This is a genomic window from Lachnobacterium bovis DSM 14045, from assembly GCF_900107245.1.
Classification (GTDB): Bacteria; Bacillota; Clostridia; order Lachnospirales; family Lachnospiraceae; genus Roseburia; species Roseburia bovis.
This window is the reverse complement of the sequence record NZ_FNPG01000013.1, coordinates 1-86,714: the sequence shown is the minus strand read 5'-3', so window position 1 is coordinate 86,714 and position 86,714 is coordinate 1. Positions and strand designations below refer to the sequence as shown.

Genomic DNA, 86,714 nt, shown 5'->3' with positions numbered 1-86,714 from the left:
GGTTGGGCTTATCAGATGAAAGCATACTCGCATAGACTAAAAGAAGAACGAATATTTCAAAGTATGTCCAGGAAAGGGAACTGCCTTGATAATTCGATAATGGAGAATTTCTTTGGTTTACTTAAGCAAGAGATATACTATGGTGTTGTTTACTATAGTTATGAGGAATTAAAATCGGAAATAGAACGGTTTATAAAGTATTACAATGAAGAGAGAATAAAAGAAAAGTTAGGATGGATGAGTCCTGTTCAATACAGGCACCATCTTTTAGCTGCATAAAGAAAACGAGACGACCGAAGTCGTCTCGTAAAAAAGTCTAACTTTGAGGGGTCACCTCAAAGTACATGCTCTCTAATAATTAAAATTATAATTCAACTTTTCTTTTATTAAATTACTTCTTACAATGCCCTTTCAAATGCATCCTTTCCTACTCCGCAAAGTGGACATACCCAATCATCTGGAAGATCCTCAAAAGCCGTTCCTGGTTCTATGCCATTATCTGGGTCGCCTACTTCTGGGTCATATTCATAACCACATGGTCCACATACATACTTATCCATTGCGTTATCTCCTTTCGAATTAGTTGCTTAGTAACTATCAAAAAATAATCAACCTACTACTTTTTTGCTATTTACTAACAGAATACTTCTTACATACTTAGTATATCGATTGTTTTTCTGTTTTACTTATATGAATAAAAATAAAAACAACTAATTTAGAAATAACAATAATCTTAAAAACAATATCCACATTAAAAAAGGTCTAGCATATTATCAAGATAAATTTCTTCTCTAACATTGATCTGATATTCTGGCTTAGTCATATAATACAACAAAAATTCCAATAGCAGAGCATTTCCAAGACCTCTTCCTTCGATTTTAAAATTAGAAAATCTCATTGGAATATATTTTTCCCGTATATCTTTAACCGAAATAAAAGCAGGATTCTTCATTGCTTTTGAAAATCTATAACCTTCTTTCGCATTAGGCGCCATACAATGATGACCTAATCCTTTTTCACCAAAATTTCTATAGCTAACCTCTTCATAACAACGCTTTCTATCCTTACACCCAAACCAACAACATTCGTTACATAAGAATTCAACTTTATCTTTCTGGAATTGTGTCATTTTTTTTAAATTATGAAACATTTTATTCAGCCTAAAATCTGGTACAACATAACTGAATTCTTCACGTTTTACTTCATCATAAAAATCCTCGAACTTTTTCAAAACCTTAGTCGTAGAACTTACATAATAAAGATTTTTATAATTTTGTCGTAAATAATCCAACAATAAATCCGAATGCACAATCACTCCATTTTTGTTTCCTTCACTTTTTGAAAAAAGCTCACATAATTCATTGCATCTTTTATCATCTAAATGTTCTTTTTTTAATTGAGAATTACTAAATGTTAAACGAGCTGAAATGTTATATTCTTTCATTAATGCAAGAACATCTTTAGCACTTACCTCACCAAATTCTATTCGGCCTCCTCCCCATAAACAATCAGTAGGAGCGCCATAAATAGAACCTATTTCACACCAATCATAAAAATATTCTCTATGCTTTCTATACACTGGCAAAAAAACTTTATAAAATTCGTAGAATTCAAACAATCCTGGCAAATGATAATAAGCTGTTACCTTTTTATTATTAATACCATCCATCATTTAAGTTTAAATCCTTTAACTCTGCGTGAGATTTTTCTCCTGGTCTGCAATATAGTTTTTGATTTTGTATACTTACTCTTGAATTCTTCTCAACCGCTTTTGTAATAAATGCATTACTTCCGATTACTGAATTGCTTCCGATTACAGTTGCTCCACCAAGAATTGATGCTCCTGAGTAAATTGTAACATCATCTTCAATTGTAGGATGTCTCTTTTTACCATGAAGTTTTTGTCCCTCTCTTGTAGAAAGCGCACCAAGTGTTACGCCTTGGTAAACTTTTACATGATTCCCGATTGTAGTTGTTGACCCAACAACAATTCCTGTTCCGTGATCAATGAAGAAATATTTTCCAATTGTTGCACCTGGATGAATATCAATTCCTGTTTTACTATGAGCATACTCTGTCATAATACGTGGAATTAGAGGTACTTTTAAAACAAACACTTCATGTGCTATTCTATAAATTGTTGTTGCATAAAATCCCGGATAACATAATACAATTTCATCTTTTCCGTTTGCTGCAGGGTCTCCATCAAATGTAGCCTGCAAATCAGTATTTAAATATTCACGAATCTTAGGGATTTTCTGAAAAAATTCAAAAGTTAATTCCTGTGCTGTTTTTTGAATATCATCTTCATCACAGCAATTGAACTCGCACTTATTATGTAAAACTATTGCAATTTGTTTTTGCATATTATACATAACGTCCTCTATCAAAACTGACACATTATTTCTAACACTATAGAAACGATACACTTTATCTCTATAATAACCAGGGAAAAATATTCTCATCAATTTTGTAACAATATCAATTATTGCCTCTTTATCTGGCTGATGAAAAACCGTTAATTTATCAATATCTCTCCCGTTTTTATAATCAGATAATATATTTTCAACAATATTTCTTACTACATCTTTTTCTTCAAATTTTTGCATCTTTCCTCCTCGAATTAAGTTTCCAAAATTCTTTTTCCTTTTAATATAATATACTCAATATACTTTTTATATAGTTTTATATTATTATACCGTACATTTATATTTTTAATTTTCAAAATTATAATATAATTATAATCTCTCTATACAGTATACTATATAATTTTTTATATACCAAACATTACATATAGTCTACCATTCTACTATGAATTAATCAATTCTGTTTTTTAGAAACTACTGCCTTATTTATGTTTTTTTGCTTTCTTTTAATGTTAGTCACTTCGTTTCGAATTCTACCACATCTCATTTAACAATTATTATACTGTTTGGCGACGATTTTTACGGCATTATTGACGGGATAGTATAACACTAACATTACTACTCCGTTAAAAACTCCATGCATTAAATCGTATGTAATCCCTGTAATCCACCATGAAATTGCATAATTAATTCCACCTATAAAAACATAGACAACACTGCACATTGCACCGAAGCAAAACCCCCAAATAATTGTCAAAAAAGTAAAAAACCAGATATCTGCCCATTTTCTCATCAAACATACTATTATTACAAGTAGTGGCCAAATATATATATACATCGCTACCCAGGTATTAAATCCCCATTGAAATATTTGGAGAAATGTAAATGCAAAAGTAGCAAAAATCACCTTATATCCAAAATTATATGCAAAAATTATAATCAAAAATGTAACTAATTCTAAATTAGGGATAATTTGAAAGGCAAATTTTGCTACTACTAATGTCGCAGTCATCATTCCAAGTAACGCAATTTCTTTTGTTTGTAATGTTTTTTTATGGTTACTCTTAGACATCTACAATTTAATCTCCTACTGTTACTGCGCTGGTGTATAAACAAATTCTATATGATCTTTGTTTTTTACAGGTTGTTCATCAATACCTTTTTGTGCATCTTTTTTATTTACCACAATTCTCCAATATGCTTTATCTTTCGCGAAATCTGCTCTTTCTCCATTAACCGAAACAACAAAAGAACCCATTGACTGTTTTTGTGCTTTATATTTTATCTTACCGTCTTTTTTCATCTCATCCATTAAGTTTTTTAAATACTTAGCATCAGTTTTTCCTTTTGTAACTTTCTCTTTACCATCTTTATTTACAACTACAAAAGTATAAGCTTTACTGCCCTTTTCTACTTTTGCTTTTTGAGAAGAATCGCTTTGTTTTTTTACAAATAACATTGCTAACGCGATAACTACTACTAACAATAAACCAACTATAATTTTTTTCTTGTTTTTCACAACTCATCCTCCATCATCTATTTTTAGTTCTAGTAATTGTTGTATTTATTTACAACTAATGGTATTTTAACATTTTTTAGCTATTATGACATCCCTAAATCGTTATTTTAGTCAATTTTTCTGTCGATATATCAGACGACGCCATAGGTCGTTATCACAAAATCTAGCATTTTATTATTCAGTAAGGAGTCTTGCTTATATGAATTTTTATTATGTATATTCAAAATTATTTTTAGAGTTTTCAGCATGCATATATAACATTATTCTACAGATTTTTTTGACATTTAGATATAACGGTAACTCAAAATCTAACATGTTTTTCAGACGACTTATTAACTATGTAATTTATGCTACAAGCTTTGATATTGCGAGTACATTAATAATTTCAAGTTTCAACAATATCAATTATGGGCTTGCACTAATAATGTACTGCCTTCAAACTGTTCTTACCATTTTTGTTTCGTATTATCTATCATGCTATACGGAAATTTATATATATGGTAATGAAAAGAAAACAAAACTTCATATTTTTAACCAAATATTTTTATATGGAATTTTATCTGTACTTTTATTCTATATTATTACAAGTTTATTGCTTTCATATCATCCTGCCGGAAATAATTTTCTCCCACCACTGCTTAAAAGGTTGCTAGAAACTATTATTCCTCTTTATTACACTTTTTATTCAATGGGACTTATTATTTTCAATTGGAAAAAATATAAACGTGCAATATTTACAGCAATTATGATTTCATATACTTTCTTTTTATTTGGATTATTACTTGAAATATTCTTGGGAAAAGTTCTTAGAATTGGGTATTTAGGACTGTCCTTGGGATTATTTATTCTATTTTTTACCGTGGAATTTCCTGATTACAACAGAATGATGTCAACATTATCTGATTTATCAAAAGCAAAAAAAGAAGCCAATTTAGCAAATGAAGCAAAATCAACTTTTTTATCAAATATGTCTCACGAAATTAGAACGCCATTAAATGCCATTTTGGGATTAGATGAGATTATTATTAGGCAAAGCAATGATCCAGAAATTCATAAATATGCAATGGACATACACAATGCCGGTCAATCTCTTTTAAGTATAATCAATGATATTCTAGATTTTTCAAAAATTGAGGCTCAAAAATTAGAAATTTTACCCGGAGAATATGCATTAAGTTCCATAATAAATGACCTCAACAACATGGTTAAACCTAAAATAAAAGAAAAAAATCTGACCTATAAACTAAACATTGACCCAACAATACCAAGTGTTTTATATGGTGATAGCGTTCGTATTAAACAGATTATTCTTAACCTTTTAACTAACGCAATTAAGTACACGCCTTCTGGAAGTATTCTTTTTTCAATAAAAACAATAGAACGTGACGAAATCACAACTACTCTCCATGTCTCAATAAAAGACAGCGGAATAGGTATGAAAAAAAGCGATATGGAAAAACTATTTTCACCTTTCGAAAGACTTGAAGAAAAAAGAAACCGAACAATTGAAGGCAGTGGTCTTGGAATTACTATTGTTTCTAGATTACTTGCTCTTATGAATTCTAGCTTAGAAGTCAAAAGTGTTTACAATCAAGGTAGTGAGTTTTCTTTTAAACTTGCGCAACGTATCATCGATCCTGAACCAATTGGAGAGTCCTATATTAATTATGCAACTAAGACCGATGATTTATACAAAATTCAAATTCAGGCTCCTTTTGCTACTATTCTTGCTGTTGACGATACAGAAATGAATTTAGTAGTTCTAAAAGGCTTATTAAAAAGCACAAAAATTCAAATTGATACCGCAACAAGCGGAATGGAAATGTTAACTATGATTACTAAGAAACATTATGATTTAATATTTATTGATCACAGGATGCCTATTATGGATGGTGTTGAAGCCTTGCATCAAATGGACACTTTCCCTCACCTGTGTAAGGACACCCCGTGCATTATTTTAACCGCAAATGTAATTCAGGGAGCTAAAGAACAATATATAAGCGAAGGTTTTGTTGATTACCTCTCCAAACCTATAAATACGGCTCGACTTGAGAATGTAATTATTCAGCATCTAGATAACTCAAAAATAATTTATCCTGATGATATCGGATATGAAAATTATGAAAACACTAAAAATAATTCACTTTCTAATATAAAGCAATCGACAATCAGTACCGATACCATAGGTGAAGTATATGAGAACATTGTAGATGGTATATCATTTGATGAGGCTCAAAAAAATTGTGGCACCGTGGAACTGTGGCTCGAAAGCACGAAAACTTTTTATAAAACAATACCTTCTTTAGCCAAAGAGTTAACAGAATACCTTGATAACGAAGATATCGAAAATTATACAATAAAAGTTCATGCTCTTAAGAGTTCAGCCCGACTCATAGGTGCAATGGAACTGTCTCATAAAGCTTTAAAACTAGAAAATTATGGAAACGAGGGAAACATAGATAAAATCAAAGAACTCTCTCCAGCAATGATTGTGGAATTAGAAAGCTACATAGATAAATTATCTGTGCTTTGTCCTAAGATTGATGAATCCGTAAAGGAATCAATTTCCGTTTCTGATTTAAACAATGCTTACAATGATATTTTAGAATGCTTAGAAGCTTTTGATTTTACAATCGCTGAAAACATCCTCAATTCACTAGAAAAATATAAACTTCCAGAAAACGAGGAAACGTTTTTTAAAGAGCTCTCAGATTGCATTTTGTTTGTAAAGCGTGATGAAGCAATTAAAATTCTAAAAGATAGGAAGAATTGACATGGCAAGAAAAATTCTTATTTTAGGTGATTCGAAAAGCTTTATGGTAAATGCATTAGTCAGTGAGTTATCCTCTAAGGGATATGAGTTCAATATAGTGGATTTATCGCTTAGAAGTCTTATGGACTTAGAACAACAAAAGCTTCTACCAAAAGCCTGTCTGGTGTATTTAAAAGAAATTGATGATATTTCTACAGCAGCTCTAAAGTATTTGTCAGAGTTGTACGATACACATCATGTAAAGATAATTTTACTAGGAAGTAAAAATGATTTGCAGGACGCATTTTTTATCATTCCTAAAAATAAAATATCCAAAGACTTTGTAAGACCTATAAATGTGATGGATTTAGAACATGAATTAGATAAAATCTACGAGGCACAAGTTGAGGATATTAAAACCAAAAAGATTTTAATAGTCGATGATGACATCGCGATGTTAAGATCGATGAGAAACTTGCTATCGCAACGATATCAGACTTTTATCGTCAATTCAGGTAACGATGCGATTAAGTTTTTAAAAAACATACCTGTCAACTTAATCTTATTAGATTATGAAATGCCAGAATTATCTGGTCCGGAAGTTTTTAATTTGTTAAGAGAAAATGCCCTAACAAAATCTATTCCGGTAATGTTTTTGACAGCTAAGCAAGATTCTGAAAGCGTCAAGACGGCGGCGGCATTCAAGCCGGAAAAATACTTATTAAAATCTCTACCGCCGGATGTGATATTATCTACTATTGATGCTTTTTTTAATAAATCACTATCATAGTGTAGAAAATATTTAGAATCCAAAAAACTTAATGATGACATAATTCCATTTGAGTCATCACATTGTTTTTATCATTGTGAATAGTCTCCGCGATTAATAAATTCAAGTTGGCGATTCAAATGATGATGGACAGCTTAGTAAAAACATAATAATTTTTTTCTAATAAAGTGTTTGCGATGTTCTTCGTAAATACGAAAACGGTACTATACTTTTAATTTTATAATATTCTAAGATTAAGGTTACACAAAAGTAACCAAAACGTGTTCATTTTTTTTAAGGTCTTTTTTTAATTTTTTATAGTTTTAAGTTATTAAACTTAAAAGAAAAACTTAATAGCGTAATGTAAAACAATATAGGTAGAATGTTCACGTAATGATGCGTGAAAAAAAATAATAGTATGTTCAAAAATCGTTGCTTCGCTATCGCCTCCGATAGTGAAGCAACTCCCTTTTTATACTTCTTTTTTCTATATTTTTATTATTCTTTTTCTTGTATTAATTCCACAAATTCATTAAAATAAATATTAGAGGTTTGTACAATATTTTTTTATCAATATAAAATATAAAGAAGGAAGTATAACATGGAAAAAGGGAAACGTACACACAGTGAATATTTAAAAGCAAAAAAATTAAGACAACGAAAAAGAAAAATTTTACGTGCTAGTGTATATATGATTTATTATGGTTTTTGGACAATTATTATTGCACTTGTTCTTTATTTTTCGTATTCATTCATAAGTTCCAAATTTGGAAACCAGGCACGACTCAAAGCCAACACCAAAGATATTGTCATGTACAATGATGAATCATTTACAGATAATGACACAACTGTCTCTCATTCATCAACTGTTTCTAATAGCAAAAGCAATAATGGTAATGATTCATCATCTAATCAGCCACGAAAACAAGAAATCGTAAATGATGGCACTTTAGTTGTATGTATTGATGCCGGACACGGTGGAAAAGACCGTGGTTGCAACAGAAGAAAAAGAAGTGAAAAAAATGATACTCTAAAACTTGCACTTGAAATTCAAAAATATTTAAACTCTCAAGGTATTAAAGTCGTTATGACTCGTTCAAAAGATAACTATCTTACTTTACAAGAACGCGTTGATATATGTTCTTCTAAAAAATGTGATTATTTTATTTCACTCCATAGAAATTGCGGTAACGGAAATGGTTACGAAACCTGGCTGGCCAGTGATGCTTGTGATGAAGCAAAAGAACTTGCTAACAACATTCATACTGGCATGGTAGATGTTGGTGTCAGTAAGGATCGAAATGTTAAAACAGGTTCACAAAAAAATCCTAATGAAGACTATTTCGTCCTTAGGAATACTACCACACCAGCTTGTCTGTTGGAACTTGGTTTTTTAAATAATAGCACAGATAATAAATATTTTGATAGCAACACAAAAGCTTATGCAAAAGCAATCAGCGACGCAATTATCTCTACTTATAACAAATACCATAGTAAAAACACTAAAAAATAATTACAATTCAGTTACAAAATGTGCCATGGGACCGCTGCCTTCACCTAAATCAAGGTTAGCTCCTATGGCTTTTTCTATATATTTTTTTGCATGAATTATAGAATTCTTTAAATCATAACCCTTTGCTAGATTTGAAGCAATTGCACTTGACAATGTGCATCCTGTTCCATGTGTGTTTTGATTATTGATTCTATCTCCATTAATCCAGTTTTTTTTGAATTGATACTGTGTTTTACACGACTTCTTACTTACTATATCATCTGATGTTTTACTTTCTGTACCACTAATCTCACACAAAAAATCATTAGCATCATTTACACAATGTCCACCTTTTAACAAAACAGAACATCCGTATTTATTTGCTATTATTTCTGCTGCTTTTTCCATATCACAACTGTTTTTTATTTCTTGTTCTGCCAAGATTTCAGCCTCTGGAATATTAGGTGTTATAACTGTTGCAAGTGGATAAAGTAATTTTTTTGCCTCGTTAATTGTTTCGTCTTCCGATAAATTTGCACCACTTGTTGCAACCATAACAGGATCAAGAACTATATTTTTTGCTTCATATTTTTTTAGTTTTTCAGAAATAACTCTTACCTGCTCTTTATCTGAAATCATTCCAATTTTTATCGAATCCGGATAAATATCTGTAAAAATCGATTCTAACTGCGCATCCAAAAGTTCTGGTGTCACATTATTTATCATACTTACACCCGTTGTATTTTGTGCAGTAATTGCTGTAATTGCACTCATTCCATAAACTTTATTTGCATTCATTGTTTTTAAATCAGCCTGAATTCCTGCTCCTCCACTTGAATCACTTCCGGCAATTGTTAAAACTGTTTTGGTTTTTCTCATGAATTGTTTTGTTATGTTTTTTAATTTTTTTACAGATTCAGCAATATTTTCAGAGGCAAAAATTGCGCCAACTACAGCCATTCCACAAATACCAGTTCCTATAAGATTCATTCCGTTTTTTTCATTTATTCCACCTATTGCAACAACCGGAATACTTACTTTACTACAGATTTCTTTTAAAACATTATGAGAGATTACATATGTATCCTTTTTGGTAGAAGTCACAAATGCTGCTCCACAGCCAAGATAATTTGCTCCTTCTGACTGTGCTTTTAACGCCTGTTCTACAGTTTTTGCTGTAACACCTATTATTTTATCTGCACCTAATATCTGTCTTGCCTTGACTGGCGACATATCCTTTTGACCTAGATGAACTCCATCAGCATCTATCTCTTTTGCAAGATAAACATCATCATCGATCAAAAAAGGTATAGATTTTTTATGGCAAATATCAAGCAATTCTTTTGCCTCTTCTTTTTTTTCATCCTGGGATAAATTTTTTTCACGATATTGTATCATCGTAACACCATTTTCTATGGCTTCTTTTACCTGATTGGCAAGTGTCCTGTTTTCTCTTGTCCACATGCTATCTGTTACACCATATAGATTCAGTTGATTAACTAACTGATTTTTTTTAGAATTGTTTATAACTTCAACAATGTAATTTGTAATTTTGTTTTCTTTTAACTTTTTTTCCATTTACTCCTCGATTCCTTTTACGAGAACTAATGGCAGAATATTCATCCCTACGTTGGCATTACCCAAATCAGGTTTATCGGTCGAAGATAATTTCTTCCTCTCAGCCCGCCTACGAGCTCCCGCAAAATATATTTTTTTTCTATCGATTTAATTTTAAAACTTTTGGCTATATTTTACAATTTTTTTATGTTCTTTTTGTAATACATTTTTATTTTTTATAATATAATAGGCTAAACGGCTGACTAACAGGACTAATTTCAAAAAATATGCTATATTATTTATAGATTACTAAAGAATTAAATAATAATCTTAAAAGATTGGAGAATAATAAATGTCAAAAATTGTTTTAATTACAGGTGCTTCAAGAGGAATAGGCGCTTCTCTTGCAATTGAATTTGCAAAAAACGGATACAATTTAAGTCTCTGTTGCCGAAATTCAAAAGAAGACCTTTATAGCTTACAAAAACATATCCAAGATAATTACCATGTTGATGTCATAACATCAATTGGAAATGTAGGTGATTTTTCTTTTGTTGAAAGCATGATAGAAAAAACAATTCAACGTTTCGGTCACGTTAATGTTCTTATAAATAATGCAGGAATTTCTCACATAGGTTTATTGTCAGATATGTCCATTACTGAGTGGAACAACATTATAAACACTAACCTATCCTCTGTTTTTTTCACTTCAAAATGTATTATTCCTGAAATGATTAAAAAACACTCTGGAAAAATCATCAACATTTCTTCCGTTTGGGGTAATGTTGGTGCTTCTTGTGAAGTAGCATACTCTGCATGTAAAGGTGGCATCAATTCATTTACCAAAGCTCTTGGAAAAGAATTAGCTCCTTCCAATATTCAAGTTAACGCTATCGCTTGTGGATGCATTGATACATCTATGAATTCATGTTTTAGTGAGGAAGAACGACAAGAACTTGCTGATGAAATACCAGCCGGACGTTTTGGAAAACCTGAAGAAGTCGCTCACCTTGCACTTCAACTTGCAACTGGCAACGAATATCTAACCGGTCAAATTGTTACATTAGATGGTGGATGGATTTAACTCTCTACGGTGATTTGGTATTTGGTGATTAAAATAAAAAAAGTCATAGGCATTTGCGGTTTGGCATTTTCCTATGACTTTTCTCTTATTTACATGTCAGTCTTCGTTTCCTAATTCATTCCTCTAGACATACATTCCGGTTCTATTTAAGATTCACCATACTTCACAAGCATATCAACTGGATTAGCCTTTCTAATTCTAATTGATGTTGCTACTGCACTGAGTATTGCGCAAAATATAATTATGGCCATTGTCAAAATCATTCCTCCAATGCCAAACTCCATTTTTACGCTTTTCATTCCAAATGACGACATTCCCATGGTCAAGAATTGACAGGCTAGAGATTTTGAAACAACTACACCAAATAATGAACCCACAACGATTATTGGTACGTTTGACATAACCATTTGTAAAATCAATTTTTTTGATGTAAATCCCAAAGCTTTGTTTAAGCCTAGATTTTTCCATTCCATGACTACTTTCGAATGAATTAAAAGTCCCTCAACAAACATAACTATAAAAGCAGTTATTATAGAAATCACAATACTAAGTTTAATTAAAACATTACTTACAACATCAGTTGTTTCTGCTGCCATTTTTTCAAAGTTATCTATTTTGTTTTTGCCTTCTGGATAAACTTTCAAAACTTCTTTTCTCATATCTTGATAGTTTTTTTCATCTGCGGCATATATCGTATATAGGACTTCTTCTTTCCATTTAGTTTCATCTGGATTTAAACGTTCGTATGCATTTTTGTTCATCATAACTGTACGCCCCATATTGTTGATTTGTTGATAGATGCCAGTAACAATAAAGGTTTTCTTAGGGCTTTCTCTTGTCAATGCAACTTCTATCGTATCACCTGCTTTAATTCCTAAATCTTCTGCTACACCGCCACCAATAATTATCTCGTTTTCATATTTGCTGATTCTTCCTTCAACAATATTACAGTATCTAAGTTTCGATAAATCTTGGAAAATAAAAGTGCTAACGATGCTTCCTTTTCTATTTTTTTGACAGTTTGCATTGCTACTTACCTTACTTTTTCCCTTCTTTTGTTCTTCCTGTGTACTTTGGAAAAAACATGAAACATTTCCATACCTACCATGCATAGCCTTAACATGCGGTATTTTTTCAAGTTTATCTTTTAACGATTCATCACCATAAACGCCAATTGTACCGCCTTCTGTTCCCGCAAATTCAAGAATTCTTTCCTGATTATTTCCAAAATTATAATAAATTCCGTACGCTGTTTGCATAATAATCGCCATTATCGCCATCATTACAAACATTCCGATTTCTTTTTTCCCTGATGAAAAAACATTCTTCAACGAAAGTGTTAAATTAATTGGTAGTCTTGTTGTTATCAAAGGAAAGTAATTCTTCTTATAATTGTGTGTATTAATTCCACCCCTTAGAGCAGTTAACACCGTGATTTTTTTGAACCTTCGTGAACCTCCATAAGCTATTCCACATGAAAAAACAAAAATAGCAAAAGCAATTATAAACACATTTTTAACATCTAACCCTTGGTTCCACTCAAGTCCAAGAACATCTTCCATCAATCTTCCTGCATTACTATATAGAAGTTTTCCAAATATAACTCCAATTATTGTACCAACTAAAGTCACAAGTCCAATTTCAGATACAATAATCTGTCTTAATTTAGATATTTTATACCCTGACGCCATCAATAGTCCAATATCTCTCATGTTTTTTTCAATAAAGTTTCTGATAGCAAAAGATATAACTATTGCCGAAATCACTAAGACCATTATGGAAAAAATAAATAATACTGCAAGAGCCAATTTTGGCATGAACATGCAACCGCCTTTCATTCCACTGTACCAGCCTATTGCCTCTATTGATATTTTTTGTCCATCTACTACACTACCTGTTTTTTTATTAATTTTATCAGAAATATCATCTTCAACTTTGTCTTTATAGTATTTATTTTTTAAAATAATATTATATTTAACCTGCGAGGCAACTTCCTGATTTTTGGCTATTTTTTTCATCATATCTTCTGAAACGTAAATATTATAAACTGTAACATTTAAAGGTGTTGAATACATTGGATCTTGAGTGTAACCAGCCACACGAAAATTATATTTGTTTTCGTTTATTTTAAGCTGAATTGTTGAACCAATTTTATAATGACCATGAAGATAATAAGGCAATAAAGCATCATTTTTTTCATATGAATTAGGAAACTTATATACCTTATTAATTGTCCTTTTTTCCTTATAGGATTGAATAGCAAAAGTAAAGTCACTCCACTGCTTATCAGATTTTTCCTTGTATTTTGCATTCGCAAGTAATCTTTTAACAGCTTCACAGTCTTTTATTCGTTTATCTTTTTTTACAACTTCTTGTGTTACATTTTTTGCACGCTCATTAAGCGAAATTACAACTTCTGCCCCATTTATATCTTTAAAATGGCTGTCTACTACTTTTCCCATTGTAAAAATCATTGATAAGCTCACAAGCATAAGCATCGTTGAGAGCATCACAAGTGTAATAAATACTACAATATCTGCTTTTTGTCTTTTTATATTAGCTTTTATTAAAAACAAATTTGAATACATATTACCACCCCATTTCTTCTAAGAAATGATTTAGTTTCTGGTTAGAGCTACTGTCTCTGCTGGTAAACTTTCCAAGAGAAATCGAATCTCTTATAACTCCATCTTCTAAGTACATAACTCTATCCCCTCTTCTAGCGGCCTCTATACTATGCGTTACCATAACAATTGTTTGACCATTTTCGTTCATCTTTGTTAAAATATCAAGTAACTTTTCTGTGTTGTCTGAATTTAATGCTCCTGTTGGTTCATCTGCAAAAAGAACTGGAGGATTGTTGATTATGCCTCTTACTACTGCCACTCTTTGCTTTTGTCCACCTGAAAGTTGACTTGGAAATTTGTTAAAATCCTCTTCTGTAATTCCTACCTTTAGCAAAAGCTCTTTACATTTTTCTGCTAATTTTTTCCTATTTTTGTGTGTTAAAAGTCCACAAACCATAACATTATCAATTGCAGTTAATGTATCATTTAAAAAATTTTGTTGAAAAACAAATCCTGTATTCTTTCCCCTAAAAACACATAATTTTTCATCTGAATAATTCTGTATTTCTTCTCCTTCATATATTATTTTTCCTAATGTTGGGCGATCCATTCCTGATAGAGAATACAATAATGTTGATTTTCCCGAACCTGAATTCCCCATTATGACCAAAAATTCACCCTTATGTATTTCAAGATTCAAATTTTTGAGCACATGTTGTTGCACAGAATCATTTGAAAATGTTTTGCATAAATCTTTTGCTATAATTAACTCTGACATTTTGACCTCCTAAATTTTGCATCTAAAAAATGCTTATATTATCAATTTTTCTTTTTGGAAATTTCATTTCCTTGTTAGTTTATTTTTTATTCTTATTTTTTGCACTACTTCTTAGGTACGCCTTAATAATACAGCACTTTTTTTTGCAAATCTTTACGTCAAACTTGCATATTCCTTAACTGTTTCTTACATTTTTAATACTGAAGTTTAATCCATTTTGTTTTTAAATCTTATTTTTCATTATATGAAGTTCTACCACAAATCCATTATCACAAAAGATTTCTACTCCACCACCTTGTTTTTCCATAAAGTATTTGACAAGATACATTCCAAGACCCGCACCAACATCTTTAGACTCTTTTGCATTGCTTCCTCTGTAATATTTCTGGGTCAAAAGTGGTAACTCTTCTTCCAAAACTCCCTCTCCAAAATCACGAATTGTCATTACTATTTCTGAGTCTTTTTCTTCATATTTTACTTTAATAACTGTGTTTGCATACTTATATGAATTATAAATTATGTTAGTAATGACCTGTTCCATCCTTAATTCATCCATATAAACCAAACATTCTGGAACCGAGTTTTCTTCTTCTATTTCGCCAAAAATCCTTAACTCATCTAAAAAATGTGATAGTTTTCTAGAATCCGTCAAATTTGCCTCAACATCTAGCTCTTCTAATTCTTCTAATGTTGCATGGAAAAGGTTATTGATTAATTCATTAATTGTATCTGCTTTTTTTTCGATGGTTTTTAATTTTTCAAGTTTTTTAGGATTATCCTCCTGAATCTGCAAAACTTCTGTAACTGCCTTAATTGTTGAAATTGGAGTCTTTACATCATGACTAAGTTCTGCTACAAGTTCTTTTTTAGCAACGTTTGCTTCATATTCTCTACGTTTTGATTTTTTTAACTCCTCCCTCATAATATCAAAGCTTTCTGTAACTTTTCCAAAGGGATTAAGCTTATGAATAGGAAGTCTTATATCTAGATTTAACTTTGATATTTCGCTTGTATAATTTTCGAGTTCTTTGTATGGGCTTAAAATTCCTTTCCAAATGTATAAAAACAAAGTTAAAAAGGCTACTGAAATAACTCCCCACATAAATAGGGATTTTTTTATTAAATCTTTTTTAAACTTTACAATATAATTCTTATTTTTCCGCCATATAATCGACCCGCTTTTATTGTTTTTTAAATCAAATTCTGTAACAAAATCACTATTCTTGTAAGCATTATAAAGCTCTTTTTCATAATCTTCATCACTTTTAAAAATAATTCTATATGTTTTATTATCAGATACTATGTTTTTCTTTTCATACTTTTCAAGGACTAAATGATATTTTTCATTAATATCATTTAGATTCGTCTCCGGTTCCTTAAATTGAAAAATCGAATAGACTATCCATAGCAATGAAAGTATTATTACTGACAAAATTATTATTGCTAATTTTTTTATTTTCATATATCTAATTGATACCCCGTTCCCCAAATAGTTTTTATAAGTTTAGGATTGCTAGGATCTTCTTCTAGCTTTTCTCTAAGCCTTCTGATATGTACATTAAGCGTGCTATCACTATAAAATCCATCGTGCCATACGTTTTCAAATAATTCTTCTTTTGTAACGATTTCACCCTTGTGTTTATATAACTCCTCTAATAGTGCAAACTCTCTCGCTTTTAATACCACATTTTTTTCTCCGTATTCCACCATAAAAGTCTTATTATTTAACTTCAAAAAAGGGATTTCTTGTTCTATACTATTTTCTGGCATGTTTTTTGAGGCCAAGTTTTTTTCTTCCATACTCTTACCATTTGAATCTAACTCAATTTTTTTATTTAAGTCAAGTCTTCTTAATATTGCTTTAACCTTTGCCATAAGTATACTAAGTGAATAAGGTTTTTTTACATAATCATCTCCGCCCGAACTTAGAGCCACTAATATATCATCATCCTTTTGTCTTGCACTAATAAAAATTATTGGAAAATCATATTTTTCCCTAACTTTTCTACAAATATCTACTCCATTTTCTTCTTTTAAATTTATATCTAAAAGCAATATTTTAACTTCATTTTTTTCTAAAAAATCAAAACAAGCTTTTCCATTCTCTACAAAAGCTGATTTAATCTCAAACATATTAAAATACTCTGCTGTAGCCTCAGCTAATTCTATCTCGTCTTCAACTATCAAACATTGGTATACCATTGCTGCTTCCTCCTTTTGATGCTATTGGTGATTGGATTGCGTTATGTCCATTTTTAAATGTCATTTGTCGTCTTCGTCGGCTATATACCATCTCTTTATGATACTATAAAAATAATATCACATGAATACCTCCATTTCTACACACTTCCACCCAAAAGATCTCTTACATGTTTTTTATAACAAAAAACTCTGCCCACCGATTTTTTCATTGTTTTTCGGTAGGCAGAGCTATTTATATTTTAAAATGGCATCAGTTTACTATTATGTTTTTTGCAATTGCTTTTCCTTGCAATTATATTAGTATTAAATCTTTTCTGCTGTAAGAATAATCACTGTCCTTGCTGGAACTCTTATCGTGTTTGGTCCATATATTTCTGTAAACGCCTCTATATCTACTCCATCTTTATACTCGCAATATGTATTAACTACGACTTTCCATTCATACGCATATGGTAACTCTGGAAGTTGCATGGTAAGAGGCTCCCAATATGTATTTATTGAAACAAAAATTATATCATCTTTCGTATCCTCTTCATCGCGTCCCGCATACATTACACCTATCATGTGTGTATCATAATCGGTTTGTGATTTATAAGGATAACCATTATGAATACTAATCTCTGGTAGTGATGATTTAGCTGGCTTGGTTGATTTTCTAAGTACGGCATGTTCCTTTCTGAATCTAATCATATATTTTACAAAATCATGTATTTCTCTATATTCATCTAAGCGATTCCAATCAAGCCATGAAATAATATTATCCTGACAATATGCATTATTATTACCGAATTGCGTATTACAGAATTCGTCCCCTGCAAAAAACATAGCTGGTCCTCTACTGCATAGTAACGTTGCAAAAGCATTTTTTACTAATCTTAATCTAAGTCCCTGAATTACAGGATTGCTAGTCTCGCCCTCAACTCCGCAATTCCAACTATTTCCATTATTGTCACCATCCGTATTATCCCATCCATTTTTCTCATTATGTTTCACATTGTACGAATATAAATCATACAATGTAAAACCATCATGACAAGTTAAGAAATTCACTGATGCACTATTTCCACGATACTTAGGATCATATAAATCTTTTGAACCAGTTATTCTGTTAATTGCATCTTGAGCTGTTCCAGGATCACCTTTTAGAAATCTTCTCATATCATCTCTATATTTTCCATTCCATTCAGCCCATCTACTCCATGAAGGGAAACTACCAACCTGGTATAAACCACCTGCATCCCAAGCTTCAGCAATCAATTTTACTTTTCCCAAAACAGCATCAAACGCCATCTCCTCAAGAATAGGAGGATTAGCCATTGGTGCTCCATTTTGATCTCTACTTAAAATTGATGCCAAATCAAATCTAAATCCGTCAACCCTATATTCAACAACCCAGTGTCTTAAACAATCTATTATAAAACGTCTTACAATCGGATGATTACAATTCAATACGTTTCCACAACCACTGAAATTGTAATAATATCCATCGGGTGTTAGCATATAGTATACATCATTATCTATTCCTTTAAAAGAAAAACAAGGTCCTTTTTCATTACCTTCTGCTGTATGATTAAATACAACATCTAGAATTACTTCTATTCCATTTCTCTTCAAATCGTAAATTAATCTTTTTAGTTCTTCACCTTCATGATTATGTTCTCGTTTATAAGCATAACTTGTGTTTGGTGCAAAAAAACATACTGTATTGTAGCCCCAATAATTATATAATTGAACACCATCAACCACTCTTGCACTTTCCATTTCATCAAACTCAAACACTGGCATTAACTCTATTGCATTAATTCCTAATTCTTTTAAATATGGAATTTTTTCTCTAATTCCCTGAAATGTTCCATTTGCATGAACTCCCGAAGATTTATCTTTTGTAAAACCTCTTACGTGCATCTCATAAATAACTAAATCTTCAAATGGCAATTCTAATTGTTTTACATCTCTCCAGTCAAAATTGTTTTTAACTACACGCGCCTTATATGTAAATGGCTTACCGCCATCCTCTGATTCTCCCCAGTTTCTCTGACCTGTTACAGCCTTTGCGTATGGATCAAGAAGTACCTTTTTTGCATCAAAAATCTTGCCCACTTCTGGTTTATATGGTCCATCAAATCTATACGCATACTCAAACTCATCTATTTTCAACCCATATACAAGCATTGAATACGTATTACCAATATGACAATTCTGCGGAAACTCTATTTCCGCATAAGGTTCGCTTTCTCTAGGTTTAAAAAGTAACAAAGTACAACTTGTAGCACTATGAGAATTAATTGTAAAGCTGACCCCAAAAGGTGTTTCTGTTGCACCTAACATTCTGTAATATCCTGGTCTAACCATATATCCACTAACTTCTTTTAATGGGGGTAGTTTACCGTCTGCACCATATAATTGCTGTGCTGCCATATCCATCTCATAATAACTCATAAAACCATCGGCAGGATCTTGTTTTTCCGCATTCGTCCCCCTTGCACTTTTAGGTTTTATAGAATTTACAAGTCTTTTATCTTTCCAAAACATGGAAAACCTCCTTGTTATTAACATAAATTTTACTTATGTTTTCCCTTCTAAACAAAAACTAATTTGAAAAACAAAATTTCCTATGTTATATTTATCGACATTTTTTCAAAATATATTCTATTAAAATAAAATCTCTTCTTAGAAACTCTTCTCACTTTTAGTCTATCACATTATGCCCTTATAGTGAAGTCTCACACAAGTAAATGCCGCTATTTCATATCGGTAATTGAATTACCAAACTACAAATTTAAAATATAAAATAAATAAAAATCAAATATACACTCCACAAAATATGTATTATAATAGTTGTTATGTGCAATTAGATAAATAATAAAATTATAGAACTATAAATACTTTAGATAGGAGAAATTAGAATCATATGACCGATTTGGAAAAATATTATAATAAATTCAATGAAGAAAAAAGACTTAATTCTCGCTACGGCAGAATAGAATATGAAGTTTCGATGACATATATTCATAAATATATTGATGCATATTTGCAAAAAAACAATATGAAAAAAGAAGACTTGAAGATTCTTGAAATTGGAGCAGGTACCGGCCGATATTGCGTTCCACTCTCCGAAGAAGGATACGATGTATATGCTGTTGAATTGGTAAAATACAATTTGGGCATATTAAAATCAAAAGGAAGCAAGGTAAAGGCAATACAGGGAAATGCCTTAAAATTAAAGAAATATGAAGACAATTTCTTTGATATCATTCTAGTTCTAGGACCTATGTACCATTTACTTAAAAAAGAAGAAAAAATTCAGGCATTAAATGAAGCCAAAAGAGTTGCCAAAAACGGGGCAAATATTTTTGTGTCATATGTAATGAATGATTATGCTGTTTTGTTTTTCGGGGTAAAAGAAGGAAACCTCGGAGAAAGCATTAAATCTGGCAAATTAGATGAAAATTTTCATTGCAAGGAAAACGCCAATGAATTATACAGCTATGTAAGAATAGAAGATATTAATGAACTAAACGAGATAGTAAAATTAAAAAGAGATTTAATTATATCTCCAGATGGCTCATCTAACGTATTGCGTCAATATTTGAATAAACTAACAGAAGAAGAGGTTGATTTATTTATTCAATATCAATTGGCAACTTGTGAGAGACCTGATTTACTTGGTGCTGGAGCTCATACACTTGATATACTTGAGGTCGAAAAATAATGATTTAATGCAATTTAATTTTAAAAAACAAAGAAAGGTTGGAAAAATAGAAAATGATAACATTATTAAAAGATAAAGTAGCTGAATTCTATTCAGACGGAGAGGATTTCACTGTTGGAAAATGTATTTTAGATTCTGATGATGCTGTTCTAATAGAAGCACTTGATTTACAAGGAAAATGGGACGGCTTTTATTGGATGAAAAAAAACACTTTAACTGAAGTCATCTATGATTCAGAATATATTAATAAAATGAAATTATATATAGAGTATTGGAACGATAAAAAAGAACAAAATGATAACCATCCTACTCTTACATATTCTGAACTCTCTGTAAATATTAATGATTTACTTAAATTAGCTAATCAAAAAAATTTACTCATTACTATTATGAGAAATGATGAAGAAGAACTAGATACAGGGTTTATTAAATCAATTGAAAACGATAAGTTTACTTTAGAATGTGTTGATATATCATCAGCTAAAATGCTTGAAATACTTGAAGTAAAAACTGATGAAGTTGTATTCGCAGAAATCGATAGTATAGATAATAGATTACTCGAATATGCATATTCAAAAAATAAATAAAATTACTAATCTAAAATAAAAAGGTAACTCTTTTGTTATTTGAGGAATCACCTCATTTTTATCAAAGAGTTACCTTTATTTTTTTAATCTTTTAGAGTTTTAGACAACTTTTGTTTCATCAAACATTTTCTAGTCTTATAGTATTAGTCTCACTCTTTCTTATAATCTTCATTTGTATCATTGTCATCTTTCACATCAAAATCATCATCGTCTGTGTTCAAAAAACTTTTTATTTTTTGCTTATTCTCATACATCATAGCATCTGCTCTATCCCTTGTGTCTTCTAGTGTATTATCAATTTTTTTATCGTAAATTGCATATCCTATCGCTATATTCATCACTCGAGACGGTTCTGTCTGATTATACTTGTCTTGAAGATGTTTAATGGAATTAACATATTTACTAATAGGAATTTCTAGTTTATTAGTTATAATTGTACAAAATTCATCTCCACCAATCCTGTAACTCACACCAATTTCATTAAAAACAGCATCGATTATCTTTGCAGCTTCAATAATATATTTGTCTCCCTCTTGGTGTCCATACGAATCGTTGGTTTTCTTTAAATCATTTAAATCATATGTAATGATAGTAACATTAATCTTTCTTTGACGTTCTTTCATCCATCTTTCAAATGAATTTCTATTTTTTAAACCTGTCAAAACATCTTTCTCTGCTAAATTGTAGTAATATTCTAATCGATGACGTTCATCTAGCATTTTAGACCTGTTATTTGCAAGTTTTCCCCAGATTGTAGCACTGACTATTATTATCATTGAAATAGCTATCATATATGAATCCAAGCTTATAAAATAGTATATAAACAAAATACTAACTATACTTAAAAACAAAAAAACTATCTCAACTATCTGTCTTATATTCTCTCTTTTATGTCTAATATTTTGTTGAATATTTAAAATTCCCGTATATAGCAAATCAATCACTACAACAACGTAAAAGAAGTGAGTCACCACAACACTTTGATGCAACTGCAAAATTCCTGTAACCTGAAAGAGCAATGCAAAAACAATATTTACCACATATCCAATGCCAACAAAAGTATGCACTATCTCATTTCTTCGATTGTAATACTTACTAAAAAATAATAATAACGGATACGGAATCAACATAATTTCTACGTAACTTATAAAGTACCTTGCAATACTATTTTGATAAAACATCGTTACAATATGGGATTCGTTTACAGCCCAGATTCCTAATAAAACCAAAACTATACCACAATAAATCGCACCATCACTTTGTTCTAGTTCAACCGAAGCAAACACGCAATTTGCACACATATATAAACCGATTATTATTACAACTATTGAAAAAATAAGTTCAACAAAATACTTTGCTAAAAAACTTTTTATAGTTTTAGACTCATCTCCAATAGAAAAACTCACATCTTTATTAACATTAATTCTATCTTCAGGTTTAATATAAACATAAACATCATTTTTTATATTGCGCTCTATAACAATTCTATTCCACATATTTCCAGTTGTGTTACCATATCTAGAGTTCACCTTGTGACAACAGTATATATGTTCACCATCTACATACGCATCAACCTCTAGTCTATTTGTAAAAAAAGAAATCATATTTCCTTTTTTTATTATTTCATCTCTATCAAATATATAGATTTTTTCGTTTTCTGTAATCTCGACCTTTTTAGGTTCAATAGTTTCAACTTCTTTAGCAGCATATCGACTACTGCAGTTATCACAGTTTTTATAGATATTCGAAAAAATCATCAAGAAAAAAATGATCGTTACAAATAAAGCTTCTATGAAAAAAAATATTTTTCTTACGTTACTATTCACTTCCTTCAAACATCATTCCCCCTAAAATAACAAACTGGTAGACTTTTCCTCTAAGCAGATTTATATTATTTCTCTATCTGATTTCTGTCATCTCAGCTGTTATGTCTTCTAACTCATCACACAATTTCTGTGCTTTAGAAAACTCATCCTTTAATAAATGCTGTTCAATTCGTCTTTCTACTTCTTTTTTCTTTTGTTCAAGCAATAAATAGTCCTTATTAAAATGCTTAGAATAAATCATTTTTCTAAATGCTCTATTGCTCATTTGACGAATCGAATTATTTTCAACCAATAAAACTCTATCAGCTAATGTTGCTATAGTATAAAAATCGTGCGACACAAATAACACAGCTCCATTATATTCCTTTAAAGCCTTTTCTAATGACTCTTGTGCATATATATCAAGGTGACTTGTTGGTTCATCTAAAATTAAAACATTAGGCTTTTTAGATGTAACTTCTTTAACCTGGCTCATATTTTTCTCGCCACCAGACATCTTCTTGGCATCCTCTGATTCTTGTAAATCATCCCTTGTTTGAGACAAAATAGAAATCATCGCATTTGGTGAAAATTCAATACTTCCATCGAAATTTTTATTTGAGTTTTCACCGTTTTTACTTTCTATATTTTTACTTTTTTGATTTGCGACTTCCATTATTCGGCTAAGAAGAGTTGTTTTTCCTGTTCCATTAGCTCCAACAATTGCAACTTTTTCCTCTCCTTTTATATCGAAATCTACTTTTTCTAATAATGTTTCCTCAAACGCCACTCCAAAATCAGAAACTTTAATTGCTACTTCATCCTCTTCTAATGATTCAGAAGGTTCTATTTGAATATCATACACTGGTGTCTCTAAAAATGGTGACTTGATTTTATTCATTTTTAATCTTTCTAGATAACTAACTCTAGCCTTTAACTGTCTTCCACGCGAAGCTGAATCAATCACTGTTGCAGTGGCTCTTAATTTTTTAACCATCTGCTCATTTTTTTCTATCTCTTCATCTTGCTGTTTTTCAATTTGTCTGTTTTCTAATTTTGTTTCTAATCTCATCAAATTATATTCGATAAAATTACCAACAAACTGTTGCACTTCACAATTCTCAATCTGTAAAATCTGATTGAAACAATGATTCAATAAAAATCTGTTATGTGTAATTACTAACATTGTTTTTGGGTATGTTTTGATTAATTCTACTAAACCATTTAAATTCTTAAAATCCAAAAAAACATCAGGCTCATCCATTATCAACAAGTCCGTTTTCATAAGCATAGCCTTTATTACCTGAACTAATTTAAACTCTCCACCTGAAATATCTTTAATTGGCAAATCACATTTTTCAAATAAATCAGCATCTTTTAAAGCTTTATAAATATTTGTAGATGAGTGTTCTCCATCAAGTGCTAGATACTCATCCAAAAGATTTTGATATTTTTCAAATAACTCATCCATATTTTCAGCTTCAGTCATCATAGCACATGTATCTTCAGTTTCTTTTAATAATTTTACAAAATACTCATTTAAATAATCAAAAACTGTTGTTTTACATGCTTTATCATGAACTTCAAACTGTTTTACGTAACCAATTCTTTTGCCCTCTAACCCGGTTATTTTTCCATCATATAAGTATTTATCCGGATTTAACATCATATCAATTAATGTTGTTTTCCCTGTTCCATTACTTCCTATAAATGCGCAATGCATTCCTTCTTCAATTTCAAAAGAAACATCTTTATATAATTCTTTTTCAGGAAAAGAATATGATAAATTTTCTACTTTGATCATCTTTATACCTTTCTAACTGGCTAATTATCATCAGCCTTTTTCATCCTTTTATTGTAATACATCATTTTATCCGCTCTCGAAAAAGTATTCTCTAAATTGTCATCATATCTTGGAGAAAAAATAGCGTATCCTGCTGCCACCTCAACTTTAACTGTTCTCGTAGTTTTATTATACTGATTCTGCAATGTTTGCATATCATCTAACAATATCTCTATTTCTTTTTTATTACCACATTTAAAGATAACACAAAACTCATCTCCACCAATACGGTAAACATCTCCTAGTTTGTCAAATACATCCTTGATGCAATTTGCACACGCAACTATTAACCTATCGCCAGCTTTGTGGCCATAAGTATCATTACATACTTTTAAATTATTTAAATCAAACACACAAACTGCATAACCTGAATACTCTTTTAAATCATACATGAAATTTTCGAAACTATTTCTATTTTTTACATTAGTTAAAATATCATACTCTGCCTGTGAGCGATATATTTCGATGCGCTTATTCTCTTCATCCTTCAATAATTCGCGCTTCGTGATATTATACCATACTCCTATACTGTATACCACAACCACAATCAGCACATATATATTGTTTTCAAAATGTAGCATTCTATATGATAAAACAGCTAAAACATAGCCTAATAATAAACCACATGTCTCTACAATTTTTTCAATTCTATATATTGTATCTTTATTATTTTTTATAGTTAAATATGAAACGTAAACAAGATACAAATTCATAACCGTCAACTCAATCTGAATCAACGTTAAATATTCTCTTAATTCGATTTTTCCCACCAACTGCAAAATCGCCATAATCATTGCTTGTATTGCAGATACTATTTTTATTCCTTCTGAAACCCTGTTTGATTTTACCTCATAATAAGAATCTATAAATAAAATAAATGGAATTGGAGCTGTTAATAAAATGCCATAAATCATAAAGTATACTGCCGAATAGTTATCAAACAGCATATTTATCACATCTATTTCTAAAGAACACCACATTCCCATATATAAAAGTAAGGTTCCGTAATATAAAATAACTTTTTGTCTTTGCCTTTTATAACCTACGAACCAAAAACTCATGATTATATACATACCCAATAACATTTCAATAGTTACAAGAACCTGATTTGATATATTATTTATAACAATATTAAAATATAAATTTGATTCTTCTCCGCATTTAAACCTTATCGGTTTAGAATCTATATCAAAATCATAACGTAATTCAACCACAACCTCTTTTGCATCCTTAGAAATCTCTGAAAAATTGTGCCTGACACCTGAATTTCTTCCAAATGGTGATGTCGATTTTTTTACTTCATAAACCGTATTTTTTTTTCCTTTTTTATCAATTTCAATAACTTTTATCTCTTGATACAACGTATAAAACTGAATACACCCACCATTTTTTTCTATTACCCTTCCATCAAAATAATATTTACTTTGCTTTTTATTAGAATTTTTTTGGTTAGTTTCTGTAACTTTTGTAGGTTTTAAGGTAACTATTTCTTTATTTCCACTAGAATACCTTAAAACACCATCTTTCGCAAAAAGCATAGATGAAGCAATCCACATAAATACAACGAGAAGTGACACAAGTATTATAAATAATCTATCTCTTTCTGTAAAAAATTTATTCATCATATCACTCCCCCTTTAGTATTATATCCATATGCATGACTTCCATTAGATATATCCATCCAACTTACATGCTTCATCTTCAATTTTTTCTAATAATCCTTTAGTAATTTCTACTTTTTCAAGATTACGTTTACTATATTCTTGTGCTTGTTCTGAGTTTTCAGCTACTTCTTCCGAAGCCGATGATAATTGAACAATATTATCAACTATTTGATTGTTAGCTTCAGATAAACTATTAATCATCAAATCTATTTCACTTATATTTTTAGTAAGTTCTCCAACTCTATCACTCATCGCATCAAAACTTCCAGCTGCCTCTGTAATAAGTTCGTTCTGAGAATTTGTCGCTTCTGTTGACTCTTCTACAGCCTTAGCTGCATTATTTGCATTAAATGATAATTCTTCTAAAACATTTGCAATGGTTTCTGTTTCTGCTCTAGTTTTTTCAGCTAATTCTCTAATTTCATCTGCAACAACTGCAAAACCACGACCTGCTTCCCCTGCTCTTGCACTCTCTATTGATGCATTTAATGCAAGTAAATTTGTCTGACTTGAAATTGAAAAAATAGTATCTGCAATTCCCTTTACAGCTTCTGTTTTTTCTTTAAGATTTTCCATCGCTGTTGCCACATGCGAATTAGTATTTTGAATTGTTGTTGCCTGATCTTTTAATTTATTAATAGTCGCCTGATTGTGAACATTTATTTCCTCTGCATTCCCTGCTATATCAACCATGACTGCTGCATATTTAAGAGTTTCTTCGATTGACTCTTGAATATTATGTGTCATCTGTGTCTGTACTTGAACATTCTCAACAGTAGACATATTATTCTGTGTAATATGTTTAACTACATCATCAACAACACCTGTCGCTTCTTCTAGCTCTTTCATAGTGTTCATTGCACTATTCGTCTGATTTCTAACAGAATCTGCAACTCTTACAATATCATCTATCATCTTATTTTGATTTGATCTGTCATATTCAATTTTTCCAAACATATCATTTTGGAAAGTTCCACCGATTGAAACCGCCAAATACGCAATTCCAATAACCAATACAATAGCAGCTATTGTAAATACTTCAACTACACTGTCATTTCCTTCGTACATATTTAATGCATATTTTTTTACAAGAAAAATAATTATACTTGCCATACTAGTCATTACCCCTGCTAAGCCCGAAAATACTTTGTCATAGAACAAAATACAACCAACAAGTGGTGCACACACTAAAACAGAAATATAACTAGCGTTATATACAATTGAAGTAACTATTTGAATAACTATTAGTCCTATTAGAGCAAAATATCTTAGTCTTTCTGGATTCTTGTCTAGTTTTAAATCTAAAAAAAGTAAAAATAACACTATCAAAGTACACCCATCTACATTTAACACTGTTTTTAAGCTATTCAAACCTGCCAGGAAATTAACTCCACTTACTACGAAAATGAAAATCGTAAAAATTATGTAACCTATTACAAGTGCTCGATTCATCCTCTCTTTTTGCTTATTTAAGTCCGCATATACAAAACGTTCTTCTCCCATAGGACCTCCTAATACATAAAAACGCAAAAACACTTGAAACTCTATAAAATAACACAAACGTCACTCAAAAAATATTATTTTACTGGTAGACAATGTTTATTGTTTATTTCTTCTACTTTTTTAACTCTTCTTCTATATTTTTCATCAGTAAGAGCTTCTGTTGCCATCCAATCTTTTACAATTTCCATAGCAATCATACTTCCAATAATTTTAGCACCTAAACATAATACATTAGAGTCTGTATGCCATCTTGCTAATTTTGCACAAAATGTATCCTGACAAACAGCTGCATATACTCCATTTATTTTATTTGCAATAAGAGCGCTTCCATAGCCTACTCCATCTACAAAAATACCTCTCTCACATTCACCTTTTGCTACTGCTAAAGAAGCTGGATATACAAAATCAGATAAATCACATGAATTTTCATCTTTTGTTCCGAAATCTACTACTTCATGTCCTTGACTAATTAAATACTCCTTAATTTCATTTTTTAGTTTTGTTCCTGCATGATCACATGCCATTGCAATTTTCATTACAATCTACACCTCCTGATTTTAAAAATTTGCGCACTCTACTACATGTTTTATCGGTAAGAATCAACTATTTTTACAACATTAAATATTATGTCTATACTATCAAAAATATCGCTATTTTCTAGTGAATGATTGGCATTTTCAATGATATGCGCCGGCAAATTATACTTTTCTGCCAACTTACAAATTTGTGCATAATCACTCCATTGATCTTTATCACCTATTATGACAAATCCACTTTTTTCGGTAACATAATTAAATGTCTCTACTAATGGCGTTAAAAAAATATTAGAAATTTTTAAGTTTGAATTAATAATTTTTTTATCCTGCATATACTTAAAAATATATGCTGCTCCAACTGTTCCTATACTTTTTGAAACAAAGACTACTTTTTCATACTCATTCCAATTAATATCTTTTAATTGTTCTTTAGTTTGTTTTTTTACAAGCTCATAGGCATGGTTCATTTTTTGAGAATCATCTTTTAGCCCATTCATAAAACCTGTATATGATAATTTTTTTATTTCAAAATTATCATTTTGGTACAACTTTCCAATATAATACAAAAGTGGTTTGTCACATGTATATCCCACTCCTGGAAACATAACTAATAAACTTTTTTTAATTTTTTCTATTTTTTTTTCCATTTTTCTACCTACCTCATAAAACTTCTTTTCTATAATATCACTTTTTTTTGCACTGTAAAATATTTTATGATAAAATTACAAGGATATATACGTGAAAGGTGTGATAAAATGCAAGGTTCTAACCCTTTAGCAACTGTTTCAGAAAAAAAACTTCTTAAACAGTTCGCAATTCCAAGCATAATCGCTATGCTTGTCAGTTCTCTATACAATATTGTAGATCAGTTTTTTATTGGCCGTTCAGTTGGAGGACTTGGAAATGCAGCAACTAATATTGTTTTTCCACTTACAATCTCATGTGTAGCGTGTGCGCTTTTATTTGGCATTGGTGGTGCATCTGCATTTAACTTGTCTTTAGGTGAGGGCGATAACGAACATGCGAAATACTACATTGGTAATTCTGCAACAATGATGATTATTTGTGGATTAATTCTTATGTTCATTTCACAAATTTTTATGGTTCCTATGCTTAAATTCTTTGGGTCACCGGACAGTGTTTTAAAATATGCTATTATTTATACAAGAATCACTTCGATTGGATTTCCTTTCTTAATTCTTTCAGCCGGTGGTGGACATTTAGTTCGTGCTGATGGTAGTCCAAAAATGACTATGATTATAAATATGACCGGAGCAATTATTAATACAATTTTAGACGCTTTATTCGTTTTTGGTTTTCATTGGGGAATGGCTGGAGCTGCATCTGCAACAGTTATTGGCCAAATTATTTCTTGTGCAATAGTTATTGTTTATTTTAAAAACTTTAAAACAACAACTCTTTCAAAAAAGGTCTTTATTCCTCACGCTCATTACATTGAAAAAGTTGTTTCACTCGGAGCTGCTCCTTGTTTTAATCAGTTTGCAATGATGTTAGTTCAAATTATTATGAATAAATCACTAAAATATTATGGTCAGCATTCTGTTTACGGTGAAGAAATTCCTATTACCTGCGTTGGACTTATTACCAAGGTTTCTCAGGTATTTTTCTCTTTCATCATTGGCATTTCACAAGGTTTACAACCTATTGCAAGTTTTAACTATGGTGCCAAAAATTATTCTAGAGTTAAACGTGCATACTTACTTGCAATTAAATATGGAGCAGTAATTAGTATTTTTTCTTTTGCAATGTTCCAGATTTTTCCTCGTCAAATAATTGCCTTATTCGACAACGGAACAGCTAGTGAATTGTATTTTAAATTTTCTACAAATTACTTTAGAATATTTTTATTCTTTATTTGTATTTGTTTTATGCAGCCGATTTCATCAAACTTCTTTACAGCTATTGGTAAACCCAAAAAAGGTATCGTCTTATCTCTTACACGACAGATCCTTTTCCTATTACCACTGATTTTAATTTTACCATTATTCTTTGGAATCGATGGAATCATGTACGCTGGACCAATAGCTGATTTCACAGCTGCACTTGCATGCACGATTATGATTATTTATGAACTTCGAAAAGAAGAATTTAAGAATCATTAGTTTTTTTATATGGAATGGATTATTCCATTTGGCGGTTAATCCATTCCAAAATAACATCACAAATATAGTTTTTTTCATTTTCGTCTAATTGTTTTTGCTGGCTTATTCTGTGCCACTTTTCTAAGCATCCCCTACAGCAGGTTCCTGTTGCATGCTGTGCTATAAAAACAGGATGACCTTTAAGAGGAGTTTGTCTGCCATCATTTTTGGGATTTTTAGGAGCTAATCTTTTTTCCACAAAATTATATGCATGAGCTCTTAACTGTTCTTGTCCTTTTTGATTTGTATACTCTTTATCTTTTAGGGACAACTTAAACTTGCTTCTGAATTTTGATTTTGCTAATCTTTCCCACAAGTTTTCTTCTGAATATAGTTCCTTATCCACATTAGATATATAAAAATCAACATTTGCTTTTTTTGCCTGCATTTTACTGACGCCTCTTGGTATATGGTATAGCTTATCATCCATCCTAAAAAGAGAGCCGGTATCTCTAAAAATAAAATTTTTATTTAATTTTTTACAATCATTTGCTAGTTTAAGGACATTTTTATAATCGCAGGGTAATGGATTTTCTTGTTTTCCATCACCTGCACAAATAACTGCATCTATTTTTGTCATCGATTCTTCTGAGACTTCTATTAATGAAATCTCCTGATATAGTGGAAAAAGCAACAAAACATTTAGCATTTTTACTTTATATTCTTTTTTTATCGCAGATTCTATTTTCTCTGTTTTATTTACAACAATATAATTTATTCTTTTCTCCTGCCACTCGTTCATATAGAATAAGACCTCTCTTTTTTATCATATGACTATTCCTACTTTTTCATTACAATTTTTAACTTTTATACAAAATAGTAGTACTTCTACATTTATTTGTAAAGAGAATTTGTTGCGGCAATGAGTTTTTTAAGTTATTATTTAATCTATTTATTCGCAATCCGCAGTTACTACTTCAAACTCTACTTTTTTTCCAGCCAAAATTCTATTTGTTGTTCTAACTGCACACATTTTTCCACACATTGAACATGAGTGTCTATCTTCTGGTGGAGTGCTTTCAAAGTATTCTCTTGCTTTTTCGCCATCGATTGCAATATTAAACATTTCTTCCCAATCTAATTTGTGACGTGCCTTTGCCATTGCCATATCCTGATCTGTTGCACCTTTTACACCTCTTGCAATATCTGCTGCATGTGCAGCAATTTTGCTTGCGATAATTCCTTCTTTTACATCTGATAAATCCGGTAATCTAAGATGCTCTGCTGGAGTGACATAACATAAAAAATTGGCTCCATTAGCTGCAGCAATTGCGCCACCAATTGCAGATGTGATGTGGTCATATCCTGGTGCAATATCTGTAACTAAAGGTCCTAATACATAAAATGGTGCATTATGACAGATTCTTTTTTCCATTTGCATATTAGCCGCAATTTCATTCATTGCCATATGACCTGGTCCCTCAATTAATACCTGCACATCTTTCTCCCATGCACGCTGTGTCAAAGCACCAAGCTCTATCAATTCTGAAATCTGTCCAGCATCTGAACTATCATTAAGACAACCAGGTCTTAATGCATCACCCAAAGATATAGTTACATCATACTCTCTTAAAATATCTAGTAACTCATCATAATATTCATAAAATGGATTTTCGTTTCCTGTCATTTCCATCCATGCAAACAAAAGAGAACCCCCACGCGAAACGATATTCATCGTTCTTTTATCCCTTTTAAAAGCTTCAACTGCTCTTTTGTTAATTCCTGCATGAATTGTCATAAAATCAACGCCTTCTTTTGCGTGTGCCTCTACAACTTTAAGAAAATCCTCAGCCTTAATTTCAAGAAGATCTTTTTCAATATAACCTATAGCATCATACATTGGAACTGTACCAATCATTGCCGGCGACTTTTCAATAAGTTTTGTTCTAAATGTATTGGTTTTTCCATAATTACTTAAATCCATAATAGCTTCTGCGTGATATTTGATAGCTAAATCGACTTTTTTCATTTCATTATCATAATCTTTACAGTCTCCAGATATCCCTAAATTAACGTTGATTTTTGTTTTTAAAACATCTCCTATTCCTTCCGGTGAAATTGATTTGTGATTTATATTGCATGGAATTGCTACCTCACCTTTTGCAACTTTTTCTCTAATTGATTCTGGATTTAAATTTTCTTTTTCTGCAACTATTTCCATTTCCTTTGTAATAATTCCTTTTTTAGCTGCTTCCATTTGTGTCTTATAACTTCTCATATTTTACCTCATATTCTTTCTTTTTATATTTGTATTTCGTACTAAGCTTTTTACAATTACTTAAAACGATTATTTTATTATTTAAATTTAGTTTATATTTTTATAATTCCTTATTCATTGCGTAACTCATCACGCACACACCTTTTGCTCCTGCATTCAAACACATTCTCTTTCGAGTATCGTCATCATCAATCCCACCAATTGCCCAAACCGGAATATTTGTTTTTTGAACCATTTGTTGTAAAAACAAAATACCTCGTGGCTTTAAATCTTTTTTGCAATCAGTTTGAAAAATATGACCTGCAAAAATATAATCAGCTCCACACTCAACTGCTTTGTTTGCTTCCTCTATGCTATGACATGACGTACCAATCTCTTCAAAAAAAGATTTATCTATTTTTTCTTTTTCCAATTTTGAAAAAGAATAATGAATCTTTCTTACTCCAAGCTCTTTTGCAACTTTTGAAAAATTGTGAATTATCAAAGGAATATTATTTTCTTTACAGATTTTTAAAACCTCCGTAGCTAAATCTTTGTATTGCTCCTCCGATAAATCTTTTTCTCTAAGCAAAATTGCCCTTGGAGAAAAACCTGATAAATATTTGATTCTTTCAAGGAAATCTCCTTTGACAAGTTTTCTATTAGTAACAAAAATTGTATCCTTATAATCTCTGTTATTTGTGTTTTTCCCTCTCATTTGTTGTTTATAGTTTCCTTTCTTACTCGTTGTAAATTTTTAATCTACATATAAATAATCATTCAATACCGGCTGCATTCCTTCCACAGAAAGATCATTATACATAGCATCTATACTTCTAGTATCATTTATTTCAAACTGTTCGTCTCCTTCTACACTATCCGATTCTTTTCCTGTATATTTGCTTTCATGATCCCCAATTCCTGTTGAAACTCCTGCGGAGACTTTAGTTGCAGCTATTTTTACAATTCCATTTCTGAATTCCTTAGATTCTCTTGAAGAAACTGTTATTCCAGCAAATGGTAAAAAAATACGATATGCACACAAAATCTGACACAACTGCTTTTCATGAACATCCAAAGGATTAATTTTGTCGTTATTAACAATTGGTCTCAAACGTGGGCAAGATATCGACATCTCTGCATGTGGATATTTTCTCTGCAAATAATAAACATGAAGTGCTGTCGCAAGTGCATCTTTTCTAAAATCTGAAAGACCAAGCAATGCCGAAAAAGCAACACCTCTCATTCCTCCCATCAAAGCACGTTCCTGTGCTTCAAATCTATAAGGCCATACTCTTTTGTGTCCCATCAGATGAAGAGTTTCATATTTTTTCACATCATAAGTTTCTTGGAAAACTGTCACATAGTCCACTCCGCACTCATGTAAATATGCATAGTCTTTCGTATTAACCGGATATATTTCTATTCCAACATTTTTAAAATATTTTTTTGCAAGTTTACAAGCTTCCCCTATATACTTTACATCACTTTTTGCCTTACTTTCTCCAGTTAAAATCAAGATTTCTTCCATACCTGAATCTGCAATAATTTTCATTTCATGCTCAATCTGCTCCATAGAAAGCTTTACTCTTTTTATATGATTGTAGCAATTGAATCCACAATAAATGCAGTAATTTTCGCAGTAATTTGCAATATATAATGGTGTAAACAAATATACTGTATTTCCAAAATGCTTTTGAGTTTCAAGACGAGCCTTTTTTGCCATTTGCTCCAAAAAAGGTAAAGCTGCTGGTGACAGCAATGCCTTAAAATCCTCCACAGAACATCTCTTGTTTTTAAGCGCTCTTATAACATCTTTTGTTGTATATTTGTTGTAATCATACTCATTCATCTGAGCAATAACCTTTTCTCTAATTTCCGATTTTATTTGCTCCATATCTGGAAAATACTCCATTGGATCAGTTCTTGATGATGGATCATTCTCTAATAAATGTTTTTTTGCTAAAGCTTCTTCTGATAAAAACTCAGAATCTACTAAAAATTGATTTTCCACTTTTTTTCCTTCTTCCTTAATTTTGCGATCTCACAACTACCAGTTTTTGTTTTTTAATGTTCTTGCTCTACTCACAACTTTTACCGGTTGGAGCAATATTAATTTTTATATTATATTAATCCCTTAAAAAACCAGTTAATGGATCAGAACTTTCTGCACCTCTTGTCAAAACTCTACCTAAGCCTGCTAAATATGCACTTCTACCTGCCTCGATGGCATTTTTAAAAGCACTCGCCATAAGCGGTAAATCTCCTGCTGTCGCAAGTGCTGTATTTGCCATAACTGCTGCTGCTCCCATTTCCATTGCCTCGCAAGCCTGTGAAGGAGCGCCAATTCCAGCGTCCACAATAATTGGCAAATCAATTTCATCTATCAAAATCTGGATAAATTCTTTAGTTGCCAGCCCCTTATTAGAGCCTATTGGCGAAGCAAGTGGCATAACACATGCCGCTCCTGCATTTACCAAATCTCTTGCTACATTTAAATCAGGGTACATATAAGGCATAACTATAAATCCCTCTTTGGCCAACTCTTCTGTTGCCTTTATAGTTTCCTGATTATCTGGCAAAAGATATTTGCTATCTCTCATAATTTCTATCTTTACAAAATCACCACAGCCTAATTCTCTTGCAAGTTTTGCAATTCTTACTGCCTCTTTTGCATTCCTTGCTCCTGATGTATTGGGTAAAAGAGTAACATTCTTAGGAATATAATCTAATATATTTTCCTGTTCCTTAGTGTTTGCTCTTCTAACTGCAAGTGTAATAATCTCTGCCTTTGCATTTTCTACTGCTGCTTGAATTAAATTCAATGAATACTTACCAGATCCAAGAATAAATCTTGAATTAAATTCCCTTCCCCCGATAATTAGTGGATCTTTTTTTGTTGAAAATTCAACATCAAATCTGTTTTTTGTTGTTTTTTCTATATTGTTTTCCATTTTTAATCCTCTTTTCTCCAAAAAACTATATTATTTTTATATATTTTTTAGCACCTTGGTTTCTTGTTTAATGCATTTTCATATGATTTTAAACCTGATTTTCAATAAATCTCATCAATAATCGAAATAATTGCCATTGCTTCATGAGACGCTGCCGCCATCACTCGAGGTGCAAACAGGCCATCTCCTTCCGCTAAATCACTCACACCATCTCCACATAAATAAAAATGATTAGTAATTTTCCTTGTTTTTATCTCATTTACACTCTTCTTTCCAGCCATACCTGATGCACTAACTAGATATTTATCTGGAAACTGTCTTAAGACTTCTTCAACTAACATAGCTTTTTGTTCTGCTTTATCAAAAGCTTCGCAAATTATTAATTCATCTTTTAGCAAATCATGTATATTTTCCCTTGTAATCTTTACTGTATCTGTTTTAATCTCAAGATATGGATAGATTTGCAATAAAGTATCAGACAAACTCTCTGTTTTATTTTTTCCCAGCTGACTCACGAAGTATTGCTGTCTGTTAAAATTTGATACATCAACCTGATCAAAATCGATAAGATGTAAATGACGAACACCTGCCCTTGCAAGTGCTACAGCAACGTTTGAACCTAAACCACCAAGTCCACATATGGCAACTTTTGCGTTTTGAAATTTTTTCTGCAGGTCTTTTCCATGACGCTCCGCTAAAGCTTCATCAAGTTCTTCTCTTGAAATAAACGAATTAAACTCTCCCTGTTTTCTTTTTGAAAGTAGCACATTAGCCGGATTTAATTCATCTCTCAAATCCATTCAATCATCCCCCTCCAACAAAACTGATAACTTCTAGAACATCCCCATCTTGAATACTAACTTCGTCATAATTAGCTTTAGGTACTATATTTTCATTTTTTTCAACAACAACTCTTTCGATATTATAATTTAGTTTTTCTAGTACTCGGTATATTGTGATATTTGAAAAATCATATTTTTTCCCGTTTATAGTAACCATTTCAATAGACTCCTTTCTTTTTTATTTTTCAAATTGTTATTCATTTGTTTATTCCTTTTTCCGGCAATATTTAAAAAGCATTAAAAAAAGCACCTAAATTAAACATTCAGGTGCTTTTAATATACATCTTATTTCTCAAAAAAAATCGCTAGTCCCTAAAAAAGGTCCTAGCGTATTACTTTTAAAAAATCATATTTCCCTACGTTGGCATTACCCAAATCAGGTTATAGGTCAAAGCTTACGCTTAATCTCAGCCCATTACTATGAGCACCCTCTTTTTATTTAATTATAATTGCTTTAATTAATTCTCACTCATTATAACACAACGTTTTTATAATTCAATAGGATAAATTGTTTATTTTAACATACAATAAATCATTTCAGCTGTTTCATTCAGGAAAGTTTCCATAAATTTTGGCGAAACATATTTATATTTTTCTACAATATCGTCACTTAGGTTTGCCCTAACTTCTTCTGTCAAATCTGTATCATACTGCGTTTTTAAAAGATGAAGTTTTTCCTTTTCTACTAAATCTTTTTTTATTTTATTCTGCACAGAAAATGCTTGTCCTTCTTCTAATAATGCCATTATTTCTTCTGAATTAGGACTATTTAGGAATAACCACTGATCTATTCCACGAGCCTCAGGATAATATAATTCTTTTAATTTATCTTCTGGAAGATTACTCTTATTTTTTAATGCAATCCACACATTCAAGTCATTGCAATAATCCGTAAGGCAATGCACTACATACCCTAGAATAAATTCATACGTTGGAGTTTCATGAGATGAATCATCTACATATATTTCTTTATATGTTTTCCAAAAATCTAAAATATTTTGTCTCCATTTTTCTGAATTGGTTGTCTTTGCCCATGGGCCACATCCCCAGAAAAGATGTGATTCTATTTTATCCTCCACTTTATATACTTCTTCCATATGCACCGAATCTGGCGCAACCGAACCTAATATAAAATCTGCTTTATTTTTCATCTCTGGCATATATTTTAACATTCTATATGCCACTTCCATATGTACCATTTGAAATGCCATTTTAACCTCTTTATATTTTATTAATTATCTTCCATAGCTTTTATCAAAGCAAAAACTTCTCTTACAGTTTCCTCTAGATTAGCACTAGATACTTCCTTACTCATTGCCTCTTCTTCAGTTATTACTTCACGCAGTATTGGAAAAAAAGCATCAATTCCGTTTTCATTTAAAATCCTTGCCTCTTTTGTTACTGCTCCTGCAAAAGCTATGACTTTTTTATTGTATTTTTTAGCTATTTGAGCTACGCCTATCGGAGCTTTTCCCATCACAGTCTGTTTATCAAGTCGTCCCTCACCTGTCACAACAATATCTGCATCTTTTACTAATTCTTCCAATTTTGTTTCCTTTAAAACAATATCAATTCCTGACTCTAAACTTGCTTTTGTAAATGTTAAAAAAGCAAAACCTAATCCACCTGCTGCCCCAGTTCCAGGATAATTTGCATCAGCTTTTGGTTTGATTTTTTTTGCTAAAATTGAATAATTTTTCAGCCAATTATCCATTTTTTTAACCATATCATCAGTTGCTCCCTTCTGGGGTCCAAAAACTTCACTACATCCATTTTTTCCACATAAAGGATTAGTTACATCACATGCTATTTTAAAATCACATTCTTTCAATTCTTTAATAACATTTGAATCATCTATTTTTACAAGATGTTCTAATTCACATGCACTCGCTCCTTGTGATATTTTATTTCCACTTTCATCAAAAAAATCATATCCAAGTGCTTGCAACATTCCAATTCCTCCATCGTTAGTTGCGCTTCCACCAATACCAACTATAAAATGGCGACAGCCCTGTTTTATCGCATCTTTTATAATCTCTCCAACTCCATATGTCGTAGTTCTTAGCGGATTTCTTTTTTCTGGAGGAACTAAAGTAATTCCAGCTGCCTGAGACATCTCGATAATCGCAGTTTTAGTATCTTTTATTATACCATAAGTTGCCACGACTTTCACATTTTCCAATGGTCCAGACACCTTCACCTTGCGAAACTCGCCATTCATACCCTTTGTAAGAGCATATGTTGTCCCCTCGCCACCATCAGCAAGAGGACTGATTTTTACTTGAGCATCTTTATAAATTTCACATATTCCCTTTTTTATTGATTCTGCTGCTTCTATAGAAGATAAACTTCCTTTAAATGAATCAATTGCAATGACTACTTTCATTCTTCTAACAACTCCTTTTGTAAAAATTGTTCTTCTCTAATTAATGGAAAAATTAAATTCACTTTAAATAAATCTCCGTCTATTTCTAGCTTCATTGTTCCACCCTGAAGTTCTGTCATACTCTTTGCAATAGAAAGGCCTAGTCCATTGCCTTCTGTACTTCGCGATTTATCACCTCTTACAAAACGTTCCATTAATTCTTCAGGTGAAAGATTTAAAGGCTCTCTAGAAATATTCTTAAATATAAACACTGCGTTCCCATTGTTTTCTTCAAGCTGTAGGTATACCCGTGTTCCTGCTAAAGAATATTTACAAATATTATTCATTATATTGTCAAATACTCTTAACATTCTTCGACCATCTGCCATGATTTTTATGTTATTTTCAAGGTCTTCTGCAACTAAATCAAGTTTGACTTCTTCAAATTTTTCTCTATATTCTCCGACTATCTGAGTCATAAAAACTGAGGCTTCACAAGGTGCCAATTTTATTTCTAAGTTTCCCGTAGAAGCCTTTGAGGCCTCTACTAAATCTTCAATTAATCTTTTAAGTTTTATTGACTGGCGACCAAGCACTTCACAGTAATCCTGTATCTCGGATTCATTGCAAATAGTCTTATTTCTTATGCCAGAATCTATATTTCTATTATTTGTGTTTTTATTTTCTTCGTCAACTATTTCTAGCTGTTTTTTTATAAGATCCGCATAGTTTATAATTGATGTAAGTGGTGTCTTAATATCGTGCGAAACATTCGTTATAAGCTCTGTTTTCATTCTTTCGCTCTTTGTTTTTTCATTTACTGCCTTTTCAATTCCATCAGCTATATTGTTGATATCATCAACTCCAGCTTTAAAAATTGGCATCATGTTTCGGCTATTAAGCTTGTAACTAGTCTCTCCTGACGAAATCTTATGAATTCCTTCTCTAATATAAAGAATATCAACTAAAAGCTTTATTAAAATTGAAAAAATTACAATATTTCCAAAAAACCATACATAAACATTACGATATCCTATAAAACAAATCCCACTTACAATCGCCACCACACCATATATTATTACGAAAAACAGAATAATAAATGGATTTGAAACTTCACCTATTTCTTTTCCAATTCTATCAGATAAATATTTTTTTATTATCTTTGCATAACGATATACATAGCCCGCAATCGAATCTTTTATTAAGGATTTATCTTTGATTCTTGTTGCAAAACTCATAGAAAGACCAAGCAATATTATACCAAGTACTCCGCCTTCAGTAAGCAGGATAAATACTGTATATTTTGTACTTGCACCTTCTAAACTACTTCCTAGTAGTCCGACAAAAAAGAGCATTCCCATAAATAAAAATTCAAATGGCACATTATGTAAATAACCTGGATATAATCCTTTTTCTTCTTTTCGACCAGATACACACATTAGTGCAATAAAAGCCAATACAAATCCTATAACAGAAAAAATTTCACACAAAACAATCAAAACCATATACTTTTGCGTGAAATCCAAAAATTCCATTTTTAATTTACATTGCTTAAATTCAGAATAATTACCAACATATTTAACTGTAATTGTATAACGTTTATAGTCATCGGGTTTTGCAGCTCTTATAGCTAGAACCACATCATCCCCAGTAACTTCTTTCTCGTTATTGGCTTTCTCATCATACTCATCCCCATCACTGTACTCTAAATCATATTCTCTATTTTGTTTAAATTGTTCTATTTCATTTTTATTTATATCGTAATATTCTATTTCATGCGTTCCTGTAATATCTTTTATTCTGTTTTTTGAATTTATCTCTCCTTCTTGAATAAAACTAGAACTATTACATTTTTCATCTTTTATCTTAAAAAAAGTATACACATTATCTGATGTAAATTTACTACTTTTTTCTCCTGCAACTACTTTATTTGTTTCCCTATCTACAATTTGATATTTATAATCATTAATATCTACCGCGTCATCTTTAAATTTTTCTCCTTTTTCGTAATTGCTATCTAATTTTCCATATGCAATATGCTTAGCAAACGAAAGATTATAATTACTATAATATCTATCTATTAGTTCTTTTCGCTCTCTTTTAGCATTCCCCTGCGAAATCATAGTTAATATAACCATCGATAAAATCGCCATAATCATACCAAAAAACCATGCAACTGCAAAAAGCATTATTTTTCCTTTTAAGTTTTTCAACTTTGAAGTCATGTTTTAATCTCTCCCTCTTTCTAATATGTATCCTTGCCCAAATACAACTTTTAAAAATCTTGGATTAGCTGGGTCAATTTCTATTTTTTCTCTAATATGTCGAATGTGCACTGCAACTGTGTTCGCATCATTTCCAATTGCTGGCTCATGCCAAATCTTCTCATATACCTCATTAGGAGAATACACACAATTAGGATGAATCATAAAAAATCTCAATATTTCATATTCTTTTTTGGTTAATTTCAATTCTTCTCCATCTTGTGTTACTTTTTTTAACTGATCATCAAGCTCTATTCCTTGAATTGAAATAAGTTTTTTCTGAGGATTTCCTCCACCTAATGTCATAAATCTTCTTAACTGGGATTTTACTCTTGCCACAACTTCTATTGGATTAAATGGTTTTGTAATATAGTCATCCGCACCATTATTTAAGCCATTGACCAAATCGACATCTTCGCTTTTAGCTGTAATTAAAATAATTGGCACATTATTGTCTATACGGATTTTTTTCATTGCTGTAATTCCATCCATCTGTGGCATCATAATATCCATCAAAATCAAGTGGATTTCTTCTCTTTTTACTATTTCAAGTGCTTCTTCACCATTATATGCCTCAAACATTTGATAATCTGGATTCGTAAGATAAATCTTAAGGGCCCTTACTATATCTTTTTCATCATCGCAAATTAAAATGTTATACATGTTCTTTCTCCTCCTGACAAAAATAATACTACCACACATCCTCTTTAAGATGTTAGATGCAATAGATTAAGATTTGATTAATTTTTTGATTTATTTATATTTTTATTTATGTGTAATGTATTTTTACTATTTTTAAGCTAAAAACATAAAAATACATTACACAACAAAAAAGGATATCCTTATTTTGTATATACCTTAATACTATATCACAAAATTGAATATCCTTACTTTTCATATTATTATTTATTTTATCACCATTTAGTTGGAGATTTAAAATATCTTCTTGTTGATGTATCCAACTTTATAACTGCCTGTCCGCCTTTTACACCTGTAACATCATAATTTCCCCATAAATCTGTTCTAAAATAACTTTTTGAATGAGCTTCAAGTGGTCTGTTTTTATAGCCACCATCTTCTTTTTGAACCTCTCTTAGAGCTCTTTTAGTATTATTGATGAGAGACCCCGATAAAAAAGGTACTACATCCGATTTATCTGCTAAACGATTAACTATTCCCTCTCTCTGTCCTGCTGATAACAAAGGTGAGCCAAAACATATCGTATTCATAACATTATAATCATTTTTTATGGTTTCATTTGCAGCTACCTGCTGTGCTATCATACCGCCTAAACTATGGCCTGCAAAAATCAAATTTGAATCTTTAGGAACGTATTCCTGAATTGCTCTTACTACATTTCTCTGATATGGATTGTCTAAATTCAGTCCAGATAGAATATCTGTATAATATCCTGTTGATTGACCGTGAATAATCTCCGTTCCGGATAATGTAACAAGATAGATTTCTTTTATATTCTCACCGTTTTGATAAAGGCCCTTCGTTATAATAATTGGTCCATTTACGCCTCGATTATACCCCATGTAAACCAAGCTACAAATCTCTGTTACATTATGATATTCTACGTCATACGCAGCTTTAACATTAATTGGTAAAATGAAAACGAGAAAACAAAATACAGATATTATTATAGATTTTAAAAGATTAGCAACATTTCTTTTTACAATAAAAAAGTTTTTTACATTCATAATTTTATTCATAATAAAATTCACCTCAAAAAATATAAAAACGGGTTACTTTTAATCGACATTTTATCATCTTTTTTATGAATTTTCATCAACTATTTTTACGGATAGAAAAAAACAGCAATTTATACAAGTATGCTCATTTTTTTCTATCCATTTTATATTTATACAATAATTTTACTGTTTATTGTATTACCTGTTATGTGTCTATTTATGCATCTTCTTACGCATCTTTTAATGCACCTTTTGTATTATTTACACTAAACATTTATATCAAATTCTAAAACCTTATATCCCTTTGCATAAACTTTAACATGATTCTTTTGGTCTTCTTTAATTGCACCTTGCTCAAGAAGTGCTAACGTTTTATCTTTTCCTCCAGTATAAGGATCATTTAGTGTTCGATATTGATTAATTGCGTCTGATGAAAAATATGTAGTTGAACGACTATATTCAACTCCATTTACTTCTACTTTTTCAATTGAATTTAAATAATCATGAAGTTTTTGTGCTGACTGAGTACTATCAGGACTCAAATTTTTAGCATCAAAAGAAACCATATACATAACTGGCGATAACAACTGTTCCTGTCTGCTGGTTGTTACAACTTTTGGTGGTTCTTTTTTGCTATTATCTTCATTGCTATTGTTTTCTTTATCATTTTTATCATCTTTATTTCCATCACCAAAAGAGTCTTTTATTTCTCCTAATAAATTGTCTTCTAAAACCTCTTTTAAACTACTTGGTCTATATTTAATACCTTTTGTTGTTTTAAGTTTAACATAATCAGAAAAACGTAAATATTTACCATCTAGTTTGCTTTCAGAAACTGCATCATAATAATCTGTCCATTCATACGCAGTATTAATGTCACTTCCATAAACATAATCACAACTTACTTCTGTGCTAAATCGGTTTGAAATATTTTTTGCATCATCATTTGCCAGACCTATTTTTTCCAATATCATAGCATTAGATAATAAGTCTGCATCAAATAAAATATTTGCTGAAATATTTCCTCCACCAGAACCACCCTGGCCACCTGGCGCTACAGTTGCACTTGATACGTTATCTACTCTAACTTTTGAATCAGTATAATAATTCACATTCTGACCTTTTTGTACTTCAAATTTCTTTACAATATCTTTGAATCCATCTGATACGATTTTTAATGTATAAACACCGGCATATGGAATATTATTACGTCCTCCATCTCTTGATACATCATTATACAAAACAAACAAGCCAGTATTTCCATACATGAAATAATCAGTAATGTGTTCAAGTACTTTTTCTTCACCTTTTGGATTTACCAATGTTACTTTCTCAATTGGTTCGTTTAATCCATGAACCATATTAGAAATTTGAAAATGAATATTGCTTCCTGAAACTAATTCTCCACTTTCTTTTAATTTTATTTGTGGTGTTTCCTTTTGTACAACTTTGATTGGCACAAGCGCACTTTTATTACCATTTGATTTTACTCGAATATAATATCTTTTATTCTGGGTAAAATTATCCTGTCCAAATGGAATTTTTAACAAGCCTACTGTTGATTTTCCGTGTTTTGTTGTCGATTTCTCATATTTTAAATGATTATTTAAGACATACTTCTGCTGATCGAAATTAACCAACTCTAAAGCATTCTCTTTTTGAATCTTATCAAACCAATCCTTTTCCTCGGCTGTTGAATAATTAAACATAATTTCTACTGTTCCTGAAACTTTATTTACAGCATTTTTATCTGGAACAGCTTCTGCAACTGGAGAATATGCTTTTATTTTTCCTTTATTCTCTTCTTTATTTTCCTTATTCATTACATTAAAAGTAGTCTTCTTAGGAGTATATCTTAGCTTACCTTGGCTGTCATAATTTGATAAATAATAATCTGCATATGATAATCTTCCATGTGTTAAAATATACTTAGGTGCTGTATTCTTTACAACTTCAGGCTTGATAGCCGATTTATTATTCGATAAAACTATCTTTTGTTTTTCATTCGAATTTTGTTTTGAACAAATCTCCATTTTTGCTGGCTGACTCTTGTATAATTCCCATTTAGCCACTTTACCATCATCTGAAACCTTTGTAAGTGCTTCTGTCACATCAACTCCATCAATACTTACTCTAGTATTTGTCATATTATTATCACCTTTAAAAGTAATAACAACATACTGACAAAAACCTAAATTTACAATCTTTGTTCTTTGTTCATCCACCAACTGTCCTTTTTGAGTTGCACCATCTTTTTGAGTGTCGCCATTTTCAACTTTTTTTTCTTGGCTATCTACGACTACACTTTCAGTGTCTTCTTTGAAAATATCATAAAAATATACATACTCTGATGATTTATCTTTGTTACGCGCTTTTAATCTAACATTGTACTTATTTTTTAGTTTTAATTTCTTTGTTCTATATTTATTCTTATCAGTTGACTTTACTAATTTATATTTTCCATCATTTTCCTGAATCTCAACATCAACTTTTTCTTTTTTTAAATATGTTTTCCAACTTATGTTTAATCTCGAATCAGATGTTTTTATAATTTTAACATTAGTTGGAGGTTTAACCGTCTCCTTTTTCACTGATTCCTTCACAGCTTTTTTTGCAAAAACACATATTGGTTGAGAAGCAACTGACGAAGTTGCTATTACTGCTGTTAATGCGATTATTACTGTCCCCTGCTGGAAGAGGTTGAGCTTAGATAATCTTCTTTTCATACGTAATCTCCGTTCCTTTTTTATTTTATTATCTCCAGATATTATATGCCTTTTACCTTTGTTATATATATTTTACTTACGTTAGGCACATAAAACCTAAAATATTATATCAATTATGTTTTCATGAGTCAACAAACTCTTTACTAAATAATGATTGATAAATAATCTTTTTCAGCATATTTTTTACATACCCACGAGCACAAAAAATAACCTTGCTTATAGTATTATTTATCATAATACCTTATAATATTAATGAGAAATAATAATAATTTTGGTTAAAAACTAGGAGGTATGTACATGCACTACCAAGATAACTTTAATGATTGGATGAAACATCTTGCAAATGATGATCCTTTAAAATCAGAATTAATAAAAATTGAGAACGATGAAAAGGAAAAAGAAGATAGATTCTTCCAACACCTTTCTTTTGGAACTGCTGGCCTTCGTGGAAAAGTCGGTGCTGGCACTAATCGTATGAATATTTACACTGTTGGAAAAGCAACTCAGGGTGTCGCAGACTTTATTGTATCAAAAGGTAAGGAAGCAATGAAACGTGGTGTTATTATCGCGCATGACCCAAGACATTTTTCTAAAGAATTTTCACAACTTGCTGCGTCTATTTTTGTAGCAAACGGAATAAAAGTTTATGTTTTTGATGATTTAAGACCTACACCAGAACTTGCATTTTTAATAAGAGATTTACACACTATATCAGGTATTAACATCACAGCATCACACAACCCAAAAGAATACAATGGTTACAAAGCCTATTGGGAAGATGGATGTCAAGTTTCTTCAGAAATCGCAGATGGAATGACTGAGAAAATTAATTCCGTTGATATGTGGACTGATGTAAAAAAATCTGATTTTAACGAAGGAGTAAAATCTGGTCAAATTACAATTCTAGATGAATCATATGACAGAAAATACCTAGACAACATCGAAAGACTTGCTATTCATTCTGGAGACGAATTAGATTTAGATATTCCTTTCGTCTATACACCTTTAAATGGATGTGGTTCAATTCCTTTCCGTCAAATGTTAAACGATCGCGGTTTTACTAATTGGAAAATTGTCCCAGAACAAGAACAGCCTGATCCTGATTTTACAACTGTTGGCTATCCTAATCCTGAAGATCCTAAAGCATTCAAATTAAGTGAACAATATGGCCGTGAATTTGGAGCAGAACTTTTAATGGCAACTGATCCCGACTCTGACAGGTTCGCTATTGAGATTCGTAACAACGAAGGAAACTATGTTCCATTAAACGGTAATCAGACAGGTTATATACTTGTTAACTATATTTTAGAAGGACATAAAAGTGCCGGAACTTTACCTAAAAAAGGAGCCATGGTTAAATCCATTGTAACTTCAACTCTTTCAACAATCATTGCAAAAGCTTACGGTGTTGAAATGTTTGAAACACTAACTGGATTTAAAAATATATGTGGAAAAATTCCTTATTTACATGACAATGGATATACTTACCTATTTGGCTATGAAGAATCAGTTGGATACGCTGCATCTGAAGATATTCGTGATAAAGATGGTATTTCTGCCGGAATGCTAGTTGCCGAAGCCGCTGCTTATTACAAAAAACAAGGAAAAACTTTATGGGATGTTCTACTAGAAATTTATGCCAAATACGGATATTTTGCTGAAGACGAACCTAATATCATACTTGAAGGAATTCCTGGAGCTCAAAGAATTCAACGCATGATGAAATGGATTCGTAATAATCTTCCTACATCCGTTTCAGGTCAAAAAGTAGATAAAATTATTGATTATGTTAATGGATATGAAGATATTCCTGCTCAAAATGCAATAAGATTTTTCCTTGAGGATGGTTCTTGGTTTGCTATCAGACCAAGTGGAACTGAACCAAAAATAAAATTCTATTTTTATTCAAAAGGAAATTCTTATGAAGATGCATTAGAAAAGAATAGAACGATTAAAGAAGAAATTCTACAATTACTTAACTCTGTAGAATAGATAGTTATATGTAATTATAACAATATAAAAACATGAAAAATGTCATAGGATTTTACAAAAATTTTAAATCCTATGACATTTTTCTTTATTCTATCAACTTTATCACTAAAATCTATTATTTTTACAATCTTAACGCTTAATTGATAATGTATCTCCATCAATATTAATCAAACAACTAAGCAAATCTAATGATTCATCAAAGCGTTCAACTATAACATCATTTAATTCTTTGTAACCTAATTCATGAGCCAAATAATTATACATCCATTTTTTATCAACAGACATATTTCTATCGACAACGGTAAGAATACCTGCTGTTATTTCTTCGCGACAAATCTGCCAGATTTCTCTCTTTGTTTCAATATTTGAAGGCACACGCATAGTAATATTATTTTGTTCTTTAAGATAGAGGAACCCATTCATTCGAATAATTCCATTATCTGCGCAGTTTTCCATATCTGATTCAAATTTATTGTATAAAGCTTCATCAACAGTATCACTATCGTAGAACCAACTTATTCTCTCTAAAATCCAAACTTCCGACAATGGTGCCTCAATCTTTAAAATTTCAACTAAAATCTCCTGGATTGAAAGGTGTTTCAAGAGATGTTGTCTTTTCAATGAAACCGTATCAGCTAATTCATATTTAGGAAAACCAAAATTACTAATGTAATTATAATTTTCTTTGTCAGCATACGGATTAGCTTCTATAGGTGTCTCCTTAATTTCATTCATTGATTCAATCTGCATTTTATCAAGATTAAAGTCTGCATTTTGGTAACCCAAAGCATATGAAACCATATCCAATAATCTTTCTTTTTCATTTTCCTTATTTTTATACCATTCAGCCGACCAAACTCTACAGTATTTCCAGCCCATATTTTCAAGAACCTGCTGTCTTAAACGCTCTCTATCTCTTGTATTTTTAAATGAGTTATAAGTTCGTCCATCACATTCTATAGCAAGAACATAATCTAGAGTATTTGGGTCTTTAACACCTATATCAATCTGGTAATTTGAAAAACCAATCTTTGTTTCTGCCATAAATCCATTTTCTCTTAGGAAATCACATATTTCTACAACAAGTTCAGAATCTTCATTTTGATTCATAGATTCTGTTTCAAGTTGATTTCCACTATTTTGTGCATACTTCAAATAATCTCTTAAAAATTTAACTCCGTTAGAATTTGAATTTTCCAAATCAAAATCATCCGCCTCAATAGAAGTAACGATTTTCAAGTTACATTTTGCACGAGTTATAGCAACATTTAATCGTCTCTCGCCGCCTTCTTTATTAAGCGGTCCAAAATTATTTTTTAGTTTTCCGTTTTCATCTTTCGAATATGCAATACTAAAAATAATCGTATCTCTCTCATCGCCTTGAACTGTCTCCAAATTTTTTACAAAAATTGGTTCAATTAAATCCTCTGAGAAAAATTTCTCCATATTAGGATTAGCTTTTCTTCTGTCATGAAGCATATTTTCAATCAACTCTTGCTGTGACTTATTAAACGCTACAACTCCAATACTTCTTTGCGGATATTTATTTAAGTTTTCAAAAATCAAGTCTATAACCTTTTGGGCTTCAACTTCATTCGTTCTAGTCTTGTGATTATACACTCCATCAACTTTGCAATAATCTACACCTATATCTTCTTTCTTTATGACTGCAGACGGAAACGTTATAAGTTCCTGCTCATAAAAATTCTGGTTGGAAAAAGCAATTAGCTGCTCAAATTTGCTTCTATAATGCCATCTTAATCTGATTTGTGGCAAAATGTTAACACACATTTCAAGAACAGATTCATAGTCACTCATATCTAACAATTCTGTTTTTGAATTCTTCTTAGAGCCATTCCCTAATTCACTTTGAGCTACTTCATTCGAATTTTTTGTTCCATCTTTTGGAATTCCTGTACTTTGGGCTCCTGTATTTTTTGACTCCATCTCTTCTTTAGTAACAACTGACACATTCCCATTTGGCGAACTAATCGTATTATTAAAGAAATTACTTGGTGGCATTTGTTTTGAATCTCCCACAACAATAAGCTGTTTTCCTCTATAGATTGCACCTAAGGCATCTTGCGGAAAAATTTGGGAAGCTTCATCAAAAATTACTACATCAAATTCTATATCTTTTGCAGTCAAAAACGTACTTACACTAAGAGGTGACATCAAAAAGCACGGTTTAATGTCCTGTACTAATTCTCTAGTTTCCTCTAAAAGTTGTCTAATACTCTTTTGTTTACTCTTTTTTTCTTCTTCGTTCAAAATAACAGAAGCTAAACTATCTGATGAAATCAAGTCTATTGAAGGACGTTTTTTGGAAAGTTTTGATTTAATTTTTGACTTATTAACATCAAATTGCATAACATCACTTGCCCAAAATTGTTCAACATATTTTTCTCGTGTTGATTGTTTAAAACTTGATATAACAGGCATCGATGACTGAATGTAGTCAATCCACTGTCTATAAAAATTCTTTTCATAGACATCTACTAATTCATATAATTTAATCTTAGTAGTAATGGCATAATCTATAAATCTTAATAAATCATATTTTTTAATTTGCTCTAAAACTTTACTAAATCCACACCAATTATCAATCTGCTCAAATTCTTCTAAGCATGCGTTTAGTTTAACTTTTACAATAGTAAAATCTTGTCGAGTAACATCAAAAATTTCATCCTCAAAACTATTTTTCAATAGTTCTATATATTTTCTATTTTTTTCAAGGATGTTAGAAAGGTCGCGTGACATAATTGAGAATTCAACTCTATTTTTCTCATATTCCTCTCCCGACATATTTTCTAACTTATTCAAGTATGCACCTGACATGAAAATCATCTTTAACTCGCTGATATCTCTAGTTATTTCATCCCAGTCAGAGTCTATTCCAACATATTCTACTCCAAGAGAATCTTTTACTTTTTCTTCAAGTTCATTAAATTTGTCAATTTTAACATTGTATTTGACCAAATCTTCAATTATCGACAAACATTCAATATAACTTGGTTTTTTCCCACTTCGACTATTAATTTTCAACATTTTGACTATTTTCTTATAGTCAGCACTCATAGTTCTACTCAAAAATGAATTATATTCACGAGTTAGTTTTTTATAAGTTTCTTCATAGTCGATTTCAAAAATATCTTTATAATATTCTCTTGTAATAGCATCTTTTAGTTTTGTTATTTCACTTGCCAATTTTTGCATTTGATCAATATTCTCTAACAAATATTTGCAGGTTGAATGCTTAAAAAATGCTGGTGTAAGAATCCTACTTCTTGATACTAATCTAAAGAAATTACGCCACATTGCAAAGTTTTCAAAACAATTAGCTGCAATTGCATATCTCTCTTTTAAAACATTTTGCATCTTAGTGATATCAACAGACTGCTCTAAAATTCGTGTCATAACATTTCTGATTTGTTCTCTCATCTGATAAGAAGTATCATTACATGAATAACCATACCATACACAGTCTTTATAGTTATAACCGATATTTTGTGCATAATCTACATATTTTCTTATAACGTTAGAAGTTTTCAACAAAAATTTGTTATCTTTTTTATTAATTTCATCTACATGAAAATTAATAGTAGGTACATTTTTATACGCCAAATAAGCATCAAAACATTCATATAAAGATTTATTTATTACATCCTGTTTGACGTGCAAATTATAAACATACTCATCTAATTCTTTTTGGCTGTTCTCTTTTGAAAGAATAACTCTATCTGCTTGGTTCGACACATGTGAGGTATCAGATTTTAAAGTTCTGCAAAGTTCTGCAATCATGTCTTTTTTATTTGCCTTATGACTGTGCAATTCTAAACAAAAATCCTCTAATCCAGCTCTTTTTAATTTATTATATACAACATTTAACGCAGCTTGTTTTTCTGATACAAAAAGTACTTTTTTATCATCATAAATACACTCTGCAATTATGTTCGTAATAGTTTGACTTTTGCCTGTTCCCGGTGGTCCTTGTAAAACAAAACTAAGTCCCGCCTTTGCCATCTCTATGGCCTCAATTTGACTCGAGTCAGCATCTACTACATTATGTAATTCAAGCAATGGATTATCTAGATGATAATCTCCATTTTTTACAGACTCTATGACTGAATCGTCTTTTTCACCAAGCATCTTTTTGATAGAATCATTCTTTAATATAAGGTCTTTATGCTCTGTTATGTCCTTATACATATTCATTTTTAAAAACGAAAAAATACCAATCTTACAACTTCTTTGAATCTTCCACTCAAGTGGAGCAACAATTTTCTCGACCTTATCAAGGTATTTGTCGATTCCTTCATCCTCATAATCTGGAAAAACAAGATTGTTTTCCTGCTCAATTTTAAAATTAAATGTAGGATTAACTACTATATCTTCTGAAATATTGGCATACCATATATCTTTTTCAATCTCATATTTAAACAAGACAGGCACCAATAAAACAGGGGCCAATCCTTCTTTGTAATCTACAAAGCCGATTGCTAAATATGAAACATTAACCCCTGTCTCTTCAATATTTTCTTTTGATTTTTTATCAATATTTTTGATTATATTAATTGGATTCTCATTAGACTTAGAAAGTAATATCTGATTCTTAGAATCTGATCTTCTCCATAATGATTCCCTTACCTCTGATTTAGTCACATCTATTTTTTCTGCATCTACAAGTTTAAAATGCTTATGGGCATTATTCCTCTTAATTATTTCATCTGCACCAGGCGAAACAATATCAACAGTTGATGTCTTAGTATCTCGAAAATTAATCAAATTATTTTTCTTCCCTGTATCTAACAGTAAATTAGCCCATTTATCTAACTTATTTATATCCATTCTTACTAGTCCTTTCAAGCCTCTTTATTGCCATTGATGTCATAGGCATCCTTTCCATTATATCATTTAAATGCTTATTTATGATACCATTTATGTGATATTTTCGTACGAACTAGCAAAAAATGAATACAAACTTTTAAATTTTCTCTAGATTACCTCATGCTCTTCCACATATTTTAAAAACTCTAAACTTCTTGACCAGTATTTCATTCCCCAATTTGAAAAATTCCACTCTTCCATATATTCATTGCATTCATAATCAATGTAATACAATAACTCATCGTAGACAACAAAATTTGTAGGAAAATAATCAATATTCAGATTTGCTTTTTTAGCAATTGCTGCCATTTCTTCAACCTGAGGAATATATTTTTCAACTGATTCTCCATTTTTTACTCTCGTATAGATAGTATCTCCTGCAATATATTCTTTTATTATTATCTCATTAGAAACATCCACATCAAGAAGCTTTGGCATACGGATGCCTATCTCATTTAATTTTTGATAAGCATCCAATTCTGCCTCTATTTTATTTCCGAACTGATAATAGTCGCATGGTTCATGATGAATCTGTTTCAAAACATAATATTTGTTCATAGTATCAACTAAATAAGAATATCCACCTTTTCCGTGTCCTATCAGTCTGATATTTCTGTATGTTTTCCCATTAACATCAATATACGTTTTCACTTTTTCACTCCTTATCTTTTGTCAAAACAAAATTATTTATTCTCCGTTTCTTTTTTATCAAACATAACCCTCTTGTAATGATTATAATTCTTTTAAAAAAAACATACAATGCTAAATTTATTTTTACGAAAAAATAGTTCCGAAAATTGGTGATAATACAATCATTATTATTGAAAAAACAAATGAATTAATTGAAATCAGTGTTGCTCTTTGATCTGATTCAATCATATTATTCAATTTAATATCTGTAAGTACTTCTAAATAATTGTCTGCAAATGCTCCGATAAATCCACCTAGAACTACAACAATTATATTTGGAATAAACACTGTCGAAAAAGCTATCATAGTACAAATAGCAGAAAACACTACAGATTTTCTATAATTATTCTTTTTGAAAACTTCACTGGCTTTAGCACCTATTGTAGACCCTAGTCCCATTCCAAATAAAGTTGGTCCAAGGATCATATTATTTAACCCCATTTTTGGTAACTTGGCTTGAAGGAAAAATAGGATTAACACCGAAACTGCTCCTATAACATTATTTACCAAAATTATTACTCGCATTTTTTTATTTTCTTTAATAAATCTAATACTTTCCTTAGCAACTGTAACAAATCGTTGTTTTATCTTGGTTTCCTTTTGTAAATCTGTTTCAACTTCTTGCAAAGAAAACGCAATTACAACTGAAATTATCCCAATCACAATATCAATCATATATGCTAATGCATATCCTAAATAGATAGCAACACCTGCAAGTAACGTTGAAAGTGAACTTGTAAAACTATATACTGTCAAATCATTTGCAGCAAATTTATCATACTTTTCTTCCATATTTGACTGTTTTAAACTGTCATACGCAAGTGCTTCCCTTGTTCCTGAAGCCAAATTGTAACTAAGTGCAGCAACAACCATTGCAACTGCAAGCAAACTAAATGAATTAACAGTAATCATCATTAATGAATGTAATACAATAGCTATCCTACTTGCTACTATAACTTTTTTTCTTCCAAAAACATCCGCAATTGCTCCTGATGGAATTTCAAAAATCATACTTGCAATATGAAAAATGCATTCTGCAAATCCAATTTCGACCATCGAAAATCCTCTTACAGCCAATAATGCTACCCATGAGGCATTCGCAATCATTATATTTCCAACACTATCTATAAGTAACAATTTTTTAATGTTATTTTTTAATCTGTTATTTTCTAATTTGTTCATAAAAAAAATCTCCTTAATTTAACTTTTTGTTGGTCAAAATAAGGAGATAGTAGCACTCAAATTATTCTTTAAATCAATCTTCGAATCAAACTTCAAATCAAGTTTTTATAACAATCTTTTATTATTATATTAAAAGTGTTATTGTTAAACTTATCATTAAATATCTTGAAGTATAAAAAAGAGCGCACCATCCCCATGATCAGCAAAATAGTTACCTTTCATGAGATGTATGTTCGATGTTTTCCAACTCATACGTGCGCTCCTTTCTTTAAAAATCTAAATTTGCCATATAATTAATGTACAATATTAATACATTATAGTTATTGTATCACAATTATTCCATCAAAATCAATATATCAAAATTAGTATGAAATGATTCCATAAATAATTAAAAATAACATTATCAATGGAATTATATATTTAAAGTAAAGCTTAAATGCCCTACTCAATTTAATACCTTTACCAATATTAACTTCTTCTATATATTTATCAAAGCCCCATCCAAATTTCCATGTACAGAAAACACATGTTAGCAATGATCCTATAGGAAGTAAAAGGTTACTAACAATAAAATCTTCAAGATCCATAATTGTATTGTTAGCTTTAAGTGGATGAATAAAATTCAATACATTAAATCCCAAAGCACATGGAATCGATCCGATTGTAATGATAACTCCTGCAATAATTGCTGCTTTTTTTCGGCTAAATCCAAGATTATCAATTGAAAAACTTACATCATTTTCAAAAACACCAATCATTGTAGATAATGCCGCAAAATACATAAATAGGAAAAAGAAGCTTCCTATAATTCTTCCTCCTTTTAACGACATAAACACATTTGGAAGTGTAAGGAAAATCAAACTTGGACCTTGACCTGGCTCTACTCCAAAAGAAAAGCAAGCAGGTATTGTAATAAGTCCAGCAACAATTGCAACAAATGTATCAAGTCCAGCAACTAGTAAAGCTTCACCTACAAGACTTCTTTCCTTATTGATGTAACTACCAAAGATTTCCATGCTACCAATTCCAAGACTTAGTGTAAAGAAACTTTGATTAAGTGCCGCATATAAAACATTTCCAACTCCTGCCTTTTTTATGTGTTCAACATTTGGCATTAAATAAAATGAAACACCTTTTGAAGCATTTGGAAGTGTTAAAGCATACACACCAAGTCCCAGCATAATAACTATCAACGCAAGCATCATAACTTTTGTTATTTTTTCAACGCCGGCCTGAAGTCCTGCTGAAGCAACAACAACCGTAATCACCATTGTGAAAACCATATACTCTATTAGAACTTTTGGCGATGACATCATTTGAGAATAAATTGACATAATTCCTATTGTGTTTTTACCCTCAAATTTACCTGTTACCGTTAAAACAAAATATCTTAACATCCATCCCGAAACAACTGAATAAAACATTAAAATAATATAATTTCCGAACATTGCAAAATATCCATGAATATGCCATTTAGTTCCCTTGGGCTCTAATTTTTTAAGTGCTGGTAGAATACTTACCTTGCTAGAACGTCCCATTGCATATTCCATTGTCATAATTGGCACACCTAAAGCAACCAAGAAAAAAACATAAGTTAGTACGAAAAATCCTCCACCATTTTTTCCTACCATATAAGGGAAGCGCCACACATTTCCAATTCCAATAGCGCATCCAGCCGACAATAAAATAAACCCTAGTCGACTCCCTAATGATTCTCTCTTCATGTAAAAAAAATCTCCTATCAATTAAATAATACTAATAGGCTTTATAATAGTCATAATATTAATCGTAATCTTTAATATTAACTCTCATATTAATCCTCATAAAAAGCCCACATATTAATATATCATAAAATCGACTTTTTTACATCAACAATTTAAAGGGTCAAAACATTTTCTCAATAGAATAATTTATCAACCATTACCATCGTCTTCATCATCATAATCTAAATCTAAATCATTTTTGTTATCTTCATCTTGATTTACATTATTCTTGTCTTTACTTTCTGAATCATCCTTATCTATCGAACTATCGTTTTGCTGTAAAAAAAAAATTTTTCCACCTTTTACATCTGTTACACTAATTTTTCTGACTACTATTCGAAATAAATATCCGTTGAGCCGAAACCATTTTCTATTTTTAAATTTAAAACAGGTTTAGAACCATCCATCGAAGATTTACCATGAGTTTTCACAGAGCCAAAACCATTATCAGCATTTATTATTACTCTAAGATCACTTGGAATGTAAACACTTAACTTACCTAGTCCATTATTTAACTCCATAATACCTCCATTTGAATCAATTGTTGAGCTAGTTAAATATACAGTTAAACTTCCCATCGCATTTTCAATTTTTCCATTTTTTAGATTCTTAACTGAAACATACTCTGTTCTTTCACCAAATGTATTTTTGATTGAAAAATTTCCTTCTGCATCTTCATATTCCACAGAATTTGCTCCACAATTTTTGTAGAACTCTTTACATTTATCTACTTTATCAAAACCGTCAAATGCAAGTTTTTTTGTTTTTTTCCCAAAAATCAAAGATAAACCTACTCCAATCAACAATGCACTAAAAATGATATATGTTGGTGCAATCTTTTCAATTCCCAATTCTTTTGAAAAATTCGTAGCCATAAGGCCTATAGCCAACATTATTAAAACGATACTGTGCTTATGAATATTTACCACTAACATAATGCAAATAAAAGCCAAAAGCATTCCTATTTTTAAAATTGGAATATGTGTAAAAATTGCAAGTTTATCAACAAATAATGCAACTGCTAAAATAATAAGTGCTAAACCTGATAAAATCTGTTTTCTTCTAATATTTTTCATCTCTTTAACCTCTTTTCCTCCATTATCTCAATTAATGCTTTAATGTATTTCCTTGATGCAAAAGCTTTTTTATTAGTATTGGCAAAAGATATTTCACTTGCTCCCGTGATATTTTTCTTAATTGCTACAATTTTTGACGTATTAACAATAGTCGACTTTGATATTCTAAAAAAATCGCGCGGAAGAAGTTCTGCCAATTCATAAAGTTTTTGTCTTGTCTTATAAATCCCCTTTGGAGTATGAATTAAAATATAATTTCCATCAGCTTCCATAAAAATAATTGTACGTAATTCCAAAAAATGTTCCACATCATCTTGAAAAGCTGAAATGTGAAGAGATCTTGTTGATTTGTTAACTAAACTCTTTTGAAGTTCTATTATCTCATCCGTCAACTCTTTACAGTGAATTGTTATGTAGTCCTCCTCCAAGGATTCATTCACCTCAATATTGATTTTCACTTTTTATCCTCCTTGTAAGTATAGTAAAACATACTTATATTTAGGAATCAACACTTTGGGATAAGAGGTTAATTATACGAGATAAGAGGTATATTTTTAATTTTGATGTTTTATTTTGGTGTTTTATTTTGGTGTTTACTTTTTATACTCAAGTAAATCACCTGGTTGGCAATCTAGTGCTTCACATAATTTTGCAAGTGTGCTAACTTTTATTGCCTTTGCTTTTCCATTTTTTAAAATTGACACATTTGCAATAGTAATTCCAACTTTTTCAGAAAGTTCTGTAACTGACATTTTACGTTTTGCAAGCATAACATCAATATTAAAAATAATATTACTTTCCATTGGTTCCTCCATTTTATTCGTTTTTAATTTTTGCTTACTTTTTTACATTACCTTGTTTCTTTTTATTACACACTTTTTTTTATTATATTTTTCTTTTTATTGCATGTCAACATCAATTTATTGTATTACGATAAATTTTTAATCTTAGAAAGTAATTTTTGATTTTCGTATCCTGTAGAATATGGGAAAAAGCCTGTACTAAATATTAAAAAAAATAAGACTTTGTCTAACAAAAGTACAAAGTCTTATTTAAAATAAAATACGTATTTTATTATTATTTCTGTTAAATACTATTCAGTTATGCTTGTTTTATTAACCTTTGTATCATTTAAACTTGCTTTTAGCAAACTTGTTTTATCTACATTTGTTATATAATTCTGTTCTTTTTTTCCATCAGTAATAATTGAAATCATTACAAAAAAAGCTAATACAAATGGATATATTAAATATGGTACAAATCTAAAACTTGAAACTTTAGAAATGCTTGATGCAACCAAAAGCTGCGCTCCATATGGTATAATTCCCTGCATAATACATGAGCTTACGTCTAATAAAGAAGCGACCTTAGATGATTCTACTCCATATTCATCACCTATTTCTTTGGCGATTGGTGCGGCTACTACAATAGCAACTGTATTATTTGCTGTCGCTATATCCATAAATGCTGTCAAAAAAGTGATACCGAACATACCACCTGTTTTAGATTTTGCTCTTTTTTTTATCAATTCAAGTATAGCCTGAAATCCTCCATTATTTCGAATCAAAGCAGTCACCGACGCCACTAATATCGTTACTATCATCGTCTCAAACATTCCTGAAATTCCGTTTCCAATTGATGACAAAGATGTAACATAACTTAATTTTCCTGTCAAAACGCCTATAAATCCAAATAAAACTATTCCAATACTTAGAACCAAAAATACATTCATTCCAACAACAGATAACAACAAAACTACAAAATATGGTAATGCCTGCCAGATATTGAAATTGAATGTACCTATTAAACTGCTTTTATTCATCAAAGAATACGCAACTAAAATAATAAACGTAATAACTGCTGCTGGTAAAGATATTTTTATATTTGTTCTAAATTTATCCTTCATGGCAACGCCCTGTGTCTTTGTTGCAGCAATTGTAGTATCTGATATGAATGACAAATTATCTCCAAACATAGATCCACCTACAACTGCACCTACACATAATGGAAGTGATAACGATCCGTTAGATGCAATTCCAACTGCAATCGGAACTAACACTGTTATTGAACCTACACTAGTTCCCATCGCCATAGATATCAAACACGCTATCAAAAACAATCCTGGCACTTCAAAATTGTGAGGTATTATATTTAACAACATGTTTGCAGTACTCGTTGCACCACCTGCTCCCGAAGCAATTCCACTAAAAGCACCTGCTAAAATAAAAATAAAAAGCATCGTCACAATATTATCATCTGCTATACCTAATGCACAAATATGAATTTTTTCTTCAAATGTGTATTTTTTATTTTTGGCAAATGCCACAGCTAATGCAACACTAAAAGCCAAAACTACGGAAACGACATAAAATCCCATCTGGCCTTTTATCGGATTTATATACTCAAAATAAATACCATTTCCTAAATATAATACTAAAAAAACAACAATCGGCAATAATGCCCACAGATTAGCTTTTTTCTTAATTTTACAATCCATCAAGCTATCTCTCCTTAAAAAATATGCGTTTTATTTGATCATATAGTGATATTTTATATTAAAACGCTACTCAAACTAACGCAAAAGCGCATCATCTATTTTATCAAAATCTCACATATTTCTCAACTTGAAAATTTGCATTGATAGCGTAAAAATGTCTTAAACTAAAGTTAAGCCATCCTTAGTAGATTTTGGATATTTCTTCTTAAAACGTATTCTAAGAGGAATTGAAATAATAAATAATACCAACGCAATTGCAAAATTATAATAAGAATTTTTTAATCTACTTTTGTAAGAATCTGTCCCTACAACTTTTTGATCAGGACTTACCCATACTTTCTTTAAATTCTTATCTGGCTTATCAACCTGTCCTGTTAATTTATGGGTATACTCTTTGCCATCTTTAAATGTATAATGTACAGTATAACTATATGATTTTCGAAAAATATTTGCAGCATATCGGTAATCACTCTTTATGTTCGTAACATAGCCTGGGCACTCAATATCATTTTTACCCATTCTCGCCCCCTGCATATTTACACATCCTATAATAAGCATAAACAAAGATGCTCCAAATACAAACAAATGAATGTATTTTTTTAGCTTCTGTATTCCTATCCTAGTTTTTATTAAGTAAAAAATAGACAAGCCAATCAAAACATATTTTACCATTTCACAACCTCCGGTGCATTTGCAAACGAGTAAAATGTTGCAACGGCATTCCTAAAATATAAAACTTCTGTGTTTTCATCATCTGCTGAATACATTTTTTGAAGCGATGGATATGCATCTAACATTGATTTTTTTGCTTCATATCTGTCATCTGATTCTAATTCACCTGCGACTCTTAACCATTCTCCTCCTTTAAAAGCACATATCTCTACCTTCGGATTCTTGTGAATCTGTTTTGAAACATCTTTGCTTTTTCCTGTTTGAATATAAAGTTTTCCTTCAAAAATATTAACAGTTCCAAATGGTCTAACTCTTGGCTGATCACCTTCTACAGTTGCTAAATAATAAGTTTCTGCTTCTTTTAAAAATTTTTCTACTCTTTGCATAACAATCCTCCAATTTGTTTTTTTTACTATTATATCACTCTTACACAATATAAATTAAGCCCCTCAAAAAAATTATACAAATTTTTTAAGCACATTTTTGGGACACAAATATTTGAATGATGTACTAGGAAAGGGCGCCTATATCATATGCTTTCATCTATCTTATGAATAAATATTCCGCTTCTCAACTTTGGTTCAAACCATGTGCTCTTAGGTGGCATTAATAATCCCGCGTCTGCTACATTCATCATTTCCTCTATACTAGTTGGAAACATTGCAAATGCTACCGCGTCATATTTATCACACCGTCTCCTTAACTCTTCATAGCCTCTTATTCCACCCACAAATTCAATTCTTTTATCTGTTCTTGGATCTTTTATTCCTAATATTGGTTCTAGAATTTCATTTTGTAGTCTTGAAACATCAAGACTTTCCACTACATTTGTAGCTGAGTTTTCATTTATTCTTTCTTTCTCATTTATTCTTCTATTCTCATTTGTGCTTGTTCTTTCCTCCCCTAAAAATCTACATAATATCCATTCATTTCCAAGACGCATTACAAATTCGCCTTTTCTTCTCGGATGAATCTCGTCCATACTTTCCTCTAATATTTCCACTCGTTTCTCAATCTGCTTAAAGAATTCTTTTTTGCTATAACCATTTAGATCTTTTATAACTCTGTTATAATCATATATTTTTAGTTCTTCTTCCATAAAAATTGCAGACATGACATAGGATGCTTCTCTTTCATTTTCACTATTTTCAGCATTTAATTGTTTATTTTCTTTATCGTAATCTTGTATTTTTCGATTCTTATTGTTTTGATTTTCGTATAATTTTGCGACTTTCACCGCACTTGCTGCACGATGATGACCATCCGCAATATATAGCTTATCTATTTTTTTCAATGATTCCGTCAAAAAAGCAATATCATCTTTTTTACTTATTCTCCAACATCTGTGCCTTACGTTATCTTCTGAAGCAAAATCATATATTTTTTCATATTGTTTTTTATTATTTATAATCTCACGAATTTGGTCGTTATGTTTGCATGCAAGAAAAATAAGTCCTGTTTGCGAACCACATGTCATAATATGGCACACTCTGTCTTTTTCTTTGTTTTCTCTTGTTTTTTCATGTTTTTTTACAGTACCGTTTTCAAAATCATCAGCAGACACACAACAAATTATACCTGTCTGAATGCGATTTCCTATTGTAAGTTCATAAATATAATAACATTCTGTCTCTTCTTGAATTAATCTTTGTTCATTAATCCACTCTTCTAATTTCTTTTTTGCAGCATGATAAACATCGCTTGAATACATATCCATATTTCGTCCGAATAATGTTTCTGGTCTGTCCACTACCAAAAATGAATGAGGATGCTGCTGAACATACTCATATGCTTCTTCTCTGTTATACGTATCGTAAGGTAATGCTGCAATATTCCTTACTTCATGTTCATTGGGTCTAATTGCTTTAAAAGGTTTTATTTTTGCCATGGCACTCTCCTCTTATCAAATTAAACTTCTCTGTGATTTTTATTTTTTTCCAACTATAATAACATGGTTACTTGCACCTAAAACAGATTCTTCTCTACAAACACTATAATGATAATCACACCATGTTGCATATTGTTTTTCGTCCCAACTATCGACTTTTTCTGCTAAAAGTGGTGCTATCCCATCTTGAGCAAAATGATCTACTACCTCTAAATTATGTTCTTTATATATTTTTTCCATTTCATTTTTTGAAGAATAATACGTATCCGTCCAAAAACACTTATCATCGTCATGCTTGAGCACGCCTGTTTCAACTATCTGCTTTGCTAGCCCTGAATCCAAATAATTTGAATCACTAATAGCAACACATTGAAACACATAAAATCTTGGAATATAAGCCGTTAACAAAAGACCGCCTTTTTTTTTAACCCTCAGGCATTCTCTCAAACATTTTTCTCTTTGACTTTCTTTAATCAAGTGATAAAATGGTCCCATATTTAGAACAACATCGAATGTTTCGTCTTCAAAACACGACATATCTGTTGCATCTAAAACTGCCGTTTTCATTTTATAGTTTTTCTCCTGAATAATGTTTTTTATTATATCGACATGGCGTGGAGTTATATCTGTCGCTGTCACTTCATGCCCTTTATCAGACAGCCAAAACGCATACACACCTGTGCCCGCCGCACAATCCAAAATCTTGCTTTTGGGAGGGATGATTTCTTCAAAAACTTTGGTCGTCGTTAAAAACTCAATTCTTCGAGCATTATTTGTAGTTAGACGCTCCTCTTCTTTATAATTCTCATAACTTTCAACAACATGCTTCATCTTTTTTATAATTCCGCCCCTTTAACAAATGTAACATTCCATTTTAGGTTAATTTTATTTTTAGACACTTATTATTTTACCTTATAAAATAATCAAAAAAAAGGGCTTTAAATAAATTTTTAGACTCATATTAACTTTATCCACAAAAAAATCACTGATAATCAAAAAGTGCGACACAATGCCGCACTTTCTTTATACTTTACCATATTCCCATGACCTTCTGCATTATGAGACTTACAATAGTTATTCCTATCCAACAGCCTCCCCCAAGTAATACTGGCTTTCCGCCTGATTTAATGAGTTTTATCACATTGCTGTTTAATCCAATTGCTGCCATAGCCATTACGATAAAAAACTTACTTAATTCTTTAAGCGGAGCAAACACTTCTGGAGACGCTCCATAATTTAAAGATATAGTAGTAATTATTGATGCAATAATAAAATATACTATAAACATTGGAAATGCTCTTTTAAGACTAAAACCATTTGCATTACTACCTTCTTTTTTGGCTTCTTTAGCTCTAAAGAAAGCCAACACGAGTGTAATAGGTATAATTGCAAGTGTTCTTGTCAATTTCACCGTTACAGCCTTATCAAGAGTCTGTGTTCCAAGATTCCACATACTATCCCAGGTTGAAGCTGCTGCTGTAACAGAGGAAGTATCATTTATGGCTGTTCCCGCAAAAATTCCAAAGCTCTTTCCAGAACTGATACTAAATCCTAAAATCTTTCCAAATGTTGGAAACAATAGAGCTGCCAAAACATTAAATAAAAAAATAACCGAAATTGCCTGAGCAACATCGTCATCATCTGCATCTATCACCGGCGCAGTCGCAGCTATTGCCGATCCTCCTCATATTGATGACCCTACTCCAATAAGCGTTGAAGTATTTTTAGGTATTTTCATTACCTTACGAAGTAAAAACGCAAGAATCAATGACGGTAACGCTATTAAAAAACATACTAATATTCCTATCGAATTTTTCTTTATAAATTTCATATTTTTTTCCATAATCTTTTTTCAAGAAAAAATTATAACAAAAATCAAACAAAATATACAGTTATATTTACAACATAACAATCTAAAATTATTTTGGGATAATTTTTATTCTATAAAATCTATAAATATTTCCACTCTATCTCTAACAAAACTATGGCAAGCGCTTATTTTTAAATATTTCCACTCCTGCTATCATAAATAACATCGCTGATATTCCGGACACTACAAAAACATGATTCATATCGCTTAGCTGTTTTTGACCATTTACGTAAGACACACCACCTGTAAGATAGGTTGGAACATAATCTTTTATTTTTTCGAAAGTTCCACAAAAATAAATTACAACAACGAACACGATTAGTACGATTAGTCCTACATTCGAAGATGATGTCGTTGCAAGACACATCATTTCTATGCAAATAACCCACAATCCAAATATGAACCAACAAACTGCTGGCAACATTAAATCTGTAACCGACGAATTATTCCAATAATACTCATTATAAAAATAAGTTACTAACCAACATGTCCAATACCCTATTGTCCATGTTAAAAAGGCTATTATTTCCTTTGCCATAAAAATACTTAATTTAGATACTCCTTTTGTGACAAAAGGTATAAGAGTTCCCTTTTCATATTCATGCGCAAATAAACTAGACATTGCAATCACCACTATTATAAGAGCTACAGGAAGATTTTTATAAAATTGAACCCATGAATCTAATGCTGTCACTTTTGTCATCTTTGTTATTATTCCAGCTTCCGAAAGTGACTTAGACATTTTTTTCATAATATACGGTGTAATCTTTGCAATAAAAGGGTTCATCATTCCCAAAAGAACAAAAACGCCCAATAAAATTAGGCCTTTTCCTGTTCTAATCAATTCAATTATTTCTTTATGTAAAAAAGTTAAAAAATCTTTCATTTTTCCACCACCTCCATAAATAGAGATTCCAGTGTAGGTTCCGAAACCTCATATTTAATGATACTGATTTTATTTTTTACAATAAATTCCAATACTGTTTGCGCATAAGTTTCTGTCGTATTATTAAAAATAATTTTATTGCCTTTCCCTATACTTTCTGGAAAAGCTGCTAAAATTCTAGATATATCATCATTATTCTCCAATGTAACTTCTAACTGTGAACGATGCCCAACTTTTTTTATTTCTTCTATCGTTCCCGCCAAGGCAATATTACCTTGTTCAAGGAATGCCACTCTGTCACAAATTCTTTCTACATCTTTTAAGATATGTGTCGAAAAAATTACAGCTGATTTTTTTCCTACTTCTGATATTATATCTAGTACTTCTTTTCTTCCCACAGGATCTAATGCCGAGGTTGGTTCATCAAATATTACGAGTTTAGGCTTGCAATAGATTGCCTGAGCGACTCCAAGTCTTTGTTTCATACCTCGTGAAAAACCTTTTATATGACTTTTTTCATTTTTCAGCCCTACAAGTTCTAAAAGTTCTTCTGAGCGTATATCTATTTCTTTGTGACTCATTCCTGCTACTTTTCCGCACAAACTCAAATATTCATAAGCTGTCATATATCCATAAAATTCTGGAACATCAGGAAGATATCCTATATCCCCTAATGTTTTTTTCTTATAACTTACTTCTCTTCCGCACACCGTAATTTTTCCTTTATCAAACGGCAACAACCCTAAAATTGATTTCATCAGGGTTGTTTTACCTGCTCCATTTCTGCCGACAAGTCCAAAAATACATTTTTCTGGAACAGCAAAATTGACGTCTGATAATACTTCTTTAGCTCCAAATTTTTTGGCAACGTGAGAGACATTAAGAATATCCATAACTTGTCCTCCTGTTACAATAATTATTCATTATTTAAGCTTGTATTTGTTAATTTTTCTTGTTTCTACAGCATTTTTTCACTTATTACATTTTTTAATTAGGCATCTTCTCTTCCTAATAACAGATACAAAATAGGCCCTATGAAATTCATTCCTAAAATGCAAACTATTAGCCATAAAGCTCTGTTTCCCATTTTGTAGTGATCATGTCTAAGTATATGCACTATGCTATATCCTAATAATAAAAATTGAACTATAACTATTGGTGCTAAAAGTGGTAAAATGTCTTTTGCTATCATATCTGATTAACCTCTCCTTCTAAATTTCTGATGTGTAGCTTCAATATGCAAACTACAACTATTATCCATTCTTTGAGCAATGTAGTCTTCAAAAGGCATAAAAATTTTGAAAGATTACTTTTCTTAATTACAATTATATATATTTATATAATTTTATTCAACCATTATGTAACAAAACTATCTTTATGTAACGAAACCATCACTATCAATTATATTTTTTAAAAATTCACTGTAACATTTTGCTCCTACCGGGATTTTATCCCCAGAACTTAAATAAACTTCTTGATTGTTTATCTTAATTAAACAAAAAAATTAAAGTACATGTATTAAATATGGGACTTATGGATGATACTCCTACAGGAAAACTCATAAGAACAATACTTTTAGCATTTGCAGAATTTGAAAGGATCTGGTCTGTCCACTACCAAAAATGAATGAGGATGCTGCTGAACATACTCATATGCCTCTTCTCTGTTATATGCATCATAAGGTAAATCAGCGATGTTTTTCACTTCATGTTCATTAGATCTAATTGCTTTAAAAGGTTTTATTTTTCTATAAGACGTCTGCCTCAAGCATCGGAAACTCCTCTTTTAATCTTTGACAAAAATCTGGCGTCTTATATGTAAAAAAAGCTCCGTTTGGATCGCCAAAGATTATTAATCTTTTAGCCATTCCTCTTTTTTCAAAGATTTCATTTAAAAAACTAATAAATTTTTGGTCAAACCAATCATAATATACTTGCGCAGTATAGTCATATTTTTCTCCATTAAATTTAAATGAAACTTCGGCTGTTCCTTCTCCTTTTTCCCAAACTTTCTTATCAACATCAAAAGTGACTTCTGAAAAATCAAGCTCACCATCAGAAATATTCATACACCATTCTAAGAATTCCTCGTACTCTACTCCTTCAAAATCGGTAGCAAACACATCTGAACATTTAATACCAAAAAGCAAATACGAAACTAATTCATCCTCGTCAAAGTTTTCTATCATTCTTGGTGGATATCCCTTCATACCTTGCTCGGCTTCTTTTTCACTACTTTCGATATTTAATCCTAGTTTTTGAACTTTGGGAAAATTCTTCTTTACAAATTTTTCAATATCAACCATTAATTACCTCCTCTTGAAAGCAATTCATTTTATTTTCTAATATGTTTCTTTTTCTTACTTCTTTTTTTATTTTTCTTTTTATTGCTTTTTTTTCTCTGCTTATTCATCTTATTGTTTATGTCGCTTTCGTTTGTAAAGCTTTCATCTGTATCGTTTTCAGCTATGTTGTTGTTTTTATTTACATTTTTCTTATTATCACGTTTTATCAGCGAAAAAAGGAACATATCCCAAAAAAAATCATCATCATTTTTCATAACTTTACACCTTCCGTAGCTATAAAATAATGCATATATATTTATTCTCTTACAATATATTTTATTTATCACAGAAAATAAAGTCAATATAAGGATTTGCACTTCTTATAAACATACATTTTCTCCTCTTATTATCTAGTACTAGTTTTTATATATTTTTTTAATTTCTTCGACAATACTTTAGATATATCTATTAAATCTATTCATTATCATATGTGCTATTTTTAAATTTAATAACATAAAAACAATGCCTAGTAAAATTAGCAATGACGTCTTAAAATCGAACGTAATATAATCTGCACACTTTATTAATATCGCCATACTCATTGGCAAACAAATGATACTTGTTATCAATGATGGGATATATTTTCTAATATATATACTTTGACCTATGTGAATAACAAAATGCACTGTTAGGGAAATCATTAAAGCATACCACAAAACATACAATGTTTTATGTGGAAAGAAATATGCCAACAGACTGATACCAAAAAATGGAATAAATTCCTCATATACTGCTAACGCAAACCCAGCCGTTTTAAAATTTTTATAAACCTTTGTTATCTTCGGATACTTCATAAATATATCCTGATTTTTATAAAAAAAGTATTCGAATCCCACTATTTCTTCCATGTCGTGAAATATAAATATGATTGGTAATAATAATATAAACTCTCTCACTTACTCATCTCCTCTTATTCTAACTATTTTCATAATCATTAATGGTATCTTCTGTTTCCGCCATAGCCTGAAGTGTCATTTCCAGCAATTTGTCGAGTTCCCATCCTAACTGTTTTGCACCTCTCTCGATTACTTCCCTGCTGCAGCCTGCAGCAAAACCTTTGCTCTTATATTTCTTCTTGAGAGATTTTAGCGGCATATCCTTTGTGCTCTTTGATGGTCTCATTAGCGCTGCCGCCCCAATTAAACCAGTAAGCTCATCTACAGCAAAAAGTACCTTTTCCATCTCATGAATTGGTTCCACATCGATTGTTGTTCCACAACCGACTGTTATCCCATAACCATGCGAACATACAGCATGGATGATATCATCACTGACTCCGCCTTCTTTAAGAAGTTTAGGTGCTATCAAGCAATGCTCATCAGGATACAATTCAAAATCAATATCATGAAGGAGTCCAACTATGCCCCAGTATTCCTCATTATCTCCATATCCCAATTCTTTTGCATACCATTTCATTACAGCTTCAACAGTAAGCGCATGCTGTATATGAAAAAACTCCTTGTTATATTTCTTTAAAAGTGTAAATGCTTCATCCCTTGTAATCATTTTCTTTCCTCCTTTTAAATATAGCTCAATTGTAGCATTTATAAAATAAGAATACAATCGCTTGGGAACAGCGTGAACAACAAAAAAAGAACCCGACATAAACAACCGGATTCTTTTGCTTATATTCTGTTCAAGTCCTCCCTTACAGCTCTACAGGCATTTTAAGCTCCGCAGATTTATATGCTGCATATATTACTTTCACTGTATCATATGCTAGATTAAATCCAGACTTCGGCATTCTGTGATAATAAATGGATTCTATGAAATCACGCATCTCATCTGTATATCCCCTGATGATTTCATCCTCAAGAAAAGGACAATTCCATCCTGTCTTTTGTGGAAGCATCTCGGAGATATAAACATCATCTAACCTGTCTTCATCAAGGAAATAGGTTTCCATGAAATTCGCCATAGTGAGCTTACAGTTTATGGCTGCATCGTTGCAATAAAGTTCCACATAATTTTTGCTACCACCAAGAAGCGTATCTGTAGCCATAATCATTGCTTTGGTTTTATCTGAGAATGTCAGTATAACAGCACCAAAATCCTCCACATCATGAGGTCTTGCCGCAATATGCCTGTGCTCATAATCAGTAAGCTGATTTGTTATCGTTTCCATATCTGCATAGACACTCACAACCTTGATTTTTTCTCCGCGAGTCTGTGCTTCTACAGACTTCAGCCACAGGATTGCTGTCAGAGGATGCGCACCTGTTCGTATAAAAGTTCCTCCTCCAGTTTTGCTCCATTCTCCTGCAACGGGAGAGCTAGAACCTTTAAGACTTTCCTCTCCCTTGGCAAAAAGAATCTTGCTTTTCTTTTTTTTAATAATCTCAGCTGCCTTTACTATAGCAGGCGCATAGACAAAATTTTCCGCATACATAAACATCTTGTCCGATGTTTCCACTGTCTGTCTTAAACGTTCCAGATTCTCCAGTACCCTCTCATACATCAAAGCCTTTAAAACCTTCGTTCCAATCGGTTCTTCGTCACCCTCCGATCCAAAGTATCCACTTAAAGGTTTCTCACAGATTACATGCTTCCCAGCTTTTAAAGCGCGCTCTATCATAATTTCATGAACATACGGTGGCGTACAGATATCGATTACATCTATTTCCGGATCATTCAACAAATCATCAAAATTCAACGATGAATTGATGAAGCCGTACCTGTCTTTCATAACCTGTACCTGTTCAAACCGCCGTGCTATGATATGCTTATAGCACACAGGTACTCCTCCAAAACGCTTCAATGCATTCATATGCAATTCTGTCGCACGTCCTGCACCTGCAACACCAAGACAAACTTCACCTTTATCATTCATTTAATCACCCCTTCATAGTAACTAGATCACATCTGTAATTTGTAATTAAAACGTCTTCCATCTCCGCCCTATTGCGAAACATCATAAACAAAAATCCAATAGGTTCATTCAGACAATTAATAATCTCGTCTCCTGTTTTCTTTACCCAATACTCATCAAAAATAAAGTTTCGGTATTCATCTGGAACTTTAATCGTTTCTATTATTCCATTCTCCTGTGCAAGAACAGTCTTATACGCATAAAACCCTTTTTGCTCCATATTCACCGGAAATCCTGAACAATCTAATCCGCACTTTGCTCTCGTCTCCCAATAATCCCAATCAAAACCGTTCAAAGGGTTAGATAGCACAGAGTACATATTTCCAAGAACTCTTCGCATCACTTCTATGATCCATGGCTTTCCATCTGCATAAATATACTGAAGATGGAAAATACCATCATTAAGATTAAGTATCTCTGCCATCTTTTCTATCTGACTTATTAGAGTATCTTTGCACTCTTCAAATTTGTCTGCTGGCCAGGTATCAACTTCCACCCTGTAAGGATTTTCGAAAGAATATTCGTTATTTGACGCAACAGCTACAACTTTCTTGTTCAGCAAAAATGTACAGAAACCATATTGTTTTCCTGTAATATAAGGCTCTGCTACTATCCTTGAAGCTCTTGAATTCTCAAATGCATGCCGCACTGCTCCCTCTATATCCTCCGCATCCTCAACCTTTCCAATGCCATTACCTGCACTGGCATCCACTGGCTTCACAATGATAGGTAATTTCATCTGCGGAATGACTCTCATAGCTTCCTCTTCAGATGTAAAATACAGTGCCTCAGGCGTTACTATATCATATTCTTTTGCAAATGCCTTAAACTTATCCTTATTGTGGAGAGTCAGAATTGTTTCATATGGATCATATCCTGGTAATCCTATTTTTTCAGCCACATATGATGCCGTATAAATTCCAAAATCATTACAGCATTGGCAAATGACATCTATATTTTTTTCTTTTGCAATACTTAAGATTTTCTCTTTATCCGAATAATCCGCTAAGATCCACTCATCAACCCAATTATGTCCTAATGGATCTATCTTTGTACCTGTTGCTATGATGTAATAGCCAAGCTTTTTCAGGGCACGGATTAGACCTAAGTCATTGTGAGTAGCGCAGAGGAGAAGAGCTGTTTGAGTCACATTCATCACCTCATTCTATTTTTTTTATAATTCTTCAAGTTCCTTTTAATTTTTTCATAAACACTATTGTAATAAAAAATCTTTTGTACTTTTCTTATGTTCTTGCATCTATACTTATTCTCATAAGTATATTATCGTGTTCTTTTATATTTACATTTATAGGGAATTAACTTGATACAGATGATATGCTATTTAGACATCTAGGTGTTTTCCTTTTGCTTATGTTTAACATCCTTATTTTTTGCTTTTTATAACTTTTTGCAACCGAAAGTTAATTGTCTTCTTTCAATCGCTTTTCAATATCAGAGGCACTGTATAATACTCTAGTTAACATGATACTCTATAAGATCCTCTATCCAACTATTTATATTGCTGAAATCAAAACCTGTCTTATCTGCCAAATCCGTGTTTAAAGTCATATCATCCATGTAACCATTATATGGAGCTGCATCTCCGTTTTCTGAAAAAATTGCCTTTTTTCCAGTCAAATTTTCTATCATACTGATTAATTCCGAAATAGATATACTTCCCTTGGAAGAACCATTAACAGCCCCATCTACGCTATAAGCTACAAGATGACTAATAAATCTTCCCGCCTCATCCTCATGTATGAAACTAAGTCGCTGGTTTAAATCATCGATAAACATTGGGATTTCCTTACGAATATGATCCACATAAAATTTTAGCCTTCCTGTATAATCATTCGGTCCCATAACCACTGGATATCTTACAAATGTTAAAGGCATTCTGCTATATATCTGAGCCGCTGCGCATTCTGCCTGCCTTTTTCCTTCATCATAATCAGCTATTCTATCCATCCATTTGAGCTCGTAAGAAAACGGATCAAATTCATTTTCATAGATATTCGAATGAAACTTTGTATACACAGAACAGGATGACATCAATATATATCTTCCACAAGAAACGTAATCCATAAGATGTTTCACATCATTTGAAGAATATGCTACCTTATCAATAATGCAATCAAAATATATTCCTCCAAGCTTTTCTTTGACCTGCTCCGGATTATTTCGGTCTACTATTATATGTCTTACTTTATCAACAAATAAAATTTCTGCGTTTCCACGCGTTGCAATCGTCACATCGTGTCCAGCCTCTATTAATGCATTCACCATTGGAATACCAAAAAATCTGGTTCCCCCAACTACTAGTATTTTAGCCATTGTTCCCTCCTGCTTCCTTATAATTTTTTCATCATCCAGTCCGCATCTGCATATTTACCATCCGCATATTTCATATTATCCGGGAAATGTCCACACTTCTTAAACCCCATTTTTTTATAAAGAGAAATTGCTTTATAATTATCTGAAATAACTTCAAGTTCAGCCTGTTCATATCCGACATTCTTTGCAACCTTTAACACTGTCTGCAACATAATTTTTCCTATGCCACATCCACAATATTCTTGGTACAATGCTATTGCCACATCACACCTGTGTGCATACCGCTTATATGGTGCGATAGCCATCAGTGAACAATTACCTATATGATTACCATCTATCGTAGCAATCAGCATCAATTCTCTAGTTGCATCTATTTTATCTTTAATAAAATTTTGTTCCTGCTCCAAAGATAATGTCACCTCGTCAGGTTCACGTATCAAAAAAGGTGTTTCTCCTGTCGTAACTTTTAGGTACTCTATAAGAGCTTCAGCATCCTCAACTTCAGCATTTCTAAGAATTACCTTTCGCCCATTTTTATCTATTATCTCCTTAGGCCCAAATCTCATTTTTGATTTTTCCCTCCTCATCAATAACAAATTCATAACTGTCCTCTGTATTACAATTCAACGTTTACAAATTAACTCTCAAGCCCCGAATTTGAGGCACTTCTTCAAACAATGCATCTGTGTATGTACGTTCGTCACCCCATCTTAGTATTAGGAATCACATATATCCCCTGCTATGAAAGGTAGTATCCTACAGCCCTATTAAGATAAATATCTGCTATTTGTACACATAATGGAGCATCGATATACAATCAAAGAATGCTGTTTCAACGAGTGACACTCTAAAGCCTTCATCAACAAGATTCTCTTTACTTTTTGCCATTCTCTTCCTCCCACTTGAGGATATTCTCACAACTTTCAATCACTCCTTCAATATTATACTTGGAACATTCTTCAGGAAATTTTGTCATGAGAGATTTATATCCTTCTACAAGTTCTTTACTTGGATATTTATCAACAATATCATCAATTACTTCACTTATCCAAGAGAACTCTTCAGCGGTGCATTCTGTCTTTAAGAACTCAATTGTAGATGGAATGTCTTCAGAGAGAATTTCAATCTCTTTTTTCCAGCACTGCTCAACTCCATATGTCCATTCATCATCTGTTTCTTCACGTTTTTTTATAACTTCTCTAAAACTATTGATATCCATTACTTTTTACCTCGTTTCTTTGTAGGTTAGTTTAAGTCCTGAAAAATATTACTCTCTATACGTTTTTTCTTATTATATCACGTCCTTTCTTACTTATCTATTTGATACTTCAAACAATGGCAATTATTTATAAGATAATATTTTGGGGAACAATAAATGTTAAAAAAAAGCTGGGAGCAAATGCTCTCAGCCCTTAATATTACTAGATTTCTACTCACTTGTAAGCCGCTTGGAACTATTCTAGTTTCCCAGTTTCAACTCTTTTTCTCGTGTGAAATACTGATAATTTCAGTGTTTCTATTTTTTTATATTCCACGAAGCACCTTGTATTTCCTGTGCTTTTCGGAAAAATAGAATCATTTTAGAATCACTCTCACTTAACATGTGATTCTAACCAAATCACATGTTAAGTAAATTCATAACCAGCTTTACCATAACATCCTTTTCCTCCGGATTAGATTCTGCAATCATAAGTGTAATAGCGACTAGTTCTCCGTCACCAATACGTTTATTGCCATCTCTAAGTAATGCATCATTTCTCTCCAAAAATTCCAAAAACAAAGAGGCCGCTATTCTCTTACATCCATCAGCAAACGGATGATCCTTAATCATAAAGTACAGCAAATTAGCAGCTTTTTCTTCAATCGTCGGATATGCATCCTGACCAAATGCGCTCTGATATATCGCAGAAATGATACCATTTACTTTGCCAACCTCTTTTTCGACTCCGAAGACATCTGTATCAAAAGAATCCCTCATATGAGAAACCATCGTCATACAGTCATCATAAGTAATCCTATATATCGGTTGCTTTCCGTCAGGTTTTATGATTGATTGATGATCATACTGATCCAGCAACGTCAATGCGTCCGTATACAGATTTACAGCTCTTAGGATATCCTTTTCTTCAACATTTAATGCACCTGCTAACATTCGTGTTTGGATATCAACTGTCTTTTGCAATGCATGTAAACGTTTCTCATTTATTGCATAGCCATCAATCATATACTGCTTTAAGATTTTGCTTGCCCACTGTCTGAATTCTATACCACGCTTGGATTTAACGCGATAACCTACAGATATAATGACATCTAAATTGTAATATTTTGGCGGTCTTGATGCACTATTTGTACTTCTGTCGAAAATTTCGACAGAAGTATTTTTCTCAAGTTCCCCTTCCTTGAAAATATTTCCAATATGGTACGCTATAGATGATCTGGCAGTAGCAAATAGATTACTCATCTGTTCTTGCGTCAGCCATACGGTATCTCCATCCATTGGTACTGATAACGTTACTTCCTTGTCTTTCGTTTCAAATAGTATAATCTCACTTTTCTTCACTAAAAACACCTCCCGCGCATATTACTTTTTTCCGAATTTTTTTGATTTCTTCCACAAACTGTCTATCCGGCTTAATTCCCGATAATAATTTTTCAATTAATCCAGCCAGTTCCACCGCCATCAAACCTATTGTTTTAAAGCCTCTATATACCCCAACAATCTTTCTTTTTGCGATTTCTTAAGACTTTCCATTTCAATCAAAAAATCATATTCCTTTGTGCCTTTTGTAACCACTCGATATTCCAACTCCTCTACAGATTGAACCGTATCCTGCAACAATTCATATGGAGTCACTTTTAACACATTGCAAATAATCATTATTTTATCTGCAGACGGATTCGTTTTCTTTCGTTTCCAATCACTAATAGTACTCTTTGCTATTCCAGTGGATTTTGAAAAGTCCATCTGTGTAAGCTCACGTTCTTCCATCAGTTTAAAAATGCGTTCACTAATTGTCATTTTCTGCTCCATTTTCCTTTACACTTTCTTCTATCCATATCTTAAACTTCTCCGGACACAACATAACTTTTGCCCTCCTCTCTATCTTTCTGTGTTTATACGTCTTTCCGCATATTGTCCGTATAAACGTTATATCACTCCCATTTTCTGGCAATGTCAAGATGCTATGTCATCACTATTTTTATACCAGACAGTGCTGCAACAGTACTTTGAGAAAAAGTAAAAGCCGTGAAACCCTTTATTTAAAAGGTCTCACGGCTATTTGCTCGCTTACTCCATCCCTAGAAAGGCATCAATATCTTGCGAAATTGATTTTCTTTTATAGCTATATGTTGTTGTGGTTTTACGTTTATTCCATCGATTCTTTTGCTTTTTCCGTTATTTTTACAGGATATTCTCTCATCTGTGGCTCTCTAAAAGCTGCAAATGCAGCCTTTGCATCCTGTACTCGTCCAGCTTCAATATCCTCAAAGCCTTCCTGTAATTTTGTATGAATCTCTGCAGTCGTCATAAGATCCGCATTAATAGCATCCGGTGCCTGCGGTAATGTAACTCTAAAAGGAATTCCACCTGTGAGTATAATCTGTCTTAAATACATATCAATAGCCGTAGACATAGGAATTCCAAGACGTGAAAGCACATCCTCAGCTGATTTTTTCGTTGTAGGATTAACTCTTAAATTGAGTGTTGCTGTTTTCTCCATACGTATCAACTCCTTTTTATTTGTTGTAACGCGTTTTGCGTTACAATTCAAGATGGGTTTACGATTTTTATCGCTTGTTTTTACCTCCATCCGCTCATGATCCTGATTGAACTTATCTGCCATCTTACGCTGTTTCGATGGCTACAAATGAGAATATGTCATCGTAACCGACATGCTCTCATGGCCTAATCTATCAGCTATCTCCACAGGAGAAAAACCAAGCTCGATAAGATGTGCCACATGACTATGTCGTTCTAAAGGATAGTTTAGGGATATAATTACAATTCGATCTTTAGTTCTCAATCCATTACCTTTAAATCATGAATGAATTAATTTCCCATACAATTTATTCATTCCAAATATACTGATACTCACACTGGCAACTGATAGTAAAACCATAAATACTATTATGCTCTTTTCATTAAGTTTTAAGAAAAAACAAACTGAAACTGCAATTAATCCAATCATAATTATAAACATTATTCCTACCATTGCCGAGAATGGATTCTCATTTTTGGCTGGGAACAAGATTCCTGCCATTGTAAAAAATACTACTGAAAATATTATTGCAACAAATAAATCTACTATAAATAAAATTTCTTTATTTAAGAATATATCTACTATACACACTGGAATCGCCAATACTGATATGTATATTATCTGTGACATTATTATTCTGCAATAATCTTTTACAACACTATATTTCTTTTGAATAATAATATTTCTTAATGATTCAGTCTGTACATATGCATATAGAGAGTTTAATGACAAAATTAGAATTACGTAATATCCCTTATCAATCTTCATTACAATTGTTATCACGTAACTGAATACTGCAATAAAATAATAATTTATTGTATCCACCTTCCGTAAAAAGCTTACCACATATGCACTCAGTATTCTAGATTTTTTCATGATGAATCGACAAGTTCTAGCATATTTATTTGTACAGTTAGCATCGTTATTTGGTATATGAACTATTAAAAACCCCAATATGGAATTAATCACTACAAAAAGTACAGTGGATGCCAATATACCATATTTTTCAGTAACAACCATATAAAAAAGTATGGAAGCTGTACCTGTATTGTCTTTATATGTATACAAAATTGACAAAAAGACATCAGGTATTATAACCAAATAAAATCCAACCAAAAGCAATGAAAGTATACAGATAACAATAATGTTTTTTACTTTTTCAAGCCCCATATAATTACAAAAAATTCCAAATATACTATATAATAATTCAAATACAAAATATATTGTTACACAATTAAAGAAAATATTGCATATTATTCTTGTAATAAATGCTGATCCATCACGAGTGATCAATGTGATTATCAGTGCCAATGAAAAGATAATAACCACTGACAATGCAGTACATATTTCAAATATTAATATTGATATATTTTTTTCTTGTTTAGTCACGGGCATTTGATCTGTAAATTCTAGAAACGAACCCTTTTTCATGAACAATATTTTTACAAAAATAAAAGCAACGAAAGTCCATATAAATACAGAACAACTATAAGAATCGAGTATCACATCTATTTGTCTTTGAGAACTATTTGTGCTCTCGAAGAAATTATATAGTTCAAATGATAAAAAAGCTGTTAATAAGACCACAACTCCAATAATAAACAATCTAAATATTTTTTTATTAAGCAGACCCACATTTAAGACATTGCGTTGAAAAAAAACAAACATGATTTTAGTAATTTCACAAACTTTACTATATCTCATAATCTGACTCCTTAAATCCTACTAAGTTCTTAAAAATTTCAGTCAAATTACAATCCTTTTCCTTTAAATTCACAATGTCTTTGACAGTTCCTTTATATAAGAGTATTGCACGATTTCCCAACTTTTCAGCTAGTTCCAAATCGTGCGTACACATAATTACTAACTTATCTTTTTCTGCTAATTTTCTAAATAGAATCTTACTCACTTCCTTCGCTTCTATATCTATTCCGTTCAATGTTTCATCAACTACAGTTATTTCTGATTGAAGAATAAATGCTGTAATAAGCTGAATTTTCTTTACCATACCATGAGAATAGTTTTCTATAAGATGATTAATTCTATGTTCCATTGCATAATAGCTAATTAGTTTTTTATATTTTTCTTCATCAATTTTAATATCATATAATCTACACATCATTCTAACATATTCGTCTCCAGTTAAAAACTGAGGCAAAATGTTTTCACTAGAAAGATAATACATCTTTTTCTTAAGTGAAATATCAGTGTTATCACTTCCAAATATCTTAATTGAACCTTTCTTATTATCCAACAATCCAAATAAAAGTTTTATTAATGTTGTTTTTCCGCTTCCATTTGGACCCGCTATTACTAACACTTCTCCTCTATTACATTGGAATGCTACATTATCTAATACTTTTGTCTTATCATAAGCATACGATAAGTTGTTAATCTCCAAAATTGATTTTTCCATATTTTACCTCGAATTTAATATATTTCCTTTAATGTAATTACAGCTTTCGCCAATTTATTAATGAATATTTTTATGTCTTTCTCTGTTTCATCAATATCTTTTCTTGCTTGTTCTATCTTTGCTCTATTATCAAGAGCAATCTCATATATTGCTGACGGATTAGCATTCTGCTCCAACATTGCTTTTGTCATTACATCAGCCACACCAGATGATATTCTCGTGGTTGCTGCATTATCCAAATAAATCATTTTTACACCTACTCTATTAAAATATATTCTGCATCTTCACTCCACTTAATTGCTTCCGCAAATAATTGTGGCAGTTCTCTAATCAAAAATTTAGTATGTAACTCAATTGCAGTATTAGCACTTCTCAGAAAAATGATTGTTGTTAATGAAATAATCATCACTAAAAAATTAAATATCACATTGCATTTAAGAATTATTAATAGCAAATTTTAAAATTTAATTTTTTTAGTATCCATCATCTTGTTTCAATTAAATGCTGTCTGTACTTAAGCAATTTTTTTGCAAAAAAATATGTTCCAAAAATGAACATAAATAGAATACCTGCAAAAAATAAAATTGGGAAAGTAGATCCTGTAAATCCAAATGCCAACGATGTGTCACCATCTGCATTTGTTATCGCTTCAAAATATATCGTCTTAAAAAAGCAATATCTGATTCCGTTATCCCCTGACGAGAATAACATTGCCAGAAAACTAACTGTCATTGAAATTAATGTGATTGCAAAAACTACAAAAATACTAGAAAAAAACATCGTTATACTTGAGGATTCTCTCCATTTAGTCAAAAATTCACTTTCCTTCTGATTCATTATTTTTCTCCCTTTCTTAAAATTATTGATTTGTCTGCTTTCATATTATCCTACTAAACTATTAAGCGCAAACTTAAGTCTGTATTTGCATAGTATCAACATTTTTAAAGCATGTCAACATTTTTTAAAGTCTCTATTTATTTTCCAATTTTTTTATATTCTTTTGAAAAGTTTCCGTCAGAAGGTCTCATATTCTATTCTAATCAATGCTGTCAGTATAAACATTCTTATTTTAGAAATGCTTTATTTGTTGTTTTTTATACTGTTGACGAACCTGTATATATTATGCAACAAAGGAATTTTTCTTTTATCTAAAGAACCTGGACTCAGGTCTATGGTGAACTGAACCTCATGTATGAAGGACGTTTACCTGATTGATAAAAAGAAAAAAGGACACTGCCTCGAAGTGTCCTTTAGAACGGCAAGCATGGCTATGTCTGAGATCATGGATACGAATCCTCTTTACTCCACTTGCCTTAACACCTCTGTCCGTTTCATGATGCAAATATGATTTTGAAAGTACAAAGATTCTGTCTGAAGTCTCAATACCATAAATGCTATTGATAAAATCCTGCATCTTTCTGAAAAAAATAGAAGCATATTAGAAGCGATGATCCAAAAAAGACCTGAAACCGTGTTATTTCACACGGCCTCAAGCCATATGGTATATCTTTTCTAATTATTCCATGTTGTCCACAACTTTTTTGAGGTTTTGGTAGACATTTTATAGACGAAATAACTGATACACTAGCTTTTCCATTTTGTTTAGAGTGACATTTTCCGGGACATTTACAGTGACATTTGTTTTATTCGATGATATTTCACCAGCTTTTTTCTATGAATTATAGAAGTAAACCCTGCTTCATCAATCTCATAACTAAACTTGATTTTAGCATCTTTACACAGGCTATTTATACGCTTAAAGCCGCTGTCACTGTAAATGTCACTCAAAATTTTAAAAAGTCTGTACTGAGCATCAATTCACAAGTACAGACTTTAAACTTTCTAAAATATAATAACGGGCTGCGTCAGAAGATGCAGCCCGTTATATTCCTTCTTTGCCGGTATGATTCCCGTCTTTTATAGTTCCCATTTATTTTATATGGTAGGGTTCCCATCTGATAAAGCTCCCATTTCGCTTGGCAAGGGAACCAATCACATCCCTTTAGAGGTACCTAAATCATAAACCGTATAGGCCCTAATATCAAGCCATTTGTAGCATTTCGTCATCATTTTACTGGTTCCACATATGCTCATCTACCCTCACAGCACTTACTATAGATGTCTCATCAGAATCAACAAACACATTAGCTATATCTCATTTAATTTTTTCACCAAATCTTCTGGCCAATAATCATCAATATGTTCATCAATTTGACGTTTCAGAGTAAAACTGCCTTCTCCATTAGTTAAATCTTCAAAAATTGCAAGTAAATAAGACAAAATCACTTCTGAGTTAATACGTTCCTCTGATTTTGATAGATATAAAGCCTTAACAAGTTCATCGTTCGTATCAGTAAATTGTAACACCAACACATCTTCTGAGACAAAGCCTTCGCCCTCATCATGCTCTATTGACCAACATTCAGAGTCATTACTTCTAAAGTACCTTCGACATCTACACTTAATAGCATCGCTCATATTTATCACCTCTTCTTTATTAAGCTATACAATCACATTGCCCTTTTTCAGGACGAAATCCATCAACCGTGCTTGCAAATTCATCATAACCAAACTTCACATATTCAATATTTTTTACTCCATGTCGGTAGTTCCAAATCTATTTCTCATGGTAAATCATGTTAAATACGGCATTCTTATTTTCCACAATTACATGAAATGCCTTATATTTCTTGTGCTTTTCGAAGAAATCGTATCATAATATTATCACGAGGCGCATCATCGTGATACTATAACTATATCGTTTATGCAAGACATATTTTTATTTCATTTTTTTGAAATCGATACAAATAGGCTTTTAAAGTTGCTTCACGATAACTTTGAATAATCGGATTAGCTGAATTGACGTGGTAATCATAGAGAACAATAACCTCGAATTCTTTTAACCATTTTAATAATTGATTCCAATCCTCTTCTGTATCCACTTGTTCGTCTATATCTGCAATACTTATTTTTCGTATTAATGTTTTATTTATATCAAACAAGCAATAGTCGCAGCGATAATCCAGTATGCATTTAACATCACCCTCAAAAACAGGGAAGTCATTTATATTTATGTCTTCATAATTACAGTTAAGAAGAAATTTTTGATAAATATATTTACTCATGGCATTACTCCAAATAAATATCTATTTCCCAAAAAGTTCCCGCCTGGATAGCACATTCCAAAGAGTCTATAACTTTTTTAATAGCTTTTTCTGCAATGTCATTTTTTTGCTTATTTAACATTTTATTAGCAGACTGTAATGCCTCCTTCAAATTTTCATTAACGATTCGCTCTTCTTCACAGACATCAATTATTGTTCCGAATCTTTCGTCAAACTCTTGAAATAGGCCTTTAGGTTGTCTCAAAATATCATACTCCTCTTGAGTAAGTTCAAATGTCTTAACATTTGACATTTCTTCATCATAACCTTCAAATTCTTCTATCCCTATTTTATTTAATGGAACATTCATATAATATACAAACATTTACTCACCTCACATTCTCTTTTTAATCATATAATGAGTCGCCTTCTGAAACTCCGACTTACTTCTACCTCGTTTTTTCCCGTTGCTCTCAACTACATTATATGCGTCGTCACCAAATTGGTCTAAGTACTGTCGTTTTCTGGTTTTTTTAGTTAAATCTTGTACTCGCAAATATCCACTAACATCAGCGACAACTGCCTTAGTTCCGTCAGCACTATAGTAAATTATCTTACTCCCAACCACAACTGGTTTTGCACCAGGAGCAACAACAGATACAACATCATTAATATCCACTGTGTCCCATCCAACTCCATATTCAGCTTTTCTTGCATATCCTTGCTGAATCAGATCAGCTATCATTGAATCTCTTGTTGCCGCATCCTTCTGTGAGCTAACTGCTTCTGAGTAATCTGTTTTAGCATCAGACATTATGCTACCTCCTTCCTACGACTAAGACGTTGAAAGTCGGTAAAGACTTTATATTGTACTCCGTATTCATCTAAAATATGAGCATATTCCGGTTTTAATTTACCATAGTAAATAAGCATATTAGGATTTGTAACAATCCGTTTTGTTCTGAGATACATCTCATTTATCTTGATTCTTCCTCTGCCACATCCAAGTGCGCCTACTGAATACCATGTGTTAGGTGGATATATTGAAAGTACTTCAAATGTATCTAAACAACCAGTTCTAAAATTCGGCATTAATTTCACACCGTTAATTGCCAAAAAAGCATCTGCCAACTTACTAAGAAGCAAATTAAACCTTTGAAGATTAACGTCCCAATTTATTCTAGGACTAAGGTCAAATCCTCCAAAACCTTTATGATTATCCACCTATGTTGCTAATTTGTCTGAACAGGAATCAATCAAATGAAGTACGAAAAAGCAGGTATCCAAGTGAATACCTGCCAAAAGTAATTATATAATTAGCACATACATCAGCGGCTCTATATCATGAGTTGCTGGCTTTTCAAACTTATTTACTTTTCATCCGTGTAGTCCAATCAGGATATGGAATAAATTTAGTTGTCTTTTTAAAATCAGCAAATATTGTATCAGGCATTGAACCGTACACCAATACAACCTCAGGTTCTAGTTCTTTTATCATTTCCGAAAGGCCTTCCCTGAAGAATCTTTTTGATTCAGCTGATTGTATTTGGCCATATGTACCTACCGATACAATACTATGCTTGTCAACACCTTGAAATACAACTTTCTCACCAAGAAATTCTTCTTTAAATGTCCTTTCATCTCCCCATCGAATATTTGGAATAACATATAACCCTTGTTTCTGCAAATAATGTCCTACTGCTCTATTCAAATAGATATCTGCTATTTGGACACATAACGGTGCGTCAATATAAAGTGAGCAGTCAGGTGTAATAATTCCTGGATATTGTTTTAATTCATCAACGTATTCTTCTGTTTTTGTTAGTATATCTCTGAAATTAATATCATGCTCATAAAAACACACGAAATCTTTTTTATCCTGGCTCCTTTCTCTTACTGAGAAAGGAACCATACCATTTGGAATAATAATTTTGTCTGGAGCATCGATATGTGGGATTTCAAATTTTCCATCAAAAAAGGCTGTTTCAACAAGAGATACTCTAAATCCCTCATCAACAAGGTTTTCTTTATTTTTTGCCATTCTCTTCCTCCCATTTGAGTATTCCCTCACAAATCTCTATAACTCCTTTAATGTTATACTTTTGGCACTCTTCTGGGAACTTTGCCATAAGTTCTGTATAACATTGTACAAGCTCCTTACTTGGCACTTTATCCACCACAGCATCGATAACTTCGCTTATCCAAGAATACTCGTCTGCTGTACATTCATTTTTTAGGAACTCAATTGTTGAAGGAATATCTTCAGAAAGTATCTCAATTTCCTTTTTCCAGCACTGCTCAATACCATAATCCCATTCATTATCCGTTTCTTCACGCTGCTTTATTACTTCTCGAAAACTATTTATATCCATTATTTTTTACCGCCTTTCTTTATTGGTTGTTTAGAATCCGGAAAAATCGTACCAATTTGACCATGAGTTTTTATAACTCCAACCCTAACACCTTTCCACATCCCATATATTCTTTTACCATCCGGCACATGACGATTGGCTTTTAAATTAGCAACATGCTCCCCTGCACGTTTAATATCTTTACTCGTCCAAGATTTAGGGAACCACGATTGTCCCATTGAGCGCTGCTTAGCCCTATTTGTATGGTCCAATACATGTCCAACTCTTACTCCATTAGGATATGTCTTCTCAACCTTATATCGTATCCCATACTTATCAAGTTCATTCATTCCAGCTTGCCCATGACCTCCACTCTTCATACGAATATGGCCATTCTTTTGTGGCTTCGTATATGCCCCCTCATTAGAATGAACTACCGAAAACTGACTCGCTGAGCCTGCTGCTCCTCGAGTATTTAACACACGTCCAGATTTAGTTGTGCCCATAATAGTTCCCTCCTGTCAATAAAGACAGACAAGGAACAAAAACAATTAATTTGATCATTTCGACCTCATCTTTCCGCCAACAAATTGTTGGCCAAACAATTAAATATTAATAAGTTTCAATTTCTAATTGCTCTCACAGAAAGATTGTAGTAAAATAATTTATACCAACTTTAGAGAGATTTTACTAAATCTTTCTTACGAGATAAACGTATAGCTGCACCAACAGCTATGCGTTTTTTCTTTTTCTAAATACAATCAATTTACATCACCACCTTGTTCTAGAATCAGCATACCAAGAGTCTCTTTCTCTTTGACGATCATATTCATCATCAAAATCATATTCATAAAAATTCTTTGGTGCTATTTTATTTATCATAGAAGCATACTTAAGAACTATAATATCATCATACTCTCTTTCAGCTCTAGACTTCCACTCATATATAGTATTAGCCAATGTTCTCATTCTTTTTGATGCAGCATCCTCTGAAACACTAAATGATTGAATAATATAATCAACTGAAATATTCTTCTCTCTGCGCTTACACTCTCGTAGTATCTGCTCTGGCATCAACATTTGAGCAGCAAAACAATTGGCTTCTAATTCCTGCTTATGATATAAAGGGTCTGTTTCTTTCAAGTTAAATTTGTGGCCTAATACATAATGTCCAAATTCATGCATTATTCCAAAACGAATTCTGTATTCAACCTCATCTTGGTTGTAAAAAATAATTACAGCTCCACAAAATTCCATAATTACAGCAGATTCACTTCCAAAATGTTTTATAGGAATTCCATATTTTTCAAATGCTTTTGCATATTTGCATAATCTTATATCAGACTGTTCTTTTATGAGAGAGCTAACCTTAAAAGGAAATACTTCAATTGCACTCGATGAAACTAATAATTCATTTGCCTTACAATAAACCTTGGTATAATTTACTGACTTATACACTTCATCAAATGTCATCATCGTCCTCCTCATCATTAAAAATATCCATAAATACAGCTTTTAGCATTCCTTCAGCTCTGTTAAGATCAGCCTCATTAAGTTTTCCCAAATTTCTCTGTAAAGAACTCAATTGTGCATTGGTCGGTGAAATAGCAGACTCATCATCATTACCCAAAAGATAATCTGTCGATACCTTAAAGTAATTTGCAAGTTGAATTAAAACATCTCCTCTTGGAATCGTTCCACTGTTTTCCCACATATTTACTCGGCTTTTCGATACTCCAAGTTTTGTAGCTAACTGATCCATGCTTAGCCCAGCTTTTTCTCTTAATTCTTTGACTCGTATACCAAACACTTGATTTGCCATCTTTAATTCTCTCCTTTCGTGCAATTTTATTGTACAGTACATTTTTATTGTTGTCAACTGTAATAAATACTAAATGTGCACCAAACCATTGTCCGTCATACTACATATAGAAAAACCACCAGTATCTTGTACCGACCCCACAAAGTTAGACCAAAAATCTAACGATTGGAGGTCGGTATTTTTATGGCTAAGTACAGCTACGAGTTTAAGAAAAAAATTGTTGATGCCTATTTAAGAGGTGAAGGAGGCTACAAGTATCTTTCATCCGTCTATGTATAAAGTTATACTTATTTATGTACAAAAAATATTAAATAAAAATGTACAAATGATATGATATATGAGTTAAACAGGAGGAACTCACAATGAT

83 protein-coding genes, 2 pseudogenes and 2 riboswitches are annotated in these 86,714 nt (G+C 31.6%); of the genes and pseudogenes, 9 read left to right on the top strand and 76 right to left on the bottom strand.

The features are described from left to right. A partial coding sequence (locus tag BLV79_RS06475; RefSeq protein WP_143470205.1) for an IS3 family transposase occupies positions 1-279 on the top strand: 279 nt, incomplete at its 5' end. A 119-nt stretch (positions 280-398) separates the two neighbouring features. Here the strand turns inward: BLV79_RS06475 and rd are convergent. From rd to BLV79_RS06450, 5 genes are all read right to left on the bottom strand, one after another. Beyond that, positions 399-560, bottom strand: coding sequence for a rubredoxin (gene rd, locus BLV79_RS06470; protein ID WP_074717259.1), 162 nt, complete (start codon positions 558-560; stop codon positions 399-401). A 191-nt stretch (positions 561-751) separates the two neighbouring features. Further along, a complete protein-coding gene (locus tag BLV79_RS06465) occupies positions 752-1,672 on the bottom strand; it encodes a hypothetical protein (protein WP_242871446.1) in 921 nt (306 codons plus the stop codon). Next, complete coding sequence (gene epsC, locus BLV79_RS06460; protein WP_074717257.1) at positions 1,656-2,609, bottom strand: serine O-acetyltransferase EpsC; 954 nt, start codon at positions 2,607-2,609, stop codon at positions 1,656-1,658. Before epsC ends, BLV79_RS06465 begins: the two co-directional genes overlap by 17 nt. A 304-nt stretch (positions 2,610-2,913) precedes the next feature. Then, positions 2,914-3,438 carry a hypothetical protein gene (locus BLV79_RS06455; protein WP_074717255.1) on the bottom strand — a complete coding sequence of 175 codons (525 nt, stop codon included), beginning with the start codon at positions 3,436-3,438 and terminating at the stop codon, positions 2,914-2,916. 21 nt (positions 3,439-3,459) lie between these two features. Beyond that, entirely contained in the window at positions 3,460-3,885 is a 426-nt protein-coding gene (locus tag BLV79_RS06450; RefSeq protein WP_074717253.1) for a DUF4430 domain-containing protein, read from the bottom strand. Positions 3,886-4,084: 199 nt separating this feature from the next. Between BLV79_RS06450 and BLV79_RS06445 the strand changes: the two genes are divergently transcribed. The 3 genes from BLV79_RS06445 to BLV79_RS06435 all read left to right on the top strand — a co-directional run bounded on the left by BLV79_RS06445 (position 4,085) and on the right by BLV79_RS06435 (position 8,919). After that, positions 4,085-6,658, top strand: a complete 2,574-nt coding sequence (locus BLV79_RS06445) for an ATP-binding protein (RefSeq protein ID WP_074717251.1) — start codon at positions 4,085-4,087, stop codon at positions 6,656-6,658. 1 nt (position 6,659) lies between these two features. Further along, positions 6,660-7,427, top strand: a complete 768-nt coding sequence (locus BLV79_RS06440) for a response regulator (protein ID WP_074717249.1) — start codon at positions 6,660-6,662, stop codon at positions 7,425-7,427. A gap of 580 nt (positions 7,428-8,007) precedes the next feature. Continuing rightward, positions 8,008-8,919, top strand: a complete 912-nt coding sequence (locus tag BLV79_RS06435) for an N-acetylmuramoyl-L-alanine amidase (RefSeq protein WP_074717247.1) — start codon at positions 8,008-8,010, stop codon at positions 8,917-8,919. Here the strand turns inward: BLV79_RS06435 and thiD are convergent, their stop codons facing one another. Next, positions 8,920-10,476: a bifunctional hydroxymethylpyrimidine kinase/phosphomethylpyrimidine kinase gene (thiD, locus tag BLV79_RS13175; protein WP_074717245.1), complete on the bottom strand. Its 1,557-nt coding sequence runs from the start codon at positions 10,474-10,476 to the stop codon at positions 8,920-8,922. It lies immediately after the preceding gene. 27 nt (positions 10,477-10,503) lie between these two features. Continuing rightward, positions 10,504-10,609: riboswitch (TPP riboswitch) on the bottom strand. A gap of 198 nt (positions 10,610-10,807) precedes the next feature. Here thiD and ymfI point away from each other — a divergent pair. Further along, entirely contained in the window at positions 10,808-11,539 is a 732-nt protein-coding gene (ymfI, locus tag BLV79_RS06425) for an elongation factor P 5-aminopentanone reductase (protein WP_074717243.1), read from the top strand. A gap of 146 nt (positions 11,540-11,685) precedes the next feature. Here ymfI and BLV79_RS06420 read toward each other — a convergent pair whose 3' ends face one another. From BLV79_RS06420 to glgX, 5 genes are all read right to left on the bottom strand, one after another. Next, positions 11,686-14,127 (bottom strand): ABC transporter permease, encoded by a 2,442-nt coding sequence (locus tag BLV79_RS06420; protein WP_074717241.1) that lies wholly within the window; start codon positions 14,125-14,127, stop codon positions 11,686-11,688. 1 nt (position 14,128) lies between these two features. After that, positions 14,129-14,884: an ABC transporter ATP-binding protein gene (locus BLV79_RS06415; protein WP_074717239.1), complete on the bottom strand. Its 756-nt coding sequence runs from the start codon at positions 14,882-14,884 to the stop codon at positions 14,129-14,131. A 223-nt stretch (positions 14,885-15,107) separates the two neighbouring features. Beyond that, positions 15,108-16,346, bottom strand: coding sequence for a HAMP domain-containing sensor histidine kinase (locus tag BLV79_RS06410; protein WP_074717237.1), 1,239 nt, complete (start codon positions 16,344-16,346; stop codon positions 15,108-15,110). Then, positions 16,343-17,086: a response regulator transcription factor gene (locus tag BLV79_RS06405; RefSeq protein ID WP_074717235.1), complete on the bottom strand. Its 744-nt coding sequence runs from the start codon at positions 17,084-17,086 to the stop codon at positions 16,343-16,345. Before BLV79_RS06405 ends, BLV79_RS06410 begins: the two co-directional genes overlap by 4 nt. A gap of 303 nt (positions 17,087-17,389) precedes the next feature. Continuing rightward, the gene (glgX, locus tag BLV79_RS06400) at positions 17,390-19,504 is read right to left on the bottom strand and encodes a glycogen debranching protein GlgX (protein ID WP_200795883.1); all 2,115 of its coding nucleotides are present in this window, start codon (positions 19,502-19,504) and stop codon (positions 17,390-17,392) included. 493 nt (positions 19,505-19,997) lie between these two features. Between glgX and BLV79_RS06395 the strand changes: the two genes are divergently transcribed. Both BLV79_RS06395 and BLV79_RS06390 read left to right on the top strand, forming a co-directional pair. Next, positions 19,998-20,798 carry a class I SAM-dependent methyltransferase gene (locus tag BLV79_RS06395; RefSeq protein ID WP_074717233.1) on the top strand — a complete coding sequence of 267 codons (801 nt, stop codon included), beginning with the start codon at positions 19,998-20,000 and terminating at the stop codon, positions 20,796-20,798. Positions 20,799-20,851: 53 nt separating this feature from the next. After that, positions 20,852-21,385: a hypothetical protein gene (locus BLV79_RS06390; RefSeq protein ID WP_074717231.1), complete on the top strand. Its 534-nt coding sequence runs from the start codon at positions 20,852-20,854 to the stop codon at positions 21,383-21,385. A gap of 149 nt (positions 21,386-21,534) precedes the next feature. On the opposite strand, the gene BLV79_RS06385 is transcribed toward BLV79_RS06390, so the two are convergent. The 6 genes from BLV79_RS06385 to BLV79_RS06360 all read right to left on the bottom strand — a co-directional run bounded on the left by BLV79_RS06385 (position 21,535) and on the right by BLV79_RS06360 (position 29,383). Then, a complete protein-coding gene (locus BLV79_RS06385) occupies positions 21,535-23,211 on the bottom strand; it encodes a sensor domain-containing diguanylate cyclase (protein ID WP_242871447.1) in 1,677 nt (558 codons plus the stop codon). 73 nt (positions 23,212-23,284) lie between these two features. After that, on the bottom strand, positions 23,285-24,994 hold the full coding sequence (locus tag BLV79_RS06380) for an ATP-binding cassette domain-containing protein (RefSeq protein ID WP_074717226.1): 1,710 nt from the start codon (positions 24,992-24,994) through the stop codon (positions 23,285-23,287). 20 nt (positions 24,995-25,014) lie between these two features. Next, on the bottom strand, positions 25,015-26,658 hold the full coding sequence (locus BLV79_RS06375; protein WP_083354478.1) for a GGDEF domain-containing protein: 1,644 nt from the start codon (positions 26,656-26,658) through the stop codon (positions 25,015-25,017). A gap of 42 nt (positions 26,659-26,700) precedes the next feature. Beyond that, positions 26,701-28,200 (bottom strand): methyl-accepting chemotaxis protein, encoded by a 1,500-nt coding sequence (locus tag BLV79_RS06370; RefSeq protein WP_074717222.1) that lies wholly within the window; start codon positions 28,198-28,200, stop codon positions 26,701-26,703. A 74-nt stretch (positions 28,201-28,274) separates the two neighbouring features. Beyond that, on the bottom strand, positions 28,275-28,736 hold the full coding sequence (locus tag BLV79_RS06365) for an RpiB/LacA/LacB family sugar-phosphate isomerase (protein WP_074717220.1): 462 nt from the start codon (positions 28,734-28,736) through the stop codon (positions 28,275-28,277). A 50-nt stretch (positions 28,737-28,786) separates the two neighbouring features. Further along, positions 28,787-29,383, bottom strand: coding sequence for a hypothetical protein (locus BLV79_RS06360; protein WP_074717218.1), 597 nt, complete (start codon positions 29,381-29,383; stop codon positions 28,787-28,789). 108 nt (positions 29,384-29,491) lie between these two features. Here BLV79_RS06360 and BLV79_RS06355 point away from each other — a divergent pair, with 108 nt between their 5' ends. Beyond that, entirely contained in the window at positions 29,492-30,859 is a 1,368-nt protein-coding gene (locus BLV79_RS06355; RefSeq protein ID WP_074717216.1) for an MATE family efflux transporter, read from the top strand. A 19-nt stretch (positions 30,860-30,878) separates the two neighbouring features. Here BLV79_RS06355 and BLV79_RS13235 read toward each other — a convergent pair whose 3' ends face one another. From BLV79_RS13235 to BLV79_RS06290, 13 genes are all read right to left on the bottom strand, one after another. Next, on the bottom strand, positions 30,879-31,640 hold the full coding sequence (locus BLV79_RS13235; protein ID WP_330389946.1) for a DUF4186 domain-containing protein: 762 nt from the start codon (positions 31,638-31,640) through the stop codon (positions 30,879-30,881). Between the two features lie 150 nt (positions 31,641-31,790). After that, the gene (gene thiC, locus BLV79_RS06345) at positions 31,791-33,116 is read right to left on the bottom strand and encodes a phosphomethylpyrimidine synthase ThiC (protein WP_074717214.1); all 1,326 of its coding nucleotides are present in this window, start codon (positions 33,114-33,116) and stop codon (positions 31,791-31,793) included. A gap of 100 nt (positions 33,117-33,216) precedes the next feature. Further along, positions 33,217-33,813 carry a thiamine phosphate synthase gene (locus tag BLV79_RS06340; RefSeq protein WP_074717212.1) on the bottom strand — a complete coding sequence of 199 codons (597 nt, stop codon included), beginning with the start codon at positions 33,811-33,813 and terminating at the stop codon, positions 33,217-33,219. 39 nt (positions 33,814-33,852) lie between these two features. Next, entirely contained in the window at positions 33,853-35,109 is a 1,257-nt protein-coding gene (gene thiH / locus BLV79_RS06335; RefSeq protein WP_074717211.1) for a 2-iminoacetate synthase ThiH, read from the bottom strand. Positions 35,110-35,224: 115 nt separating this feature from the next. After that, the gene (locus tag BLV79_RS06330; RefSeq protein WP_074717209.1) at positions 35,225-36,049 is read right to left on the bottom strand and encodes a thiazole synthase; all 825 of its coding nucleotides are present in this window, start codon (positions 36,047-36,049) and stop codon (positions 35,225-35,227) included. 101 nt (positions 36,050-36,150) lie between these two features. Then, a complete protein-coding gene (gene thiF, locus BLV79_RS06325; RefSeq protein WP_083354477.1) occupies positions 36,151-36,849 on the bottom strand; it encodes a sulfur carrier protein ThiS adenylyltransferase ThiF in 699 nt (232 codons plus the stop codon). A 4-nt stretch (positions 36,850-36,853) separates the two neighbouring features. Further along, positions 36,854-37,048 carry a sulfur carrier protein ThiS gene (gene thiS, locus BLV79_RS06320; RefSeq protein ID WP_074717207.1) on the bottom strand — a complete coding sequence of 65 codons (195 nt, stop codon included), beginning with the start codon at positions 37,046-37,048 and terminating at the stop codon, positions 36,854-36,856. 179 nt (positions 37,049-37,227) lie between these two features. Then, positions 37,228-37,333: riboswitch (TPP riboswitch) on the bottom strand. A gap of 70 nt (positions 37,334-37,403) precedes the next feature. Further along, the gene (locus BLV79_RS06315; RefSeq protein WP_074717205.1) at positions 37,404-38,102 is read right to left on the bottom strand and encodes a zinc dependent phospholipase C family protein; all 699 of its coding nucleotides are present in this window, start codon (positions 38,100-38,102) and stop codon (positions 37,404-37,406) included. A 20-nt stretch (positions 38,103-38,122) separates the two neighbouring features. After that, entirely contained in the window at positions 38,123-39,277 is a 1,155-nt protein-coding gene (locus BLV79_RS06310) for a glycerate kinase (protein WP_074717203.1), read from the bottom strand. Further along, on the bottom strand, positions 39,274-41,481 hold the full coding sequence (locus BLV79_RS06305) for a sensor histidine kinase (protein ID WP_074717201.1): 2,208 nt from the start codon (positions 41,479-41,481) through the stop codon (positions 39,274-39,276). The genes BLV79_RS06310 and BLV79_RS06305 overlap by 4 nt, the downstream gene beginning before the upstream one ends. Positions 41,482-41,484: 3 nt before the next feature. Beyond that, on the bottom strand, positions 41,485-42,183 hold the full coding sequence (locus BLV79_RS06300; RefSeq protein WP_074717199.1) for a response regulator transcription factor: 699 nt from the start codon (positions 42,181-42,183) through the stop codon (positions 41,485-41,487). Positions 42,184-42,434: 251 nt separating this feature from the next. Next, a complete protein-coding gene (locus tag BLV79_RS06295) occupies positions 42,435-43,238 on the bottom strand; it encodes a lipase family protein (RefSeq protein WP_074717197.1) in 804 nt (267 codons plus the stop codon). A 245-nt stretch (positions 43,239-43,483) separates the two neighbouring features. Continuing rightward, positions 43,484-45,943: a fibronectin type III domain-containing protein gene (locus BLV79_RS06290; protein WP_074717195.1), complete on the bottom strand. Its 2,460-nt coding sequence runs from the start codon at positions 45,941-45,943 to the stop codon at positions 43,484-43,486. Positions 45,944-46,240: 297 nt separating this feature from the next. Between BLV79_RS06290 and BLV79_RS06285 the strand changes: the two genes are divergently transcribed. Beyond that, positions 46,241-47,935 carry a phospho-sugar mutase gene (locus BLV79_RS06285; RefSeq protein WP_074717193.1) on the top strand — a complete coding sequence of 565 codons (1,695 nt, stop codon included), beginning with the start codon at positions 46,241-46,243 and terminating at the stop codon, positions 47,933-47,935. A 129-nt stretch (positions 47,936-48,064) separates the two neighbouring features. Here the strand turns inward: BLV79_RS06285 and BLV79_RS06280 are convergent, their stop codons facing one another. The 46 genes and pseudogenes from BLV79_RS06280 to BLV79_RS06055 all read right to left on the bottom strand — a co-directional run bounded on the left by BLV79_RS06280 (position 48,065) and on the right by BLV79_RS06055 (position 86,347). Beyond that, the gene (locus BLV79_RS06280; protein WP_143470222.1) at positions 48,065-52,801 is read right to left on the bottom strand and encodes an AAA domain-containing protein; all 4,737 of its coding nucleotides are present in this window, start codon (positions 52,799-52,801) and stop codon (positions 48,065-48,067) included. Positions 52,802-52,930: 129 nt separating this feature from the next. Next, positions 52,931-53,473 (bottom strand): BUD32 family EKC/KEOPS complex subunit, encoded by a 543-nt coding sequence (locus BLV79_RS06275; protein ID WP_242871445.1) that lies wholly within the window; start codon positions 53,471-53,473, stop codon positions 52,931-52,933. Between the two features lie 123 nt (positions 53,474-53,596). After that, entirely contained in the window at positions 53,597-54,694 is a 1,098-nt protein-coding gene (locus BLV79_RS06270) for an MFS transporter (protein ID WP_074717190.1), read from the bottom strand. A gap of 362 nt (positions 54,695-55,056) precedes the next feature. After that, on the bottom strand, positions 55,057-56,418 hold the full coding sequence (locus BLV79_RS06265; RefSeq protein WP_074717188.1) for a sodium-dependent transporter: 1,362 nt from the start codon (positions 56,416-56,418) through the stop codon (positions 55,057-55,059). Positions 56,419-56,789: 371 nt separating this feature from the next. Further along, positions 56,790-57,533, bottom strand: coding sequence for a LiaF transmembrane domain-containing protein (locus BLV79_RS06260; protein ID WP_200795876.1), 744 nt, complete (start codon positions 57,531-57,533; stop codon positions 56,790-56,792). Further along, positions 57,530-57,991: a LytTR family DNA-binding domain-containing protein gene (locus BLV79_RS06255; RefSeq protein ID WP_074717186.1), complete on the bottom strand. Its 462-nt coding sequence runs from the start codon at positions 57,989-57,991 to the stop codon at positions 57,530-57,532. The genes BLV79_RS06260 and BLV79_RS06255 overlap by 4 nt, the downstream gene beginning before the upstream one ends. Positions 57,992-58,126: 135 nt before the next feature. Further along, positions 58,127-58,336, bottom strand: coding sequence for a helix-turn-helix domain-containing protein (locus BLV79_RS06250; protein ID WP_074717184.1), 210 nt, complete (start codon positions 58,334-58,336; stop codon positions 58,127-58,129). A gap of 290 nt (positions 58,337-58,626) precedes the next feature. After that, positions 58,627-60,030 carry a Na+/H+ antiporter NhaC family protein gene (locus BLV79_RS06245; protein WP_074717182.1) on the bottom strand — a complete coding sequence of 468 codons (1,404 nt, stop codon included), beginning with the start codon at positions 60,028-60,030 and terminating at the stop codon, positions 58,627-58,629. Between the two features lie 159 nt (positions 60,031-60,189). Continuing rightward, a complete protein-coding gene (locus BLV79_RS06240; RefSeq protein WP_074717180.1) occupies positions 60,190-60,702 on the bottom strand; it encodes a hypothetical protein in 513 nt (170 codons plus the stop codon). Further along, on the bottom strand, positions 60,696-61,088 hold the full coding sequence (locus BLV79_RS06235) for a pyridoxamine 5'-phosphate oxidase family protein (RefSeq protein ID WP_074717178.1): 393 nt from the start codon (positions 61,086-61,088) through the stop codon (positions 60,696-60,698). Before BLV79_RS06235 ends, BLV79_RS06240 begins: the two co-directional genes overlap by 7 nt. A gap of 143 nt (positions 61,089-61,231) precedes the next feature. After that, positions 61,232-62,590, bottom strand: a complete 1,359-nt coding sequence (locus BLV79_RS06230) for a DUF1015 domain-containing protein (protein WP_074717177.1) — start codon at positions 62,588-62,590, stop codon at positions 61,232-61,234. A 39-nt stretch (positions 62,591-62,629) separates the two neighbouring features. Continuing rightward, positions 62,630-63,421 (bottom strand): class I SAM-dependent methyltransferase, encoded by a 792-nt coding sequence (locus BLV79_RS06225; protein ID WP_074717175.1) that lies wholly within the window; start codon positions 63,419-63,421, stop codon positions 62,630-62,632. A 199-nt stretch (positions 63,422-63,620) separates the two neighbouring features. Beyond that, a pseudogene (locus BLV79_RS06220) lies at positions 63,621-64,406 on the bottom strand (YeiH family protein); the annotation flags it as partial. Between the two features lie 166 nt (positions 64,407-64,572). Further along, a complete protein-coding gene (locus tag BLV79_RS06215; RefSeq protein WP_074717173.1) occupies positions 64,573-65,346 on the bottom strand; it encodes a hypothetical protein in 774 nt (257 codons plus the stop codon). Continuing rightward, complete coding sequence (locus BLV79_RS06210) at positions 65,343-66,239, bottom strand: ABC transporter ATP-binding protein (protein WP_074717171.1); 897 nt, start codon at positions 66,237-66,239, stop codon at positions 65,343-65,345. The genes BLV79_RS06215 and BLV79_RS06210 overlap by 4 nt, the downstream gene beginning before the upstream one ends. Before the next feature lie 98 nt (positions 66,240-66,337). After that, positions 66,338-66,538 (bottom strand): PLDc N-terminal domain-containing protein, encoded by a 201-nt coding sequence (locus BLV79_RS06205; protein ID WP_074717169.1) that lies wholly within the window; start codon positions 66,536-66,538, stop codon positions 66,338-66,340. A gap of 383 nt (positions 66,539-66,921) precedes the next feature. Beyond that, positions 66,922-67,113 (bottom strand): DUF1015 family protein, encoded by a 192-nt coding sequence (locus BLV79_RS12560; protein ID WP_074717167.1) that lies wholly within the window; start codon positions 67,111-67,113, stop codon positions 66,922-66,924. Further along, entirely contained in the window at positions 67,094-67,651 is a 558-nt protein-coding gene (locus BLV79_RS06190; protein ID WP_074717165.1) for a hypothetical protein, read from the bottom strand. Before BLV79_RS06190 ends, BLV79_RS12560 begins: the two co-directional genes overlap by 20 nt. Positions 67,652-67,680: 29 nt before the next feature. Continuing rightward, on the bottom strand, positions 67,681-67,905 hold the full coding sequence (locus tag BLV79_RS06185; protein WP_074717163.1) for a hypothetical protein: 225 nt from the start codon (positions 67,903-67,905) through the stop codon (positions 67,681-67,683). A gap of 180 nt (positions 67,906-68,085) precedes the next feature. Further along, positions 68,086-68,586 (bottom strand): HXXEE domain-containing protein, encoded by a 501-nt coding sequence (locus BLV79_RS06180; RefSeq protein WP_074717161.1) that lies wholly within the window; start codon positions 68,584-68,586, stop codon positions 68,086-68,088. Between the two features lie 19 nt (positions 68,587-68,605). Beyond that, complete coding sequence (locus BLV79_RS06175) at positions 68,606-69,196, bottom strand: HD domain-containing protein (protein ID WP_074717159.1); 591 nt, start codon at positions 69,194-69,196, stop codon at positions 68,606-68,608. A 142-nt stretch (positions 69,197-69,338) separates the two neighbouring features. Continuing rightward, positions 69,339-70,520, bottom strand: a complete 1,182-nt coding sequence (locus tag BLV79_RS06170; protein WP_074717157.1) for a Gfo/Idh/MocA family protein — start codon at positions 70,518-70,520, stop codon at positions 69,339-69,341. 4 nt (positions 70,521-70,524) lie between these two features. Then, positions 70,525-71,715: an ATP-grasp domain-containing protein gene (locus BLV79_RS06165; RefSeq protein WP_074717155.1), complete on the bottom strand. Its 1,191-nt coding sequence runs from the start codon at positions 71,713-71,715 to the stop codon at positions 70,525-70,527. Positions 71,716-72,032: 317 nt separating this feature from the next. After that, positions 72,033-72,893, bottom strand: coding sequence for a Rossmann-fold NAD(P)-binding domain-containing protein (locus BLV79_RS06160; RefSeq protein WP_074717153.1), 861 nt, complete (start codon positions 72,891-72,893; stop codon positions 72,033-72,035). A 17-nt stretch (positions 72,894-72,910) separates the two neighbouring features. Continuing rightward, positions 72,911-73,459 carry a GNAT family N-acetyltransferase gene (locus BLV79_RS06155; protein WP_074717151.1) on the bottom strand — a complete coding sequence of 183 codons (549 nt, stop codon included), beginning with the start codon at positions 73,457-73,459 and terminating at the stop codon, positions 72,911-72,913. A 308-nt stretch (positions 73,460-73,767) separates the two neighbouring features. Continuing rightward, complete coding sequence (locus tag BLV79_RS06150) at positions 73,768-74,112, bottom strand: hypothetical protein (RefSeq protein ID WP_074717149.1); 345 nt, start codon at positions 74,110-74,112, stop codon at positions 73,768-73,770. A 399-nt stretch (positions 74,113-74,511) separates the two neighbouring features. Beyond that, positions 74,512-75,453, bottom strand: coding sequence for a virulence RhuM family protein/type II toxin-antitoxin system death-on-curing family toxin (gene rhuM / locus BLV79_RS06145; RefSeq protein ID WP_242871444.1), 942 nt, complete (start codon positions 75,451-75,453; stop codon positions 74,512-74,514). Then, the gene (locus tag BLV79_RS13170; RefSeq protein ID WP_278320469.1) at positions 75,440-75,574 is read right to left on the bottom strand and encodes a hypothetical protein; all 135 of its coding nucleotides are present in this window, start codon (positions 75,572-75,574) and stop codon (positions 75,440-75,442) included. The genes rhuM and BLV79_RS13170 overlap by 14 nt, the downstream gene beginning before the upstream one ends. Positions 75,575-75,579: 5 nt before the next feature. Then, positions 75,580-75,924 (bottom strand): helix-turn-helix domain-containing protein, encoded by a 345-nt coding sequence (locus BLV79_RS06140; protein WP_242871443.1) that lies wholly within the window; start codon positions 75,922-75,924, stop codon positions 75,580-75,582. Between the two features lie 337 nt (positions 75,925-76,261). Then, on the bottom strand, positions 76,262-76,615 hold the full coding sequence (locus BLV79_RS06135) for a type II toxin-antitoxin system RelB/DinJ family antitoxin (RefSeq protein ID WP_074717143.1): 354 nt from the start codon (positions 76,613-76,615) through the stop codon (positions 76,262-76,264). Positions 76,616-76,933: 318 nt separating this feature from the next. After that, positions 76,934-78,358 (bottom strand): hypothetical protein, encoded by a 1,425-nt coding sequence (locus BLV79_RS06125; protein WP_074717139.1) that lies wholly within the window; start codon positions 78,356-78,358, stop codon positions 76,934-76,936. Next, positions 78,348-79,070, bottom strand: a complete 723-nt coding sequence (locus tag BLV79_RS06120; RefSeq protein WP_022750165.1) for an ATP-binding cassette domain-containing protein — start codon at positions 79,068-79,070, stop codon at positions 78,348-78,350. Before BLV79_RS06120 ends, BLV79_RS06125 begins: the two co-directional genes overlap by 11 nt. A gap of 14 nt (positions 79,071-79,084) precedes the next feature. After that, positions 79,085-79,318, bottom strand: a complete 234-nt coding sequence (locus BLV79_RS06115) for an aminotransferase class V-fold PLP-dependent enzyme (protein ID WP_074717137.1) — start codon at positions 79,316-79,318, stop codon at positions 79,085-79,087. Between the two features lie 8 nt (positions 79,319-79,326). Beyond that, entirely contained in the window at positions 79,327-79,476 is a 150-nt protein-coding gene (locus BLV79_RS12740) for a hypothetical protein (protein WP_159429333.1), read from the bottom strand. A 77-nt stretch (positions 79,477-79,553) separates the two neighbouring features. Further along, complete coding sequence (locus BLV79_RS06110; protein WP_022750164.1) at positions 79,554-79,907, bottom strand: hypothetical protein; 354 nt, start codon at positions 79,905-79,907, stop codon at positions 79,554-79,556. A gap of 349 nt (positions 79,908-80,256) precedes the next feature. Beyond that, positions 80,257-80,451 (bottom strand): annotated as a pseudogene (locus tag BLV79_RS13040) (hypothetical protein); the annotation flags it as partial. Between the two features lie 767 nt (positions 80,452-81,218). Further along, positions 81,219-81,548 carry a hypothetical protein gene (locus BLV79_RS06100; protein ID WP_022750162.1) on the bottom strand — a complete coding sequence of 110 codons (330 nt, stop codon included), beginning with the start codon at positions 81,546-81,548 and terminating at the stop codon, positions 81,219-81,221. 284 nt (positions 81,549-81,832) lie between these two features. Continuing rightward, positions 81,833-82,195 carry a hypothetical protein gene (locus BLV79_RS06095; RefSeq protein WP_022750161.1) on the bottom strand — a complete coding sequence of 121 codons (363 nt, stop codon included), beginning with the start codon at positions 82,193-82,195 and terminating at the stop codon, positions 81,833-81,835. A 4-nt stretch (positions 82,196-82,199) separates the two neighbouring features. Then, positions 82,200-82,559, bottom strand: coding sequence for a hypothetical protein (locus tag BLV79_RS06090; RefSeq protein WP_022750158.1), 360 nt, complete (start codon positions 82,557-82,559; stop codon positions 82,200-82,202). A gap of 9 nt (positions 82,560-82,568) precedes the next feature. Continuing rightward, the gene (locus BLV79_RS06085) at positions 82,569-82,988 is read right to left on the bottom strand and encodes a hypothetical protein (RefSeq protein ID WP_031556555.1); all 420 of its coding nucleotides are present in this window, start codon (positions 82,986-82,988) and stop codon (positions 82,569-82,571) included. Continuing rightward, a complete protein-coding gene (locus BLV79_RS06080; protein WP_074717135.1) occupies positions 82,988-83,398 on the bottom strand; it encodes a hypothetical protein in 411 nt (136 codons plus the stop codon). Before BLV79_RS06080 ends, BLV79_RS06085 begins: the two co-directional genes overlap by 1 nt. A gap of 142 nt (positions 83,399-83,540) precedes the next feature. Further along, positions 83,541-84,215, bottom strand: a complete 675-nt coding sequence (locus tag BLV79_RS06075) for a DUF4417 domain-containing protein (RefSeq protein ID WP_074717133.1) — start codon at positions 84,213-84,215, stop codon at positions 83,541-83,543. Then, entirely contained in the window at positions 84,202-84,546 is a 345-nt protein-coding gene (locus BLV79_RS06070; RefSeq protein WP_022750154.1) for a hypothetical protein, read from the bottom strand. Before BLV79_RS06070 ends, BLV79_RS06075 begins: the two co-directional genes overlap by 14 nt. Beyond that, positions 84,546-85,031, bottom strand: coding sequence for an EndoU domain-containing protein (locus tag BLV79_RS06065; protein WP_074717131.1), 486 nt, complete (start codon positions 85,029-85,031; stop codon positions 84,546-84,548). The genes BLV79_RS06070 and BLV79_RS06065 overlap by 1 nt, the downstream gene beginning before the upstream one ends. A 265-nt stretch (positions 85,032-85,296) precedes the next feature. Beyond that, on the bottom strand, positions 85,297-85,998 hold the full coding sequence (locus tag BLV79_RS06060) for an ImmA/IrrE family metallo-endopeptidase (RefSeq protein WP_074717129.1): 702 nt from the start codon (positions 85,996-85,998) through the stop codon (positions 85,297-85,299). Continuing rightward, complete coding sequence (locus BLV79_RS06055) at positions 85,988-86,347, bottom strand: helix-turn-helix domain-containing protein (RefSeq protein ID WP_074717127.1); 360 nt, start codon at positions 86,345-86,347, stop codon at positions 85,988-85,990. Before BLV79_RS06055 ends, BLV79_RS06060 begins: the two co-directional genes overlap by 11 nt. Between the last annotated feature and the right edge of the window lie 367 nt (positions 86,348-86,714).

What these genes read in the sequence shown, in the direction of transcription:
- BLV79_RS13170 (WP_278320469.1), bottom strand. Translation starts at nt 75,574, where the DNA reads ATGGCGGTGGAACTGGCTGGATTAATTGAAAAATTATTATCGGGAATT.
- BLV79_RS06205 (WP_074717169.1), bottom strand. Translation starts at nt 66,538, where the DNA reads ATGATAGCAAAAGACATTTTACCACTTTTAGCACCAATAGTTATAGTT.
- BLV79_RS06355 (WP_074717216.1), top strand. Translation starts at nt 29,492, where the DNA reads ATGCAAGGTTCTAACCCTTTAGCAACTGTTTCAGAAAAAAAACTTCTT.
- BLV79_RS06340 (WP_074717212.1), bottom strand. Translation starts at nt 33,813, where the DNA reads ATGAGAGGGAAAAACACAAATAACAGAGATTATAAGGATACAATTTTT.
- BLV79_RS06160 (WP_074717153.1), bottom strand. Translation starts at nt 72,893, where the DNA reads ATGGCTAAAATACTAGTAGTTGGGGGAACCAGATTTTTTGGTATTCCA.
- BLV79_RS06140 (WP_242871443.1), bottom strand. Translation starts at nt 75,924, where the DNA reads ATGGAGCAGAAAATGACAATTAGTGAACGCATTTTTAAACTGATGGAA.
- BLV79_RS06210 (WP_074717171.1), bottom strand. Translation starts at nt 66,239, where the DNA reads ATGGATATTCTTAATGTCTCTCACGTTGCCAAAAAATTTGGAGCTAAA.
- BLV79_RS06395 (WP_074717233.1), top strand. Translation starts at nt 19,998, where the DNA reads ATGACCGATTTGGAAAAATATTATAATAAATTCAATGAAGAAAAAAGA.
- BLV79_RS06095 (WP_022750161.1), bottom strand. Translation starts at nt 82,195, where the DNA reads ATGAGTAAATATATTTATCAAAAATTTCTTCTTAACTGTAATTATGAA.
- BLV79_RS06085 (WP_031556555.1), bottom strand. Translation starts at nt 82,988, where the DNA reads ATGTCTGATGCTAAAACAGATTACTCAGAAGCAGTTAGCTCACAGAAG.
- BLV79_RS06260 (WP_200795876.1), bottom strand. Translation starts at nt 57,533, where the DNA reads ATGAAAAATATTAGAAGAAAACAGATTTTATCAGGTTTAGCACTTATT.
- BLV79_RS06115 (WP_074717137.1), bottom strand. Translation starts at nt 79,318, where the DNA reads ATGATTTATTTGGATAATGCAGCAACCACGAGAATATCATCTGGTGTG.
- BLV79_RS06100 (WP_022750162.1), bottom strand. Translation starts at nt 81,548, where the DNA reads ATGAGCGATGCTATTAAGTGTAGATGTCGAAGGTACTTTAGAAGTAAT.
- glgX (WP_200795883.1), bottom strand. Translation starts at nt 19,504, where the DNA reads ATGGCAGCACAGCAATTATATGGTGCAGACGGTAAACTACCCCCATTA.
- BLV79_RS06070 (WP_022750154.1), bottom strand. Translation starts at nt 84,546, where the DNA reads ATGGATATAAATAGTTTTCGAGAAGTAATAAAGCAGCGTGAAGAAACG.
- BLV79_RS06315 (WP_074717205.1), bottom strand. Translation starts at nt 38,102, where the DNA reads ATGGCATTTCAAATGGTACATATGGAAGTGGCATATAGAATGTTAAAA.
- BLV79_RS06265 (WP_074717188.1), bottom strand. Translation starts at nt 56,418, where the DNA reads ATGAAGAGAGAATCATTAGGGAGTCGACTAGGGTTTATTTTATTGTCG.
- BLV79_RS06170 (WP_074717157.1), bottom strand. Translation starts at nt 70,520, where the DNA reads ATGAATGATAAAGGTGAAGTTTGTCTTGGTGTTGCAGGTGCAGGACGT.
- BLV79_RS06120 (WP_022750165.1), bottom strand. Translation starts at nt 79,070, where the DNA reads ATGGAAAAATCAATTTTGGAGATTAACAACTTATCGTATGCTTATGAT.
- BLV79_RS06065 (WP_074717131.1), bottom strand. Translation starts at nt 85,031, where the DNA reads ATGGGCACAACTAAATCTGGACGTGTGTTAAATACTCGAGGAGCAGCA.
- BLV79_RS06405 (WP_074717235.1), bottom strand. Translation starts at nt 17,086, where the DNA reads ATGGTATACCAATGTTTGATAGTTGAAGACGAGATAGAATTAGCTGAG.
- BLV79_RS06215 (WP_074717173.1), bottom strand. Translation starts at nt 65,346, where the DNA reads ATGAAAGATTTTTTAACTTTTTTACATAAAGAAATAATTGAATTGATT.
- thiF (WP_083354477.1), bottom strand. Translation starts at nt 36,849, where the DNA reads ATGGATTTGAGAGATGAATTAAATCCGGCTAATGTGCTACTTTCAAAA.
- BLV79_RS06295 (WP_074717197.1), bottom strand. Translation starts at nt 43,238, where the DNA reads ATGAATAAAATTATGAATGTAAAAAACTTTTTTATTGTAAAAAGAAAT.
- BLV79_RS06455 (WP_074717255.1), bottom strand. Translation starts at nt 3,438, where the DNA reads ATGTCTAAGAGTAACCATAAAAAAACATTACAAACAAAAGAAATTGCG.
- BLV79_RS06230 (WP_074717177.1), bottom strand. Translation starts at nt 62,590, where the DNA reads ATGGCAAAAATAAAACCTTTTAAAGCAATTAGACCCAATGAACATGAA.
- BLV79_RS06305 (WP_074717201.1), bottom strand. Translation starts at nt 41,481, where the DNA reads ATGACTTCAAAGTTGAAAAACTTAAAAGGAAAAATAATGCTTTTTGCA.
- BLV79_RS06410 (WP_074717237.1), bottom strand. Translation starts at nt 16,346, where the DNA reads ATGAAAATAAAAAAATTAGCAATAATAATTTTGTCAGTAATAATACTT.
- BLV79_RS06150 (WP_074717149.1), bottom strand. Translation starts at nt 74,112, where the DNA reads ATGGATATCAATAGTTTTAGAGAAGTTATAAAAAAACGTGAAGAAACA.
- BLV79_RS06135 (WP_074717143.1), bottom strand. Translation starts at nt 76,615, where the DNA reads ATGGAGAAAACAGCAACACTCAATTTAAGAGTTAATCCTACAACGAAA.
- BLV79_RS06360 (WP_074717218.1), bottom strand. Translation starts at nt 29,383, where the DNA reads ATGGAAAAAAAAATAGAAAAAATTAAAAAAAGTTTATTAGTTATGTTT.
- BLV79_RS06415 (WP_074717239.1), bottom strand. Translation starts at nt 14,884, where the DNA reads ATGTCAGAGTTAATTATAGCAAAAGATTTATGCAAAACATTTTCAAAT.
- BLV79_RS06440 (WP_074717249.1), top strand. Translation starts at nt 6,660, where the DNA reads ATGGCAAGAAAAATTCTTATTTTAGGTGATTCGAAAAGCTTTATGGTA.
- BLV79_RS06185 (WP_074717163.1), bottom strand. Translation starts at nt 67,905, where the DNA reads ATGAAAAATGATGATGATTTTTTTTGGGATATGTTCCTTTTTTCGCTG.
- BLV79_RS06365 (WP_074717220.1), bottom strand. Translation starts at nt 28,736, where the DNA reads ATGAAAATTGCAATGGCATGTGATCATGCAGGAACAAAACTAAAAAAT.
- BLV79_RS06390 (WP_074717231.1), top strand. Translation starts at nt 20,852, where the DNA reads ATGATAACATTATTAAAAGATAAAGTAGCTGAATTCTATTCAGACGGA.
- BLV79_RS06310 (WP_074717203.1), bottom strand. Translation starts at nt 39,277, where the DNA reads ATGAAAGTAGTCATTGCAATTGATTCATTTAAAGGAAGTTTATCTTCT.
- BLV79_RS06330 (WP_074717209.1), bottom strand. Translation starts at nt 36,049, where the DNA reads ATGGAAAACAATATAGAAAAAACAACAAAAAACAGATTTGATGTTGAA.
- BLV79_RS06125 (WP_074717139.1), bottom strand. Translation starts at nt 78,358, where the DNA reads ATGAGATATAGTAAAGTTTGTGAAATTACTAAAATCATGTTTGTTTTT.
- BLV79_RS06055 (WP_074717127.1), bottom strand. Translation starts at nt 86,347, where the DNA reads ATGGCAAATCAAGTGTTTGGTATACGAGTCAAAGAATTAAGAGAAAAA.
- BLV79_RS06420 (WP_074717241.1), bottom strand. Translation starts at nt 14,127, where the DNA reads ATGTATTCAAATTTGTTTTTAATAAAAGCTAATATAAAAAGACAAAAA.
- rd (WP_074717259.1), bottom strand. Translation starts at nt 560, where the DNA reads ATGGATAAGTATGTATGTGGACCATGTGGTTATGAATATGACCCAGAA.
- BLV79_RS06370 (WP_074717222.1), bottom strand. Translation starts at nt 28,200, where the DNA reads ATGGGAGAAGAACGTTTTGTATATGCGGACTTAAATAAGCAAAAAGAG.
- epsC (WP_074717257.1), bottom strand. Translation starts at nt 2,609, where the DNA reads ATGCAAAAATTTGAAGAAAAAGATGTAGTAAGAAATATTGTTGAAAAT.
- BLV79_RS06165 (WP_074717155.1), bottom strand. Translation starts at nt 71,715, where the DNA reads ATGAATGTGACTCAAACAGCTCTTCTCCTCTGCGCTACTCACAATGAC.
- BLV79_RS06240 (WP_074717180.1), bottom strand. Translation starts at nt 60,702, where the DNA reads ATGGTAAAATATGTTTTGATTGGCTTGTCTATTTTTTACTTAATAAAA.
- BLV79_RS06235 (WP_074717178.1), bottom strand. Translation starts at nt 61,088, where the DNA reads ATGCAAAGAGTAGAAAAATTTTTAAAAGAAGCAGAAACTTATTATTTA.
- BLV79_RS06250 (WP_074717184.1), bottom strand. Translation starts at nt 58,336, where the DNA reads ATGGAAAGTAATATTATTTTTAATATTGATGTTATGCTTGCAAAACGT.
- BLV79_RS06375 (WP_083354478.1), bottom strand. Translation starts at nt 26,658, where the DNA reads ATGATGAATAAATTTTTTACAGAAAGAGATAGATTATTTATAATACTT.
- BLV79_RS06465 (WP_242871446.1), bottom strand. Translation starts at nt 1,672, where the DNA reads ATGATGGATGGTATTAATAATAAAAAGGTAACAGCTTATTATCATTTG.
- BLV79_RS06175 (WP_074717159.1), bottom strand. Translation starts at nt 69,196, where the DNA reads ATGATTACAAGGGATGAAGCATTTACACTTTTAAAGAAATATAACAAG.
- thiS (WP_074717207.1), bottom strand. Translation starts at nt 37,048, where the DNA reads ATGGTTACTATAAACGGGAAAAAATATGATTTTTCAAATATCACAATA.
- BLV79_RS06270 (WP_074717190.1), bottom strand. Translation starts at nt 54,694, where the DNA reads ATGAACAAATTAGAAAATAACAGATTAAAAAATAACATTAAAAAATTG.
- BLV79_RS06190 (WP_074717165.1), bottom strand. Translation starts at nt 67,651, where the DNA reads ATGGTTGATATTGAAAAATTTGTAAAGAAGAATTTTCCCAAAGTTCAA.
- BLV79_RS06245 (WP_074717182.1), bottom strand. Translation starts at nt 60,030, where the DNA reads ATGGATTGTAAAATTAAGAAAAAAGCTAATCTGTGGGCATTATTGCCG.
- BLV79_RS06060 (WP_074717129.1), bottom strand. Translation starts at nt 85,998, where the DNA reads ATGACATTTGATGAAGTGTATAAGTCAGTAAATTATACCAAGGTTTAT.
- BLV79_RS13235 (WP_330389946.1), bottom strand. Translation starts at nt 31,640, where the DNA reads ATGAACGAGTGGCAGGAGAAAAGAATAAATTATATTGTTGTAAATAAA.
- BLV79_RS06075 (WP_074717133.1), bottom strand. Translation starts at nt 84,215, where the DNA reads ATGGCAAAAAATAAAGAAAACCTTGTTGATGAGGGATTTAGAGTATCT.
- BLV79_RS06380 (WP_074717226.1), bottom strand. Translation starts at nt 24,994, where the DNA reads ATGATCAAAGTAGAAAATTTATCATATTCTTTTCCTGAAAAAGAATTA.
- ymfI (WP_074717243.1), top strand. Translation starts at nt 10,808, where the DNA reads ATGTCAAAAATTGTTTTAATTACAGGTGCTTCAAGAGGAATAGGCGCT.
- BLV79_RS06225 (WP_074717175.1), bottom strand. Translation starts at nt 63,421, where the DNA reads ATGAAGCATGTTGTTGAAAGTTATGAGAATTATAAAGAAGAGGAGCGT.
- BLV79_RS06155 (WP_074717151.1), bottom strand. Translation starts at nt 73,459, where the DNA reads ATGAGATTTGGGCCTAAGGAGATAATAGATAAAAATGGGCGAAAGGTA.
- BLV79_RS06285 (WP_074717193.1), top strand. Translation starts at nt 46,241, where the DNA reads ATGCACTACCAAGATAACTTTAATGATTGGATGAAACATCTTGCAAAT.
- BLV79_RS06435 (WP_074717247.1), top strand. Translation starts at nt 8,008, where the DNA reads ATGGAAAAAGGGAAACGTACACACAGTGAATATTTAAAAGCAAAAAAA.
- BLV79_RS06445 (WP_074717251.1), top strand. Translation starts at nt 4,085, where the DNA reads ATGAATTTTTATTATGTATATTCAAAATTATTTTTAGAGTTTTCAGCA.
- BLV79_RS06290 (WP_074717195.1), bottom strand. Translation starts at nt 45,943, where the DNA reads ATGAAAAGAAGATTATCTAAGCTCAACCTCTTCCAGCAGGGGACAGTA.
- BLV79_RS06110 (WP_022750164.1), bottom strand. Translation starts at nt 79,907, where the DNA reads ATGAATCAGAAGGAAAGTGAATTTTTGACTAAATGGAGAGAATCCTCA.
- BLV79_RS06090 (WP_022750158.1), bottom strand. Translation starts at nt 82,559, where the DNA reads ATGTTTGTATATTATATGAATGTTCCATTAAATAAAATAGGGATAGAA.
- thiC (WP_074717214.1), bottom strand. Translation starts at nt 33,116, where the DNA reads ATGAGAAGTTATAAGACACAAATGGAAGCAGCTAAAAAAGGAATTATT.
- thiD (WP_074717245.1), bottom strand. Translation starts at nt 10,476, where the DNA reads ATGGAAAAAAAGTTAAAAGAAAACAAAATTACAAATTACATTGTTGAA.
- BLV79_RS12740 (WP_159429333.1), bottom strand. Translation starts at nt 79,476, where the DNA reads ATGATTATTTCATTAACAACAATCATTTTTCTGAGAAGTGCTAATACT.
- BLV79_RS06300 (WP_074717199.1), bottom strand. Translation starts at nt 42,183, where the DNA reads ATGTATAACATTTTAATTTGCGATGATGAAAAAGATATAGTAAGGGCC.